Source organism: Streptomyces sp. NBC_00209 (assembly GCF_045206345.1).
In the GTDB taxonomy this organism is placed as follows: Bacteria; Actinomycetota; Actinomycetes; order Streptomycetales; family Streptomycetaceae; genus Streptomyces.
The window spans coordinates 2963020-3074366 of record NZ_CP108121.1; the positions used below are offsets into that span (position 1 = coordinate 2963020).

108 protein-coding genes and 1 pseudogene (1 of these 109 running past the window's edge) are annotated in these 111347 nt (G+C 72.8%); 45 read left to right on the forward strand and 64 right to left on the reverse strand.

What is annotated here, in order from left to right; translation table 11 throughout:
• The first annotated feature begins 21 nt into the window (after positions 1-21).
• On the forward strand, positions 22-1125 hold the full coding sequence (locus tag OG867_RS13220; protein WP_328901612.1) for a citrate synthase 2: 1104 nt from the start codon (positions 22-24) through the stop codon (positions 1123-1125).
• Between the two features lie 74 nt (positions 1126-1199).
• On the opposite strand, the gene OG867_RS13225 is transcribed toward OG867_RS13220, so the two are convergent.
• A complete protein-coding gene (locus OG867_RS13225) occupies positions 1200-1550 on the reverse strand; it encodes an acyl carrier protein (protein WP_328901611.1) in 351 nt (116 codons plus the stop codon).
• 255 nt (positions 1551-1805) lie between these two features.
• Between OG867_RS13225 and OG867_RS13230 the strand changes: the two genes are divergently transcribed.
• From OG867_RS13230 to OG867_RS13240, 3 genes are read left to right on the forward strand one after another with little or no spacing between them, the layout of a single operon-like run.
• The gene (locus tag OG867_RS13230; protein WP_328901610.1) at positions 1806-2567 is read left to right on the forward strand and encodes an alpha/beta fold hydrolase; all 762 of its coding nucleotides are present in this window, start codon (positions 1806-1808) and stop codon (positions 2565-2567) included.
• A 37-nt stretch (positions 2568-2604) separates the two neighbouring features.
• On the forward strand, positions 2605-3183 hold the full coding sequence (locus tag OG867_RS13235; protein ID WP_406285266.1) for a hypothetical protein: 579 nt from the start codon (positions 2605-2607) through the stop codon (positions 3181-3183).
• A complete protein-coding gene (locus OG867_RS13240) occupies positions 3180-3905 on the forward strand; it encodes a 4'-phosphopantetheinyl transferase (RefSeq protein WP_406285268.1) in 726 nt (241 codons plus the stop codon). The genes OG867_RS13235 and OG867_RS13240 overlap by 4 nt, the downstream gene beginning before the upstream one ends.
• Here the strand turns inward: OG867_RS13240 and OG867_RS13245 are convergent.
• The 6 genes from OG867_RS13245 to OG867_RS13270 all read right to left on the reverse strand — a co-directional run bounded on the left by OG867_RS13245 (position 3878) and on the right by OG867_RS13270 (position 20249).
• A complete protein-coding gene (locus OG867_RS13245; RefSeq protein WP_328901607.1) occupies positions 3878-5125 on the reverse strand; it encodes a cytochrome P450 in 1248 nt (415 codons plus the stop codon). The two genes, OG867_RS13240 and OG867_RS13245, sit on opposite strands and share 28 nt — an antisense overlap.
• 78 nt (positions 5126-5203) lie before the next feature.
• Positions 5204-5950, reverse strand: a complete 747-nt coding sequence (locus OG867_RS13250; protein ID WP_328901606.1) for an SDR family oxidoreductase — start codon at positions 5948-5950, stop codon at positions 5204-5206.
• Positions 5947-6969, reverse strand: coding sequence for a guanitoxin biosynthesis L-enduracididine beta-hydroxylase GntD (gene gntD, locus OG867_RS13255; RefSeq protein WP_328901605.1), 1023 nt, complete (start codon positions 6967-6969; stop codon positions 5947-5949). The genes OG867_RS13250 and gntD overlap by 4 nt, the downstream gene beginning before the upstream one ends.
• Complete coding sequence (locus OG867_RS13260) at positions 6966-7184, reverse strand: MbtH family protein (RefSeq protein WP_328901604.1); 219 nt, start codon at positions 7182-7184, stop codon at positions 6966-6968. The genes gntD and OG867_RS13260 overlap by 4 nt, the downstream gene beginning before the upstream one ends.
• A 151-nt stretch (positions 7185-7335) precedes the next feature.
• The gene (locus OG867_RS13265; protein ID WP_406285271.1) at positions 7336-13824 is read right to left on the reverse strand and encodes an amino acid adenylation domain-containing protein; all 6489 of its coding nucleotides are present in this window, start codon (positions 13822-13824) and stop codon (positions 7336-7338) included.
• Complete coding sequence (locus tag OG867_RS13270; RefSeq protein ID WP_406285273.1) at positions 13806-20249, reverse strand: amino acid adenylation domain-containing protein; 6444 nt, start codon at positions 20247-20249, stop codon at positions 13806-13808. The genes OG867_RS13265 and OG867_RS13270 overlap by 19 nt, the downstream gene beginning before the upstream one ends.
• Before the next feature lie 363 nt (positions 20250-20612).
• Here OG867_RS13270 and OG867_RS13275 point away from each other — a divergent pair, with 363 nt between their 5' ends.
• The gene (locus OG867_RS13275; protein WP_328901601.1) at positions 20613-22241 is read left to right on the forward strand and encodes an AMP-binding protein; all 1629 of its coding nucleotides are present in this window, start codon (positions 20613-20615) and stop codon (positions 22239-22241) included.
• 58 nt (positions 22242-22299) lie between these two features.
• Here the strand turns inward: OG867_RS13275 and OG867_RS13280 are convergent, their stop codons facing one another.
• Together OG867_RS13280 and OG867_RS13285 are read right to left on the reverse strand one after the other, a co-directional pair.
• Entirely contained in the window at positions 22300-23562 is a 1263-nt protein-coding gene (locus OG867_RS13280; protein ID WP_406285275.1) for a beta-ketoacyl-[acyl-carrier-protein] synthase family protein, read from the reverse strand.
• Positions 23563-23605: 43 nt separating this feature from the next.
• A complete protein-coding gene (locus OG867_RS13285) occupies positions 23606-24655 on the reverse strand; it encodes a ferritin-like domain-containing protein (protein ID WP_406285277.1) in 1050 nt (349 codons plus the stop codon).
• Between the two features lie 216 nt (positions 24656-24871).
• On the opposite strand from OG867_RS13285, the gene OG867_RS13290 reads away from it, so the two are divergent.
• Positions 24872-26596, forward strand: a complete 1725-nt coding sequence (locus OG867_RS13290) for an acyl-CoA dehydrogenase family protein (RefSeq protein WP_406285279.1) — start codon at positions 24872-24874, stop codon at positions 26594-26596.
• Positions 26597-26794: 198 nt separating this feature from the next.
• Complete coding sequence (locus tag OG867_RS13295) at positions 26795-27772, forward strand: LuxR C-terminal-related transcriptional regulator (protein ID WP_406285281.1); 978 nt, start codon at positions 26795-26797, stop codon at positions 27770-27772.
• A gap of 1 nt (position 27773) precedes the next feature.
• Here the strand turns inward: OG867_RS13295 and OG867_RS13300 are convergent, their stop codons facing one another.
• Positions 27774-28040 carry a hypothetical protein gene (locus OG867_RS13300; protein WP_328901596.1) on the reverse strand — a complete coding sequence of 89 codons (267 nt, stop codon included), beginning with the start codon at positions 28038-28040 and terminating at the stop codon, positions 27774-27776.
• Between the two features lie 488 nt (positions 28041-28528).
• Between OG867_RS13300 and panD the strand changes: the two genes are divergently transcribed.
• Positions 28529-28900 carry an aspartate 1-decarboxylase gene (gene panD / locus OG867_RS13305; protein WP_328901595.1) on the forward strand — a complete coding sequence of 124 codons (372 nt, stop codon included), beginning with the start codon at positions 28529-28531 and terminating at the stop codon, positions 28898-28900.
• A 101-nt stretch (positions 28901-29001) separates the two neighbouring features.
• Positions 29002-30390, forward strand: coding sequence for an ATP-binding protein (locus OG867_RS13310; protein WP_406285283.1), 1389 nt, complete (start codon positions 29002-29004; stop codon positions 30388-30390).
• Positions 30391-30429: 39 nt separating this feature from the next.
• On the opposite strand, the gene OG867_RS13315 is transcribed toward OG867_RS13310, so the two are convergent.
• The 6 genes from OG867_RS13315 to OG867_RS13340 all read right to left on the reverse strand — a co-directional run bounded on the left by OG867_RS13315 (position 30430) and on the right by OG867_RS13340 (position 41097).
• Positions 30430-31686 (reverse strand): beta-ketoacyl-ACP synthase II, encoded by a 1257-nt coding sequence (locus OG867_RS13315; RefSeq protein WP_328901593.1) that lies wholly within the window; start codon positions 31684-31686, stop codon positions 30430-30432.
• 39 nt (positions 31687-31725) lie between these two features.
• On the reverse strand, positions 31726-31932 hold the full coding sequence (locus tag OG867_RS13320; RefSeq protein ID WP_328901592.1) for an MbtH family protein: 207 nt from the start codon (positions 31930-31932) through the stop codon (positions 31726-31728).
• Positions 31932-38174: an amino acid adenylation domain-containing protein gene (locus OG867_RS13325; RefSeq protein WP_406290940.1), complete on the reverse strand. Its 6243-nt coding sequence runs from the start codon at positions 38172-38174 to the stop codon at positions 31932-31934. Before OG867_RS13325 ends, OG867_RS13320 begins: the two co-directional genes overlap by 1 nt.
• A 223-nt stretch (positions 38175-38397) precedes the next feature.
• Entirely contained in the window at positions 38398-38664 is a 267-nt protein-coding gene (locus OG867_RS13330) for an acyl carrier protein (protein ID WP_328901590.1), read from the reverse strand.
• Entirely contained in the window at positions 38661-39443 is a 783-nt protein-coding gene (locus OG867_RS13335; RefSeq protein ID WP_406285286.1) for a thioesterase II family protein, read from the reverse strand. Before OG867_RS13335 ends, OG867_RS13330 begins: the two co-directional genes overlap by 4 nt.
• A gap of 4 nt (positions 39444-39447) precedes the next feature.
• Complete coding sequence (locus OG867_RS13340; RefSeq protein WP_406285288.1) at positions 39448-41097, reverse strand: condensation domain-containing protein; 1650 nt, start codon at positions 41095-41097, stop codon at positions 39448-39450.
• A gap of 207 nt (positions 41098-41304) precedes the next feature.
• Between OG867_RS13340 and OG867_RS13345 the strand changes: the two genes are divergently transcribed.
• Positions 41305-42621: an MFS transporter gene (locus OG867_RS13345; RefSeq protein ID WP_406285290.1), complete on the forward strand. Its 1317-nt coding sequence runs from the start codon at positions 41305-41307 to the stop codon at positions 42619-42621.
• Here the strand turns inward: OG867_RS13345 and OG867_RS13350 are convergent.
• From OG867_RS13350 to OG867_RS13370, 5 genes are all read right to left on the reverse strand, one after another.
• Positions 42618-43163 carry a GNAT family N-acetyltransferase gene (locus OG867_RS13350; RefSeq protein ID WP_406285293.1) on the reverse strand — a complete coding sequence of 182 codons (546 nt, stop codon included), beginning with the start codon at positions 43161-43163 and terminating at the stop codon, positions 42618-42620. The two genes, OG867_RS13345 and OG867_RS13350, sit on opposite strands and share 4 nt — an antisense overlap.
• Before the next feature lie 61 nt (positions 43164-43224).
• The gene (locus OG867_RS13355; RefSeq protein ID WP_406285295.1) at positions 43225-43821 is read right to left on the reverse strand and encodes a TetR/AcrR family transcriptional regulator; all 597 of its coding nucleotides are present in this window, start codon (positions 43819-43821) and stop codon (positions 43225-43227) included.
• A complete protein-coding gene (locus tag OG867_RS13360; protein ID WP_406285298.1) occupies positions 43809-44546 on the reverse strand; it encodes an enoyl-CoA hydratase family protein in 738 nt (245 codons plus the stop codon). The genes OG867_RS13355 and OG867_RS13360 overlap by 13 nt, the downstream gene beginning before the upstream one ends.
• A gap of 106 nt (positions 44547-44652) precedes the next feature.
• Complete coding sequence (locus OG867_RS13365) at positions 44653-45141, reverse strand: DinB family protein (protein WP_406285300.1); 489 nt, start codon at positions 45139-45141, stop codon at positions 44653-44655.
• Between the two features lie 46 nt (positions 45142-45187).
• Positions 45188-46054 carry an NmrA/HSCARG family protein gene (locus OG867_RS13370; RefSeq protein WP_406285303.1) on the reverse strand — a complete coding sequence of 289 codons (867 nt, stop codon included), beginning with the start codon at positions 46052-46054 and terminating at the stop codon, positions 45188-45190.
• Positions 46055-46212: 158 nt separating this feature from the next.
• On the opposite strand from OG867_RS13370, the gene OG867_RS13375 reads away from it, so the two are divergent.
• Positions 46213-46842 carry a Type 1 glutamine amidotransferase-like domain-containing protein gene (locus OG867_RS13375; RefSeq protein ID WP_406285305.1) on the forward strand — a complete coding sequence of 210 codons (630 nt, stop codon included), beginning with the start codon at positions 46213-46215 and terminating at the stop codon, positions 46840-46842.
• A 68-nt stretch (positions 46843-46910) separates the two neighbouring features.
• Positions 46911-47465 (forward strand): AAA family ATPase, encoded by a 555-nt coding sequence (locus OG867_RS13380; RefSeq protein WP_406285307.1) that lies wholly within the window; start codon positions 46911-46913, stop codon positions 47463-47465.
• A gap of 6 nt (positions 47466-47471) precedes the next feature.
• On the opposite strand, the gene OG867_RS13385 is transcribed toward OG867_RS13380, so the two are convergent.
• Together OG867_RS13385 and OG867_RS13390 are read right to left on the reverse strand one after the other, a co-directional pair.
• Positions 47472-48212 carry a phosphotransferase family protein gene (locus OG867_RS13385; RefSeq protein WP_406285311.1) on the reverse strand — a complete coding sequence of 247 codons (741 nt, stop codon included), beginning with the start codon at positions 48210-48212 and terminating at the stop codon, positions 47472-47474.
• 40 nt (positions 48213-48252) lie between these two features.
• Entirely contained in the window at positions 48253-49110 is an 858-nt protein-coding gene (locus OG867_RS13390; protein WP_406285313.1) for an oxidoreductase, read from the reverse strand.
• A gap of 78 nt (positions 49111-49188) precedes the next feature.
• Here OG867_RS13390 and OG867_RS13395 point away from each other — a divergent pair, with 78 nt between their 5' ends.
• A complete protein-coding gene (locus tag OG867_RS13395) occupies positions 49189-49656 on the forward strand; it encodes a hypothetical protein (protein WP_406285315.1) in 468 nt (155 codons plus the stop codon).
• Positions 49653-50267 (forward strand): NIPSNAP family protein, encoded by a 615-nt coding sequence (locus OG867_RS13400; protein WP_406285317.1) that lies wholly within the window; start codon positions 49653-49655, stop codon positions 50265-50267. The genes OG867_RS13395 and OG867_RS13400 overlap by 4 nt, the downstream gene beginning before the upstream one ends.
• Here OG867_RS13400 and OG867_RS13405 read toward each other — a convergent pair.
• A complete protein-coding gene (locus OG867_RS13405; protein ID WP_406285319.1) occupies positions 50215-51882 on the reverse strand; it encodes a hypothetical protein in 1668 nt (555 codons plus the stop codon). The two genes, OG867_RS13400 and OG867_RS13405, sit on opposite strands and share 53 nt — an antisense overlap.
• A gap of 143 nt (positions 51883-52025) precedes the next feature.
• On the opposite strand from OG867_RS13405, the gene OG867_RS13410 reads away from it, so the two are divergent.
• Positions 52026-52610: a hypothetical protein gene (locus tag OG867_RS13410; RefSeq protein WP_406285322.1), complete on the forward strand. Its 585-nt coding sequence runs from the start codon at positions 52026-52028 to the stop codon at positions 52608-52610.
• Positions 52611-52647: 37 nt separating this feature from the next.
• On the opposite strand, the gene OG867_RS13415 is transcribed toward OG867_RS13410, so the two are convergent.
• A complete protein-coding gene (locus OG867_RS13415) occupies positions 52648-53535 on the reverse strand; it encodes a DMT family transporter (protein ID WP_406285324.1) in 888 nt (295 codons plus the stop codon).
• Between the two features lie 485 nt (positions 53536-54020).
• Between OG867_RS13415 and OG867_RS13420 the strand changes: the two genes are divergently transcribed.
• Positions 54021-54347, forward strand: coding sequence for a hypothetical protein (locus OG867_RS13420; protein WP_406285326.1), 327 nt, complete (start codon positions 54021-54023; stop codon positions 54345-54347).
• Positions 54348-54390: 43 nt separating this feature from the next.
• Here OG867_RS13420 and OG867_RS13425 read toward each other — a convergent pair whose 3' ends face one another.
• From OG867_RS13425 to OG867_RS13435, 3 genes are all read right to left on the reverse strand, one after another.
• On the reverse strand, positions 54391-54717 hold the full coding sequence (locus OG867_RS13425; protein ID WP_406285328.1) for a hypothetical protein: 327 nt from the start codon (positions 54715-54717) through the stop codon (positions 54391-54393).
• Between the two features lie 26 nt (positions 54718-54743).
• On the reverse strand, positions 54744-55193 hold the full coding sequence (locus OG867_RS13430; protein WP_406285331.1) for a prevent-host-death protein: 450 nt from the start codon (positions 55191-55193) through the stop codon (positions 54744-54746).
• Between the two features lie 82 nt (positions 55194-55275).
• The gene (locus tag OG867_RS13435; RefSeq protein WP_406285333.1) at positions 55276-55863 is read right to left on the reverse strand and encodes a CGNR zinc finger domain-containing protein; all 588 of its coding nucleotides are present in this window, start codon (positions 55861-55863) and stop codon (positions 55276-55278) included.
• A 111-nt stretch (positions 55864-55974) separates the two neighbouring features.
• Between OG867_RS13435 and OG867_RS13440 the strand changes: the two genes are divergently transcribed.
• From OG867_RS13440 to OG867_RS13450, 3 genes are all read left to right on the forward strand, one after another.
• Positions 55975-56715, forward strand: a complete 741-nt coding sequence (locus tag OG867_RS13440) for a metallophosphoesterase (protein WP_406290942.1) — start codon at positions 55975-55977, stop codon at positions 56713-56715.
• 5 nt (positions 56716-56720) lie between these two features.
• Positions 56721-57341, forward strand: coding sequence for a LysE family translocator (locus OG867_RS13445; protein ID WP_406285335.1), 621 nt, complete (start codon positions 56721-56723; stop codon positions 57339-57341).
• Between the two features lie 178 nt (positions 57342-57519).
• Entirely contained in the window at positions 57520-58131 is a 612-nt protein-coding gene (locus OG867_RS13450; RefSeq protein ID WP_406285338.1) for a hypothetical protein, read from the forward strand.
• A 235-nt stretch (positions 58132-58366) separates the two neighbouring features.
• Here the strand turns inward: OG867_RS13450 and OG867_RS13455 are convergent, their stop codons facing one another.
• Positions 58367-58561, reverse strand: coding sequence for a DUF397 domain-containing protein (locus tag OG867_RS13455; RefSeq protein ID WP_406285340.1), 195 nt, complete (start codon positions 58559-58561; stop codon positions 58367-58369).
• The gene (locus tag OG867_RS13460; protein ID WP_026171306.1) at positions 58548-59435 is read right to left on the reverse strand and encodes a helix-turn-helix transcriptional regulator; all 888 of its coding nucleotides are present in this window, start codon (positions 59433-59435) and stop codon (positions 58548-58550) included. The genes OG867_RS13455 and OG867_RS13460 overlap by 14 nt, the downstream gene beginning before the upstream one ends.
• A gap of 256 nt (positions 59436-59691) precedes the next feature.
• Here OG867_RS13460 and OG867_RS13465 point away from each other — a divergent pair, with 256 nt between their 5' ends.
• Genes OG867_RS13465 through OG867_RS13475 form a run of 3 tightly spaced genes read left to right on the forward strand, consistent with a single transcriptional unit; the run spans position 59692 to position 61877 of the window.
• Positions 59692-60153, forward strand: coding sequence for an ATP-binding protein (locus tag OG867_RS13465; protein ID WP_406285342.1), 462 nt, complete (start codon positions 59692-59694; stop codon positions 60151-60153).
• Between the two features lie 35 nt (positions 60154-60188).
• The gene (locus OG867_RS13470) at positions 60189-60728 is read left to right on the forward strand and encodes a CYTH domain-containing protein (RefSeq protein WP_328901563.1); all 540 of its coding nucleotides are present in this window, start codon (positions 60189-60191) and stop codon (positions 60726-60728) included.
• A gap of 33 nt (positions 60729-60761) precedes the next feature.
• Positions 60762-61877, forward strand: coding sequence for a radical SAM protein (locus OG867_RS13475; protein WP_406285345.1), 1116 nt, complete (start codon positions 60762-60764; stop codon positions 61875-61877).
• A 195-nt stretch (positions 61878-62072) separates the two neighbouring features.
• Here the strand turns inward: OG867_RS13475 and OG867_RS13480 are convergent, their stop codons facing one another.
• The gene (locus tag OG867_RS13480; protein WP_406285347.1) at positions 62073-63068 is read right to left on the reverse strand and encodes an oxidoreductase; all 996 of its coding nucleotides are present in this window, start codon (positions 63066-63068) and stop codon (positions 62073-62075) included.
• A 54-nt stretch (positions 63069-63122) separates the two neighbouring features.
• Here OG867_RS13480 and OG867_RS13485 point away from each other — a divergent pair, with 54 nt between their 5' ends.
• On the forward strand, positions 63123-63542 hold the full coding sequence (locus OG867_RS13485) for a MerR family transcriptional regulator (RefSeq protein WP_406285349.1): 420 nt from the start codon (positions 63123-63125) through the stop codon (positions 63540-63542).
• 45 nt (positions 63543-63587) lie between these two features.
• Here OG867_RS13485 and OG867_RS13490 read toward each other — a convergent pair whose 3' ends face one another.
• From OG867_RS13490 to OG867_RS13550, 13 genes are all read right to left on the reverse strand, one after another.
• The gene (locus OG867_RS13490; protein ID WP_406285351.1) at positions 63588-64313 is read right to left on the reverse strand and encodes a dienelactone hydrolase family protein; all 726 of its coding nucleotides are present in this window, start codon (positions 64311-64313) and stop codon (positions 63588-63590) included.
• Between the two features lie 128 nt (positions 64314-64441).
• Positions 64442-65023 carry a Uma2 family endonuclease gene (locus OG867_RS13495; protein ID WP_328901558.1) on the reverse strand — a complete coding sequence of 194 codons (582 nt, stop codon included), beginning with the start codon at positions 65021-65023 and terminating at the stop codon, positions 64442-64444.
• A 55-nt stretch (positions 65024-65078) separates the two neighbouring features.
• Entirely contained in the window at positions 65079-65618 is a 540-nt protein-coding gene (gene lspA, locus OG867_RS13500) for a signal peptidase II (protein ID WP_328901557.1), read from the reverse strand.
• Between the two features lie 155 nt (positions 65619-65773).
• Positions 65774-66346, reverse strand: coding sequence for a GNAT family N-acetyltransferase (locus OG867_RS13505; RefSeq protein ID WP_328904408.1), 573 nt, complete (start codon positions 66344-66346; stop codon positions 65774-65776).
• A 119-nt stretch (positions 66347-66465) separates the two neighbouring features.
• Complete coding sequence (locus tag OG867_RS13510) at positions 66466-68052, reverse strand: 4-coumarate--CoA ligase family protein (RefSeq protein ID WP_406285353.1); 1587 nt, start codon at positions 68050-68052, stop codon at positions 66466-66468.
• A gap of 68 nt (positions 68053-68120) precedes the next feature.
• Complete coding sequence (locus OG867_RS13515; RefSeq protein WP_406285355.1) at positions 68121-69317, reverse strand: acyl-CoA dehydrogenase family protein; 1197 nt, start codon at positions 69315-69317, stop codon at positions 68121-68123.
• Positions 69314-71281, reverse strand: a complete 1968-nt coding sequence (locus OG867_RS13520; RefSeq protein WP_406285357.1) for an acetyl/propionyl/methylcrotonyl-CoA carboxylase subunit alpha — start codon at positions 71279-71281, stop codon at positions 69314-69316. Before OG867_RS13520 ends, OG867_RS13515 begins: the two co-directional genes overlap by 4 nt.
• 11 nt (positions 71282-71292) lie before the next feature.
• Positions 71293-72891 carry an acyl-CoA carboxylase subunit beta gene (locus OG867_RS13525; RefSeq protein WP_406285360.1) on the reverse strand — a complete coding sequence of 533 codons (1599 nt, stop codon included), beginning with the start codon at positions 72889-72891 and terminating at the stop codon, positions 71293-71295.
• A complete protein-coding gene (locus tag OG867_RS13530) occupies positions 72888-74597 on the reverse strand; it encodes an acyclic terpene utilization AtuA family protein (protein WP_406285362.1) in 1710 nt (569 codons plus the stop codon). The genes OG867_RS13525 and OG867_RS13530 overlap by 4 nt, the downstream gene beginning before the upstream one ends.
• Positions 74594-75388 carry a TIGR03084 family metal-binding protein gene (locus OG867_RS13535; RefSeq protein WP_406285365.1) on the reverse strand — a complete coding sequence of 265 codons (795 nt, stop codon included), beginning with the start codon at positions 75386-75388 and terminating at the stop codon, positions 74594-74596. The genes OG867_RS13530 and OG867_RS13535 overlap by 4 nt, the downstream gene beginning before the upstream one ends.
• Before the next feature lie 195 nt (positions 75389-75583).
• Entirely contained in the window at positions 75584-76534 is a 951-nt protein-coding gene (locus OG867_RS13540) for a CU044_5270 family protein (protein ID WP_406285368.1), read from the reverse strand.
• Entirely contained in the window at positions 76531-77142 is a 612-nt protein-coding gene (locus OG867_RS13545; RefSeq protein WP_406285371.1) for an RNA polymerase sigma factor, read from the reverse strand. Before OG867_RS13545 ends, OG867_RS13540 begins: the two co-directional genes overlap by 4 nt.
• 117 nt (positions 77143-77259) lie before the next feature.
• Complete coding sequence (locus tag OG867_RS13550) at positions 77260-78225, reverse strand: EamA family transporter (RefSeq protein WP_406285373.1); 966 nt, start codon at positions 78223-78225, stop codon at positions 77260-77262.
• 253 nt (positions 78226-78478) lie between these two features.
• Between OG867_RS13550 and OG867_RS13555 the strand changes: the two genes are divergently transcribed.
• The 8 genes from OG867_RS13555 (at position 78479) to OG867_RS13590 (ending at position 85823) form a co-directional block, all read left to right on the forward strand.
• The gene (locus OG867_RS13555; protein WP_406285376.1) at positions 78479-79924 is read left to right on the forward strand and encodes a sensor histidine kinase; all 1446 of its coding nucleotides are present in this window, start codon (positions 78479-78481) and stop codon (positions 79922-79924) included.
• Positions 79921-80358 carry a roadblock/LC7 domain-containing protein gene (locus OG867_RS13560; protein WP_328901546.1) on the forward strand — a complete coding sequence of 146 codons (438 nt, stop codon included), beginning with the start codon at positions 79921-79923 and terminating at the stop codon, positions 80356-80358. Before OG867_RS13555 ends, OG867_RS13560 begins: the two co-directional genes overlap by 4 nt.
• Positions 80355-80720 (forward strand): DUF742 domain-containing protein, encoded by a 366-nt coding sequence (locus OG867_RS13565; RefSeq protein WP_406285379.1) that lies wholly within the window; start codon positions 80355-80357, stop codon positions 80718-80720. The genes OG867_RS13560 and OG867_RS13565 overlap by 4 nt, the downstream gene beginning before the upstream one ends.
• Complete coding sequence (locus OG867_RS13570) at positions 80701-81348, forward strand: GTP-binding protein (RefSeq protein WP_406285381.1); 648 nt, start codon at positions 80701-80703, stop codon at positions 81346-81348. The genes OG867_RS13565 and OG867_RS13570 overlap by 20 nt, the downstream gene beginning before the upstream one ends.
• Positions 81345-82580 (forward strand): cytochrome P450, encoded by a 1236-nt coding sequence (locus OG867_RS13575; protein ID WP_328901543.1) that lies wholly within the window; start codon positions 81345-81347, stop codon positions 82578-82580. Before OG867_RS13570 ends, OG867_RS13575 begins: the two co-directional genes overlap by 4 nt.
• The gene (locus OG867_RS13580; RefSeq protein WP_328901542.1) at positions 82577-83809 is read left to right on the forward strand and encodes a cytochrome P450; all 1233 of its coding nucleotides are present in this window, start codon (positions 82577-82579) and stop codon (positions 83807-83809) included. The genes OG867_RS13575 and OG867_RS13580 overlap by 4 nt, the downstream gene beginning before the upstream one ends.
• A 117-nt stretch (positions 83810-83926) precedes the next feature.
• Positions 83927-85045 carry a phosphoserine transaminase gene (gene serC / locus OG867_RS13585; protein WP_328901541.1) on the forward strand — a complete coding sequence of 373 codons (1119 nt, stop codon included), beginning with the start codon at positions 83927-83929 and terminating at the stop codon, positions 85043-85045.
• A gap of 151 nt (positions 85046-85196) precedes the next feature.
• Positions 85197-85823 (forward strand): Uma2 family endonuclease, encoded by a 627-nt coding sequence (locus tag OG867_RS13590; RefSeq protein WP_406285385.1) that lies wholly within the window; start codon positions 85197-85199, stop codon positions 85821-85823.
• A 4-nt stretch (positions 85824-85827) separates the two neighbouring features.
• Here OG867_RS13590 and OG867_RS13595 read toward each other — a convergent pair whose 3' ends face one another.
• Positions 85828-86322 carry a GNAT family N-acetyltransferase gene (locus OG867_RS13595; protein ID WP_406285388.1) on the reverse strand — a complete coding sequence of 165 codons (495 nt, stop codon included), beginning with the start codon at positions 86320-86322 and terminating at the stop codon, positions 85828-85830.
• Positions 86323-86404: 82 nt separating this feature from the next.
• Between OG867_RS13595 and OG867_RS13600 the strand changes: the two genes are divergently transcribed.
• Positions 86405-86800 carry a PPOX class F420-dependent oxidoreductase gene (locus OG867_RS13600; RefSeq protein ID WP_328901538.1) on the forward strand — a complete coding sequence of 132 codons (396 nt, stop codon included), beginning with the start codon at positions 86405-86407 and terminating at the stop codon, positions 86798-86800.
• 4 nt (positions 86801-86804) lie between these two features.
• Here the strand turns inward: OG867_RS13600 and OG867_RS13605 are convergent, their stop codons facing one another.
• Complete coding sequence (locus OG867_RS13605; RefSeq protein ID WP_406285392.1) at positions 86805-87791, reverse strand: WD40 repeat domain-containing protein; 987 nt, start codon at positions 87789-87791, stop codon at positions 86805-86807.
• Positions 87792-87849: 58 nt separating this feature from the next.
• Between OG867_RS13605 and OG867_RS13610 the strand changes: the two genes are divergently transcribed.
• Positions 87850-88557: a GDSL-type esterase/lipase family protein gene (locus OG867_RS13610; protein WP_406285394.1), complete on the forward strand. Its 708-nt coding sequence runs from the start codon at positions 87850-87852 to the stop codon at positions 88555-88557.
• On the opposite strand, the gene OG867_RS13615 is transcribed toward OG867_RS13610, so the two are convergent.
• The 6 genes from OG867_RS13615 to OG867_RS13640 form a co-directional block, all read right to left on the reverse strand.
• On the reverse strand, positions 88538-88762 hold the full coding sequence (locus OG867_RS13615) for a type II toxin-antitoxin system HicA family toxin (RefSeq protein WP_406285396.1): 225 nt from the start codon (positions 88760-88762) through the stop codon (positions 88538-88540). The genes OG867_RS13610 and OG867_RS13615 overlap by 20 nt on opposite strands.
• Entirely contained in the window at positions 88759-88974 is a 216-nt protein-coding gene (locus OG867_RS13620) for a type II toxin-antitoxin system HicB family antitoxin (protein ID WP_406285398.1), read from the reverse strand. The genes OG867_RS13615 and OG867_RS13620 overlap by 4 nt, the downstream gene beginning before the upstream one ends.
• A 250-nt stretch (positions 88975-89224) precedes the next feature.
• Positions 89225-89818 carry a helix-turn-helix transcriptional regulator gene (locus tag OG867_RS13625; protein ID WP_328904407.1) on the reverse strand — a complete coding sequence of 198 codons (594 nt, stop codon included), beginning with the start codon at positions 89816-89818 and terminating at the stop codon, positions 89225-89227.
• 44 nt (positions 89819-89862) lie between these two features.
• Positions 89863-90510 carry a TetR/AcrR family transcriptional regulator gene (locus OG867_RS13630; RefSeq protein WP_328901535.1) on the reverse strand — a complete coding sequence of 216 codons (648 nt, stop codon included), beginning with the start codon at positions 90508-90510 and terminating at the stop codon, positions 89863-89865.
• Between the two features lie 96 nt (positions 90511-90606).
• On the reverse strand, positions 90607-91554 hold the full coding sequence (locus OG867_RS13635) for a hypothetical protein (RefSeq protein WP_406285400.1): 948 nt from the start codon (positions 91552-91554) through the stop codon (positions 90607-90609).
• A 110-nt stretch (positions 91555-91664) separates the two neighbouring features.
• Complete coding sequence (locus OG867_RS13640; RefSeq protein WP_406285403.1) at positions 91665-92090, reverse strand: hypothetical protein; 426 nt, start codon at positions 92088-92090, stop codon at positions 91665-91667.
• Positions 92091-92207: 117 nt separating this feature from the next.
• On the opposite strand from OG867_RS13640, the gene OG867_RS13645 reads away from it, so the two are divergent.
• Both OG867_RS13645 and OG867_RS13650 read left to right on the forward strand, forming a co-directional pair.
• Complete coding sequence (locus OG867_RS13645; RefSeq protein WP_328904405.1) at positions 92208-92990, forward strand: helix-turn-helix transcriptional regulator; 783 nt, start codon at positions 92208-92210, stop codon at positions 92988-92990.
• The gene (locus OG867_RS13650; protein WP_406285405.1) at positions 92980-93219 is read left to right on the forward strand and encodes a DUF397 domain-containing protein; all 240 of its coding nucleotides are present in this window, start codon (positions 92980-92982) and stop codon (positions 93217-93219) included. The genes OG867_RS13645 and OG867_RS13650 overlap by 11 nt, the downstream gene beginning before the upstream one ends.
• Before the next feature lie 45 nt (positions 93220-93264).
• Here OG867_RS13650 and OG867_RS13655 read toward each other — a convergent pair whose 3' ends face one another.
• Positions 93265-93990, reverse strand: coding sequence for a hypothetical protein (locus OG867_RS13655; protein ID WP_406285407.1), 726 nt, complete (start codon positions 93988-93990; stop codon positions 93265-93267).
• 97 nt (positions 93991-94087) lie between these two features.
• Entirely contained in the window at positions 94088-94882 is a 795-nt protein-coding gene (locus OG867_RS13660) for a carboxymuconolactone decarboxylase family protein (RefSeq protein WP_406285409.1), read from the reverse strand.
• Positions 94883-94976: 94 nt separating this feature from the next.
• Between OG867_RS13660 and catA the strand changes: the two genes are divergently transcribed.
• The 3 genes from catA (at position 94977) to OG867_RS13675 (ending at position 96890) form a co-directional block, all read left to right on the forward strand.
• Positions 94977-95630 (forward strand): type A chloramphenicol O-acetyltransferase, encoded by a 654-nt coding sequence (catA, locus tag OG867_RS13665; RefSeq protein WP_406285411.1) that lies wholly within the window; start codon positions 94977-94979, stop codon positions 95628-95630.
• Between the two features lie 237 nt (positions 95631-95867).
• Positions 95868-96329, forward strand: a complete 462-nt coding sequence (locus tag OG867_RS13670) for a helix-turn-helix domain-containing protein (RefSeq protein ID WP_328901529.1) — start codon at positions 95868-95870, stop codon at positions 96327-96329.
• A gap of 3 nt (positions 96330-96332) precedes the next feature.
• The gene (locus tag OG867_RS13675; protein ID WP_406285414.1) at positions 96333-96890 is read left to right on the forward strand and encodes a PIN domain-containing protein; all 558 of its coding nucleotides are present in this window, start codon (positions 96333-96335) and stop codon (positions 96888-96890) included.
• 9 nt (positions 96891-96899) lie between these two features.
• Here the strand turns inward: OG867_RS13675 and OG867_RS13680 are convergent, their stop codons facing one another.
• Positions 96900-97742: an oxidoreductase gene (locus OG867_RS13680; RefSeq protein ID WP_406285417.1), complete on the reverse strand. Its 843-nt coding sequence runs from the start codon at positions 97740-97742 to the stop codon at positions 96900-96902.
• A gap of 78 nt (positions 97743-97820) precedes the next feature.
• On the opposite strand from OG867_RS13680, the gene OG867_RS13685 reads away from it, so the two are divergent.
• Positions 97821-98468, forward strand: a complete 648-nt coding sequence (locus tag OG867_RS13685) for a DNA-binding response regulator (protein WP_406285419.1) — start codon at positions 97821-97823, stop codon at positions 98466-98468.
• Positions 98469-98521: 53 nt separating this feature from the next.
• On the opposite strand, the gene OG867_RS13690 is transcribed toward OG867_RS13685, so the two are convergent.
• From OG867_RS13690 to OG867_RS13710, 5 genes and pseudogenes are all read right to left on the reverse strand, one after another.
• Positions 98522-98872 (reverse strand): hypothetical protein, encoded by a 351-nt coding sequence (locus tag OG867_RS13690; RefSeq protein WP_406285421.1) that lies wholly within the window; start codon positions 98870-98872, stop codon positions 98522-98524.
• Positions 98873-98998: 126 nt separating this feature from the next.
• The gene (locus OG867_RS13695; RefSeq protein WP_328901522.1) at positions 98999-99388 is read right to left on the reverse strand and encodes a VOC family protein; all 390 of its coding nucleotides are present in this window, start codon (positions 99386-99388) and stop codon (positions 98999-99001) included.
• Positions 99385-100080, reverse strand: a complete 696-nt coding sequence (locus OG867_RS13700; protein ID WP_406285423.1) for a VOC family protein — start codon at positions 100078-100080, stop codon at positions 99385-99387. Before OG867_RS13700 ends, OG867_RS13695 begins: the two co-directional genes overlap by 4 nt.
• Before the next feature lie 86 nt (positions 100081-100166).
• The gene (locus OG867_RS13705; RefSeq protein WP_406285425.1) at positions 100167-101147 is read right to left on the reverse strand and encodes an endonuclease/exonuclease/phosphatase family protein; all 981 of its coding nucleotides are present in this window, start codon (positions 101145-101147) and stop codon (positions 100167-100169) included.
• Positions 101144-101317: pseudogene (locus OG867_RS13710) on the reverse strand (TetR/AcrR family transcriptional regulator); the annotation flags it as partial. The gene OG867_RS13705 and the pseudogene OG867_RS13710, both read right to left, overlap by 4 nt.
• Before the next feature lie 224 nt (positions 101318-101541).
• Here OG867_RS13710 and OG867_RS13715 point away from each other — a divergent pair.
• Entirely contained in the window at positions 101542-102912 is a 1371-nt protein-coding gene (locus OG867_RS13715; RefSeq protein ID WP_406285428.1) for a collagen-binding domain-containing protein, read from the forward strand.
• 7 nt (positions 102913-102919) lie between these two features.
• Here the strand turns inward: OG867_RS13715 and OG867_RS13720 are convergent, their stop codons facing one another.
• On the reverse strand, positions 102920-103411 hold the full coding sequence (locus OG867_RS13720; RefSeq protein WP_406285430.1) for a hypothetical protein: 492 nt from the start codon (positions 103409-103411) through the stop codon (positions 102920-102922).
• A 64-nt stretch (positions 103412-103475) separates the two neighbouring features.
• Here OG867_RS13720 and pip point away from each other — a divergent pair, with 64 nt between their 5' ends.
• Together pip and OG867_RS13730 are read left to right on the forward strand one after the other, a co-directional pair.
• Positions 103476-104453 carry a prolyl aminopeptidase gene (gene pip / locus OG867_RS13725; RefSeq protein WP_406285431.1) on the forward strand — a complete coding sequence of 326 codons (978 nt, stop codon included), beginning with the start codon at positions 103476-103478 and terminating at the stop codon, positions 104451-104453.
• Between the two features lie 50 nt (positions 104454-104503).
• Complete coding sequence (locus OG867_RS13730) at positions 104504-105499, forward strand: aldo/keto reductase (protein ID WP_406285434.1); 996 nt, start codon at positions 104504-104506, stop codon at positions 105497-105499.
• A 198-nt stretch (positions 105500-105697) separates the two neighbouring features.
• Here the strand turns inward: OG867_RS13730 and OG867_RS13735 are convergent, their stop codons facing one another.
• Together OG867_RS13735 and OG867_RS13740 are read right to left on the reverse strand one after the other, a co-directional pair.
• Complete coding sequence (locus OG867_RS13735; RefSeq protein ID WP_328901510.1) at positions 105698-107032, reverse strand: MFS transporter; 1335 nt, start codon at positions 107030-107032, stop codon at positions 105698-105700.
• 78 nt (positions 107033-107110) lie between these two features.
• Entirely contained in the window at positions 107111-107551 is a 441-nt protein-coding gene (locus OG867_RS13740) for a MarR family winged helix-turn-helix transcriptional regulator (protein ID WP_018101514.1), read from the reverse strand.
• A 167-nt stretch (positions 107552-107718) separates the two neighbouring features.
• Between OG867_RS13740 and OG867_RS13745 the strand changes: the two genes are divergently transcribed.
• Positions 107719-107943 (forward strand): hypothetical protein, encoded by a 225-nt coding sequence (locus tag OG867_RS13745; protein ID WP_037821530.1) that lies wholly within the window; start codon positions 107719-107721, stop codon positions 107941-107943.
• Positions 107944-107970: 27 nt separating this feature from the next.
• On the opposite strand, the gene OG867_RS13750 is transcribed toward OG867_RS13745, so the two are convergent.
• Positions 107971-109416, reverse strand: coding sequence for an NCS2 family permease (locus tag OG867_RS13750; RefSeq protein WP_328901509.1), 1446 nt, complete (start codon positions 109414-109416; stop codon positions 107971-107973).
• Between the two features lie 187 nt (positions 109417-109603).
• Here OG867_RS13750 and OG867_RS13755 point away from each other — a divergent pair, with 187 nt between their 5' ends.
• Both OG867_RS13755 and OG867_RS13760 read left to right on the forward strand, forming a co-directional pair.
• Positions 109604-109870 carry a DUF2530 domain-containing protein gene (locus OG867_RS13755; protein ID WP_406285437.1) on the forward strand — a complete coding sequence of 89 codons (267 nt, stop codon included), beginning with the start codon at positions 109604-109606 and terminating at the stop codon, positions 109868-109870.
• Between the two features lie 24 nt (positions 109871-109894).
• Positions 109895-111347 carry the 5' portion of an HAD-IC family P-type ATPase gene (locus OG867_RS13760; RefSeq protein WP_406285439.1) on the forward strand. Its footprint extends 941 nt past the window's final position, so 1453 of the gene's 2394 nt are visible here — the first part of the coding sequence; it begins with the start codon at positions 109895-109897; the stop codon falls past the right edge of the window.

Consider the following 111347-nt stretch of genomic DNA (forward strand, 5'->3'; position numbering starts at 1 on the left):
TCGAACCGAGGGAGCCGCCTGATGTCCGACTTCGTACCCGGACTCGAAGGAGTCGTCGCGTTCGAGACGGAAATCGCCGAACCCGACAAGGAGGGCGGTTCGCTCCGGTACCGGGGCGTCGACATCGAGGAGCTGGTCGGTCACGTCTCCTTCGGACATGTGTGGGGGCTGCTGGTGGACGGGGCCTTCGAGCCCGGTCTGCCGCCCGCCGAACCGTTTCCGCTCCCTGTGCACTCCGGTGACGTCCGGGTCGACGTGCAGGCCGCGCTGGCGATGCTCGCCCCGGTCTGGGGGCTGAAACCACTGCTCGACATCGACGCGGAGACCGCCCGCGAGAATCTGGCGCGGGCCGCCGTGATGGCGCTGTCGTACGTGGCGCAGTCGGCGCGCGGACAGGGCGTGCCGATGGTCCCGCAGCGGGAGATCGACAAGGCGGAGTCCGTGGTGGAGCGGTTCATGATCCGCTGGCGGGGCGAGCCGGACCCCCGGCACGTGAAGGCCGTCGACGCGTACTGGACGTCCGCCGCCGAGCACGGCATGAACGCCTCCACGTTCACCGCCCGGGTCATCGCCTCGACCGGGGCGGACGTGGCAGCCGCGCTGTCCGGCGCGGTGGGGGCCATGTCGGGCCCGCTGCACGGCGGCGCCCCGTCCCGGGTCCTCGGCATGATCGAGGAGATCGAGCGGACCGGGGACGCCACGGCGTACGTGAGGAAGGCGCTGGACAAGGGCGAGCGGCTGATGGGCTTCGGCCATCGCGTCTACCGCGCCGAGGACCCGCGCGCCCGGGTGCTGCGGCGCACCGCCGAGGAGCTGGGCGCGCCACGCTACGAGGTGGCGCGGGCGCTGGAGAAGGCGGCCCTTGAGGAGCTGCACGCGCGGCGCCCGGACCGGGTGCTCGCGACGAACGTGGAGTTCTGGGCGGCGATCATGCTGGACTTCGCCGAGGTGCCGGCGCCCATGTTCACGTCGATGTTCACGTGCGCGCGTACGGCGGGCTGGTCGGCGCACATCCTGGAGCAGAAGCGGACGGGGCGCCTGGTGCGCCCGTCGGCGCGTTACGTGGGCCCGGGCACGCGGAGCCCGCGCGAGGTCGCGGGGTACGCGGAGCTGGACAAGGACTGATCCTGGGCGAAGCCGCATGCCGCGTGCGGGGGACAGCACGGCATGCGGCCGTTCTGGGGGGCGGCGGTCATGCCTTACGCGGCCTGGGGCGCCCATTCGACGCCGTAGCGGGCGAAGATCAGCTGGATGTCGTCGTCGTTCGGCAGGTGCCCGGCGCCGCCGTCGAGTTCGGCGGCGATGAGCCCGGTGACGTCGCCGACGCTCTCCAGCGACATCGCCTTCTCCGGCGGGAGCGGGTCGAGTCCGAACAGGTCCTCCAGGGTGAAGGCGAGTTCGGCCAGGGCCAGTGAGTGGTAGCCCAGGTCGGAGATGAGGCGCTGCTCGGGCCGGCTGTGCTCGTTCTTCTGGGGGGCGACGAGCAGCACGAGCCTGCTCACCAGTGCCTCCACCGAGCCGGAGTCGATCACGGTGCTGCTGTCAGTCATGGGACTTCTCCACGTTCGATCACAGAGCCCGCGAGCCCGGCCTGATCCAAACGGAAGGCCCTCACCATGTTCTGGGCAGTGATCACCCGGACTCCAGGCAACAACTCCGGCAAGGGCGCGGCAACTCCGTACGGAATCCGTCCTTCCGGTGAGCGGTCCAGTTGCCTGCCGCATGCCGGAATCGTTGCCTGGAGCGGGCATACGGGCCGCTGCCACAATGCTGTCCGACCGTGACGGACAGCAGAGGTGGACCGGATGAGTGTGACGGCACGGCCGCAGGACGAACGCTGGGTCTCCGGCCGGCTCGCCGTCGGCACCGCGCGCACCCGGCTGATCTGCGTACCGCAGGCGGGCGCGGGCGCCGGGGCCTTCGCGGGGTGGCGGCGGCACATCCCGCCGGGCATCGAGCTGGCCCCCGTGGAGCTGCCGGGCCGGGGCACGCGGCAGGACGAGCCGATGCCGGACGGGTTCGATGAGCTGGCCGAACGGCTGCTGGCCGGGCTGACGCCCGAGTTCACCATGCCGTACGCCCTGTTCGGGCACAGCTTCGGCGGGGCGCTTGTCTACGAGCTGAGCCGCCGGATCGCGGCGCGGGGGCTGCCCGCCCCGGTCGCCACCCTCGTCTCCGGCTTCCGGGCCCCGCACACCCCGCCCCCGGCGACCATGTCCCAGGCGTCCGACGAGGGGCTGCTCGACTGGCTGCTCCGCAACGGCGGACTGCCCGAAGAGCTCCTGGAATTCCCGGAGTTCCTGGCCCAGATCATGCGCCCGATGCGCACCGACCTCCGGTTCGCGGAAGGCTATCTGCTCGCCGGGCCGGACCCGCTGCCCGGCCCGTTGCACGTGTTCGGCGGCGCCGACGACGAGGTGACGCGCGCCGACGGGCTGCCCGAGTGGCGGCACTGCGCCGGGGCCGCGTTCTCGCTCACGCTGCTGCCCGGCGGTCACCACTACCCCCACACCGACCCCGCCGCGATGGTCGCCGCGCTCACGGACGCCCTCGCCCGCACCGCGTAACCCCCGTACCCCACCCCCCGACCCCAAGGGAACGCCCATGCTCAGCCTGCTCGCCCTCGGCTCCGCCGCCCCCACCGCGCAGCTCGCGGCGGTCCATGTCGACGGGAGCGGCGACTTCGCCGTGGTGTTCAACACCGTTCTCGTCGTGGGGATCACGGTGGGAGTGCTGGTCACCCAGTTCACCGCGCGGGAGGTGCGGCCCCGGATGTACCTCTGGTGCGCGCTGCTCGTGGCGCGGGGCTGTGTGCCGCCGGGACCGAGCGAGGCGACGAAGGGCGGCATCGGCTTCCTGGTGCTCGCGCTCGCCATCTCCGTCGCGTTCGGCGCGCTGCGCGCCCGGTCGATGCCGATGTGGCGGGACACCGCGGGGAAGGTGATCCGCAAGGGCGGCATGGGCACGATGTGGCTGTGGCTGGCGACGATCGCGGCGCGGCTCGTGGTGGGCGCGGTCGCGCACCTGACGACCGGTGAGCCGATCAACGTCAACGCGCTGTGGCTGGGCATGGGTGTGACGCTGCTCGTCCAGCAGTACTTCCTGGGCCTGCGGGCGAAGGACTCCACCCTGCCGGTAAGGGAGTCGGCCGCGCCGGCCGCCGGTCCCCGGACCTCGGAGTGACCGCCGGGCTGCTGCCCGCCGGAGTGATCCTGGTCGAGTCCTTCGGTGACACGGGGGCCGCGGCCGGGATTCGCCTTTTCCCGGAGGAGGAGGCGCTGATCGCGGATGTGGTCGAGGAGCGGCGGCGCGAGTTCACGACCGTACGGGGCTGCGCCCGCGAGGCCATGCGGCGGCTGGGCCGGGAGCCCGCGCCGCTGGTACGGAAGGGGCGCGACGGGCCCACGTGGCCGGAGGGCCTGGTGGGCAGCCTGACGCACTGCGTGGGCTACCGGGCCGCCGCCGTCGCCCCCGCCGGGGCGTTCCGGGCGGTCGGGATCGACGCGGAGCCGGACGCGCCGCTTCCGCGCGGGGTGGCCGGGCGGGTGCTGGTCGCCGGGGAGCGGGAAGCCGTCGCGGAGCTGGGGCGGGCCGGGGCGCCGGTGGCGTGGGACCGGCTGGTGTTCTGCGTGAAGGAGGCCGTGTACAAGGCGTGGCATCCGCTGACCGGGCTGCCGCTGGGGTTCCTGGACGCGGAGGTGTCCCTGTCGGCGGACGGCACGTTCACCGCTCGGGTGCCGGGCGGCCCGGTGCCGGGCGGGGCGCCGTTCCCGGAGCTGCTGCGGGGGTCCTGGGCGGCCGGGCGCGGGCTGCTGCGGGTGGGCCTCACCGTGCCGGCCCCGGTACCGGACGGCGGTACGGGGCCGGGGGCGGCTGTTCAGGCGGAGGTCAGGGCGGCGGGCTGAGGGGTGAGGGTGACCGGGAGGCTCGCGAGGCCGTTGAGGAAGTTGGAGTAGACCCGGCTCTCCTCGCCGGTGACCGCCAGCTCGGCGGCGTACTCGCGCAATCCCTCGACCACGGCGGAGAGTTCGGCCCGGGCCAGGTAGGCGCCGATGCAGAAGTGCGCCCCGTGGGCGAAGCTCAGGTGCTTGTTCGGGGTGCGGGCCAGGTCGAAGCGGTGGGGGTCGGGGAAGACCGTCTCGTCGAAGTTGGCGGAGGCGTTCCAGACGGTGACGACGTCGCCCTCCTCGATGAACCGCCCGCCGAGGAAGGTGTCCTGGGTCGCGGTGCGGCCGCTGTGCAGGGCGGGCGTGGTCCAGCGCAGGATCTCCTCGACGGCCTGCGCCACCGGGACCTCGTCCGCGCACAGCGCCCGCCACTGGTCCGGGTGGTCGACCAGGGCGCGGAAGCCGCCGATCATGGCGAGCCGGGTGGTCTCGTGGCCGCCCATGATGATGCTGTAGCAGTTGAAGATGATCTCCTCGTGGGTCAGCGGGCGCCCGTCGACCTCCTTGCTGACGAGCAGGCTGACCACGTCGTCGTACGGCTTCTCGCGCCGCGACTGGGCCAGCTCGGAGAAGTAGAGCAGCAGGTCGTTGCGGGAGGACCAGGTGCCCTCCTGGGTGGGGGCGCCGTCGGTGGAGGAGAGCGCCGAGGACGTCAGCTCGATGATCCGGCCCCGGTCCTCGGGCGGTACGCCGAGCAGGTCGCAGATCGCGGCGAGCGGGATGTGCGCGGCGACGTCGGTCGCGAAGTCGCAGCTGCCGCGCTCCACGGCCTGCCGGATCAGCTCGCGGGTGGAGCGCCGGACGCTGTCCACGACGACGTCCAGGGAGCGCGGCGAGAAGGGCTTGCTGAGCACGCCCCGGAGCGCGGTGTGCGGGCGGCCGTCGGTGACGGCGAGCATCCGGCCGGCGGCGGAGTCCCCGCCGTGGAGGAGGGTGTCGAGCACGTTGCCGCGCTCGGAGGTGAAGGTGCGGCTGTCCTTGTAGACGGCGGCGACGTCCTCGTAACGGGTCAGGACCCAGAAGCCGTCGGCCTGTCCGGCCGGCGGGTGCCAGTGCACCGGGGACTCGGTCCGCAGGTGGCTCCACAGCTCGCGCAGGTCGTACGTGGCGTGCAGCCGGGGATCGGACAGGTCGGCCGTGTCGAGGTGCGCCGGGTCGAACACGGGGCGCTCGGTCATGATCGTTCCATTTCTGCGGTCGTGGTCGTGGGGCGCCGGGGCCGCCGGACGTGAGGGTCCGGCGGCCCCGGCGCGTGGCTATCCGGTGTGGCCGGGGAAGAAGGCCGTCGTGGCGCCGGCGGTCTCGCCGCCGTCCACGACGAGTTCCTGGCCGGTGATGAACCGGGCCCCGTCCGACGCCAGATAGTGGAAGGCGGCGGCGATCTCCTCCGGCAGGGCGTGCCGCCGCGCCGGGATCCGGGCGTTGACCTCGTCCAGCATGGCCGGGGTGTACTCCGCCTCCTGCATCGGCGTGAGCACCGCCCCCGGGGTCACGCACGCGGTCCGGACCAGCGGGCTCAGCTCCATGGCGAAGGTCTGGCAGAGCGAGGCGACCCCGGCCTTGGAGGCGTTGTAGTCCGCGTAGAGCGGGTAGCCGCGCGAGCCGTTGACGGACGCGGTGGCGAGCAGCACGCCGTGGCCCTGGCGGACCATGTGCCCGGCGGCGTGCCGCCACAGCGCCAGGACGCCCATGAGGTTGACGTCGAGGGTCCTGCGCGCCTCGGCCTCGGTGAGTTCGAGGACGCCGTGGCGGATGCTGATCCCGGCGTTGGCGATGACCACGTCGAGGCGGCCGGTGGAGTCCTGGACGGCGGCGACGGCCTCGCCCACGGCGTCCCAGTCGGCCACGTCCACGTCGAGCCACCGGACGCCGGGGACCTCGCCGTCCGGCTTCGCCACGTCCAGGTTGACGACGTGGTCGCCGTCCAGCGCGAAGCGGGCGGCGACCGCCCGGCCGATGCCGCTGGACGCGCCGGAGACGACGACCGTACGGCCCCCGGTCACAGGATGACCCGGTGGCTGTCCGTGGTGGACGTGCTCAGGCCGCGTCGCAGGTTGCGGCTGACCAGCTGCTTCTTCAGCCAGCGGTCGGTGCCGTCGTAGCGGGCCCGGAACGAGCGGCGGCCGTGCGCGGCCAGGTAGTTGTCCACGACGAGCAGGGAGCCCTGCTCCACGACCACGTCCTGCTGGACCCGTTCCAGCTCCTCCATGAGCCGGTCCAGGGCGGCGACGGCCCGGGGGTCGTCGCCCACGCAGCGCATGAAGGGCCGGTCGATGCGCAGGTACGGGCTGAGCCGGTCGCCGAGCAGGACGGCGCTGGGCACCGGCCGCTCCAGCATCCGGCGGGCCTCGGCGAGCGCCGGGTGGTGCGGGTTCCACGCCTCCAGCTGCCGGATGTGCTCGGTGTCCGGGAGGATGTGGAAGCTCTCGGAGGCGAGGATGCCGCGGTCCTCGTCGGAGAGCCGGATGTCGCGGACGGAGGCGACGATGGTCGGCACCCGGTCGTGGTTGCGCAGGCCGAGCAGCATCAGGTAGTCGCAGCGCTGCGGGTGGAAGCCGTCCTCGGTGTGGAACTCCAGGAGCGATGCGCTGCCGTAGCCGCTCTGGTTCTCCTCGTCGCCCGCGATCGGCAGGACGTTCTGGACGAGCCGGCCCTGCTGGAGGGTGGCCCAGGCGAAGGGCTCGCCGAGCACCATGCCGCAGAGGGCGAGGGCGAGTTCCTGGTCGAGGGCGTTCTTGACGGTGATCGCCTCGCTCCAGTGCGCGGGGGTCGCGCCCAGGGCCTCGTCGTCCACGGGGAAGCCGTGGACCAGGCAGGCGGCGGACTGCTCGGTACGCCGGAAGTCCTCCAGGAAGGCGCGCAGCCCGGTCGGCAGGACCTCGACGGCCTGCCAGGAGTGGTCGTAGAAGTCGGGGAACGACGGGTCGCCCGCGCTGTCGCGCAGCGAGGCGAGCCCTTCCCCGAGCTCGGCGGCCTCGCGGCCGGTGAGGGTGTACGCGGTGACGCTCTCCAGGACGGTCATCGGACGCTCCCCTCGGTGGCGGCGACCAGGCTCTTGGGCCGCATGTCGGTCCAGTTGGCCTCGATGTACGCGAGCGCCGCCGCCCGGTCGGACTCCCCCAGCGCGGTCGTCCAGCCGGCCGGGACCTCGGCGAAGGACGGCCACAGCGAGTGCTGCCCCTCGTCGTTGACGAGAACCATGAAGGTCCCCTCCTCGGCGTCGAACGGATTCGACATCGTCGTGTCCTCTCTCTGGCCGGCCGGGGCCGGTCGGGTCCGGTCCTGTTGCGGCCCCGTCGGCCGCGGGTGGTGCCGCCCTCGGACCCGGCCGAGCAGGGTCCCTGCCGGGTCGTCGTGGGGCGTGTCCCCGGCTTGCGCCGGGGAGGTCTCAGGCGGAGTCGTCGTCCCACTCCGCGGTGAACTCGTCCAGCTCGTCCTGGTCCAGGGCGACCAGGGGCACTTCGGGGGCGGCGGCGGGCTGCCGGGCCTCGGAGTCGAGCCGCTTGGCCAGCGCGGCCAGACCGGCCACGGTGCGGCCGGCGAACACATCGCGCGGGGCGATCTCGTACCCGGCCTTGCGCGCCCGGGTGACGAGCTGGATGGAGGTGATGGAGTCGCCGCCCAGGTCGAAGAAGCTGCTGTCCGCGCCCGCCCGGTCCACCTGAAGGACGTCCTGGAAGAGCGCGCAGAACAGCTCCTCCGCCTCGCCGCGCGGGGCGCGCCCGGTCGCGGCGGCGCTGAAGTCCGGGGCGGGCAGGGCGTTCCGGTCGAGCTTGCCGCTCGGGGTGACCGGCCAGGTGTCCAGCTCGACCACGGCGGCCGGGACCATGTAGTCCGGCAGCACCGCGCCGACCCGCTCCCGCAGGGCCGCCGGGCTGACCTGCTGGCCCGGTGCGGCGACGACGTACCCGACGAGGCGCCGGATGCCGGGGGCGTCCTCGCGGGCGACGACGACGGACCGGGCCACGGAGGCGTCGGCGGTGAGCGCGGCCTCGACCTCGCCGGGCTCGATGCGGAAGCCGCGCACCTTGACCTGCTCGTCGCCGCGGCCCAGGTACTCCAGCTGCCCGTCGGCGGTCCACCGGGCGAGGTCGCCGGTGCGGTACATCCGGGTGCCGGGGGCGCCGTACGGGTCGGCGACGAAGCGCTGTGCGGTGAGCGCGGTGCGGCCGAGGTAGCCGCGGGCGAGCCCGGCACCGGCGATGTGCAGTTCGCCGGGGACCCCGGGCGGGACCGGGCGCAGCGTCTCGTCCAGCACGTAGACGCGGCTGCCGGCGACCGGGCGGCCCATGGGCGGGGCGGTGCGCCCGGCCAGGGGTGCGCTCATGGTGGCCATGACGGTGGACTCGGTCGGCCCGTACGCGTTGACCATGCGGCGCCCGGCGGACCAGCGGGCCACCAGGTCGGGCGCGCACGCCTCGCCGCCGACGACGAGCGTGACCCCTTCGGGCAGCCCGCCCTCGGGGACCACGGCCAGCGAGGACGGCGGCAGCAGCAGGCAGGTCACCCCGTACCGGACGACGGTGTCCACGAGCGGCTGCCCGGGGAGGAGTTCACCGGCCGGGACGACGACGGCGCAGGACCCGGTGAGCAGCGCGGTGCACAGTTCCCACACGGAGGCGTCGAAGCTCGGCGAGGCGTAGAGCAGGACCTTGCCGAGCGGCTTGGCGTCCAGCCCGTCGGCCTGGGCGGCCATCATCGAGGCGAGCCCGGCGTGGGTGACGAGGACGCCCTTCGGGGTGCCGGTGGAGCCCGAGGTGTAGATGACGTACGCGGCGGACGCCGGGCGCAGCGGGCCCGTCCGGTCGGCGTCGGTCAGCTCGGCGTCCGAGGTGCCTTCGGGGACCGTCAGCTCGTCCACGTACAGCCGGGTGGGTCCGCCCTCCTCGGCGGGCAGGCCCTCGGCGGCCTCGCGGGTGGTGAGGACGAGGTGCGGGGCGGCGTCGCGGAGCATGAACGCGACCCGGTCCGCCGGATAGGTGACGTCGAGCGGCAGGTAGGCGGCGCCCGCCTTGAGCGCGGCGACGATCGACACCACGGAGTCCGTCGAGCGCGGCATGGCGACGACGACCAGCCGCTCCGGTCCGGCGCCGTGGGCGGCGAGGACGCGGGCCAGGCGGTTGGCGCGGGCGTCGAGTCCGGCGTACGAGAGGGTGCCGCCGGGTCCGGTGACGGCGGGGGCGTCCGGGCGGGCGGCGACCTGCCGGGCGAACAGCTCGGGGAAGGTGGCCGGGGTCGCGGTCCGGGCGTCGGCTCCCCGGTTGGGCTCGGCGACCAGGCGGTCGAGCTCGGGCGCGGAGAGCAGGCCGATGCGGCCCGTCGGCAGGTCCGGGGTGGTGACGAGGGCGTCCAGGACGCGGCCCACCACGGCGAGCAGGTGGTCCGCCTCGTCGTGCGTGAACAGGTCGCCCCGGTAGTTCAGTTCGAGGCTCAGGCGCTCGCCGGGCACGACGACCAGGCTGAGCGGGTAGTGGGTGGCGCCGGGTGCGGCGGTGTCGTCCACGGAGATCCGGAGCCCGGGCACCTGCTCCTGGACGGCGGCGCGGTCGACCGGGGTGTTCTCGAACCCGAGGACGGTGTCGAAGAGTTCGCCGTGGCCGGCGCTCTGCTGCACGGCCGCCAGGGAGACGTGGTGTGCCTCGCCGAGGGCGGCCTGCTCGTCCTGGAGCCGGGCGAGGACGCCGGTCAGGGTCTGGCCGGGCTCCCAGCGCACCCGGACCGCGATGGTGTTCATCAGCATGCCGACGACGGACTCGGCGCCGGGAAGCTGCGGGGCGCGTCCGGCGACGGTGGCGCCGAAGACGACGTCGCGCCGGCCGGTGAGGCGGCCGAGGGCGACCGCCCAGGCGTACTGGAGGACGGTGTTGAGGGTCAGCCCGTGGGCGCGGGCGGCGGCGGTGAGCGCACGGGTCGCGTCGGCGCCGAGGCGGTGCGCGACGAGGTCCGGGACGACGGCGGCGGCCGCGTCGGCACCGGGGGCGACCAGGGTCGGCCCGTCGAGCCCGGAGAGGGCGTCCTTCCACAGCCGCTCGCCCGTACCGTCCAGGGAGGCGAGCCATCCGAGGTGGTGGCGGTACGGGGTGACGGCCGGCAGGGACGCGGCGGCGCCGCCGTTCGCGTACAGCTCGAAGAGGTCGCGGAACATCAGGGGCAGCGACCAGCCGTCGAGCAGGATGTGATGGTGCGTCAGTAGAAAGAGGTGGCGGTCGTCGGCGAGCTTGACCAGGGTGACCCGCACCAGCGGCGGTTCGGCCAGGTCGAAGCGGCGGACCCGGTCCTCGGCGAGCAGTGCGGCGACCCGGTCGCGCTGGGTCTCCTCGTCGAGCCCGGTGAGGTCGATGTCCGTCCAGGGCAGGGCGACGGCGGCGGGCACCACCTGCACGGCGGCCCCGCCGGCCGGGCGGACGAACGCGGCGCGCAGGTTGTCGTGCCGGGCGAGCAGCGCCTCGCAGGCGGTCCGCAGTACGCCCGGGGCCAGCTCTCCGGCGAGGTGCAGGGGGCGCTGGGTGTTGTAGACGTCGACGCCGTCCTCGGCGAGCAGGGCGTGGAAGTGCATGCCCTGCTGGAGCGGGGTGAGCGGCAGGACGTCCAGGTGGCCGGGGAAGTCCCGGTCCAGTTCGGCCCGTTCGTCGGCGCCGAGGGTGACGAGCGGCCCCTCCGGCGGTACGAAGGAGGGCTCGGCGTCGGCGGTCGCGGCGGCGGTGGCCAGCGCGGCGACGGTGCGGTGGGTGAAGACGTCCTTCGGGGTGAGCACGAGGCCCGCCTTGCGCAGCCGGGAGACCAGCTGGAGGGAGAGGATCGAGTCGCCGCCCAGGTCGAAGAAGCTGTCGTCGGCGCCGACGCGTTCGACGTGCAGCACCTCGGCGAACAGCGCGCACAGCAGCCGTTCCCGGTCGTCCTTCGGCGCCCGGCCACCGGCGGCGCCCGCGAACTCCGGGGCGGGCAGGGCGCGGCGGTCCAGCTTGCCGTTGATCGTGAGGGGCAGCTCGGGGAGCGTGACGACGGCGGCGGGCACCAGGTGCGCGGGCAGCACCCCGGCGAGCCGGCCGGGCAGCCCGGCGAGGTCGGCGGACGCGTCGGCGGGCACCACATAGGCGACGAGGCGCTTGACGCCCGGCCGGTCCTCGCGGGCCACGACGGCCGCCCGGGCCACGGCCGGGTCGGCGGCGCAGACCGCCTCGATCTCGCCGGGCTCGACGCGGAAGCCGCGGATCTTGACCTGGTCGTCGGCGCGCCCGGCGAACACCATCGTGCCGTCGGGCAGCCACCGGCCGAGGTCGCCGGTGCGGTACATGCGGGCGCCGGGCGCGCCGAAGGGGTCGGCGACGAAGCGTTCGGCGGAGAGCCCGGGGCGGCCGAGGTATCCGCGGGCGAGGCCGGCTCCGGCGATGTACAGCTCGCCCTCCGTACCGGCGGGGACCGGGCGCAGCCGGGCGTCCAGGAGGTAGACGCGGGTGTTGTGGGCGGGGCGGCCGATGGCGGGGCGGTCGCTGTCGCCGGTACGGCAGAACATCGCGTCGACGGTGCACTCGGCGGGGCCGTACAGGTTGTAGCCGTTCAGGCCCTCGGTGGCGCGCAGTTCGTCCCACAGGTCGTCGCCGACGGCCTCGCCGCCGAGCGCGAGCGTGGTCGGGCGGTGACCCCCGGCAGCGAGGCCGAGGAGCCCTGCCGCCAGGAGGGAGCGGGCGAAGCTGGGCGTGGTGTCGAGGACGTCGACGCGCCGCTCGGTGACGTACGCGGTCAGCGCGTGCGGGTCCTTGCGGGTCTCGTCGTCCACCAGGTGCAGTTCGTGGCCGCCGGTCATCCACAGGAGCTGGCTCCAGGACGCGTCGAAGACCAGCGCGTTGGTGAGCGCGACCCGCAGCTGCCGGCCGCCGGCCGCCTCGGACTCCGGCGCGAAGAACCGGTCCCGGTGGCTGTGGAACATGTTCACCAGGGCGCGGTGCTCGACCGCGACGGCCTTGGGCGTGCCGGTGGAGCCCGAGGTGGAGATGGTGTACGCGAGGTGCGCGGGCAGCAGCGGGGCGGTGCGGTCGGCGTCCGTGAGGTCGGCGTCGGAGGGCGCCCCGGCACCCCCGTCGAGCCGGTCCGCGAGGGCGTCCAGGGAGAGCCGGTCCGGGCCGCCGTCCGGGAGCCCGGCCGCCACGGCGTCCGTGGTCACCAGGAGGACCGGCGCGGTGTCGGCGAGCAGCGCGGTGATCCGGGCGGCCGGGTACTCCGGGTCGACCGGCAGGTAGGCGGCGCCGGCCTTGAGCACGGCGAGGATCGCCACCACGGTGTCGGCGGTGCGGGGCAGCGCGAGCGCGACGAGGGTGTCGGGGCCGGCGCCCCGGGCGGCGAGGAGGCGGGCGAGCCGGTTGGCGCGGGCGTTGAGCGCGCCGAAGGTGAGGGCCTGCCCGCCGCCGACGAGGGCGGTCGCGCCGGGCGTCGCCCGCACCTGCGCCTCGAACACGTCGGGGAGCGTGGCGTCGGGGACCTCGCGGGCGGTGTCGTTCCAGGTGTGGAGGGTGCGGCGGCGCTCCTCCTCGGTGAGGAGGTCGACGCGGCCGGCGGGGGTGTCCGGGGCGGAGACGAAGCCTTCGAGGAGCAGCCGGAGCCGGCCGAGGAGGGCGGTCGCCGCCTCGGTGTCGAAGAGGTCCTGGCGGTGGTTGAGTTCGAGGCGCAGTTCGTCGCCCGGGTAGACGGCGAGGCTGAGCGGGTAGTGGGTGCCCTCGTGGGCCTCGTGGCCGGTGGCCTCCACGATGGCGATGGCCATGCCGGGGATCGCCTTGGACGCGGCCAGCGGGTCGATCGGGAAGCTCTCGAACGCGACGGTGGTGTCGAAGAGTTCGGTGTGCCCGGTGGTCCGGTGGATGTCGGCGAGGCCCAGGTAGTGGTAGCCGCCGAGGCGGGCCTGCTGGTCCTGGAGCCGGGCCAGCATCGCGGACAGCGGCTCGTCCGGGTCGATGCGCAGCCGGGCCGGCACGGTGTTGATGAGCAGGCCGACCATGTGGTCGACGCCCGGGATCTGCGGCGGGCGGCCCGCGACGGTGGCCCCGAACACGATGTCGTCGCGCCCGGTGAGCGAGCCGAGGAGCAGCGCCCAGGCGCCCTGGACGACGGTGTTGAGGGTCAGCCCGCGCTGCCGCCCGGCCGTGGTGAGCGCGGCGGTCAGCTCGGCCGGCAGGTCCGCGATGACGCGCTGCTGGCGGCCCGGGGTGCCCGCGGTGGCCGCCGGGGCGACCAGCGTCGGTTCGCCGAGGCCGTCCAGCGCCTCGGCCCAGGCGCGTTCGGCCTCGGCCCGGTCCTGGGCGTCGAGCCAGCCCAGGTAGTCGCTGAACGGGACGACCGCTTCCAGGTCCGGCAGGCCCGCGTCGCCCCGGGCGCGCCGGTAGAGGCGGAAGACGTCGCGCAGCACGATGGGCAGGGACCAGCCGTCGACCAGGATGTGGTGGTGGGTGATGACCAGGACGTGGCGTTCGGCGCCGAGGCGGACGAGGGTGAAGCGGACGAGCGGGGGCCGGGCCAGGTCGAAGCGGCGTTCGCGGTCGGCGGCGAGGAGCCGGGTGAGCCGGGCCCGCTGCTCGGACTCGCCGAAGCCGCTGAGGTCGCTCTCCTCCCAGGGCACCTCGACGGCGCGGGCCACGGCCTGGACGGCCTGTCCCGAGCGGCGTTGCAGGAAGCCCGCGCGCAGACCGGAGTGGCGTTCCAGGAGCTGCCCGCAGGCGCGCTTCATGGCCTGCGCGTCCAGGGCCCCGGCCAGCTCCAGGGGCGTCTGCATGTGGTAGAAGTCGACGCCCTCGGTGTCGTAGAGAGCGTGGAAGAGCATGCCCTCCTGCAAGGGGGACAGCGGCAGGACCGCTTCCAGCGAGGTCTGCTTCACTTCGAGTTCTCCCATTGGGCTTCGAGCTCTTCGAGCTCGTCCAGGTCGAGCGGGACGAGGGGCTGCTGGGCGGGGGTCCAGGCGCCCTCGCCCGCCGCGACGTCCGTGGCGTGCGGAGCGAGCGCGGCGACGGTCTTGTGCGTGAACACGTCGCGCGGGGTGAGGTCGAGCCCTTCGGTGCGGGCGCGGCCGGCCAGCCGGATCGACATGATCGAGTCGCCGCCGAGGCCGAAGAAGTCGTCGTCGATCGAGACCCGTTCCAGGTCGAGCACTTCGGCGTACAGGCCGCAGAGCAGGGTCTCGCGGGCGTCGCGCGGTTCGCGTCCGGCGGGGGCCGCCGAGGATTCGGGCACGGGCAGGGCCTTGCGGTCCAGCTTTCCGTTCGGGGTCAGCGGCAGGGCGGCGACCTCCATCAGGACGGACGGGACCATGTAGCCGGGCAGTGCGGCGGCGAGGTGTTCCCGGAGCGCGTCCGCGTCGAGGGGCCCCGCGGCGGGGACGGCGTACGCGACGATGCGCGGGGCCCCCGCCCGGTCCTCCCGGACGATGACGGCGGCGCGGGACACCGAGGCGTCGGCGGTGAGCACGGTCTCGATCTCGCCGAGCTCGATGCGGTGGCCGCGGATCTTCGTCTGGTGGTCGGCGCGGCCCAGGTACTCCAGCTCCCCGTCGGCCCGGCGGCGGCCGAGGTCGCCGGTGCGGTACATCCGGGTGCCGGGCGCGCCGTACGGGTCGGCGACGAAGCGCTCGGCGGTGAGCCCGGGCCGGCCCGCGTAGCCGAGGGTGACGCCGGGCCCCGCGATGCAGATCTCGCCGCTCACCCCCGGGGGCACCGGCCGCAGCCGGGCGTCGAGCACGTACACCCGCAGGTTGGAGGCGGGGCGGCCGACGGGCACGGCGGCGGGTTCGGCGCCCGCGAGCGCCAGGTGGCTCGTGGAGTAGACGGACACCTCGGTCGGCCCGTACAGGTTGTGCAGGGCGGCCCCGCTCACGGCGCGGAACCGTTCCACCAGGCCGGAGGTCATGGCCTCGCCGCCGCAGAACACCCGCCGCAGCCCGTCGCAGCGGTCCGCGCCCGGCTCCTGGACGAAGACCTCAAGCGTGGACGGGACGAACTGGGCGACGGTGACCTTCTCCCGGCGGATGAGGTCGGGCAGGTACCCGGGCCGGGTGTGACCGTCGGGCTCGGCGATCACGACGGCGGCGCCGGTGATCAGCGGCCAGAAGATCTCCCACACCGAGGGGTCGAAGCTCATCGAGGTGCGCTGGAGGACCCGGTCGCCGGGGCCGAGCGGGAACGCGTCCTGCATCCAGTGCAGGTAGTTGGCGACCCCGGCGTGCGCCACGACGATGCCCTTGGGGCGGCCGGTGGAGCCGGAGGTGTGGATGACGTAGGCCGGGTGCAGCGGCAGCGGGCGGTCCGGGGCCGGGCGGTCGGTGGCCGGGGCGCCCGAGGTCAGCGCCGCGTAGTTGGCCGGGTCGATGACCAGGACCGGGTCGGCGTCATCGATCATGTTGCGGACGCGCTCCGCCGGGTACTCCGGGTCGATCGGCAGGTAGGCGGCCCCGGCGCGGTGGACGGCGTGCAGGGCGACGATCAGCTCGGTCGAGCGCGGCAGGCTCACCCCGACGACCCGCCCGGGCCCGGCCCCCTTGGCCACCAGCGCGGCGGCGAGGCGGCCGGCCCGTGCGTCGAGTCCGGCGTACGTGACGGTCTCGGCGCCGCAGACGACGGCGACCGCGTCCGGGGTGCGGGCGGCCTGCGCCGCGAACAGCTCGGGCAGGGTGGCGTCCGGGAAGGCCCGGTCCGGGCCCGCGCCCGCCGCGAGCGCCCCGGCCGTCTCCTCGGCGGTGAGCAGGGAGATCCCGGCGACCGGCCGGTCCGGGTCGGCGGCGAACGCCGCGAGGGCGAGCCGGAGCCGGGTGAGGACGGCGTCCGCCTCGGCCGCGCCGTACAGGTCGGCCCGGTAGGTGAGTTCCAGGCGCATCCGGTCGCCGGGGGCGGCGATCAGGCTGAGCGGGTAGTGCGTGGCGCCGGTGGCGTCGGACTCCTCGACGGTGATCCGCAGTCCCGGGACGGCCCGGCCGATGGACGCGCGGTCCACCGGGGCGTTCTCGAAGACCGTGCTGGTGTCGAAGAGTTCGGGCATCCCGGTCAGCCGCTGGAGCGCGGGCAGGCCGAGGTGGTGGTGCCCGGTCAGCGCGGCCTGCTCCGCCTGCACGGTGGCCAGGAGCGCGGCGAAGGACTGCGCGGGGTCGACGCGCACCCGGACCGGGACGGTGTTCATCAGCATCCCAACCATCTCCTCGACGCCCGGGAGCAGGGGCGGCCGGCCGGAGACGGTGGTCCCGAACACGACGTCGTCGCGGCCGGTCAGCAGCGCGAGGAGCAGCGCCCAGGCGCCCTGGACCACGGTGCTGGTGGTCAGGCCCCGGGTGCGGGCGGCCGCGCCCACCGCCCGGGTCAGCTCCTCGTCCAGCTCGGTGACGGCGAGGGCCGGGGCGCCGGTGGCGGCCTGGGCGCCGGGGGCGACGAGGGTCGGCTCGTCCAGGCCCGCGAGGGCGGTGCGCCAGGCGTCCTCGGAGGCCGTACGGTCCTGGGCGGCGAGCCACCCGAGGTGGTCGGAGACCGGGACGGCGGGCGGCAGCGCGGACCCGGCGCCGCCGTCCGCGTACAGCAGGAACAGGTCCCGCAGCACCAGCGGCAACGACCAGCCGTCGTACAGGATGTGATGGTTCGTGAGGACGAGCAGGTGCGTGTCCGGGGCGGTGCGCACGAGGCCGAAGCGGATCAGCGGCGGCGCGTCCATCGGGAAGCGGCGGGCCTTGTCCGCGGCGAGCAGCCCGCTCAGCGCGGCGGCGCGCTCCGGCTCGGCCAGGTCCGCGAGGTCGTGGAACGCCCAGTCCGGTTCGAGGCCGCCGCAGATCACCTGCACGGGCAGCCCGGACCCGGCGCGGTCGAAGGCGGCGCGCAGCGCGGGGTGCCGGTCGAGCACGCCCCGGCAGGCGCGGCGCAGCGCCTCGGTGTCGAGCGGCCCGGCGAGCCCGAAGACCTTCTGCACGTTGTACGGGTCGGGGCCGGCGTCCGCGTCGCCGTCGCGGAGGGCGGCGCCGGAGTAGAAGGCGTGGAAGAGCATGCCCTCCTGGAGCGGGGCGAGCGGGAGCAGCGCCTCCGCGTTCCGCCCGGCCCAGCGGGCGCGCAGGGCGGCGGCCTCCTCGGGGCCGACGGGTTCGGGGACCGGCGGGGCGCCGGCCGGCTCCTCGCCGGGGGCGTCGGTGCCCGCCGCGTGGGCGGCCATGGCGGCGACCGTGCGGAGGCTGAAGACGTCCTGCGGGGTGAGGCCGATCCCGGCGCGGGCGGCGCGGGTGACGAACTGGACGGCCACGATCGAGTCGCCGCCCAGGTCGAAGAAGTTGTCGTCGATGCCCACGGCGGTGGCGCCGAGGAGTTCGCCGATCAGCGCGCACAGCAGGCGCTCGCGGTCGTCGCGCGGGGCGCGGCTCTCGGCGGCGCCGGCGAACTCCGGTGCGGGCAGGGCGTTCCGGTCCAGCTTGCCGCTCGGGGTGAGCGGCAGCGCGTCGAGCACCACGACGGCGGCGGGCACCATGTACTCGGGGAGCCCGGCGGCGGCCAGCTCCCGCAGCGCGGCGGGCTCGGGCACCGCGCCGGGGCGGGGCACCACGTAGGCGACGAGGCGGCGCACTCCGGGGGCGTCCTCGCGGACGACGACCGCGGCGTGCCCGACGGCCGGGCCGGCCGCGAGGACCGCCTCGATCTCACCGGGCTCGATGCGGAAGCCGCGCACCTTGACCTGGTCGTCGCCGCGCCCCAGGTACTCCAGCTCGCCGTCGGGCGTCCAGCGCGCGAGGTCGCCGGAGCGGTACATGCGGGCGCCGGGCTCGCCGTACGGGTCGGCGACGAACCGCCCGGCGGACAGGCCGGGGCGGCTCAGGTAGCCGCGCGCCAGGCCGGAGCCCGCGATGTAGACCTCGCCGGCCACGCCCGCCGGGACGGGGCGCAGCGCCTCGTCCAGGACGCGTACCCGGGTGCGGTGCACGGGGCGGCCCATCCGGGGCACGGTGCGCCCGGCGAGCGGGTCGCTCATGGTGGTGATGACGGTGGATTCGGTGGGCCCGTAGGCGTTGACCATGCGGCGCCCGGGCGACCAGCGCTCCACGAGGTCGGGCGGGCACGCCTCGGCGCCGACGACCAGGGTGACGCCCGGCGGGATCGAGCCCTCGGCCATCACGGACAGCGCGGAGGGGGCGAGCAGCAGGCAGCTGACGCCGGTCTCGGCGATCAGGGCGGCCAGGGCGGGCCCGGGCCGGAGCCGTTCGGCGGGGGCGACGACCGCGCAGCCGCCGGTGAGGAGCGCGGTGCACAGCTCCCAGACGGAGGCGTCGAAGCTGGGCGAGGCGAACATCAGGACGCGCTCGCCGGGCCGCAGCGCGAGCCGGTCGGCCTGGGTGGACGCGAGGGCGGCGATCCCGGTGTGCGGGACCAGGACGCCCTTGGGCCGCCCGGTGGACCCGGAGGTGTAGATGACGTACGCGGTGTGGCCGGGGCGCAGGGGCGCGGTGCGGTCCGCGTCGGTGAGGTCGCTGTCGTCGGCGTGCGGTGCCAGGGACGCCTCGTCCAGGACGAGTTCGTCCAGGAAGAGGTCGCCGACGAACAGCTCGTCCAGGAACAGTTGCTCGGGAAGGTCCGCGAGACCGGTGAGCCGGGCGGCGGCCGCGCGGGTGGTGAGCATCAGGGCGGGGCGGGCGTCGTCCAGCATGTACGCGATGCGCTCGGCCGGGTACGACACGTCGACCGGCAGCTGCGCGGCGCCCGCCTTCAGGACCGCCAGGACGCCCACGATCGCCTCCGGTGAGCGGTCCATGGCGACGGCGACCCGGGTGCCGGGCCCGGCGCCCTTGCGGGCGAGGAGGCGGGCCAGCCGGTTGGCGCGGGCGTTGAGCCGTTCGTACGAGAGCGTGGTCTCCCCCGCCCGTACGGCGTCGGCGTGCGGGGTGGCCCGGGCCTGCCGCTCGAACAGCTCGGGGAAGGTGGCCCCGGCGTCCGGCCGGCCGGTGTCGTTCCACTCCACGAGGACCCGTTCGTGCTCGGCCGGGCCGAGGAGCGGGACGCGGCCGATCGGGAGGTCGGCGGGGGCGGTGGCCAGTGCGGTGAGGTAGCGCAGGAAGCGGTCCTGGTGGGCGGCGAGTTCGTCCTCGGTGTAGCGGTCGGCGGGGGCCTCGAAGTCGATGGCGGCGCCCTGCCCGGTGCTCTGGGGACGGACGCTGATGTTGAGGTCGGGGACCGGGCCGCCCTGGAGGGTGCGGGCGTAGGTGGGGTGGCCGCCGAAGAGCAGGTCGCCGCTGCCCGGGATGATGTTGACCTGCACCCCGAAGAGGTGGCCGCCGCTGCCGACCAGCTTCAGGTCGCGCCGCAGGTCGTCGTACGGGTAGTTCTGGTGCTCCAGGAGCTCGGCGAGCCCCGACGCGACCTGGCGCAGCAGCTGGGAGCGGGTGGTGGCCGGGTCGATGGTGAGCCGCAGCGGGAGCTGGTTGGCCATCATGCCGGGGTTGTTGCGGGCGATGTCGGTGCGCCGGGCCGCGACCGGGACGCCGATGGTGAGGTCGCGCTGCCCGGTCATGCCGTGCAGATACGCGGCGACCGCGGCGAGCACCGGGACCGTCCAGGTGGTCCGGGCCTCGCGTCCGGCGGTGCGGAGCGCGGCGAGCGCGGATTCGGGGAGCTCGGCGGTGCGGGTGGGCAGCACCTCTCCGGCCCGGCCCGGCACCGTGCGGTCGGACAGGGTCGCGGTCTCCGGCTGCACCGCGAACCGGTCGAGCCAGTAGGCGCGGTCGCGGGTGAAGCGGTCGGACGCGCGGTAGGCGGCCTCCTCGGCGACCAGCTCGGCGAGGGTGTTCAGCGGGGCGCCCGCGGACTCCTCACCGGCCGCCTCGGCGGCGTACAACTCGGCCACCCGGCGCGTGAAGAGGACGCTGCCGAAGCCGTCGATGAGGATGTGGTGGCAGCGCTTGTACCAGATGAAGTGCGCGTCCCCGAGCTTCAGCAGCACCTCGTTGAAGAGCGGGTCGCGGACGAGGTCCAGGGCGGTGTGCCGGTCCTCGGCCATCCAGCGCAGCGCCTCGGCGTGCGGGTCCGGCCGGCCGGAGAGGTCGATCTCCCGTAGCAGTTCGCCGGCCTGCGCGACGGCCTTCTGGTACGGGCCCTGGGGGCCCTCGCCGAAGGCCACGTCGAAGGTGCCGCTCTCGACCTCGGCGCGGCGGACCGCGCGCCGGAGGACGCCGGCGTCCACCGGGCCCCGGATCTCCAGGTAGTCGGCCAGGTTGAACGTCGAGGTGGGCGAGGCGAGCCGGTGGGCGAACCAGACCCCGCGCTGGGCGGCGGTCAGCGGAAACGGGGTGCCTTCGGTGACGAGCGGAGTCATCGGACGACGACCACCTTCCCGGCGCGTTCCAGCGCGCCTCGGTCTGGTGCCCTGGGCCGGATCGCGGGGTGTTCGGTGCGGTCCGCAGGGCGGGACGTCCGGCGGTCGTGGGGCGCCGGGGCGACGGCGGGCGCGGCCGCCCCGGGGCGTGCGGGGCGGCGACGGCAGGGTGTCGACGGGCCGGCGCCATGGCATCGATGCTCGCCGAACGCACGTGCGGTCACCAGGAAAGCGACCGGCAACCGGCGGCGCCGGCTGCCGGTCGGCCGCCGGGGCGAGTTACCGGATTCTTGCCTGGAAGGGGCCCGCCGCCGCTCGGCATGATGCGCAGCAATGCCCGCAGAGGCTGAGAGGACCACTGCCTTGACCCGTCCCGAGAGCTATCCCGACCGCGCCCTGCTGGAGTGGCTGACCGACGCGCCGGCCGACCGTGGGCTCCACTTCGCCGGATCCCGTGACAGCTGGGACTTCCACTCCTACCGGTCGCTCGCCCGGCTGACCCTCAGCACGGCCGCCGCGCTGCGCGCGCACGGGGTGCGGCGCAACGACGTGGTGGTCGTGGTGCAGCGTTCCAGCGCCGGTTTCGCGGCCAGCCTGTTCGGCGCGCTCGCGGCCGGGGCGACACCGTCCTCGATCGCGCCGCCGTTCGCGTTCCAGCGGAGCGAGGACTACCAGCGCCACGTCGACCACCTCTTCCGCACGGCGGCCCCGGCCCTCACCCTCTGCGACGAGGACTCCTTCGAGGCGGTCAGCAAGACGTGCGCCGGGCTCGGCATCCGCCAGCCGGTGCTCTTCGAGGAGCTGGTACGCGACGTGGAGCCGGCCTCCGCCCCGTACCCGCTGCCGGACCACGCGCTGATCCAGTTCACCTCCGGGTCGAGCGGCTTCTCGCGCGGGGTGCGGGTCGCGTCCGACGCGCTGCGCGCCAACGTCACCGCGACGCGGCGCCGACTGGGGTGGCGGCCCGAGGACGCCGGCATCAGCTGGATGCCCGTGCACCACGACTTCGGCCTGACCGGCTGCCTGATCAACATGGTGGTCACCGGGTCCGACGGCTGGCTGATGCAGCCCGAGCACTTCCTGCGCGACCCGGTCCGCTATCTGCGCTGCATGAGCGAGAACCGGATCGGCCTGACCGCGATGCCCAACTTCGGCCTGGCGTACATCCTGCGCCGGGTCCGCCCGGCCGCCCTGGAAGGCATGGACTTCAGCGCCCTGCGGTCGGTCAGCCTGGGCGCCGAGCGCATCGATCCGGACGCCCTGGAGGCGGTCGAGGCGCTGCTCGGCCCGTACGGCTTCCGGCGCGGCGTCTTCACCCCGGCGTACGGGGGCGCGGAGGCCACCCTCGGGGTGACCGGTCTGGCCCCGGACGAGGGCTGGACGGCCTCGGCGCCGGACGGCGAGGACGGGCGGCCCGGCACGGCCCGGATCGTGGGCTGCGGACACCCGATGGAGGGCGTCACGGTCTCCGTGCTGGACGAGGACGACAGCCCCGTGCCCGACGGCACCGTGGGCGAGATCGTCGTCGGCGGGACCTCGGTGCGCGGCAACAGCTATGTCGGCGACGCGGGTTCGGCGTCCGGGACCAGCCTGGCTTCGGGCGTGCTGCGCTCGGGCGACGCCGGGTTCCTGCGGGACGGGCAGCTGTTCGTCCTCGGCCGGCTCGGTGACGGCATCAAGATGAACGGCAAGATGGTCTTCGCGGAGAGCCTGGAGGGCCGGCTGCACGAGCTGGGCGTCACCGAGCGCCGGGCGGCCGTGCTGCTGGGCTTCCGCGACGGGGTCGCGACGGCCGCCGTGGTCATGGAGGGCGCGAAGCCGGAGTGGGACGAGGTCGCCCGGGAGGTCGTCACGGAGTCGCTGCCCGACGCGGAGCTGCTGCTCGTCCACGTCCGCCGCAGCGGCCTGGCGGTCACGTCGAGCGGCAAGCCGCGCCGGCGGCTGATGTGGAAGCAGCTGTGCGACGGCACACTCGCGGACACGGCGGTCTGACCCGTACGCGGGCACACGTGAAGGGGGCCGGTCGGCGACCGGCCCCCTTCAGCCGCGTTCAGGTGCGGAACGCGAGCACGACGTTGTGGCCGCCGAAGCCCGCCGCGTTGGACAGGGCCGCGAGGTCGCCGGCCGGCAGCGCGCGGGGCACGGTGCGCACCACGTCCAGCGCGATGGCGTCGTCCAGGTCGGCCAGGTTCGCGACGGGCGGGGCCGTGCGGTCGCGCAGGGACAGGACCGCGGCGAGCGCGCCCAGTGCCCCGGAGCCGCCGATCAGGTGGCCGGCGGCCGACTTGACGGCCGAGACGGCGTAACCGGACTCCCCCAGCACGTGGTTGAGCGCCCGGCTCTCCGCGATGTCGCCCTGCGGGGTCGACGTGGCGTGCGCGCTGACGTGCGCCACGTCCGCCGGGGTCAGCCCGGCGTCCGCGAGTGCCTTGCGCAGGGCGCTCGCCAGACCGAGCCCGTCCGGTTCGGGCCGCACCATGTGGTGGGCGTCCGCGCTCACCCCGGCCCCCGCCAGCTCGCAGTAGACCCGGGCGCCCCGGGCCCGGGCGTGCTCGGCGGACTCCAGGACGAGGACGGCGGCGCCCTCGCCGAGGACGAAGCCGTCGCGCTGCTTGTCGTAGGGGCGGGAGGCGCCCGCCGGGTCGTCGTTGCGCCGGGACACCGCGTGCATCGAGGCGAAGGCGGTGAGCGTCAGCGGGCCGATGACGGCCTCGCCGCCGCCGACCGCGACCACGTCGGCGCGGCCCAGCCGGATCATGTCCAGGCCCGCCGCGACCGCCTCGGCCCCGGCCGCGCAGGCCCCCGCCGGGGAGTGCGCGGCGGCGCGGGCGTTGAGCGCGAGGCTGACCGCCCCGGCGGCGCCGTTCACCATGACCATGGGCACGGTGTACGGGGAGATGGCGCGCTCCCGTCCGGTGCGCAGCTGCTCCTGGGCGCGCAGGAGGGCGCCGACGCCCCCGATGCCGCTGCCCATGACGACGCCGACGCGCTCGGCGGGCGGCTGCCCGTGGTCACCGGCCGGGCCGCGGAAGCCGGCGTCCCGCCACGCCTCCTCGGCGGCGACGCACGCGAACCGGGCGGCCCGGTCGAGCCGGCGGGCCCGGGTCCGGTCCAGGACGGTGTCGGGTTCGACGGCGGCCCGGGCGGCGATGCGGGCGGGCAGCCCGTCGGCCCAGGTCTCGGTGAGGGCGCGGGCGGCGGACCGGGCCGCGACGATGCCCTCCCAGGTGCTGGGGGCGTCGCCGCCCAGCGGGGTGGTGGCGCCGAGGCCGGTGACGACGACCTCGGGCAGGCGCGTACGGGCGACGGGCATCGGCGGCCCTCTCCTTCCGCTTCGGGGCGGGCCCCGACAGGGCCTAGGCGGCGGTACGCAGGGCCTCGGGCCGGGCCAGGTTCTCGGCGAGGAACAGCTCGCGCAGCTTCGGGGTGAGCAGGCCGAGCTGCCGCAGGACGTGGATCACCTGCTGGAACAGCAGCTGCCGGTAGCCGAACATCATCGGGTCGGTACGGGCGAAGGCCAGGCCCTGTTCGACGTCGAGGCCCATGTTCTCCCAGACCTCGCGCAGCAGGAACCGGCGGGACATCAGGTGGACGGCCTCCAGGAGGAACGCCTCGCGCTCGTCGCGCTCCCGGGTCGTCATGTCGTTGTAGAGGCCGGTGAGGGCGACCACGCCGAAGCCGATGTGCCGGGCCTCGTCCTTGGCGATCATCCGGGTGATCGAGGTGATCAGCGGGTCGCCGAAGCCGCTGCTGGCGAGCCGGGTGGCGGCCAGGGCGAGCCCCTCCACGATGACCTGCATGCCCAGGTAGACGACGTCCCAGCGGGACTCGGCGAGCAGGTCGCGCAGCAGGGCCTTGAGGCCGGGGTTGATCGGGTAGGAGACGCCGATCTTCTCGTCTATGTACCGGGCGAACGCCTCGACGTGCCGGGCCTCGTCGGCGACCTGGGAGGCCGCGTACACCTTCGCCTCCAGGTCGGGGACGGTCTCCACCAGCCGGGCCGTGGTGACGAGGGCGCCCTGTTCCCCGTGCAGGAACTGGCTGACCATCCACGCCTGGTACTCCCAGCGGAAGCTGTTGAGCAGTTCGCGGGGGACGGGGCTGTTCTCGGAGACGACGAACGAGGCGAGGCCGGCGCTCTGGTCGTCGGACAGCGGGGCACCGAAGCGGACGTCGTAGCTCCAGTCGATGTACGTGTCGGCGTCCCACTGGTTCTGCTTGTTGCGCTGGTACAGCTTCCAGATACGGCTGTCGCGCCCGTCGTAGTCCCAGGTGAGGCAGGCGCGGATGGAGGCGTCGACCTCCATCAGGTCCTCGCGGGCCCGGTCGAGGGTGAAGAGCGTCGAGTCGGCGGAGCCGTCCTCGCCGCGCGGAGGGGCCGAGCCCTCAACGGAAACGTCGGTCATCGGGAACGCGATCCTTTCATCCACCGTGGCCCGTCGGCCCCGGCCCACACCCTCGCCCGCCCGGGGGCGCCCGGCCAGGAAGGCCCTGGGCAATTTGCGGGCATCAACAACTGCCGGTCGGTTGCCTGGTGGCCCGCGCGCCCGCGCGCCGAGCATGGGCGCCCCCGCCCCCGTAACCCGGGCGCCACCTCCCACCACCCTCATGGAGCTGTTCCGATGACCCTGGAGCACGCCCGGCCCACCCTCGACGCCGTCGCCTCCCTCGAACGGCTCCTCGGCGACCCCGTCGACGGCGAAGGACCCTTCTCGTTCGCCGGAATCGTCGCGGCCGAGGAGCGCGACGAACTGCCCCCCGGGGCGAAGAAGCTGCTGCTGGACTGGGGGTTCGCCGACTTCCTGGTCCCCGAGGGCGACGGCGGACGGCTGCGGAACCTGGAGTCGGCCTTACTGCTGACCCGCACCCTGGCCCGGCGCAACCTCACCTTCTCCGTGCTGTTCGGCTCGACCCTGCTGGGCGCCGCGCCCGTGTGGCTGTGGGGCACCGACGCGCAGCGGGCCCCGGTGGCCGAGGGGCTGGCCGCCGGGGCCATGGCCTGCTTCGGCATCTCGGAGCGCGACCACGGCAGCGACCTCGCGGCGTCCGGCACGACCGCCGTGTCGGACGGCGACGACATCGTCCTCAACGGCGAGAAGTGGCCGGTCGGCAACGCGACCAGGTCGCGGTTCGTCAGCGTCCTCGCCCAGCACGACGGGCGCGGGCTCTCGCTGTTCCTGGTGGACAAGGAGCGGCTGGCGGACGGGGCGTGGACGAACACCCCGTTCGTGAAGGGCGCCGGTCTGCGCGGCCACGACCTGAGCGGGATCACGTTCCACGACGCCCGCATCCCGCGCTCGGCGCTGGTCGGCCGGCCGTACCGGGGGCTCGCCTCGGTGCTGAAGACCCTCCAGATCACCCGGACCGCCATCGGCGCGATGTCGCTGGGCACCATGGACTCGGCGCTGCGGATCGGGATGCGGTACGCCGGTGAGCGGGTGCTGTACGGGTCACCGGTCAAGGAGATCCCGTTGGTGCGGGAGCACCTGGTGGGCGCCCATCTGGATCTCCTGATCGCCGAGTGCGTGGCCCTGCCCGTGGCGCGGGCCCTGTCGGTGGTGCCGTCGCGGATGAGCCTGTGGTCCTCGGTCGTGAAGTACCTGGTCCCGGTGATGGGCGAGGAGGTGCTGGACCATATCGGCAAGGTGCTCGGGGCGCGCGGGTACCTCCGCGAGGGCGTCGCCTCGGGGGCCTTGCAGAAGTTGCGCCGCGACCACGCCATCACGACGGTCTTCGAGGGCACGACGCACGTCAATCTGCACAGCATCGCCACGCAGCTGCCGACGGTCGCCGCCGTCGCGGACCGGCCGGCCGAGGGCGGCCGCGAGGTGCTGCGCGCCCTGTTCGACTGGTCGCGCGAGGCGCCGGTGTGGTCCCCGTCCGGCGACGCCCTGCACCTCACCAGCGCCGCGCAGGACGAGATCACCCGGGGCTGGACGGATGCCGTCCGGGAGGCGGCGGTCGTCGCGAAGGAGCGCCTGGACGAGGAGTCGGCCGCCGAACTCGCTCTCGTACTGGCGGAGCTGACCTCACACCGGGCGGCCCTGTACGCGGAGGTGGCCGGCGCGGGCCGGGCCCCGGACTCGGTGGCGGCGGCCCGCGCGGCGGCCCGGCACTGCGTGCTGCACGCGGCGGCGTCCTGCCTGTACGCGTGGCTGTACGGGGGTGGGCGGGAGCGGAGCGCGGTGCGCGGCGACGGATGGCTGATTCTGGCGCTCCAGCGCCTCGTACAGCGGCTGGAGCCCGGCCGGCTGCCGGCGGAGCGGCACCAGGACGCGTTTGTGCGTTGTGTGGAGGAAGCGTTGGCGAAAGGTGAAGACTTCTCACTTCTCCCTACCGTCTCTTGACCCTCTTTTGACCGGCGCTAGGCCAACCCTGCCGCCAAAAGGGTAGGACATATACGCATACACGCACCTACAGTCAACCCTTCACCGGAGCTACACTCCTGCGGGTCGAGGGGCCCGAGGACAGGGGCCCCCTAGGGGGTGCGCGTCTATTGCGTTACCCCTCGGTATGCGTTGTGGGGGACAACAATGCTGAGCAGATTGGGCTTCGAATCCCATGAAGAGGATGTGTACCGGCTCATCCTCGAGAACCACGGGCTGCGGCCGAGCGATGTGCGGCAGCGGCTGAATCTGACCGAGGAGCAGGTGCGGCGGGCAGTCGACCAGCTGATCGACCGCAAGCTCCTGGCCGTCCCGTACCAGGACGAGCTGCGGCCCGTGGACCCGAACCTGAGCCTGTACTCCTTGTTGAGCGACCAGCTCACCGAACTGCACGACCGGCAGAAGGAGTACGAGCGCACCAGGGCGGACATCCGCGCGATGCTGGCGGAGTTCGGGCATCTGTACCCGTCGCGTTCGCAGCCGGACGCGGAGCGCCTGATCGGCATGGACTCCGTACAGGAGCGCATGCAGGATCTGGCGGACGCGGCCCGGCAGGAGTGCATGACGTTCAATCCGGGCGGCGGCCAGTCGGCCGCCAGCCTGGCCGCGAGCAAGCCGCTCGACAGCGACGTCATCGCGCGTGGGGTGCGGATGCGCACGGTCTATCTGGACAGCGTGCGCAACGATCCGACGACCGTGGAGTACGCGGGCTGGCTGACCGGCATGGGCGGCCAGGTCCGGACCGTGCCGGTGCTGCCGATACGGATGGCGGTCATCGACCGCGCGGTGGCGATCCTACCCATGGACCCGGACCACACCCGCAAGGGCGCCGTCCAGATCAACTCGCCCGGAGTGGTGAAGGCCCTGGTCGAGCTCTTCGAACGGGTGTGGGCGGACGCCGTCCCGCTCGGCGACGGGCACGACCACTGCGCGTTGCTGGACGAGCACGGACTCGCCCGGCGCGAACAGGAGTTGCTGCGGCTCCTCGCCCAGGGGCTCACCGACGCGGCCGCGAGCAAGAGCCTCGGCATATCCCTGCGTACGGTGCGCAGGATGACGGCCGATCTGAGCGAACGCCTCAACGCCCGGAGCCGGTTCGAGGCCGGTCTCCGGGCGGGGCAGCGCGGCTGGCTCTGAGCTAGTTGACCCCGGCGGCGACGGTGCAGACCGGCGCCGAGTCCCAGTTGAGGTTGCCACCGGGCAGGTCCGCGTCGAGACCGAGGTCCAGGTCCAGGCCGCCCGGCACGGAGTCCCAGTTCAGGTTCCCGTCGGGCACCAGGTCCCAGTTCAGGTTCCCTTCGAGGGACGCGCCGGCGCCCTCGCAGCGCAGGGAGACCCCGGCGTCCGCGGGACCGGCGCCGGTGTCGGCCTGGGCGGTCGCACCCAGGGAAGCGAATGAGAACACAACCGCGGCGGTCGCGAAACCAAGAATTCGACCAGCGCTGCTCATGTTTTTGTCCCCCAATTGTCATCCCCGCCCGCCCGGTGGTCCTGGAACCGGAGGGCAACGGGTAACTCGGCTCTGTCCGTGATCCATTCTGAGTGAAAAGGGGGCGCCGGGAAAGGTTTTCCGGTGGCAGGAAAGGACCAGCGGCAGCCTCATGCCACCTCGGCCGCCGGGCCGAGCGTCGCCGCAGATGGCGAGGGGTGCGGCGGGCCGGCGGCCCGATCCCGAGCCACGCCTTTGGCACGGTGCTGCCACCGGGAAAATGCTGCCACCAATACCCCCTTCCGCGCGTGTGTTCGCATGAGCAGAATCCACCCGGCGGGGGTTTCCTCCATCATGTACGGACGACCCCCACCTGAAACGCCAACGTCAACATCTGGCCGGATTCCCTCCATCTCTCATTCGCTTCACCGGAATCCGGTCCGCTTCGAAGGGGGAACTTCCCGATGCGCCGCACCATGCTCAAGTCCAAGATCCACCGGGCGACGGTCACCGAGGCCGACCTGAACTACGTGGGCTCGCTCACCCTGGACCCCGTCCTCATGGAGGCGGCGGACCTGCTGATCGGCGAGCAGGTGGCCATCGTGGACGTCAACAACGGCTCGCGCCTGGAGACGTACATCATCGAGGGCGAGCGCGGCTCGGGCGTCGTCTGCATCAACGGCGCGGCGGCGCGGCTGGTCGCCCCGGGCGACATCGTCATCATCATCGCCTACGGGTCGGTGGAGGAGGACGAGATCGGCAAGCGGGAACCGCGCGTCGTCTTCGTGGACGAGGCCAACCGCATCGCCCACGTCGGCAGCGACCCCTCCTCGTGACCCGGTAACACCGGGCGCCCCCTGCCCCCTACCCGCTCCCGGGCGGACGGGGCGGGGCGTCACACCGCCACGGCCACGAGAAACAATCGGGGGATCTGCACATGATCGAGGCCATCGAACAGCCCATGTCCGCGACGCCGGACGTCCGCCGGCTGCGCCATCTGCTCGCCGAACGAAGGCAGGCGCGCGGCTGGACCCAGGAGGAGCTCGCGGAGCGCTCCGGGGTCAGCGTGCGCACCATCCGCAACATCGAGACCGGCTCCAACAACCGGCCCCGCCGCGCCTCCGTCGACCTCCTGCTGGGCGCCTTCGGGACCTCGCTCGCCGAACTCGCCGGCGCCGAGGGCCTCCACCCCGGCCACGAGGTCACCCCGCTCTTCCTGCCCCGCCAGCGCGACGCCTCCGGGCACTGGCCGCACCCGGTCGACCCCGACCGCTGGCGCGGCCCCCGCCCGCTCACCGAGGCCATGGCCGGGCGCGACGACGACCTGCGCCATGTCCTGGGCACCATGCGCCGGGGCAGGCTGCTCGTCCTCACCGGGCCTGGCGGCGTCGGCAAGACCCGGCTCGCCCTGACCGCCGCCGCCCGCCTCCAGGAACGCTTCCGCGACGGCGTCGGAGTGGTCGAACTCGGCCCGTGCGTCCCCGAGTCGGCGGACCCGGCCGCCGCGCGGGACCAGGTGCACCGGGCCGTGGACGCGGTCCTGGCGGACGCGGTCGTCCGCGGCCCGGGCCGGGAGCTGGACCTGCTGCTGGTCGTGGACAACGCGGAACACGTCGTCGCGACGGTCTCCCGGCTGGTCCTGCGGCTCGTCGTGACGCATCCCGGACTGCGGGTGCTGATCACCTCACGACGGCCGCCGGCCGTCCTGTCCGCCGACGTCTGGGAGGTGTCCCCGCTCCCGGCGGGCGAGCCGTGCGCGGACGCGGCGACCGGCAGCCCGCAGGGGGACGGCGCCGCCCTCCCCGCCGCCGTGGAGCTCTTCCTGCGCCGCGCCAGGTCCACCGTGCCCACGCTCGACCTGGGCAGCCGGCTGCCCCAGGTGGCCGAGCTGTGCCGGCGCCTGGACGGGCTGCCGCGCGCGATCGAGGCCGCCGCGCACTGCATCCGGACCGTGTCGCTGGAGTCCCTGCTGTACAGCGGTCCCGCGCTGTACATGTTCGACCGGTTCGACCTGTCGGCGGTCTCGCACCACAGGACTCTCGCCGACAGCGTGCGCTGGAGCTACGACCTGCTCACCGCCGAACAGCGGGACCTGCTGCACCACCTGGCCCGGTCCTTCGACTCGTTCACCGTCGAGGACGTGGTGAGCGACCACCCGGCGGGCGCCTGGACGGCGGGCAGCGTCGTCTGCGGACTGGCGGAGCTCGCCGACGCCTCCCTGATCCGCGTACACCGCGGCACCCGCTACGGCTACCGGGTCTACGGCTGGATCAAGGCGTACATCGACACGCTCGACCAGGATTCCGGCCGCACGCTCGGCGCCTGACCCGCCGGCCGGAAGACCGCCCCCCGCGCCCCCTCCCCCTCACCCCGCCCGCAGGGCCAGCGCCACCTGGTGGCCGCCGAAGCCCGACGCGTTGCTCAGCACGGCGGCCGGTCCGGCGGGCAGGGGGCGCGGGGCCGCGCGGACCACGTCCAGCTCGATGGTCTCGTCCAGCTCCTCGATGTTCACGGTGGCCGGAGCCACCCGGTCCCGCAGCGCGAGCACCGCCGCCACCGCGGACAACGCCCCGGCGGCGCCCAGCAGATGGCCCGTCATCGACTTGACGGCCGACACGGGGACCCCGCCCGGCCCGAACAGCGCGCCGATCGCCCGGCTCTCGATCATGTCGCCGCCCGGGGTCGAGGTGGCGTGCGCCCCGATCTGGACCACGTCCGCGGTGGTCAGGCCGCCGTCCGCGAGGGCCCGCTCCATCGCCCGGGCCAGGGACTTCCCGGTGGGCTCGGGCCGGGCCATGTGGTGGGCGTCCGCGCTCATCCCGGCCCCGGCGACCTCGCAGTAGATCCTGGCGCCCCGGGCCCGCGCGTGCTCGGCCCGTTCCAGGATCAGCACCGCGGCCCCCTCCCCCATGACGAAGCCGTCCCGCCCCGCGTCGAAGGGGCGCGAGGCCCGCTCCGGGTCCTCGTTGCGCCGGGACAGCGCGGTCATGTTCGCGAACCCGGCCATCGCCAGCGGATGGATCGCCGCGTCGCTGCCGCCGACCGCGACCACGTCGGCGCGCCCGAGCCGGATCAGGTCGAGCCCCGCAGCGACGGCCTCGGCACCCGCCGCGCACGCGGTGGCCGGGGCCTGCGCGCAGGCACGGGCACCGATGACCATGCTGGCCTGGGCGGCCGGGCTGTTGGCCATCAGCATCGGGACCGCGATCGGGGAGACCTTCCGGGGCCCGCCGGTCCGCAGCACCTCCTCGCCCGCGAGGGCGGTGCCGAGCCCGCCGAACGCGGTGCCGACGACCGCCGCCGTCCGGTCGGCGTCGGGGCCGCCGTCCTTCCCGGCCGGGGCGGTGAACCCGGCGTCCGCCCACGCCTCGCGGAGCGCGACGACGGCGAACTGCCCGGCCCGGTCCATCCGCCGCGCCTCGATCCGGTCCAGCACGGACGTGGGCTCCACGGCGGCCCGGGCGGCGATCCGTACCGGCAGGTCCTTCGCCCAGCGCCCGGTGAGCGCGACGGCGCCGCTGCGCCCGGCGAGCAGCGCCTCCCAGGTGGCCGGGGCGGTGCCGCCGAGCGGGGTGGTGGCACCGAGGCCGGTGACCACGACGTCGTGCAGGGTGCGGGACATGGACGCGTTCTCCTCAGCGGCGTACGAAGGGATGGGGTGTTACGCGGTGGCGTCGATGAGGCTCTTCGGGCGCATATCGGTCCAGTTGGCCTCGATGTACGCGAGCGCCGCCGCCCGGTCCGACTCCCCGTGCGCGACGGCCCAGCCCGCCGGGACCTCCGCGAAGGACGGCCACAGCGAGTGCTGCCCCTCGTCGTTGACCAGGACCACGAAGGCCCCCTCCTCGTCGTCGAACGGATTCGCCATCACTGACTTCCTTCCTGGTTGTCCCGTACGGGAACGAGCACGGCGGCCAGGGCGGCCGGAGTGCGGAAACGGTGGAGCTGTACGAGGTCCGGCTCGGCGCCCAGCGCCTCCCGGACGCGCCCGGCGAGTCGGAGCGCCCGCAGCGAGTCGCCGCCCGCGTCGAAGAAGTCCTCGTCGGCGCCGTGGTGTTCGCGCCCGAGCACCGAGGCGAACAGCGCGCACAGGGCCTCGGTGCGCGCCGGGGAAGCGGCGGCGGGGGCGGGCGGCGCGTCGGGCGCGGCGCGCCCGGCCAGGACGGGCAGCGCGGTCCCGGGCAGCGCCCCGGTCGCGGTCTCCGGGTCCTCGGCGAAGGCGGTGAGCAGGGCGGTGAGCCGGTCCAGCACGGCGGCGGCCTGTCCGGCGTCCACCAGCTCGGCGCGGTGGCTGACCTCCAGGTACATGCGGTCGCCGGGGACGGCCATCAGCTTGAGCGGGTAGTGGTAGGCGTCCCGCCCGTGGAAGCCGGCGACGCGCAGGCCCGCGCCGGGCACGGCGGGCAGGGCTCCGGCCCTCGGGTAGTTCTCGAAGACGATCGACGTGTCGTACAGCGGCCCGGCGCCCCCGAGGCGCTGGATGCCGGCGGGTCCGAGGTGGTGGTGGTCGGCCAGTTCGGCCTGGGCGGCCTGTACGCGTACGAGCAGGGCGCGCAGCGGTTCGGCGGGGTCGGCCGCCTCGACGCGGACCGGCACGGTGGTGATGTACAGCCCGACCATGTCCTCGATGCCGGGCAGTTCCGGCGGCCGGACGGAGACGGTCGCGCCGAACACCACGTCCCGGCGCCCGGTCAGCTCGGCGAGGAGCAGCCCCCAGGCGCCCTGGACCACGGTGTTCGGGGTCACCCCGGCCGTGCGGGCGGCGGCGGTGAGCGCGGCCGTGAGGTCCAGGGGCAGTTCGGCGGTGATCCGCTCGGGGAGGGTCGTCAGGGTGCCGGTGTCGTGGCCGGGGGCGATCAGGGAGGGCCCGGGCAGGCCCTTGAGCGCGGTGCGCCACGCCTCGCGGGCGGCCTCGCGGTCCCGGCCCGCCAGCCAGGCGGCGTACTCCCGGGCGGGGACGGGCCGGGGCAGCGCGGCGGGGTCGCCGCCGTTCAGGTACAGCGTGAACAGGTCGCGCAGCAGCACCGAGGTGGACCAGCCGTCGGTCAGGATGTGGTGGCTGGTGAAGACCAGGGCGTGCCGGTCCGTCCCCGTCCTGAGCAGCGTGAAGCGCAGCAGCGGCGGCCGGTCCAGGGCGAACCGGGCCCGCCGGTCACGGGCGAGGAAGGCGTCCAGGCGGGGGCGCGGCGACGAGCCGTCGGGGCGGGTCAGGTCCAGCTCGGCCCAGGGCACTTCGACGCGTCCGGCGACGGCCTGGACGGGTTCGCCGGAGTCCAGGAGGAGGAATCCGGTGCGCAGGGCCTCGTGCCGGTCGGTGAGGGCCTGGCAGGCGCGGCGCAGGGCCCCGGTGTCCAGGGCGCCTTCGAGCTCGGCGACGAGCTGGACGTGGTAGACGTCGGCGGCCCCGCTGTCGTACCGGGCGTGGTGCAGCAGCCCTTCCTGGAGCGGCGTCGCGGGCAGCAGTCCGGCGGGCGGGCCCGCGGGCCAGGTGGCCTCCAGGGTTTCCAGCTCCTCCTGCCCGATGTCCACCAGCGGTACGTCGGAGGGGGTGAGGCCGCCCGCCCCGGGCCGCGCGGTGTGGGCGACGAGGGCGCGCAGGGCGGCGAACCACGCCTCGCCGAGCTCCGCCGCGTCCGCCTCGGTGAGCAGGTCGCCGGGCCAGGACCAGGTCGCGGTGAGGCGGGGCCCGTCGGGCAGGTCGTGCGTCGCGGCGTTGACCTCGATGACGTGCGGCATGGGCAGCCCGTCATCGGTCCCGGACACCACGGCGTCGGCCTCGGCGGCGATGTCCCACACGCCTTCGCCGGGTCCGGAGACGCGGCCGAGGTAGTTGAAGCCGATCTGCGGGGCCTCGTACGCGGCGAGCGGACCCGCCGTGTCCGGGTTGAGGTGGCGCAGCAGCCCGTAGCCGATGCCGTGGTCGGGGATCGCCCGCAGCTGCTCCTTGACCCGCTTCACGGCCCGGTTCAGGTCGCCGGGGCCGGGGTCCACGCGTACGGGATAGAGGCTGGTGAACCACCCGGCGGTACGCGACGGGTCGAGGCCGTCCGCGATCTCCTCGCGGCCGTGTCCCTCCAGGTCCACGAGCACGCCACGCGCGCCGTCCGTCCCGCGCGCCCGGCGCCAGGAGTCGACGGCCAGGGCGAGCGCGGTGAGCAGGATGTCGTTGATCCCGGTCCGGAAGGCGGCGGGCACTCCGGTCAGCAGCGGTTCGGTGTACGCGGCCGGAAGGGTCAGGGTGAGCGAACGGGCGGTCCCGTACACGTCGCGCGCGGGGTCGAGCGGGCGCGCGGCGAGGGCGGGGTCTCCGCCGGACAGGATCTCCTCCCACAGCGGCAGCCGGTCGGTGTGCCAGGGGTCGAGCGCCGCCGTGTGCAGCCGCGCGGACCAGGTGCGCAACGAGGTGTGTACGGGGTCGAGTTCGGCCGTACCGACGTCGGCGGCGCCCTCCCAGGCCCGGTGCAGGTCGGGCAGCAGGACCCGCCAGGAGACGCCGTCCACGGCGAGGTGGTGCACGGTGAGCAGGAGACGGCCGTCGGCGCCGGGGCCCGCGTCGAACCAGACCGCCTCGGCCAGGCGGCGGGCGGCGGGGTCGAGCCGGTCGCGCGCGGCGGCGGACTCCTCGGCGACGGCCGCCCGCAGCGCGTCCGGGCCGAGGCCGGTGACCTCGCGGCGGCGCACCAGGTCCTCGGCGCGGACCGTGCCGGGCGCGGCGATGTCGAGGGCCCAGTCCCGGCCGTCCGGTCCGGTGGCCAGGCGGCGCATACGGAGCGCGTCGTGCCGGTCCAGGAGCCGCTGGACCGCCCGGGCCAGCCGGTCGGTCGTACCCAGGTGCGGGACGCGGACCAGGACGGACTGGTGGAAGCCGTCGGAGGGCCCGCCGCGCTCGCGGAGCCAGTGCATGACCGGGGTGGGCCCGAGCGGTCCGACGCCCGCGTCCGGGTGCTCGGCCGGGCGGTCGGCGACCGTCCGGGCGACCCGGGCCAGCGCGGCGACGGTCCGGTGCGTGAACACGTCCTTCGGGGTGATCACCAGGCCCGACTTGCGGGCCCGGGCGACCAGTTGGATGGAGACGATCGAGTCGCCGCCGAGGTCGAAGAAGCTGTCGTCCACCCCGGGTCCTGCGACGCCCAGCACCTCGGCGAACAGCGCGCACAGGGTCTCCTCCGCGTGCCCCGAGGGGGCCCGCCCGCCGGAGCCGGTCACGGCGGCCGGGGCGGGCAGCGCCCGGCGGTCCAGCTTCCCGTTCGGCGTCAGCGGCAGCCGGTCCAGCCAGACGACGGCCCCGGGCACCATGTACTCGGGCAGGGCCCCGGCCGCGTGCTCGGTGAGCGCGGCCGTACGTCCTTCGGCGTCCGGAGCCCCCGCGGGCACCACGTAGGCCACCAGGCGCTTCACGCCCGGCTGGTCCTCCCGGACCACGGTCGCGACCTGGGCCACCGACGCGTGGCCCGCCAGGACGGTGTCGATCTCGCCGAGCTCGACGCGCAGGCCCCGGATCTTGACCTGGTCGTCGCTGCGGCCCAGGTATTCCAGAACCCCGTCGGCCGTCCAGCGCACCACGTCACCGGTGCGGTACATGCGGGTGCCGGGCTCCCCGTACGGGTCGGCGACGAAGCGCTCGGCGGTGAGGACGGGCCGGTGCGCGTAGCCGTGGGCGAGCTGCGCGCCCGCGAGGTACAGCTCGCCGGGGACACCGGGCGGGACGGGGAGCAGCGCCTTGTCGAGCACCAGCAGGCGGGTGTTCCACACGGGCCGGCCGATGGGCACGGACCCGGCCCCGGCGTCCGGGCGGCACTGCCAGTACGTGACGTCGACGGCCGCCTCGGTCGGCCCGTACAGGTTGTGCAGCTCGGCCCCCTCCGGCCCGAGGAGGTCCAGGAAGCGGTTCTGGGTGGCTACGGGCAGCGCCTCGCCGCTGGAGAAGACGCGCCGCAGTCCGGTGCGGCGCGCGGCGGCCGGTTCCTGGAGGAAGACCTGGAGCATCGAGGGGACGAAGTGGGCGACGGAGACGTTCTCCCGCCGGACGAGCTCCGCCAGGTAGGCCGGGTCCTTGTGGCCGTCCGGGCGCGCCACGACCAGGGTGGCGCCGGTGTGCAGCGGCCAGAAGAACTCCCAGACCGACACGTCGAACCCGCACGGGGTCTTCTGGAGCACCCGGTCCCCGGGCCCGATCGGATACCGGTCCTGCATCCAGCGCAGCCGGTTGACCACGGCGGCGTGCGGCACCATGACGCCCTTGGGCCGCCCGGTCGACCCGGACGTGAAGATGACGTAGGCCGCGCTCTCCCCCCGCGGCCCGTCCCACGAGACCGCCGCAGGCACCGTCTCCCCCGGCCCGTCCGGCGCGGCGGAGACGTCCTCGCCCGGCGCGTCCAGCAGCAGCCGGGGCAGGTCCGTCTCCGGCAGGGCGGCGGCCGTCGCGGTCCCGGTGAGCAGCAGCGCGGGGGCGGCGTCCTCCAGGAGCCGGCCGATCCGCTCGGCCGGGAGGTCCGGGTCGACCGGCACATAGGCGGCGCCCGCCGCCTGCACCGCGTGCAGGGCGACGACCAGGGCGGCCGACCGGGGCAGCGCGACGGCCACGGTGTCGCCGTGCCGGACCCCGTGCCCGCGCAGCCGTGCGGCCAGGGCGCGGACCCGCTCGGCGGTCTCCGCGTACGTCAGGGTGGCGTCCTCGGCGACGAGGGCGACGGCGTCCGGCGTACGGGCCGCCTGCTCGGCGAACATCCGGGGCAGGGTGGTGTCCTCGACCGGGTGCGCGGTGTCGTTCCAGGTGTCCAGCACCTGGTGCCGCTCGTCCGGGGTGAGCAGCGCGACGCGTCCCACCGGGGTGTCCGGGGCGGTGAGCCAGGTCTCCAGGAGGTGGCGGACGCGGGCGGCGACGCTCCCGGCGTCGGCCTGCTCGTACAGGTCCGGCCGGTAGTTGACCTCAAGGCGCAGCCGCTTGCCGGGGACGGCCATCAGGCTGAGCGGGTAGTGGGTGGAGCCGGCCGAGCTGTCGCCCTCGACGGCGGTCAGCCGCAGTCCGCCGGCCGGGGCGCGCACGTCGTCCCAGCTCATCGGGGCGTTCCCGAACGCCACCGAGGTGTCGAAGAGTTCGCCGAGCCCTGCTCTCCGCCGCACATCGGCGAGGCCCACGTGGTGGTGCGGTTCCAGGGCCGACTGCTCCCGCTGGACGCGGGCGGCCAGCGCGCCCAGCGCCTCGCGCGGGTCGAGTCGCACCCGGACCGGGGCGGCGTTGATGAGCAGGCCGACGATGTCCTCCACGTCGTCCAGCCCGGCCGGGCGGCCGGACACGGTCTGGCCGAAGACCACGTCCCAGCGCCCGGTCAGCCCGCCGAGGACCAGCGACCAGGCGGCCAGGACCAGGGAGTTGAGGGTGAGCCCGGCCGCGCGGGCGGCGGCGGTGAGCGCCCCGGTGGTCTCCTCGGCCAGCTCGGCGGCGGCCATGCGGGGCATCGCGGCGCCCCCGGCCGCGTCGGCGCCGGGCGCGACGAGGGTGGACTCCCCGAGCCCGGCCAGCGCCTCGGCCCAGGCGTCCTCGGACGCGGCCCGGTCCTGCCCGGCGAGCCAGGAGAGATAGCGGGCGAAGGGGACCGCGGGCGGCAGCGCCCCGCCGTCGCCCCCGGCCGCGTACAGCACCAGCAGGTCACGCAGCACGATCTGGAACGACCATGCGTCGAGCAGGATGTGATGGTAGGTCAGCATCATGACGTGCTCGTCGTCGGCGAGCCGGGCCAGGGTGAAGCGGATCAGCGGTGGGCGGCCCATGGCGAAGCCCCGGGCCCGGTCGTCGGTCCGGTAGCGGGCGAGCCGGTCCTGCTGCTCGTCCGCCGGGAGCGCGCTCAGGTCGAGGTCCGTCCAGGGCACCGCGACCCGCCGCCGTACGAGCTGGACGGGCTCGCCCGTCTTCCGCTGCTGGAAGCCCGCCCGCAGCACCGGATGCCGTTCCAGGAGCGCCCCGCACGCGGCCCGCAGCCGGTCCGCGTCGAGCGCCCCGCTCAGCCCGAAGGCGACCTGGATCGTGTAGACGTCGACGCCCTCCTCGTCGTACAGGGCGTGGAAGAGCATCCCTTCCTGCAACGGCGACAGGGGCAGGGCCGCTTCCAGGCCGTGTCCGTGAAGCCCCTTCGTACGCCCGGAGGGCGTGGCCTGCGGCGTCTGGTGCGTGCTCTCGGCGTGCCGGCCGACATCCCTCGTACTGGACGTACTAGGGATGTCGGCCGGTGCGGCGAGAGTGCGTGCCAGGCGTCGTGGGTCAGAAGGGACTTCACGGACACGGCCTAGGGGCGACGGCTTCACTTCGGGCCTCCGGCGGGAGCGAATGGAATGGTCAGACGGCGGCGGGGCGGGACGGCTTGGCCGCGACGAACGCGGTGATCGCGTCGACGGAGCAGAAGTGCACTTCGTCCAGCTCGTCGGTGCCGACCTGGACGCCGAAGGCGCGCTCCACGTAGGTGACGAGCTGGATGGTGAACAGCGAGTTGGCGAGGCCCGCGCCGAAGATGTTGAGGTCGTCGGCGACGGGCGTCGCCAGCTCCTCGGTCAGATAGGCCCTCACCTGGGTACGGATGGCTTCGGTCTGCTCGGTCGTGGTCACCGGGGCGGTCCTTCCTGTCGTGGATGTGCGGGGGCCGGCAGGAAGCCGGCCAGTGCGGCGACGGTCGCCGCCGGTGCGGACTGCGGGAAGCCGTGCCCGCCGGGCAGCAGCGTCGTGGTGTGCCCGCCGGCCGCGCAGGCGCGCCACTCCTCGATCAGGGCGGGCGGTGCGAGCGTGTCGCCCACCCCGCCGAACACATGGAGCGGGCAGCCGACCCGTACCGGCCCGGCCGTCACGATCCGCTCGGCCAGCGCCAGGTCGGCGCGGACCGTGCGGAACACGTACGCGGCGTACGCGCCGTGCCGCAGCAGCTCCGGCGGCAGCCCGCCGATCCGGGTCAGCCAGTCGGCCAGGCCCTGATCGTCGTACGCCGCGATCGAAGCCCCGGGCGGGGTGTGCGGCGCCCGCGACCCGGAGACGACGAGCGCGGCCGGTGCGGGCGCCCCCTCCCGGGCGGCCAGCGCGGTCACCGCATGGGCCAGCAGCGCGCCCAGGCTGTGGCCGAACAGGATGTACGGCACGTCGAGTTCGGGGAGCAGCCCGTCCAGCAGCCGGCGCGTCACGGTGTCCGGGTCCGGGGGCAGCGGCTCGGCGGTCCGGGGGCCGCGGCCGGGCAGGGTCACGGTGGCGATCTCGACGCCGGACGGCAGATGGGGCCGCCAGGCGGTGAACGCGGCGGGCCCCGCGCCCGACTGCGGCAGGCAGATCACCCGCGTACGCGGCCGGTCCACGGCTCCGAACCGGCTGCCGATCCACGGGTTGTCCCCGGACGTGGTCATCGGATCAGGCCAGGTAGCCGGTGAGCCGGTCGAGCATGGACGCGGCGAGCCGGTCGCAGAAGGCGCCGGACGTCCGGTCCGGGTGGTAGCCGATCACCAGCCGCCCGTGCGCCCCGGCGGCCGGCCAGACCTCGGCGTGCACCTCGCCGGAGACCCCGGGGTAGCGCGGCCGGAAGAACTGCGACGGCAGCCCCTTCAGGGCCAGTTCGCCCAGGCCGTTGTCCTGGAGCACGAACATCGTCTGGAACATCCGGTTGCGGTCCGTGGACTCCGTCTTCAGCTGGAGCCCGGCGATCTCCGAGATCGACAGGTCCTGCGCGGAGAACGCCTCCGCGACGGCCGCCGCGGTGGCGGCGATCGACGCGGCGGGCGAGGCGTCCGGGTCGGTCCTGGGCCGCAGCGGCAGGATGTCGATGAGGCAGCCCGCGGCCCGGCTCAGGACGTTGTTGCCGCGCCGGTTGACGGGCGTGCCGACGCCGAAGTCGTGCTCGCCGATGAGCTCCGCCATGGCCTGCCCGTACGCGCTCAGATACACGGCGAACGGGCTGACCCCGTGGCGCTGCGCCAGCCCCCGCACCCCGTCGGCGAGCCCGGCGGGCAGCGGCAGGTCGGTCATCCGGCAGGGCGTCCCGCGCGGCGCCTCCGCACCGCCCGGGTACTCCAGCGGGGTCATGCCGTTGATCGTGCGCCGCCAGTACTCGCGCTGGGCGTCGAGGTCCACGTACGGCAGATGCGCCTCCAGTGCCTCGGCCACCTCGCGCGGACCGGGGGCGGGCTCCAGATCGGGCGTCCGGCCCTCGGCGTACGCGTTGTAGGCGGCCGACAGGTCGTGCGCCAGGACCTCGGACGAGCCGCCGTCGAACGCCACGTGGTGGACGGCGTATCCGAACAGGGTGACGTGCGCCTGGCGCACCGCCACGAAGACCGGCCGCCACACGTCGCCGCGCACCAGCCGGAAGGGCTTGGCCAGTTCACGGGCGAGCACGTCCTTCGCCTCCTCCTCGGTGTCCGCGAGGAACGCGCCGAGCGGCGGGGCGGGCAGGTCGGCGGGGCGGACGTAGGGCTGCTCCTGGAAGAGGTATTCGGCGCCCAGATAGCGGTGCCTGCGGTGCAGGTACTCCACGGCGGCGGCCAGCGCGGCCCGGTCGGGGCGGCCCTCGATACGCCAGCAGCGCACCGAGTGCAGCGACAGGTCGTCGGGCTTGAAGACGTGCTTCATGAACATGAAGGTCTGTGTCGGCGAGAGCGGGGCGCGCGCGTCGTCACCGGCCCGCACGCCCGCACCGGCCGCCGCGTGCGGCCGCCCGTCCGTGGCGTGGATCCACTCCGCGAGCCCGGCGGCGGTCCGCTGCCGGTAGATCTGCGAGATCGGCACTGGCCGCCCGAGCGCGTCGCCGAGCCGGGCGCAGACGCGGCCGATCTCCAGCGAGGTCACGCCGAGCGCGGTCAGCCCGGTGTCCCAGGGCACGTCGTCGGCGGCCAGCCCGGTGACCCCGGCGAGCGCGGCGGCGACGGCCGCCCGGATCTCGGGCAGCCCCCGCCCCACCGCGTCCCCGCCCCGCTCCGGACGGCCGGGGTCACCGGCCGCCACCCCCTCCGCTGCGACGGTCGCCGCGAGCGGGACGACGGCATGGGGGCCGGTGCTGGCGGGCATGGCGGGTCTCCTCTGTACGTCTGCGGGGGGCGGGTCCACGGCGATCCTGCCAACGCCCGGGAACCGCTTCCAGGCAGGAACCCGGCAACTGACGGCCCGCGCCGAACGGCCCCGTACTGCCGGTTCGTTGCCTGGTCGGCGGTGTTTCCCCCCGGCAGCATCGAATGGGACCAGTGCGCGAAACCCCGCCGAAAGGAACCCCAGGGCATGCGACGTGACGGTACGGAGACGGGGCAGCCCCAGGACGATCCGCCCGCCGGCGCCCGGGTCTCGCTGTGGCGCAACCGGGACTACGTCGGCTGGTGGACGGGGCACGGCCTCTCCGCGCTCGGCACCAGCGTCTCCAACATCGCCTTCCCGCTGCTGATCCTGTACGCCACCGGATCGGTCGCCCGGGCCGGGGTGATCACCGCCGCCACCATGGTCGGCACCCTCGCGACCACGCTTCTCGGCGGCGCCCTCGCGGACCGCGTCTCCCGCCGGCTCATCCTGATCACCGGCCCCCTGGTGCAGGCGGCGGCGCTCGGCGCGGTCGCGTACGCGGTCCACCGGGGCGACGCTGCGGTGTGGCTGCTCTCCGCCCTGGCCTGCGTGGCCGGTGCCGCGTCCGGGATCACCTCGGGGTCGACGATCCCCTCGCTGCGCCGGATCGTGCCGAAGGAGCAGATCGGGGAGGCCACCGCCCGCTCGATGGGCCGGGACATGGCGGCCCGGGTCATCGGCGCCCCGCTGGGCGGGCTGCTGTTCTCGGCGGCGCGCTGGGCACCCTTCCTGGCGGACGCGGTGTCGTTCCTCTTCGCGTCCCTGGGCGCCGCGCTCATCCGCCGCCCGCTCGGCCCGGACCGCGAACCGGGGGCGGAGCGCCCCGGCATCGGCCAGGACGTGGTGGCCGGCTACCGCTTCGTCCGCGACCACGCCTATCTGCGGTTCACGGTGATCTGGGTGGCGCTGCTCAACGCGGTCGCCCAGGGCTTCTTCCTGCTGCTGATCGCCCTCGTGAAGCACCGCGGCGGCGACCCGCAGACCATCGGCTTCGTCAACGCGACGGCCCTGGTCGGCGGGGTCGTCGGCGCGGTGATCGGCCCGGTCCTGCTGGCCCGGGTCCGCGCCCGGACCGCCCTGCTGGTCTCCGCCTGGGTCTTCGTGGAGTCCTTCGCCGTGGTCGCCCTGGTCCCCGAGCCCTGGCAGATCGGCGCGGTGCTGCTCGTGGCGACGGCGGCGATGGTCCCGCTGAACGTGATCCTGGAGACGTACGAGGTCCGGCTCGTGCCCGACGAGTACAGCGGCCGGGTCTCCGCCGTGAGCCGCTTCGGCATGCAGGCCCTGCAATGGACGGGCCCGCTGGCCGCCGGCTTCCTGGGCGACCAATTCGGGGTGCAGGGCGCGGTGCTGTTCCTGATGGTGCTGATGGCCGCGCTGGCGGTCACCCTGCACCTGACCCGCTCCCTGCGGGTGCTGGACGAGCCGGTGGACGCGGTGGAGGAACTGCCGGTGCCGGAGGCCCGGGCGGGGGCGGGGGTCTAGGGCCTGTCGAGCGCCCAGGTCTGGAGGGCGTACGGGCGCCCCTTCTCCTCGCCCTCGATGAGCGGTACGCCGAGCAGCCGGAAGCCGTTCGCGGCGGCGACGGCGACGCTGGCCGCGTTCTCCGCCTCCAGTTCCAGGATGACCCGGTCGACGCCCAGCTCCTCGAAGGCGTACGCGGCCATCACCCGCACCGCCCGCCCGGCGAGCCCCTGCCCTCGGTGGGCGGGGCCGACCGCGTAACCGAGCTCCGTGCCCTCGGGGGCGCGCCGCAGCATGACCTCGCCGAGCGGGGCGCCGCCGTCGAGCGTGACGGCGAGCAGGACGGCGGTGCCGTCCGCCCGCAGCTGACGGGCCTTCGCCAGCCGTGCGCGGGCGGCCTCGGCGTCGAAGGGCGAGACGATCGGCGTCCAGTACGCGATGTCCGGGTGGTCGAACAGCTCCGGCATGGCGGCGAGGTCGTCCTCGGTCCAGTCACGCAGGACGAGCCCCTCACCCGTGAGTTCGACGTGCTGGGGGAAGGGAGGCGTGGCGCTGCTGGTCATGGTGGGGACCCTATCCGGGTGCTCCCCGGTCACCAAGCCGTTTCCGGCGGCCCCGGGGCCCTCACTCCAGGGCCGTGTCGAGCAGCTCCGCCCACTGGGCGACCACCTTGCGGCGGCGGGCGGTGTCGTCGGTGAGGACGTTGGCGAGGCCGAGCCCCCGGGCCATGTCGAGCAGCCCCTGCACGGTCTCCCGCACCCCGGGCCTCGCCTCGTCGGCGCGCAGGAGGTGGACGGCGATGCGGTGGGTCTCGCGGCCCACCCGGGCCTCCAGCTCCGTGACCCGGGGCCGCAGCTGCTCCTCGTTGGACGCGGCGACCCAGAGCTGGAGGGCGGCGCGGAACAGGGGGCCGGTGTAGAGGTCGACCAGGGCGGCGACGACGGCGGCGCGGTCCTGGTCGGGGACGGCGCGCAGGGCGGCGGAGCGTTCCTCGGCGACGTATTCGACGGCGGCGGTGAACAGGTCCTCGCGGGTGGGGAAGTGGTGCTGCGCGGCGCCCCGCGAGACCCCGGCCCGCTCCGCGACGACCGCGACGGTGGACCCGGCCCAGCCGTGCTCGGCGAGGCAGGCCACCGCGGCCTCCAGGAGGCGCCGGCGGGTGGCGCGGCTGCGGTCCTGTTTGGGGCCCGGGCTGGTGCCGCCCGGTGTCACAACGCCCATGCGGGGTCCCGTCGTTCGAGGAAGGCCGTCATCCCCTCCCGGGCCTCGTCGGAGGCGAAGAGCTGGGCGGAGCGGGCGATGAGGTCTTCGGCGTGCTGGTCGAAACTCTGCAGCACAGTAGCCGTGACCAGCGCCTTGGACGCCGCCAGCCCCTGCGGCGAGGCCCGCCGCAGATCGTCCAGTACGAGGTCGACCGAGCCGTCCACGTCGGTGGCGGCCATCGTGACGAGGCCGATGCGCTCGGCCTCGTCCGCGTAGAACTTCTCGCCGGTCAGGTAGTAGCGGGCGGCGGCGCGCGGGTCGATGCGCGGGAGCAGCGGCATCGAGATCACAGCGGGCGCGAGCCCGAGCCGGGACTCGGTGAGCGCGAAGGTCGACCCGGTCCCGGCGACCGAGAGGTCACAGGCCGCGAGCAGCCCGAGCCCTCCGGCCCGCACATGCCCGTCGACCCGGGCCACCACGGGCTTCGGCAGCGCGACGATCCGCCGCATCAGGGCCACGAAGTCGTGCGGATCGGCCGGGGCCCGCAGATCGGCGCCCGCGCAGAAGGTGGTCCCGGTATGGGTGAGCACGACGGCCCGCACGGAGTCGTCGGCCGCGCACGCGTCCAGCGCCTCCGCAAGACCGGCGACGAGCCCGGCGCTGAGGGCGTTGCGGTTGGCGGGCGAGTCGAGCGTGAGGGTGGTGACGCCGCGCGTGTGGGCGGGCGGGGCGAGCGGGCTCATCCGCGGTCTCCTTCTCTGCCGGCGGTCGCGTCGAGCGTGGCAGCGGGACCGGGAACAATCAAGCGCGCTTGCATGATTTCGCGGACCCGGCGGTGCGGCGTGATGCTCAGCGCGGCCCCAGACCCGTACACCCGTCGAGGAGTTCGCGGACGATGTCCAGATGACCGGCGTGCCGCGCGGTCTCCTCGATCATGTGCAGGATGACCCCCCGCAGATCGGCTATCTCCTCGCCCACGGGCTCGGGGTGGCGGCGGCTCGGGGGCGCCGTCAGCGCGGTCCGGGCGATCACCTCGTCGGAGTGCCGGCACTGCTCCTCGTAGAAGGCGAACACCACCTCGGGAGAGCGCGGGGTCGTCAGCGGCGGGTGGTCGTCGTCCCACGGCAACGGCTCCGCCGCCCCGGCGACCACCTCCTGGAACCAGTGCCGCTCCGCATGCCCCAGGTGCTCCACGAGCCCGAGCGGGGTCCAGCCCGAGGGCAGGTCAGACGTGGTCAGGGCGTGGGCGTCGAGGCCGTCGACAACGGCCTTCACGCTCGCGCGCTGGGCCGCCAGGAACGCCGTCAGCGTCTTCTTCTCCATACCGTCCGAGTCCATGGGTGCAGGGTGACAGCCGCCACTGACAGCGGGCCCCGCCCCACCGTCACGCCGACGGCGCGCTCCAGTGCTCGGCGACCCAGCTCTCCAGGGTGACCGGCGCGGGCAGCGCGCGGCGCAGGTCGGCCACCTCGGCCCGGAAGCCCACCTCGTTGAACCAGGCGAACATCGCGCCCATCTCCTCGCTGTGCGCCCGATGTTGCTCGACGGGCATCGAAACGAAGCGCACCGGCCGCCCGGCGGCACGGGCGAACACCTCGGCGATCTGCGGCCCGGTGAGCACGTCGCCGGCCATCTCCACGATGCGGCCGAGGTAGTCGGCCGGGTCGGCGAAGGCGGCGGCCGCGAGGGCGCCGATGTCGTCAGGGCTGACCATCTGGAGCCGGGTGTCCGCATCGAGCGCCAGGGTGAGCGTCAGCTCGTCGCCGTCCCCTCGCGGGCCCAGGCCCTCGAAGTTGGAGAGGAAGAACGTCGGCCGCAGCACGGTCGCGGGCAGCCCCAGGGCCTCGATGTGCCGCTCGATCTCACCCTTGCTCGCGAAGTGCCGTACGTCGCGGGGCCGCTCGGCACCGTCGACGGAGCTGTAGACGAGGTGCGCGACCCCCGCCCGGGCGGCGGCGTCGGCGACCGCCTTGCCCTGCCTGATCTCCCCGTCGAAACCGTCCGGCCCGGCGAAGGTCTGCACGCTGAACACCCCGTACGCACCCGCCAGGGCCGCGTCCAGGGAACGGGCGTCGTCCAGGTCCCCGCGTACGAGCACCGCGCCCGCCTCCTTCAGCGCGAGCGCGCCATACGCGTCCGGATCACGCACCAGCGCCCGTACGCCCCAGCCACTGTCCAGCAGCGCCCGGGCGACGGCCCCGCCCTGCTTGCCCGTCGCACCGGCGACCAGGATGACTCGGTTGTCGGACATGGGTGTTCCTCCCGCGTAAGAGGTCCGCCCTCGGTGCGGCGGACCGGCATACCCGGACGATGAACCCTCAAGCACGCTTGAGGTCAAGGCGGGATCCTGGGCCGCCCGTACGATGCCCGGAAGCGCCCCTGCTCAGCCCCGCCCCCTCGGAGACCGACGTGCGACTTCTGCTCAGCTCCTGGTACCTGAAGCCGGGCACCGACCGCCCCGCGGTGCTGCCGCCGCCGACCGGTACCGCCCGCGCGGGCATCGTGCTCAACGCGCTGGACGCGTACGGGCCTTCGCGGAACCGGAACCTGCCGCGCGAGATGCGTACCTGGGAGTCCTTCGGGTACGCCTGCGAGGAGCTCGACCTGCGCGACCACTTCTCCGCCCCCGACGGGCTCGCCGCCCGGCTGGCGACGCTCGACCTGGTCTGGGTGCTCGGCGGCAACGCCTTCGTCCTCGCCCGCGCGATGACGCGCTCCCGCTTCGCGGACGCCCTCCGGGAGCAGCGGCACCGCCCCGACTTCGTCTACGGCGGCTTCTCCGCGGGGGCCTGCGTCACCGGCCCGGACCTGCGCGGCATCGACCTCATCGACGACCCGGACGTCCACCCCGACGGCTACCCGGCCGGCATCGAGCCGTCCTGCCTCGGCCTGGTCCCGTTCCGCATCGTCCCGCACTGGCGCTCCGACCACCCCGAAACGGCCGACGCGGAACGAGCCGCCGCCCACCTGACCGAGGCGGGCCTGAGCCACCGCTGCCTCAGCGACGGGGACACCATCGGCATCCCGGCCCTGCCCTGACCCGTCCCCCTCCCCCGGGCCCACCACCGCGTGAGTCACGGGTGAGCCCGTACCCGTACGATGCCGAGATGCGCACCGCCGACCGCCGAGCTCCCGCCGCTCTCCTGATCAACGGCACCGTCGGGGTCGGCAAGACCACCGCCGCCGACGAGGTGGGCGGTCTGCTCGCCGAGGCCGGCGTGCCGCACGCCGTCCTGGACCTGGACTGGCTGCGACGGGCATGGCCCGCGCCTCCGGGCGACCGGTTCAACTTCGCCGTGCTGCTCCGGAACGTGCGCAGCGTGGCGGGGAACTACGTCGACGCGGGCGCGACGCGGCTCGTGCTCGCGGGCGTGATCGAGCAGCGGACCGAGCGGGAGCGACTGGCCGAGGCCGTGGGCGTCGAGCTCACCGCATGCCGACTGCGGGCCGACCTTACGGCCCTCCACCGACGGCTCGCACAACGTCACCAGGGCGAACCCGAGGCGCTGCGCTGGCACCTGGACCGGACCACGGAGCTGGACGGGATCCTCGACCGGGCCGCACTCGACGACTTCACCATCGACACCACGGACACTCCCGCTTCGGACGTCGCCCTTTCCGTGCTCAAGGCGGCGGGCTGGCAGCAGGGCGCCGCGTCCTAGAGCTGTTCACCTCGCGGCCCGCAGCACATCCAGTTCGCACCCCGGCGCCGCCGGGTCGAAGCCGTGCTGGATCAGCCAGCGGTACGCGGTGAGGCTGCGCAGCGACCACCAGGCGCGGACGAGGTCCAGGTCGACGTCGGTGCCGTACCCGGCGACGAGGTCGTCCAGGCGCTCCTCGTGTCCCAGCGTCAGCGTGGCGAGGTCGAACAGCGCGTCGCCGCGCGCCGCCTCGGACCAGTCGATGATGCCGGTGACCTGGTCGTCGTCCCCGGTGAACACATGGGTGATCTGCAAGTCGCCGTGCACGAACACCGGCTCCCACGGCCGCAGCGCCGCCTCGGCGATCCGGCGGTTGCGGGTGACCAGCTCGGCGGGCAGGGCCTCGTGCGCCAGGAGCCAGTCGCACTCCCGCTCCAGCTCGGCCGCCAGGCCGTCCGCGCTCCGGCCGGTCCACGGCGGCAACGGCGCCTCGTGCAGCGTCCGGATCGCGGCCCCCGCCGCCGCCCACGCCGCCGGTGACGCGGACGACGGCTCCCCGAGACGGCCCAGGGCCGTGCCCCGGACGGCGGCGAGCGCCAGCACGGACGGCTTGTGCCACAGCACCTCCGGCGTCGGGACCGGCGCCAGCGCCATCGCCTCGGCCTCGACGGCGATCCGCGCCCGATCGGCGTCCACCTTCAGGAACATGTCCCCGACACGCAGCGTCGTACGTTCGGAATGCGCGACGACGACCTCGACCTCATCCATGCCGCCCAGTCTCCCCGTAGCGCGCCGCCGGCGTCCGCCGTCAGCCCAGGCTCGCCAGGTCCTCGGCGCTCAGCCGCAGTTCGCCCGCCGCGATGTTCTCCTCCAGGTGGGCCGGGGAGCCGGTGCCGGGGATGAGCAGGATGTTGGGCGACCGGGCCAGCAGCCAGGCGAGCGCCACCTGCGGGACGGTGGCACCGTGGCGCTCGGCGACGGCCTCAAGGCGCTCGGCGGTCAGGGGCTGGAAGCCGCCGACCGGGTAGAACGGGACGTACGCGATGCCGGCCGCGGCGCAGGCGTCGACCAGGGGATCGTCGTCGCGGCGCGCGATGTTGTACGCGTTCTGCACGCAGGAGATCGGCGCGAGTTCGCGGGCCCGCGTGAACTGGTCGAGCGACACGTTGGAGATGCCGATGTGCCGGATCAGGCCCTCCTCGCGCAGAGCGAGGAGCGTCTCCAGGGGGCCGTCGAGCGGGGCGTCCTCGTGGCCCCGGTCGCCCATGCGCAGGTTCACCACGTCGAGCCGGTCCAGGCCGAGTGACTTCAGGTTCGCCTCGACCCCGCGTCGCAGGCCGTCCGGTGTGAGGCCGTGCTGTTCGCCGGGCGGGAGCGCGATGTCCGGGCCCTCGACCAGCGCGCCGACCTTGGTGACGATCACCAGGTCGTCCGGGTAGGGGTGCAGCGCGGACCGGATCAGTTCGTTGGCCGAAACGCCCTCGCGCGCGTAGTAGTTCGAGGTGTCGATGTGATTGACGCCCAGCTCCACGGCCCGCCGCAGGACGCCGAGGGCCGCGTCCCGGCCGGGCCGCTCGCCCCGGGGCCATCCCGTCAGCCTCATCGCGCCGTAGCCGACCCGGGCGACCGTCAGGTCCCCGCCCAGTTCCCCTCGTATGGAGTTCATGTCCCCAACGTAGGTCACCGGAACCCGTCACGACCCACTGACGGAAGATGTCAGGGGGCCGCCCCTCATCTCCGCCGCATGAACGGCGTCGACTTCCTGACCGGCACCTGGGACGTGGCCAACCGCCGCCTCACCACCCAGCTCACCCCGGGCCCCGCCACCTGGGCGGAGTTCCCCGCCACCACGGCGGGCCACTCGCTGTTCGGCGGTGCGGGCAACATCGATGAGATCACCTTCCCCACCCTCGGCCACCAGGGCGCGACCCTGCGGCTGTTCGACCGTGAGACGGAGCTGTGGTCGCTCTACTGGTCCGACAGCCGCAATGGCCGGCTGTTCCCACCGGTGACCGGCCGCTTCACGGGCGACCGGGGCGACTTCCACGGCAACGACACCCACGAGGGCCGCCCGGTCCGCGTGCACTTCGTCTGGCATCGGCTCGGCCCGGACGCCGCCCGCTGGGAGCAGGAGTTCTCCGCGGACGGCGGCGCCTCCTGGCAGCTCAACTGGACCATGGACTTCACCCGCACGGGCCGGGCGGCCGCGTGAGCATCGTGGAGTTGCGGCAGTACACCCTCCACCCCGGAGCCCGGGAGACGCTGATCGAGCTGTTCGAGCGCGAGTTCGTGACCGGCCAGGAGGCGACGGGCATCACCGTCGGCGGCCGCTTCCGCGATCTGGGCGACCCGGGCCGCTTCGTCCGGCTGCGCGCGTGCCCCGACATGGCGCACCGCCGCCGCGCGCTGGAGGCGTTCTACGACGGCCAGGTCTGGCGGAGGCACCGCGACGCCGCCAACGCCACGATGGCGGCCGGCGACGACGTCCTGCTGCTCCGCGGCCCGGGCTACGTCCCGCCCCCGGACGCCACAGAAGTACGGGCGACGATCTGCCACCCACCGGACACGGCATCCTTCACCGCGTACGCCACCCGCCACCTGACCCCGTCCCACGCCCCCCACCGCACCGAGCACGCCGAGAACGACTTCCCCCGCCTGCCCATCCGCACCGGCGAGGAGGCCCGCGTCTGGTTCGGCCCGTCCACACCCCCACCGTGGCCGTGCCTCCGGCTTCGCCTGGAGCCCGTGCACCGGACAGGGCGGCCGCCCGCTACCGGCCTTCCAGCTGCAACGGCGGGTTCGGGTCGGTCTCGTCGCTCATGAAGTCCTTCATGCCCTGCCACAGTGACCGGGCCCGGTGCACCGTGACGCCCCGGGCGTCGGCCAGGACCTCGGCGCGCTCGCCGAAGCCGACCGGGAGCGGCGGGAGGCCGAGCGCGGTCAGGGTCCGGATCAGGAGCTCCGACGCCTCGCCCGGGTCGCGCAGCAGCCGCGCGATCTCGCGGGCATCGCCCTGGCCGGCCGCCGCGACGAGCAGTTCCGCGTCCTGGCGCGCGGTCTCCTGCGACGGCGTGGCAGCGGGCCCCGCCCACCGGTGCCGGGCGGCCGTCCGGCCCTTGGCGACGACGGACAGCACGCACGCGTCGTCCCCCTCGCGCCGAGCGACCAGCGTGGTCATCCCGGTGGAGTCGAACGCGGTCTCCGCCACCGCCGCAAGACCGTCGAGCCGCAGCACCGTCGCCCGGCGCCCGCGCTTGCCCGGCGTCTCCTGCGAGGGGGCCGGCTCCATCAGCGTCCACCGCCCGGCCGGGGCGAGCCGGACGGTCGCCCCGCACAGCAGCAGCTCCTGCGAGACGCGCTGCGGTGGGCCGGGCACGTACGCGATCTCGTGGGCCGCCTCCGTCCGCGCGGACTCCGGCAGGGGCACGGCGGGGGCGGGGACGGTGCCGTTACGGGGGATGGAGGCGGCGAGCCCGGCCCGGGCGCCGTCCCGGAAGTGCCGGAACGCCTCCAGGGGGTCGCCCGCGTAGACCCACGGGTGCGCGGTGGCGTACCGCCCGATGGAGCGGTAGACGTCCAGCGATTCGGCCCAGCGTTCGCGTCCGTTCAGCACCCACACCAGGTGGTTGCGGATCAGCCGGGCCGCGTGGTCCTCGGGCGGGCGCGAGGCGGAGTACGCCTGCGCGGTGGCGATGATCGCCTCGACCCCGTCGGGGCCGGGGATGCCCCGTTTCCTCTCCCGCGGCTCGACCTCGGTCAGCGCCACGACCTCCAGGGCGCGCAGAGGTGAGCCCTCCGGCGCGTCGGCGGCGGCGCCGGCCGCGTAGCCGAACATCTCCTCGTGGCTGCCGTGCCACTTGTCGGCGAGGTACTGCACGGCGTGCACATGGGTGGGCAGGTGGTGGGGCGCGCAGGCGAGCGCCTGGCCCAGGCACTCCTCGAAGACGTCGCGCGGAGCCTGGGCGCCGATGCAGTGGGGCAGGGCCGCGGACCACGGCACCGGGTCGCCGGGGCTCGCCGCGACGGCCGCCTCGATGACGGGCAGCGCGTCGTCCAGCAGCGTGCGGAAGGCCCGGTACTGCTCCTCGCTCACGTCCTTGGCCCGCGCGGCCGTGCGGACCGCCCACGCTTCCTCGATACGCCGGAAGGCGTCGACGGCGAGCGCGTCGGGGCCCTCCAACGAGTCGGCCGGCCAGACCCCGCCGCCCACGGCGATCTCGGCGAGCGCGGTGACGACCTCGTGCCGGAGCACCCAGTCACCCTCCGCGCGGGTGGTGGTGAGCAGCGCGCGCACCGGCGCGTACGCCCCCCGGCGGGCGGCGGCCAGCGGCTCGACGGCCCGTGCGTCCGGCGCGTCCACCACGACCGCGTGATCCGGCACCAGCCCGACCCCGGTCGCCTCCAGATTCCACACCATCCGCCCCGCTTTGCCGAACACCCGCGCCCCCTTCGTACACCCGTATGTACCGGTCATGATCCCCGACGCCCCGCGCCCACGACGGCCCGCCCCCGAGTCGTATCCGCCGCTGTCCCGACGTGACCGGCGGGAGCGGTGTCACTGGCGCCCTCTACCGTGCGCCCATGGGATTCTCAGGTCATCTGGTCTTCGCCCGCAGCCAACGCCCCCTGCTGGAGGCGCCTGCATTCGCCGACAGCGCCCCGGAACCGGACGTCGAGGCACACGAGTGGCCGTCCCGCCCGGGCGGCTGGCAGACCCTGCAACTGAAAAACGGCATCTGGGAGTACGAGATGCTGTCCGGCCTGGTCGAGTGGACCGGCGCACCGGCCTGCGTCGCCCATGTCAGCGACAGCAGCATCGCCCTCGTCACCGGCCTGGACACCGAGGGCCACCACTGGCACGCGTGGCTCGACCTGGACAACGCCGCGTCCGCACTCCTCAAGACGCCCGAGGACGTGGACGACGAGAGCGAGTGGTTCAACACCCCGGATTTCGAAGAGGCTTTGGCCCGCAAGCGAGCCGAGCTGGACGCCGAGGTCCCCACCAACGCCAAGCTCGCACTCGCCTGGGCGACGGCGGCCGGCGTCCGCACGACGGCCGAGCAGCACCACATCGAGGAACTGCTGCGCACCCACTCCACCTTCGCGGAGGACCTGTTCGCCGCACTCCTGGACGAACTGGACTTCCCGGAGGCCCCTCGCTCCTGACCGATTGCCGCGAGACCGGCCAGGGCCGCTCGCGGGCTCAGGATGTGTCGCGCGCCAGGACGACGATGGCCGTCAGCAGCAGGACCGACCCGAGTGCCAGGGACGTGCTGATCGGCTCGCCGAGCAGGAAGGCCAGGAAGGCCGCGGTGGCGGGTTCGAGGAGCACGAGCACGGCCGCAGTGGTGCTGCGGACCGTGGTCAGCCCGGAGAAGTACCAGCGGTAGGCGAGCACGGTCGGGACGACACCGAGGAAGATGAGCCAACTGCCGGACACGGCAACGCCTTCAGCACGGGGCCAGGCTCCCTCGGCCAGCGCGAAGGGCACCAGACACAGTGCGCCCGCACTCCACGTGGTCGCGCCTGCGGTCGCGTTCCCGGTGCGGCGGGCGTGCAAGGTAACGGCGCTGTAGCCGACGGCGGAGAGCAGGGCCAGCGCGATACCCACCGCCGGGCGGGGCCCGGAGACCGGGCGCGCGACCAGGAGAAGCAGGCCGAGCAGCGCGATCCCGACCGCGGCAGTGCCGCGTCTGGTCAGCCGTTCGCCCAGAAGGACGTGTGCTCCGACGCTGACCAGGATCGGGCTCGCGCCGAGGGCGACCATGGTGCCGAGGGCGAGACCGGCGTCCTGGACAGCGCCGAAGTAGGCCGTCTGATAAGCCGCCAGCGCGACTCCGGTGAGTACGGCGGCGCGTCGGCATGACGTGGGCCGGAGTTCAGCGGGCCGGAGTTCAGCGGGCCGGCAAAGGCGTGGGGCGGCCAGAACGGCTGCCGCGATGGCGAAGCGCCAGAAGGACACGGCGACGGGGCCGAGGCCGCTGGTGCGGAACAGTTCGTCTGCTGCCGCACCGCCGACGCCCCAGGCGATCGCGGCGGCGGAAACGGAAAGCAGACCACGCCGAAGCGGCGTGAAGGCATGCGTGATCATGTGGTGTGTCTCCACGATGGATGGCCGAAGAAGGTCCGCTTGGCGAGCGGGCGGCATCCATCGCCCCGGCAGCCGTGCCGCCGGGGTCGGGACTGGTCTGCGCGCCGCCCGCTAGCGGACGGGCGGCGGCAGGATCACGAAGCGCATCGGGGGACCCTAGCGTGGCCGCTTCGGCGGGCGGCACTGCTTTTCAGGGGGCCGGGGGCGGGCCACCGGGGCGACCGGGTGGCCTCGGATTCTGTGCGCGCGGACCCAACTCACGGAGCAGATCAAGAACGAGGCGATGCGGCCACAGACCTACCTACCGGCGTCCGTCTGCGCCCTCGGCGCATTCCTCGACCCACGCGCACAGCCGACGCATAAGGCTCAAGTATTGGGGGGTGGGGTCCGCGTCAACCCGCATGTGTGGCGCGTCCGAAGAACACAGTCCTCCGTGGGGAACCCTGCGCTTCGCCAAGGAGGGCACCCGGACGTGGGGGTCGGCAGTGGAGTGCTACTTCTACGACGACGGGGAACTGGCCTACGTTCAAGTCGATGGGCGCAGCGGCCCGCAAGTGACCTGCGAGGGGATCAGGCTCATCGGCCGCGTTCCGTCGCAGCTCGCCCGGGAGATGGAGGAGTACGCAGATCGCCACGGCCTCGGTATCCGGTACAGCCCCACCGGCGACTTCTTCTGCGACGGCTTCCAACTCGAAGTCGGCGCCCAGCGCGCCGGTGACCATGTCGTGTCCTGGGCCCTGTTCTTCGTCGCGGGACCGGACCACTCCGACGCCCGCGACGGCGCACCGAAGACCGCCTGGCACCGCTGGTAGACCGCGCGCCCTCACAGCCTCCGCGCGGCCCGTCGCCGCGCGCCTACTTCGTTTCGTTCGGGTGGCTCGTGTGCACCTGTTCCAGGAACACCGTGCGCCCGTCAACGAAGTACCAGATGCGGGCGGTGCCCTTCGCCGTCGGCTTGTGCTGCCAGCGCTCGTGGGACGCGCTGCCGCGTCGGACCGTGGCGAGCTCGCCCTTCAATCGGTAGTTCGTGGGGGTCGTGGACAGGGGCGTACGGGTGAGGAAGTCCCAGGTCTCCGTCATCTGGTTGCGGATCGTCGCAGCCAGGTCACGCCACCCCCGCTGCGCGTCGGCGGTGGCGAAACGAATCTCGTACTCGGTCTTCCTCGGAGGCCGGGGTACCACGTCCCCCTTCTTCGCGGCGGCCACGGTCAGGGACGCTCCACGGTCTCGTCCTCGTGGAACCACTCCAGGTCGGCGCTGCCGAGCCCTGCGGCCACCGCCGTAGCCGTCTCCTTCCAGGACGTCAGCTCGGCGATCGCCAGATGCGGCTGGTTGGTGGCGAACGACGCACGCGCGGCGTCGACCAGGTCCTGCGCGCACGACTCCCGGTCGGACGGCGACAGCGCGAGCATCCAGGGGAATGCCCTGGCCATGCGCACGGAGAGCGGGCCGCCCTCGTCAAGCGTCACGGTGATGAGCTGCGCGGCGAAGTCCAGCAGCCGGGCGCGGCCCTCGGCCTCGCGCTGGGACATCAGAACCAGCGCCGCGCCGTCACGGCGAGTCACCGTGACGGGGTGATTCTCGGCCTCGGCGAAGACCTCGGCCGAGTGCTTGCTCAGGTCCGAGGAGCGCCGGGTGGTGGCGGAGATCAGGGTCATGCGTCGATTATATTCGGAACGTGTTCGGAAGTCCATTGGGTCATGGCCCCCCGGCAGCACCGCGCCGCTCCCCCCGCAGCCTTCAGGACGGAGCGCCCCCGCCCTCCCCCCGCTGCCGCCGGTAGTGGCGAGCCGCCCGCGCCCGGTTGCCGCAGGACGGCTTGCACCACTCCTGGCGGCCGTGGGTCTTGACGAAGTAGCGCACGCAGCGCGGTGCCGTGCAGGAGCGGAGCTGCGTACGCTGCGGGCCGCTCAGGAAGGTGATCGCGTCGCGGGCCAGAGCCGCGACGAGGCGGACGTGCGGGTCGGCCTCCGCGGTCAGCAGGCTCGCGGTGGGGGTGCCGTCGGCCGGCCAGGCGAGTTGCGGGGCGACCGGCTCCCGCGCGGCGGCCGCGTTGAGGCGGGCCGTCGCCTCCTCGGCGGGCATCAGGCGGTGGGCGTCCGCCGGGCTGGCGGGCGCGGGGCTGACCGCCCGGGCGAACAGGGCGCGGACCGCCTGCCGTAGCTCGATGAGGTCGCGCCTGAGGGGTTCGTCCGCGACGACGTCGGCGGCCGACCGCTCCTGGATCCAGCGCGTCACGCCCTCGACCGTGGCCAGGTCGTCCGCGACACCGCCGTCTCCGTCATGGCGGATCGTGCTCGCCAGTTCCAGCGCCGGCCAACGCTCCACAGGGCGCCCCTTCCTCTTCCGTTCCAACCACTTGAACACACGCCTGCGCACACCCTAAAGTCCCTAACGGAAAAACTGGAAACTACCGTTAGAGGCGACTGCGGCATGACCATGACCCTGCTCGCACAGATCAGCGACCTGCACCTGGACGGCAGTACGCGGGCGACCCGGCGCGCCACCCGCGTCATGGATTACCTGCGCGCCCTCCCCCGCCCCGTCGACGCGCTCCTGGTCACCGGGGACATCGCCGACCACGGCACGGAGGCGGAGTACGAGGAGGCGGCCCGGATCCTGGACGCCCCGTTCCCCGTACTCATGTGCCCCGGCAATCACGACGCGCGCCCGGCGTACCGCAAGGCCCTCCTCGGGGAGGCGCCCGGCGACGGCCCCGTCAACCGGGCCCACCACATCGCCGGGACCGCGATCCTGATGTGCGACGCCACCATCCCCGGCCGTGACGAGGGGCGCCTCGACGCCGAGACGCTGGCCTGGATCGACGCCACGCTGACCGCGCTGCCGCGGGACACCCCCGCGCTGATCGCCTTCCACCAGCCGCCGGTCGAGCTCCACCACCCGCTGCCCGACTCCTGCATGCTCGAAAACCGGGAGGACCTGGCCGGACTGCTCGCCGCGCACCCGCAGGTCGTCGCCGTCCTCACGGGCCACGCCCACACCGCGGCCGCGTCCGCCTTCGCCGGGCGGCCGTTGATCGTCGGACCGGCGGTCACCTGGACGCTGCGGCTGCCCTGGGAGGGCGGCGAACCCGCTGACCTGGACCAGCCGCCCGGCCTCGCGTTCCACGTCCTGTCCGACGACCGGCGCCTGACCACGCACTACCGGACCGTGCTCTGATCCCCGTGGTCCACCCCGTCGCCGTCGCCGGGTTCCTGGTGGCGATCCTCCCCCTGATCGCCACCCCCGGCGCCAGCCTGGCCCTGCTGGTCCAGTACGTCACCGACGGCGGCCGGCGCCGGGCGCTTCCCGTCGTCCTCGGCACGGTCACCGGCCTGTACGTGCACGCCGCGCTCGCCGTGGCCGGCCTGTCGGCCCTGGTCATGCACTCCAGCGTGGCCTTCACGGCGGTCAGGCTCACCGGCGCGGTCTACCTGATCGGCCTGGGCGTGTGGACGTGGCGGCGGAGCGCCGCACCACCCACGACACCGGCCCCCCGCCGCCGCCCGAGGCATACGGACTCCGTCTACGTCCAGGCACTCCTGGCCAACGTCCTCAACCCGAAGGCGGCATCCATCTACCTGACCCTGACCCCCCAGTTCATCGACCCCGACCACCCCCTCGGCGCCCAGATCCTCACCCTGGCCACCGCCCACGCCCTCCTGATCACCCTCTGGCTGACCGCCTGGACATTCCTCCTCCTGCGCGCGACCCACGTCCTCCAGACCCCCCGCTTCAAACGAACGGCCGCCAGGGCCACTTCGGCGATCCTGATCGCCCTGGGGGTCCGGGCGGCGGTGACATAGCCCCGGGCCGGCGCGGGCCACAGACTCCGCCGGATCTCGCGCGGGAGAGGCACCATTACGTGGCCGCCGCACCACCGCCCACCTGCGCCCGCCTCCGTAGAGAGTGAAGCCCACTGTGATTCTGGAGCCAGTCCACCAGGCCGGCGACGCGATCCACCGGGCGCCGTAGGGTGATCGTGTGGACGTATCTGAGGTGTTGCGGGACCAGGATGCGCTGCGAACCGAAGCGGAGGGCGCATATCGGGAGCTCCGGCTGGACGAACTGCTGGCCGGTGTCGGCACTCCGACCATCGTCGGGAGCGCGGCGCTGGGCCTGATGGTCCGTCGGGATCTGGATCTGGATCTGGACGTGGCGTGCGAGCGTCTGGACGATGCCGCCGTGGCGGCTGTCGCCGCGGTCGGTGCTCGGCTTGCGACCCACCCACACGTCCGCCTTGTGACCTTCCGCAATGACTGCGGGGCGTGGAACCGGGAGCCGGACGCCTACCCCGACGGCCTGTACCTCGGCGTGGAGTGTGTCTCGTCCGGGGCCGCCTGGAACCTCGACGTCTGGTTCCTCGACAAGCCCGAACGCCAGCCCTCGACCGCCCACCTCACCACCCTGCGCCCGCGTCTGACGGACGAGAGCCGCGCGGCCATCATCAACATCAAGCGAGCTTGGGCCGACCACCCCGAGTACGGCACGACTGTCAAGAGCTTCGACGTCTACCGCGCGGTCCTCGATGACGGCGTCCGCGATCCCGCACGCTTCGAGACCTGGGTCGGGCAACGGAAGAAGCCGCAGCCCTGAGTACTACGCCCTGCGGCTGCCCGGACTTCAGCAGATGCGGTCCACGGCTGGTGGGTGGCGGACGGTGTGCGCGACGTCGATGAGATCCTGCGCGCAGGTCTCCCTGTCGGACGGCGACACAGGGCACGGCCGCCGACCGCAGTCACGTCAACGCTCCGGCCGGGGTGATCCTCACCCTTCCGGTGGCGATCAACGGTGCAGTGCACCTCGCACGCATGCGCCCCTTCTGCACGTCCTACCGCTCGTCGTCCCCAGCCACGTTCCCGATGAACGCCCGCCACCCACCTGCGGCGCACGTCAGCACCGGCCCCGCCTGCACCTTGCTGTCCCGCACGGCGACCGCCGTACCGAGGTTCGCGACCTCGACGCAGTTTCCATTTCCGTTGCTGTAGCTCGACTTGAACCAAGCAGCGTCGTCAACCCTTTTCATAACTCCCTGCTACCTCACCGATCAGGCGCCGTGACGCCTGCTCATCCAGCGATGCGTTCCAGATGTCATCGAAGGCCGCGTCGTACTGTTGCACCTCCCCCTCCTTGTCCAGATACAGCCCCCCGGTGTACCCGTCCGCGTAGACCGTCGGCGGCTCCGTATCAACCCCGTCGCCAGTCAGCGGGAACCGCAGGATCACGAACGGGCCCGTCACCACTCCGGCGTGCATGCCGGCAGCGAAGGGGGCCACCCTGATGGAGATGTTCTTACGCTCCGATACGTAGATCAGGTGGGCGAGTTGCTGCGCCATCACCTCGCGGCCGCCGATCGGGCGGCGGAGCACCGCTTCGCCGAGCACCGCTCGTAGCACCGGAGGGTCCGTGACGCGGGTCAGCATTGCCTGTCGTTCGATGCGCAGCCGCACGCGTCCGTCGAGATCCGCCTCACCGATGTCACTGATGTGCTTGCGGATGATCTCTCGCGCGTATCCCTCGGTTTGCAGCGGCCCCGGGACGATGTCGCTCTCGTACATCGACAGTGACGACGCCGCCTCTTCCAGACCTACGTAGACGTCGAACCCCTCCGGGATCAGGTCGCCGTACGCGTGCCACCAGCCACGGGCCTTGGTCTCCTTGGCGAGCCCCATCAGCGCCTGCGTGAGATCCGCAGGCGCCCCGTAGACGAGGCACATGGCCTGAACGTCGAGACTCCTTAACGCGGTCTGTCCGGTCTCGATGCGCCACATCTTCGCCTCGGACCACTCCAGCTTCGCCGCCGCCGCGCGCACGGTCAGGCGAGCCCGGTTGCGCAACCCTCGAAGGTTTCGCCCCAGCTGGCGCCGCGGAACGGTCGACCCGGTCGGACCTTCAGCCATCTCAACTCCCCTTACACGCCTCAGTATGAAGGACTTTCGCCCCTCGCGATGAAAGCAGGTTGATGCTCGTTACGCAGTACAAGACATCCGTTCGACGCTTTAACAGCGGTACATCGCTATGAAGTCTTGCACGGGGAATGCATCACTGTGCAGCCTTGAAACCACTCTCCGTGAGCGTCGAGTGGTGAGACAGAGACAGCCATGTCGACGCGCACACCTCACCTGCCGCGTACGGCACTTGCTCCGAGGATCACTCGTGCTCGACTTGCCCCAAGCTGCTCTGAAGCCCACCTGCTGCGCACCCCCCGCCGGCCCGCCGCCCTCCCTGCTGCTCGCCAGCGAGAAGCGATCCGCCGCACACGCACGCGCGTTCGTCCGTGAGTACATCGACCACTACGTCCCCGACGCCTCTACGGAACACACGGACACCGCCGTCCTGGTGGCCAGTGAGCTCGTCACCAACGCCTATCGGTACGGCACCGAGCCGGGTGACCTGATCTCTGTCGTCCTCGACACTGACGGCACCCGGACCCGCATCGAGGTCCACGACCCCGTACGCCGCGCGCCCCGTCACCGGGCGGGGGCCGACGCGTACGACCACGAGCACACGCGCGGGCGTGGCCTGTTCATCCTCGACGCGCTGTGTCCGAAACGGTGGGGAGTCGGTGACCGGCCGCTCGGAAAGTTCGTTTGGGCCGAGGTGCCGTACGCGGTCTGATGCGACCGGCCGACCGAAAGCAAGGAGCGACGACCATGACGAACATCGAGTACGAGGCGAAGGCCCTCGACATCGACATCCGGGACATCACCCGCAGGATCCTCGGCGCGGGCGGCATCGAGGCGACGCCGAGGCGCCTCATGCGGCGTTATGTCTACGACACCATCCCGCCCGTGCCGGGGCGCTGGGTACGCCTGCGCGACACAGGCGACAGCACCACGCTGTGCGTCAAGGAGATCACCACCGACGCGGTCGACGGAACGCGCGAGACCGAGGTGGTGGTGGACGACTTCACCGAGGCGGCGGCGCTGCTCCACCTCGCCGGCCTTGTCCCGCGCGGCTACCAGGAGAACCGCCGCACCTCCTACAGGCTCGGCGCGGTCCGCCTGGAGATCGATGAGTGGCCGCGCATCCCGCCGTACCTGGAGATCGAGGGCGACGACGCAGGACAGGTCTGGGAAGCGGCCGCCGCCCTCGACCTGCCCCCTGACCGGCTCACGTCGCTCAACACGACCAAGGTTTACGCCCTGTACGGCATCGATCTCGATGTCATCGGCGACCTGCGGTTCGAGTAGACCCACGCGACTCACGCGAGAGGGGACACCCCCATGCACGACCTGTCGAACCTGCCGGTCGAAGTGCGGCCGGATCGAACGTTACGCGTCAAGATCATCGACGCCTGTGGACTTGCCTGCTCCTTCTGCCACAACGAGGGCACACCCGTGGCAACCGACAACGCGGATCGCACGGCCGGGGAGTTCACCGGCACGCCCGGTCGTTCCGGCCGTGTCTCCATCTACCTGCGCACCAACGGTGCCGACTTCCTCCCCGCGCGAATCGCCGCCGACGCCGAGTTCGCCCTCGCGCTCGCCGCCGTACGCGGAGCCCTTCCGACCAACGAGGTGCACTTCACCGGCGGTGAGCCCACACTCCACCCGGACCTGCCCGGCCTCGTCTCCATCGCCCGGCGCATGGGCCTCGCGGTGGGCATCACATCGAACGGGGAGGCCGGTGCCGAGGTGCTGCCCGCCGCCGCTGCCGCCGGGCTCGACCGCATCAACCTGTCGGTCTTCGGTACGACGCCCGAGGAGCTGGCCGCCGTCCAAGGGCCCCGCCTCGCGTCCCCGAAGCTGGCCGCACGCAAGCTGGCCGCGCTCGACGCCACGATCGAGACCGCCGTCGCGCACGGGGTGAAGGTGTCGGCGAACATCGTCATCCCGGACCACAGCCACGTCGAGCGCGTGCTCCGCATCATCGAGCGGCACGGGCACTCCGTCGTGGTTCGCATGCTCGTGTCCCTTGAGACGGGTGGCGCGTCCCTCGACGCCATGCAGACCGTCGTGGACCACCTGGGCGCCGTCCCCGTACGCCGTATCGTCACGGCTGGCGCGTCCGACCAACGCGTGCGCTACCACCTCCCGGACGGCCGCACCCTTTACGCCAAGAGCATCCGCCCCGTGCGCCTTCCCGAGACCTGCACCGGGTGCCGCTTCAACAACGACCGGGACTGCCAGGAGGGCTATTACGGCGTCCGGCTGTACCGGGCCACGGACGGACCGTTCATGGTCGGGGTGTGCATTCAGCGCATGGACCTCTGCATGAGCCTCGGCGAGTTCGTGATGAGCCAGCGCTGCCGCGAGGTGGCGGCGTTCCGCGATGACGAGGCCGTGCGCCTTGCAAGGCTGCACTCCGCGACACTGCCGAGAGGAACGGCTGCTGGGTGACGTCCCGTCGTAGCTCTCGCCCAAGAGCTGGAGGAGCACGGAGACCGCCACGACGCCGGTCTCCGGTACAGCCCCACCGGCGACTTCTTCTGCGAAGGTCCAGTTCTTCGTCGTGGGCCCGGATCATTTCGACGCCCATGACGGAGCACCGGGACGCCGAGGGCGGCCCGGCACCGCTGGTGGACCGCGCACCCCTCACGACCTCCGCGCTGCCCGTCGCCCCGCACCACCCCCGACCGGCCCCGCCCCCGTAGCCGCGACGGACCACTCCCACAGGCGGGCCGCCGCGTCGGCGTCGACGGCGTAGGCGCGGACGCCCGCCTCGTCCTCGGGCCCGGTGACGGAGGCGATCTCGCAGTCCTCCAGGTACACGCCGCCCCGGTCCGCCAACAGCGGTGACGTGGCTGCCCACAGGCCGGTGGCGGCGCCCTGGGAGGCAGTCTTGAAGTCCTCGCCGACGACGTTGCCGTGCTCGTCCACCCAGCCGTTGTCCAGCTGCTCCTGGAGCGTCATCTCCCGCTGCAGCGCGGTGATGATCTTGCCCGGGTGGAGCGAGAAGGCCCGGACGCCGTCCTCGCGGCCGAGGGCGTCGAGGTGGACGGCGAAGAGCGCGTTGGCGGTCTTGGCCTGGCCGTACGCGTGCCACTTGTCGTACCCGGTACGGAAATGGGGGTCGTGCCAGCGGATGTCGGTGATGCCGTGGCCACCGGAGCTGTAGACCACGACCCGCGCTCCGTCGGCGGCGGCCAGGAGCGGGTACAGCTCGCAGGCGAACGCGAAGTGCCCGAAGTGGTTGGCCGCCAACTGGCTCTCCCACCCGGGCCCGACACGCCGCTCCGGGGTGGCCATGACTCCGGCGGTGGCGAAGAGCAGGTCGAGCGCGGTCAGCGTCTCGCGGATCTGAGCGGCCGCCGCCCGTACGGTTCCGAGGTCGGACAGGTCCATGGCGACGACCTCGACGTCACCGCCCACCCCGGCGAGCGCGGCACGGGCGACGTCGGGCCGCCGCGCCGGAACGACCACCCGCGCCCCGGCGGCGGCGAGCGCCCGGGTGGTTTCGAGCCCGAGCCCGGAGTAGCCGCCGGTCACGACGGCGTTCCGGCCGGAGAGGTCGACGCCCGCGATGACGTCCTGGGCGGTGCTGGCGGCGGAGAAGGGGGAGCCGAGCGGCTGCTGTCCAAAGCTGTTCATACGCCGAAGCTACGATCTAGACCGCGCTCTAGATCAAGTCCTACGCTGCGCCGCATGGCAGCAACCACCGACACCCTGGGCATCGGCGAGGTCTCCGCCCGCACCGGCCTCGGCGTCCACGCCCTCCGCTTCTACGAACGCGAGGGCCTGCTCGTGGGCCCGGTGCACCGCACGTCCGGCGGCCGGCGCCGTTACAGCACGCTCGACGTCGACTGGCTGCTGATCTGCGTGAAGCTGCGGGAATCCGGAATGCCCCTGTCCGAACTGAAACGGTTCGCCGACCTCGTACGCCAGGGCCCGGGCAACGAGACGGAACGCCTCCACCTCCTGGACACCCACCGCCAACGCGTCGACGCCCGGATCGCGGCCCTGGAGGAGTGCCGCTCGGTCATCACCTGGAAGGTCGGCGTCTACGCGGACCACCTGGCCCGAGGCGAGGCGGACGGCCTCTGGGACCCGACGGGCGAAGCGTGATCGCGCCCGGGAGCACACCGGCACGGCTCCGGGCCCAGGGCCGGATCACTCCGCCACGGGCAGGCACTCGGCCAGCAGGTCGAGGACGTCGCGCCAGGCGCGCTCCGCGTGCCGTGGGTGGTGTCCGACACCGGGGAGGGCGGTGTGGCCGACCGGGGGGTGGTGGAAGGCGTGCAGGGCGCCGCCGTAGACCACGAAGCGCCAGTCGACGCCCGACGACCGCATCTCGGCCGTGAACGCGTCCCGCTGCGCGGGCCCCATGATCGGGTCCTCCGACCCGACCCCGGCCCACACCGGGCAGCGGATGCGCGCGGTCTCGCCCGGGCGGCCGGTGCTCAGTCCGTTGACGGTCCCGATCGCACGCAGGTCGACGCCGTCGCGCCCGAGTTCCAGCGCGATGATGCCGCCGGTGCCGTAGCCGATGGCGGCGATCCGGTCGGGATCGGTCCTCGGTTCCGCGCGCAGCACGTCGAGCGCCGCGTGGCCGATGCCCCGCATCCGGTCGGGGTCGTCGAGCAGCGGCAGACAACGGGCCAGCATCTCCCCGGGTTCGCCCAGGTACCGCCCACCGTGGAGGTCGAAGGCCAGGGCTGCGTAACCCCGTTCGGCCAGGGCCTCCGCCCGGCGCCGCTCGACGTCGCTGAGCCCCATGCCCTCCGGCCCGAGCAGCACCGCGGGCCGGCGGCCGGCACCGGCCGGGAGCGCGAGGTGCCCGACCATCGTCAGACCGTCGGCCGGGTACTCGACCGTGCGCGTGGTGATCGTCGTCATGGGACGGACCGTAGTGCGCGCCGAGCACGGCCGTGCCGGGGTTCACCACCGGCGGAACGACGCGGGTGTCCCGCTGCCGGCGCCGGAAGCCGCCCAGGGCCCCACCCTCGCCGTGCCGCCGTGCCGACTCAGCCGCGACGGGGTGGGGTGAGCTTCTCCAGGTCCAGGATGATCTCGAAGGGCACCGGCCGGGTGAGCGAACCCCTGAAGATGCCCGCAGGTACGTAGGTGGCGGTCGGCTCGTCCAGCTCGTAGACGTGGACGACGGGTGCTCCGTCCTCGTCCTCGACGCGCCAGTAGTGCGGGATGCCGGCCTCCGCGTACTTCCGCAACTTCACCGTGCGGTCCCGGTGCGCGGACTCGGGGGAGACCACCTCTACCGCGAGTCGCACTTCATCCGGTGCGAACCAGGTGCGGTCACCATCGAAGTCCGCCGTCGTCACCAGCAGATCCGGCTCGGGCCGATTGCGCTGATCGAGTCTGACGGTCATCTCCCGCCCGACCCTCACATTGGCCGGTGCCTGCTCCATGAGGGCCACGGTGAGCATCGTGACGAGATGGCCGTGCCACCACCGCTGCGGGGACATCATGAAGACGAGGGCTCCATCGATCAGCTCGGTGTGGCGCGGCGCTTCCGGGAGGCGGTCCAGATCCTCCGCGTACCAGCCTTCCGCGCGGGGCGGGCGCATCCAGTCGGGCAGTGCGGTCATGGCTCAACCGTAGCGACTCGGCCATTCCCGGGCCACGAGGCCGACCATGTCCGCGCTACGGCCGCACCCCGGGCGCCCCCGCGTCGGCGGAGGCGCCGGCCATCGTCGGCGCCCCCCGGAACGACAGCACCACAGCCAACCCGCAGCCGCAGGTGATCGCCCAGTCGGCCAGGTTCATCACGCTGAAGTCCCGGACGGCGATGAAGTCGACCACCGCGCCCTGGAGGTCGCCGGGGGCGCGGAAGACGCGGTCGGTGAGGTTGCCGAGTGCGCCGCCGAGGAGCAGGCCCAGGGCGACGGCCCACGGGGCGCTCGCCAGGCGGCGCGAGTAGCGGACCACGACGACGACCACGGCCGCGGCGACCAGCGTGAAGACGATCGTCGTCGCCGCGCCCATGCCGAACGCGGCGCCGGGATTGCGCTGGACCCGCAGCACCAGCCAGTCCCCGAGCACCGACACGGTCGTACGGCCTTCCAGCTTCGCGACCACCGCCAGCTTGGTGCCGAGGTCGACGGCGTACGCGAGGGCCGCGACCGCCCACAGCAGGCAGGCGCGCCTGCGCGCACCCGTGTCGCTCGTCGTCACGTCCGGCATGCTCGCCCTCCTGGCCCTCGTCGCACCACGGACGGCACGCTCCCCGCAGGGAACGTATCCCGGCGGCAGAACCGGGTCCACCCGCACTGTTCCTCGTCGCGGGACCGGGCCACCCGTCGTGGGGGCCGATGACGACTCCGCCCGGTGAAGGGTGCCTACGTCGGCGTCGCCCGGCTCGCGAGCGACGGCGCGACGCGCTCGTCGCTCCAGTCCGGAACCGTCGTGGTGCCCGAGACCCAGTCGCGGCGCAGGATCGCGTACCCCACGGCATCGTGGACCGTTCCGTCGGCGGCCGGCCACGCGTCGCGGTAGTGCGCCTCCTTCACGTAACCGCACTTCTGGAACGTACGGCGCATCACCGCGTTGTCCTGCCGCGTGTTGCCCTCGATCCGCCGGACCTGGGGGAACTCGGTGAACGCGTACCGCGTGAGCCAGGCCACGGCCTGGCCGCCGAGGCCGCGACCCCGGTGCTCGGAGCGGATGCGCAGGTCGAAGAGCGGAGCGTTGTCGCACAGGTCCATCAGGCGTACGAAGCCGACGCGTTCGCCGGACCGCGTGATCCAGAACGAGCGGTTGTCGTCGCCCCCGAAGCGGCCCTCGTCGACCCACCGCCGGGCCTCGTCCGGCTCGACGACGTCGCGACCGTGGAACGGCCAGGTGCTGCCCGAGAGGAAGGCGGCCAACTCGTCCGCGTGGGAGGGCTCGAAGAGTCCGTACGTGATCTCCATATCCACGGGCGCACTCTAACGACGCCGCCCACGGCCCGAAACCGGTTTTCACGCGGGTGCGGTGAGAAGCCTGCCGAACGGGAACGGATGCGGAAGTGCGGCGGCGAACGCCGGGCCGTCTACCGCTTCAGCTCCCGCCCCCGCAGCTCCCGGCGCAGGATCTTCCCCGACGCCGCCCGGGGCACCGTCTCGATGAACTCGACCTCCCGCACCTTCTTGTACGGGGCCACCCGCTCCGCCACCCAGGCCATCAGCCCCTCCGCCGCGACCGCCGCGTCCGGGCCCCGGACCACGTATGCCTTCGGGATCTCGTTGCCGTCGGGGTCCTGGACGCCGATGACCGCCGCGTCCGCCACCCCCTCGTGGCCGAGCAGCAGCGCTTCCAGCTCCGCGGGGGCGACCTGGTAGCCCTTGTACTTGATGAGCTCCTTCACGCGGTCGACCACGAAGAGCCAGCCCGCCTCGTCCACCCGGCCGACGTCGCCGGTGTGCACCCAGCCGTCGGGGTCGATCATCGCGGCGGTGGCGTCGGGGCGGCCGAGGTACCCCTTCATGACCTGGGGGCCCCGGATCAGGATCTCGCCGGGCTCCCCGGCCGGGGCGTCGGCGGACGGGTCGTCCAGGGACACGATCCGCATCTCCGTGCTCGGGAGCAGCGTGCCGACCGCCCCCGGCGGCGGGTTCTCGGCGGCGAGCGGGACGACGTGCGTGCCCGGGGACAGCTCCGTCATCCCGTACGCCTGGCGGACGGGCGGCAGCCCCAGGCGGCGGGAGCACGCAGCGGCCAGCTCCGCGTCGAGCGGGGCGGCGGCGCTGACGATGTACTCCAGCGAGGACAGGTCGTAGCGGTCGACCACCGGGTGCTTCGCGAGGGCCAGCACGATCGGCGGAGCCACGTACAGGCCGTTGATGCGGTGCGTCTCGATCGCCGCCAGGAACTGCGCGAGGTCGAAGCGCGGGAGGACGACGACCGTGGCGCCCAGCCGCAGGGGGGCGTTCATCAGAGCCGTCAGCCCGTAGATGTGGAAGAACGGGAGGACCGCCAGGATCCGGTGCCCCTCCCCCAACGGCACGAACGGGCCCAGCTGTTCCAGGTTCGTCGCCATCGACCGGTGCGTCAGCATGACGCCCTTCGGCGCGCCCGTCGTGCCCGAGGAGTACGGGAGGGCCGCGACGTCCTCCGCCGGGTCCACGGTCACCATCGGTTCCGGGGCGGTCGTGGTGAGCATGTCCAGGAGCGAGGTGTGGCCCTCCGCGTGGTCGCAGACGAACACCTCCTCGATGCCGCCCACGAGTTCGGCCGCCCGGCGCGCGACCGCGAGCAGCGGGGACACCGTGACGATCCAGCGTGCGGCGGAGTCGCGGAGCTGCTTCGCGAACTCCTCCGCCGTGGCCAGCGGGTGCACCGTCGTGACCGTGGCGCCCGCCCGCGTCGCGGCGTGGAAGACGGCCGGGTACGCGATGGTGTTCGGGCTGTGCAGGGCGAGCACATCGCCCTTGACCAGGCCGGAGGCGGCGAGACCGGCGGCGATCTTGCGGTGGAAGGCGTCGAGCTGCGCGTAGGTGAGGCGGCTGCTCTCGTTGGTGCCGTCGATCAGGGCGACGGTCTCGCCGAACCGTTCGGTGGCGTGCCCGAGCACCGCGTCGTGGATGGCGGCGTCGAGCGGCTGGACGTCGGGGTAATCGCTGCGGAACACGTGCGCCATGGTGGGTCGGTCCCTTCGATGCGGTGGGGCGGCGGCCTCTCGCGTGCGTATGGGCAACTGTGCGCCGCTCAGTACGACTTGGGGAGTCCCAGGGTCTGGTGGGATACGTAGTTCAGGATCATTTCCCGGCTGACCGGGGCGATCCGCGCCACCCGCGCCCCCGTGATCAGCGAGGCGAGACCGTACTCGCGGGTCAGCCCGTTGCCGCCCAGCGTGTGCACCGCCTGGTCCACCGCCCTCACGCACGCCTCGCCCGCCGCGTACTTCGCCATGTTCGCCGCCTCGCCCGCGCCGAGGTCGTCGCCCGCGTCGTACAGCCGGGCGGCCTTCTGCATCATCAGGCGGGCCAGTTCGAGTTCGATGTGGGCCTGGGCCAGCGGGTGGGCGATGGCCTGGTGGGCGCCGATGGGCTCCTTCCAGACCTGGCGGGTCTTCGCGTACTCGACCGCCCGGCCGAGCGCGTAACGCCCCATGCCGATACCGAAGGCCGCGGTCATGATGCGCTCCGGGTTGAGCCCGGCGAACAGCTGGAGCAGCCCCGTGTCCTCTCCCCCGTTCTCGGCTCCGCTCGAACGGGAGGGGCCCCCTCCCACCAGCGCCTCGGCGGGCAGCCGCACGTCGTCCAGGACCAGTTCGAACTGCTTCTCCGGGGCGTGGACCTCCATGTCGATCAGGTTGCGCCGGAAGCCGGGCGTCTCGCGCGGGACGATGAACAGGCACGCCTTGAGCTTGCCGGTCCGCGCGTCCTCCGTGCGGCCGACGATCAGCGTGGCGTCCGCGATGTCGACGCCGGACACGAACACCTTGCGGCCGGTGAGCAGCCAGTCCCCGCCGTCCCGGCGCGCCGTGGTCGTGATGCGGTGCGCGTTGGAACCGGCGTCCGGCTCGGTGATGCCGAACGCCATGGTGAGGGAGCCGTCCGCGAGCCCGGGGAGCCACTGCCGCTTCTGCTCCTCCGTGCCGAAGCGGGATATCACCGTGCCGCAGATCGCGGGCGACACGATCATCATCAGGAGCGGCGAGCCGGAGGCGCCCAACTCCTCCAGGACGATGGACAGTTCCGCCATGCCCGCGCCCCCGCCGCCGTACTCCTCGGGGAGGTTCACGCCGAGGAAGCCCGCCTTCGCGGCCTCGGACCACAGCTCGCGGGGGTGGCCGCCCTCGCTGACGAGGGACTGCATGTACGCGCGCCCGTACCGCTTCCCGAGGGCGGCGACGGCGGCGCGCAGGGCCTGGTGCTCTTCGGTTTCGAGGACGGTGCTCATGCGGGCTGCTCCTCAGAAGGGTCGGTGACTACGGCGAGCAGGGCGCCGACCTCCACCTGGAGGCCGGGCGCGGCGTGCAGGGCGGTGAGCGTGCCGGAGGCGGGGGCGAGGATGCGGTGCTCCATCTTCATCGCCTCCAGCCAGATCAGCGGCTGCCCGGCCACCACGGCGGCCCCCTCCGCGAGGCCGTCCGCGAGGCGGACCACCGTGCCGGGCATGGGGGCGAGCAGCGAGCCGGGCTCGGTGCGGTCGGCGGGGTCGGTGAAGCGGGGCAGGGCGGTGAAGGTGTACGCGCCGGAGGCGGTGTCCACGTAGACCTTGCCGTCGGCCGGGAAGACGTCGAAGTGCCGGGTGACACCGCCGTGTTCGAGGGCGGCCCGGACGCGGCCCGCCGACACCACGCGGACGCCCTCGGTGCCGATGCCGCCGACGGTCAGGCCGCCGTCGCGGGTGGGCCGGTAGGTGACCTCGTGGTCGACCCCGTCCGGTTCGCTGCGGTAGCGCCGGAGCTGGGGCTGCGAGGGGAGGTTGCGCCAGGCGCCGAAGCGGACGAAGCCGCCCCTGGTGGTGGAGGTGGCGTTACGGGCCGCCTCGACCACGGCGGCGGCGGTGGCCGCGAGCCGGGCGGACGTCTCGTCCGGGGCACGGGTCAGCTCCGACAGGTGCCGGTCGTAGAACCCGGTGTCCAGCCGCCCGCCCACGAAGTCCGGGTGCCGCAACGACCGTACGAGCAGGTCCCGGTTGGTCACCGGCCCGTGGATGCGCGCCCGCTCCAGGGCGCGGGCGAGCAGCCGCACCGCCTCGGCCCGGGTCGGCGCCCGGGCGATCACCTTCGCGATCATCGGGTCGTAGTGCACGCCGATCGTGTCGCCGCCCTTGTAGCCGGTGTCCAGGCGCAGTCCGGGCTCCTCCGGCACATGGAGCGAGAGCAGTGCTCCGGTGTGCGGCTGCCAGTCCCGCGCCGGGTCCTCCGCGTACAGCCGGGCCTCCACGGCGTGCCCGGACGGCGACGGGGGCTCGGCGGACGGCAGCGGCTCGCCCTCCGCGATCCGGAGCTGGAGCGCGACGAGGTCCAGCCCGAACACCTCCTCGGTCACCGGGTGCTCCACCTGAAGCCGCGTGTTCATCTCCAGGAAGTACGGCCGCCCGCCCGGAGCGACCAGGAATTCCACGGTCCCGGCCCCCCGGTACCCCACGGCCCGGGCGGCGGCCACCGCCGCCTCGTGCAGCCGCCCCCGCAGCTCGTCCGGCAGGCCCGGCGCGGGCGCCTCCTCGATGACCTTCTGGTGCCGCCGCTGGAGCGAGCAGTCCCGGGTCCCCAGCGCCCACACCCCGCCGTGCTCGTCCGCCATCACCTGGACCTCGACGTGCCGGCCGCGCTCCACGTACGGCTCGGCGAACACCTCGCCGTCCCCGAACGCGGACAGCGCCTCGGCCCCGGCGGCCGTCAACTCGCCCGGCAGATCCACGAGTTCCTGGACGATCCGCATCCCCCGCCCCCCGCCGCCGGCCGCCGCCTTCAGCAGCAGCGGCAGGTCCTCGGCGGTCGCGGCGGCCGGGTCCGCCGCCGCGAGGAGCGGCACCCCGGCGGCGGCCATCAGCTCCTTGGCGCGGGTCTTCGACGCCATCAGCTCGATCGCCTTCACGGGCGGCCCGATCCACCGCAGCCCGGCATCCCGCACGGCGGCGGCGAACCCGGCGTTCTCGGAGAGGAACCCGTACCCGGGGTGCACGGCGTCCGCCCCGGCCGCGAGCGCGGCGGCCACGACGAGATCGCCGCGCAGATACGTATCGGCGGGGGCCGCGCCCGGCAGCCGCACGGCGGTGTCGGCCTCCCGGACGTGCAGCGCGCCCGCGTCCGCGTCGGAGTACACGGCGACGGTGGCGATGCCGAGGGCCCGGCAGGTGCGGAAGATCCGGCAGGCGATCTCGCCCCGGTTCGCGACGAGCAGACTCTTGATCACGTGGAGCTCCCTCACATCCGGAAGATTCCGAAGCCGCCCCGGGCGCCCTCGACCGGTGCGGTGTGGATGGCGGACAGGCACAGGCCGAGGACGGTCCGGGTGTCGCGCGGGTCGATGACCCCGTCGTCGTACAGCCGCCCGGACAGGAACATCGGCAGGGACTCGGACTCGATCTGCTGCTCGACCATCGCGCGCAGGGCGGCGTCCGCCTCGTCGTCGTACGGGCGCCCCTTCGCGGCGGCCGAGGCGCGCGCGACGATGGAGAGGACCCCGGCCAGCTGCTGCGGGCCCATGACGGCGGACTTGCTGCCGGGCCAGGCGAAGAGGAAGCGCGGGTCGTACGCCCTGCCGCACATGCCGTAGTGACCGGCGCCGTAGGAGGAGCCCATCAGGACCGACAGGTGCGGGACCCTGGAGTTCGAGACGGCGTTGATCATCATCGCGCCGTGCTTGATGATGCCGCCCTGCTCGTACTCCTTGCCGACCATGTAGCCGGTGGTGTTGTGCAGGAAGAGCAGCGGGATGTCGCGCTGGTTGGCGAGCTGGATGAACTGCGCGGCCTTCTGCGACTCCTCGCTGAACAGCACGCCCTGCGCGTTGGCGAGGATGCCGACCGGGTAGCCGTGCAGCCGCGCCCATCCGGTCACCAGGCTCGTCCCGTACAGCGGTTTGAACGCGTCGAAGTCCGAGCCGTCGACCAGCCGGGCGATCACCTCGCGCGGGTCGAACGGCACCTTGAGGTCCCCGGGCACGATGCCGATGAGCTCGTCCTCGTCGTACTTGGGCGGCTCGGCGGGGCCCGGATCGGTGTGCGCCTTGCGCCAGTTGAGGCGGGCGACGATCCGGCGGGCCTGGCGCAGCGCGTCGGGCTCGTCCACGGCGAAGTGGTCCGCGAGCCCGGACGTACGGGCGTGCATCGCGGCCCCGCCCAGCGATTCGTCGTCGCTCTCCTCGCCGGTCGCCATTTTCACGAGGGGCGGTCCGCCCAGGAAGACCTTCGAGCGTTCCCGGATCATCACGGTGTGGTCGGACATGCCGGGGACGTACGCGCCTCCGGCGGTCGAGTTGCCGAAGACCACGGCCACGGTGGGGATTCCGGCGGCGGAGAGCCGTGTGAGGTCGCGGAAGAGCGCGCCGCCGGGGATGAAGATCTCCTTCTGCGACGGCAGGTCCGCGCCCCCGGACTCGACCAGGCTGATGACCGGCAGCCGGTTCGCGAAGGCGATCTCGTTCGCCCGCAGCGCCTTCTTCAGCGTCCACGGGTTCGACGCCCCGCCACGCACGGTCGGGTCGTTTGCGGTGATCAGGCACTCCACGCCCTCCACCACCCCGATCCCGGTGACGAGCGAGGCCCCCACCGCGTACTCGCTGCCCCACGCGGCCAGCGGCGACAGCTCCAGGAACGGCGTGTCCGGGTCGAGCAGCAGCTCGATGCGCTCGCGGGCGAGCAGCTTGCCGCGCTTGCGGTGCCGTTCGACGTACTTCTCGCCGCCGCCCTCCAGCGCCTTGGCGTGCGCGGCCTCCAGCTCGGCCAGCTTGTCCAGCATGGCGGCCCGGTTGGCCGCGTAGTCGGGGCTCGCGGTGTCGAGCCCGGTGGGCAGGACGGTCATGCGGGCACCTCCAGAAGGGTCACGGGTATCTCCAGGTGGCGGGCGCGCAGCCACTCCCCCAGCGCCTTGGCCTGCGGGTCGAAGCGGTGCTGCGCGGCGACGCCTTCGCCGAGCAGCCCGTGCACGGTGAAGTTCAACGCCCTCAGGTCGGGCAGGACATGGCGTACGACGGTGAGCCCGTCGGTCTCCGGGAGGAGTTCCCGGAACCGCTCGACGGTCAGCTCGTGCGCCAGCCACCGCCACGCGTGCTCGTCCCGGACCCACACCCCGACGTTGGCGTCCCCGCCCTTGTCCCCGCTCCGGGCCCCGGCGACGCGGCCGAGGGGGGCGCGCACCACCGGCCCGGGCTCCAACGGCTGCGGCAGTGGAGGCTGTTCGACGTCGCACAGCTCCCGCGTCCGTACGGGATGCGCGAGAGACCTACGCGTCCCGTCCGGCAGTACGGCCACGTGCTCCACGCCCTCCGCCGGTACGTACCGCGCCTCGAACACCCCGTACGGCGCGCCCTTCCCGGGCGGGGCGGTGACATGGAAGCCGGGGTAGCTGCCGAGGGCCAGCTCGATCGCCGCGCCGGACAACGCCCGCCCCACGGGCTCCTGTTCGGGGTCTCGGACGACCAGTCGGAGCAGCGCGCTCGCGGTCTCCTCGGTGTCGGCGTCGGGCTGGTCCGTACGGGCCAGCTCCCAGCGGACCTCCTCGGGCACCCGTCCGGCGCGTGCGAAGGCGTCCGCGAACTGGTCCCGGACGAGCCGCGCCTTGGCCTCGATGTCGAGACCGGTGAGCACGAAGACGACCTCGTTGCGCCAGCCGCCGAGCCGGGTCAGCCCGGCCTTGAGCGTGGGCGGCGGGGCCTCCCCGCGTACGCCGGAGACCGCGACCCGGTCCGGCCCTTCCTGCGTCAGCCGTACGGTGTCGAGCCGGGCGGTGACGTCGGGGCCCGCGTACCGGGCGCCGCCGGTCTCGTAGAGGAGCTGGGCGGTGACCGTGCCGAGGTCCACGACGCCCCCGGTGCCGTCGTGCTTGGTGATGACGGAGCTGCCGTCCGCGTGGATCTCCGCGACCGGGAAGCCGGGGCGGCGGATGTCGTGGTCGCGGAAGAAGGCGTAGTTGCCGCCCGTGGCCTGCGTACCGCACTCCAGGACGTGCCCGGCGACGACGGCCCCGGCGAGCGCGTCGTGGTCCTCGGGCCCCCAGCCGAAGTGGGCGGCGGCTGGGCCGGTGACGAGGGCGGCGTCCGTCACCCGGCCGGTGACGACGACCTCGGCACCGGCCCGCAGGCAAGCCGCGATGCCTGCCCCACCAAGGTACGCGTTGGCCGTGAGAAAGCCCTCCGGTACGGCGATGTTGTCGCCTTCCACATGCGCGACCCGCACCGGCACGCCCACCTTGTCGGCCAGCTCCCGGATCGCGTCGGCGAGCCCGGCCGGGTTCAGCCCGCCCGCGTTGGCGACGATCCGCACCCCGCGCTCGCGGGCGAGCCCGAGCCCGCCCTCCAGCTGCCGCAGGAAGGTGGAGGCGTAGCCGCGCGCCGGATCCTTGAGGCGGCCGCGGCCGAGGATGAGCATCGTCAGCTCGGCGAGATAGTCCCCGGTGAGGACGTCGAGGGGGCCGCCGGTGAGCATCTCGCGCAGGGCGTCGAAGCGGTCGCCGTAGAAGCCGGAGGCGTTGCCGATGCGGAGGGTTTCCGGCGCCCCGGGCTCCGTCATCGCTCCCCCTTCGGCGTCCGCCCCGCCCCCGCGGGCCCCGCGAACGCCTGCGCGATCGACAGCCAGGCGTCGGCGTCCGCCCCTTGCGCGCGCACCGCCAGGTCGTCGCGGTGGGCGCGCTGCGTGACGAGCAGGCAGAAGTCGTGCAGCGGCCCGGTGACCCGCTGGGCCGCGTCCTCGGGGCCGTACGTGATCAGCTCACCGCCGGGCGCGGCCAGCTCCACCCGGAACTCCTCGGTGGGCGGCTGCTTCCCCCGTACGAAGAAGGCGTAGTCGCGGGCCCGGACCCCGATCCGGGCCACGTGCCGCAGCCGGGCGGTCGGGGTGCGGGTGACCCCGAGGGCGTCGGCGATGTCCTGGCCGTGCGCCCAGGTCTCCATCAGCCGCCCGGTCGCCATGGAGGCGACGCTCATCGGCGGCCCGTACCAGGGGAACCTCGCCCCGGCGGGCGCCGCGCGCAGGGCCTCCTGCAAGCGTTCACGGCCCTCGCGCCAGCGGACGAGCAGCGCGTCCGGCGGGTACGCGGCGACGATCTCCCCGGCGGCCCGGTCCACGAAGCCCTCGGGGTCCTCCATGGCCTTCGCCACCTCGTCCCCGAAGCGGCCGGGGTCGGTGACGGAGATCAGCGCGACGTCGTCGGTCCAGCTCAGGTGCGCGATCTGGTGGGCGACGCTCCACCCCTCGGCCGGGGTCTCCCCCGCCCACTGTCTCGCGCTCGCCCCGGCGACGAGCAGGTCGCACTCCAGGCTCTCGCTGCGCAGATCATCCAGCACGGCTGAGGCATCGGACACGGTGCGCTCCCCTCGGGGCGTGACGGCGTGCCCGGGAGCCTGCCAGCGCAACACAAAACAATCAAGCAAGCTTGCATGATTGTTTTCGGTGTACGGCGTTCGCGGCGGAGCCGGCCGGGAACCGAGCGTCGGTGCGCCGGCCAGGAATCACGGTCCCGCCGGCAGCGGCGGCGGGACCGTTCATTTCGAGGAACGCTACGGCTGCTGACCGAGCCCGTCGACCACCGTGCGGCGCATGACCGCGCTCACGCCCAGCAGATCACCCTTCTTCACGTGGTCGACATCTCGCACCGCGACCTCGCGCTCCCCCAGGAACACCTTCGTCTTCTTGTCGAAGATGAGCTGTGTCATGGCTCCGGCGTCCTCGCGCCCGATCCCGATCCCGTGCCGCCCGGCCGCGTCCACCGCGTCCTTGACGACGACGACTCCGGGGATCATCGCGGTGGCCCGGTAGAGCGCGGCAGCCACCTTGGGCGGCATGAGCGATTCGCGCGAGAGGTCACCGACCAGGACGAAGGTGTTCTGGTCCTCGCTCTTGCCGCCGTCGCTCGCCTGGTGGAGCCATTCGAGCATCTTGGCGGGGTCGGTCGGCAGGGTCTGGAGGTGACGGTAGTTGGTGTTGCTCGCGACACCGGGAGTGTCGCGCTCCAGCTTCGTCTCGCCCTTGCCGGGCAGGTACGGCAGCTTCTCCCGGACGAGCCCGCCGCGGGCACCGTCCACCGGCTTCCACACCTGTCGCCGGTGCACCGGGTCGAGCTTCGGCGCGGTACTGCCGTCCGCCGCCATGGAGACGTACGCCACCTTGCTGTCGACGTACACGTACTGGTCGTCGCCGATCGTCCCCGGCGCCTCCGACTTCTCGGCCGCGAGCGCGATGCTGTCGAGGAGTTGCACGACCTGCGTCGGCTCCGCTCTCGTGCCTTCCGCGTCACGGCTCGTCACCTGCACCCCGGTGAAGGTCGCCGCAGCGGCTATGACAGCGACCGCGGGCACGGCTACAGCCGGGCGCATCCACCGTGCGCGGCCCACTCGGGGCTCGGCGCCGGTCGCTGCGTCCCTACGGATCTCATGCATCAAATGCTCCTTCAGAACGTGGTGACGACCCGGAGGGAGCTCCCTCTCGGGGAGCTGTGGAACGTGGTTCATCGGGTTCCCTCCTGGATGGGCCTGGGCTTGACCGCAGCGGTGCGGTCATCTCGTATCTGTCCGCGCGCGCCGTCCGGTTCCAGGGCGAGCGCGAGTTTCGCGCGGGCCCTCGACAGCCGGGACCTGACCGTCCCCACCGGCACGCCGAGCGCCACCGCGGCCGCCGGGTAGCCGAGGCCCGCCCAGACGCACAGGGCCAGCACCTCCCGCTCCGGCGTGCGCAGGTCCTTGAGGGCCGTCCGCACGAGGGCGAGTTGCTCCGCGTCGTCGATCCGTCCCGCGACCTCGTCCGCGAAGTCCCGCACGCTCTGCTCGCGCGGCAGCCGCGCCAGGGCCGCCGAGTGGCGGCGCGCGGCCCGACGGGTGTTGCGGGTGACGTTGGTCGCGACTCCGAGCAGCCACGGCCGCAGCGATCCGCCCTCCTCCACCACCGTCCCGCGTAGCCGCCACGCCTCCAGGAAGGTCAGCGAGACGATGTCCTCGGCGAGCCCCCAGTCACCTGTCAGCCGGTAAGCGTGGTTGTAGACGGAGCGGTGGCACGCGTCGAACAGTTCCCCGAACGCCTCGTGGTCGCCGGCTCTTATGCGCGGCCTCAGTTGTGTGTCCACGCCCCTTGACTGTCCGGAGACCGAAGACCGGTTCCCGTGATCTGCGTCACGGGATCAGCTGGACGCCCGTGCGGGAGCTCGGGACGGAGGCGGTCCCATGCCCCGGACGAGGACCCGCTACCGCTTCCCGACCCCCCGCACCTGACTCCGTACCGCCCCCATGCTCGCCCCGATGACCAGCGCGATGGCGAGGGCGTCCGTCAGGGACAGGGCCTGGTGGAGGATGAGGAATCCGGCCATGGCGGCGATCGCGGGTTCCAGGCTCATCAGGATGGCGAAGGTGGGCGCGGGCAGGCGGCGCAGGGCGATGAGCTCCAGGGTGTACGGGAGCACGGAGCTGAGCACCGCGACGGCCGCGCCGAGCCCCAGCGTCGTGGGGACGAGGAGCTTGGAGCCCGCGTCCATGATGCCGAGGGGCAGCGAGAGGAGCGCGGCGACCACCATCGCCAGGGCGAGGCCGTCGGCCTGCGGGAAGCGGCGGCCGGTGCGCGCGCTGAAGACGATGTACGCCGCCCACATCACCCCGGCCCCCAGCGCGTAGGCGGCGCCCACCGGGTCGAGCCGGTCGAAGCCTCCGCCGCTGAGCAGGACGACGCCGCCGAGGGCGAGGGCCGCCCAGACGACGTTGACCAGGCGGCGCGAGGCGATCACGGACAGGGCGAGCGGGCCGAGCACTTCGAGGGTGACGGCGGCCCCGAGCGGGATGCGGTCGGCGGCCTGGTAGAACAGCGTGTTCATGCCGCCCATGGCGATGCCGAAGGCGACCACGGTGCCCCAGTCGGCCCGCGAGTGGCCGCGCAGCTTCGGCCGGCAGACGACGAGCAGGACGAGCGCGGCGGCGGCCAGCCGCAGCGTGACGACCCCGAGCGCCCCGGCCCGGGGCATCAGCAGCACCGCGATGGCGGCGCCGAACTGCACGGAGAGCCCGCCCGCGACGACCAGCGCGACCGGGGCGAGCGCGGCCCGCCGCCCACCGGACCGCTGCCCCGCGCCGAGCTCCGGCGATGCGACCGCCTCCGGCACGGCGACGGCGGCAGCGGCTACGGCTGGTTCTGCGGCGGCGTTGGTGGGCCGGTCGTTCACGCGGGGCCTGTCCTTCTGAGTCCTGAATCATGCGGTATTGCCACACCCACCAGGTTAACGGTCAGAAATTGACAAGTTGAAATCAAAAACAGAACAGGTCTCACCACAAGTTCTTCCCAAAGGGATCGTCAATTCTCATATAGTGACGGGGACTTACCCGTGAATCCCCTGTTCCACTAGTCACGTTTGTCTCTCGCGTCACAGTCGTCCGAATCGCTCCCCGTCCACCGCCGTCCGCCCCAAGGACTCCGCTTTGCGCCCCTCTACCCGGCCGACCGCACTGGCCCTTCTGGTCGCGGTGGCCTTCACCGCAGCCCTGAGCGTGTGGGCGACCTTCGCCGCTCCCGAATCGGCCAGGACCGCGGTGGCCTGGGGCTCCGGCGGGGCCGCCCTGCTCCTCGTGGCGGCCGTCACCACCGCCGTCCACGCCCGGGCCACGGTGCGCCGCCTCCGCGAGACGCACGCCGCCGAAAGCGGCCGGTTCACGGCGGAGGTCTCCCGCATGGTCTCGGCCTCCGCCGCCGACGCCCAGCGGTTCACCGCGGAGAACGCCCGCCTCAGGGCGGCCGCCGCCGCCGAGACGGCGAGGGCCAAGGAGGAGGCCGAGGCCGGCACCTCCCGCCTCACCGCCGAGAACGCCCGGCTGAAGGCCCGCGCCTCGCGCGCCGAGACCGAGCGCTCCGCGGCCCTCACCGCCTGCGCCAACGCGGCCGGCCGGATGCAGGCCCTGGCCACGAGCATGCTCGCCGACCTCCGTGAGATGGAGCACCGGCACACCTCCGAGGACGTCCTCGCCGACCTCCTCCACCTCGACCACCGCACCGCCCAGGCCGGCCGCCTCGCCGACTCCATCGCCGTGCTCACCGGCGCCCGCTCCGGACGGCGCTGGGCCAAGCCCATCGTCATGGAGTCCGTACTGCGCGGCGCCATGGGCCGGGTCAGCGGCTACCAGCGCGTCCGGCTCCACTCCACCAGCGACGTCGCCGTCGCCGGCCACGCCGCCGAGGGCGTCATGCACGCCCTCGCCGAGCTCCTCGACAACGCCGCGAACTTCTCGCCGCCCACCGCCGAGGTCCATGTGTACGTGGAGGAGGTCCCGGCCGGGATCGTCGTCACCGTCGAGGACAGCGGCCTCGTCATGAGCGACGTGCAGCTGCGCCGGGCGGAGCGCGCGGTCACCGCCGCCGACGCCGACCTCACCGGCCTGACCGGCACCCGCCTCGGGCTCGCCGTCGTCGGCCGGCTGGCCCGCAAGCACGGGCTGACCGTCTCCTTCCGGCCCTCCGCGCGCGGCGGCACCGGCGCGCTGATGATGCTCCCGCAGGAGATCGTCACCCGCGCCACCGCGCCCCGGACCGCCCCGGAACCCGCGCCCGCCCCCGCCGAGACCGAGCCCGAGCCCGTCCACACCCTGGGGACGGACCCCGCCGCCCGGCCGCCCGCCCAGGAGCCCCTGCGCTCCGACTCCGCCTCGGAGACCACCGGCAACCTCCCGAAGTTCGGCGACAGCGGCCTGCCCAAGCGCTCGCGCGGGCGCACCCTGGCCGCCGCCGAGGCCAGGGCCACCGCCTCCGGGCCCGCCCGGGAGACCGGCACGAAGGACGACGCACCCGACCCGAAGGCCCGGGCGGCCCGCTTCAGCAGCTTCCGCAACGCAGTACGGCCCGACTCCCCACCCCCGGAGGACAGCTCCCGATGACCGCGACCACCGACGAGAAGCTCAACTGGCTGCTGGAGGGGCTCCTCGAACGGACCCCCGGCGCCCGGCACGCCCTCGTGCTGTCGAGGGACGGCCTCAAGCTGTGCCGTACGCCCGAACTCTCCGTCGACCAGGCCGACCAGCTCGCCGCGATCTCCGCCGGCATCCAGAGCCTGTCCCACGGCGCGTCCGTGGAGTTCGGCAACGGCAGCGGCGGCGTCCGCTCCGCCATGGCCGAGTTCTACGGCGGCATCCTCTTCATCGTGGAGGCGGGCGCCGGCGCCCACCTCGCGGTCGTCGCCGCCGACAGCGCCGACGTGGGCCTCGTCGGCCACAACATGAGCGAGCTGGTCGAGCAGCTGGGCGAGCACCTGATCGCCCCGCCGCGCGATCCCGTCGACGCGGTCGCCGCCGCCCGGGGCACGGCCGTATGACCCCCCGCCCCCGCCCCGGCAGGGACGACGCGCCGGACCGGCTGTACACCCTGACGGGCGGCCGCACCCGGTCCGACTCCGCCGCCTTCGACCTGGTCACCCTGGTCGTCGCCGAGTGCGAGCCGGCCCCCGGCATGCAGTCGGAGCACGTGGCGATCCTCCGGATGTGCGAACGGCCCACCGCCGTCGTGGAGATCGCCGCCGACCTCGACCTGCCCGTCAGCATCGTGCGCATCCTGCTCTGCGATCTGCTCGACACCGGCCGGATCAGCGCCCGCCATCCGCGTACCGCACGCGTATCGGACGGGCTCCCCGCCCCCGACATCCTGGAACAGGTGCTCGTTGGACTCCGCAACCTCTGACCGCGCCGCCCTGAGAGCGACGGCCGACAACGGACTGAAGATAGTCGTGGTCGGCGGCTTCGGGGTCGGCAAGACCACCATGGTCCGATCCGTGAGCGAGATCCGTCCGCTCAACACGGAGGAGACGATGACCCGCGCGGGCGAGGCGGTCGACCACCTCGACGGCGTCGGGTCCAAGACGTCCACCACGGTCGCCTTCGACTTCGGCCGGATCAGCTTGGACGAACGCTCGGTGCTCTACCTGTTCGGCGCGCCCGGCCAGGAGCGCTTCTGGTTCCTGTGGGACCGGCTGTTCTCCGGCACCCTGGGCGCCGTCGTCCTCGTGGACACCCGGCGCCTGGCCGATTCCTGGTACGCGATCGACCGGCTTGAGCACCACGGCACGCCGTTCATCGTCGCCTGCAACGACTTCGGCGGCCCGCTCCACACCGAGCAGCAGATCCGGGAGGCGCTCGACATCTCCCCGGACGTCCCGCTCGTGGAGTGCGACGCGCGCGACCGGTCCTCCAGCAAGTACGTGCTGATCACCCTGGTCGAGCACCTGCACCGGCTCTCGGCGGCCCGTACGGGGGACACCCCCGCGCCCGCCGAGGACGCCCCCGCCCTGACCCCGGAGCCCACCCCGTGACCGAGTGCCCCCACGCGGCCGGTGCCGTGCCGCTGTCCGGACCCCGCTTCCAGGGCGAACCGGCGGCGCTCTACCGGGAGCTGCGCCGCGACCACGGGCCGGTCGCCCCGATCGTGCTGCCCGGTGACGTCCCGGCCTGGCTCGTCCTCGGCTACCGCGAGCTGCACCAGGTCACCGGGGACTCCGCGCTCTTCACCCGCGACTCGCAGCTGTGGAACCAGTGGGACGCGATCCCCGAGGACTGGCCGCTGATGCCGATGATCAGCCGGACCCAGCCGTCGATCCTCTACACGGTCGGCGAGCGCCACAGCCGCCGCTCGGCCGTGATCTGCGAGGCCCTGGAGGCCATGAACCCCTTCGAGCTCAAGAGGGGCACCGAGGAGTTCGCCGACGAACTGATCGACGCGTTCTGCGCGGCCGGCTCGACGGACCTGATCGCCGAGTACGCGATGCTGCTCCCCGTACGGGTCGTGGCGAAGCTCTTCGGCTTCCCGGACGACACGGGCCCCGCCCTCGTCACCGCGATGAACGACATGATCAACGGGGGGCCCACCGCGCAGGCCGGCCAGCGGCACATCGCCGGCTCCGTGTACGCGCTGCTGGCCGAGCGGCGGACGGCACCCGGCGACGACATCGCCTCCCGGATGCTCGCCAACACCGCCGGGTTCACGGACGAGGACGTGGCCCGGGACCTCATGGTGATGATGGCGGCCGGGCACCAGCCGACCGCCGACTGGATCGGCAACTCCCTGCGGCTGATGCTCACCGACGACCGCTTCGCCGCCTCGCTCTCCGGCGGCCGGCACAGCGTCGCCGAGGCCATGAACGAGGTGCTGTGGGAGGACACCCCCAGCCAGAACATCGCAGGCCGCTGGGCCGCCCGCGACACGCACCTCGGCGGCCGCCACATCAAGGCCGGGGACCTGCTCGTCCTCTCCCTCGCCGGAGCCAACGCCGACCCCCAGGTCCGTACGGACGGCTCCACGCTCACCGGCGGCAACAACGCGTTCTTCTCCTTCAGCCACGGCGAGCACCGCTGCCCGTTCCCGGCGCAGGAGACCGCCGAGGTCATCGCCCGTACGGCCATCGAGGTCATCCTCGACCGGCTGCCCGACGTCGACCTCGCCGTCCCCGCCGACCGGCTCACCCGGCGCCCCTCCCCCTGGCTGCGCGGACTGACCGACCTGCCCGTGACCTTCACGCCCACTCCGGCCCTTGGAGGCCCCAGATGACCGCGCCCGCCGAAGAAGCCACCGACCGCATCGTCCTGGACCCCTTCGTCACCGATCTCGCGGGCGAGAGCGCGCGGCTGCACGCGGCGGGACCGCTCGCCCGGGTCGAGCTTCCGGGCGGGGTGCCCGTCTACACCGTCACGCACTACGCCGAGGCGAAGGCGCTGCTCACCGACAGCCGCCTGGTCAAGGACATCAACGTGTGGGGCGCCTGGCAGCGCGGCGAGATCCCGCTCGACTGGCCGCTCATCGGCCTCGTCAACCCGGGCCGCACCATGCTCACCGCCGACGGCGCCGAACACCGCCGGCTGCGCGGCCTGGTCGCGCAGGCGCTCACGGTGCGCCGGGTGGAGCGGCTGCGCGAGGGCATCGAGGCGCGGACGAAGGTGCTCCTGGACCGCCTGGAGGAGCACACGGCGGGCCAAACGGTGGATCTGAAGGCGGAGTTCGCCTACCCGCTGCCGATGAACGTCATCCGGGAGCTGATGGGCATCGACTCGGCGGACCTGCCCCGGATGAAGGAACTGTTCGACAAGTTCTTCTCCAACCTGACGCCCCGCGCCGAGGTGCCGCAGATGATGGCGGATATCCACACCCTGTTCTCGCGCATCCTGGCCGAGAAGAAGGAGTCCCCCGGCGACGACCTGACCGGGGCGCTGCTCCTGGCGTCCGAGGACGGGGACCACCTCACCGACGACGAGATCCTCAACACCCTGAAGCTGATCATCGCGGCGGGCCACGAGACGACGATCAGCCTCATCGTGAACGCGGTGGTCGCGCTGGAGACCCACCCCGAGCAGCGGCGGGCGGTGCTGGCCGGCGAGGTGGGCTGGGACGGGGTCATCGAGGAGACCCTGCGCTGGTCGGCGCCGACCTCGCACATCCTGATCCGGTTCGCGTCGGAGGACATCGAGGTGGGCGACCGGGTGCTGCCGAAGGGCGAGGGTGTCATGACCTCCTTCGCGGCCATCGCGCACGACGAGGGCCAGTGGGGGGAGTCGGCCACGGAGTTCGACGTGACCCGCTCCCCGAACCGCCACATCTCCTTCGGGCACGGCCCGCACGTCTGCCCGGGCGCCGCGCTGTCCCGCCTGGAAGCGTCGGTGGCGCTGCCCGCGCTGTACGCCCGCTTCCCGGAGCTGTCCCTGGCGGTCCCGGCGTCCGAGCTGCGCAACAAGCCGATCGTCACGCAGAACGACCTGTACGAACTCCCGGTCACGCTGCGCTGACACCGTACGCGCGGAAGAACGTACGGAGGTTCCTCCGAGGACCACGAGTCGGAATCCCTGTCTCATCGGACGGACAGGGTGCGCAGCCCGCCGCACCGAGCGGCTACGCTCCGACTCGTGGCCGACATCCAGATTCCCGCTGACATCAAGCCCGCAGACGGGCGCTTCGGCGCCGGTCCCTCCAAGGTGCGGACCGAGGCGCTCGACGCGCTGGCCGCCACCGGCACGTCTCTGCTCGGTACGTCCCACCGCCAGGCACCGGTGAAGAACCTGGTCGGCGCGGTGCGCGAGGGCGTACGCGACCTCTTCTCCCTCCCCGAGGGATACGAGGTGATCCTGGGCAACGGCGGCTCCACCGCCTTCTGGGACATCGCGACGCACGGTCTGATCGAGTCCAGGTCCCAGCACCTCAACTTCGGTGAGTTCTCCTCGAAGTTCGCGAAGGCCGCCAAGCTGGCCCCGTGGCTGGCGGACCCGACCGTCATCGCCTCCGACCCGGGCACGCACCCGGACCCGAAGGCCGAGGCGGGCGTCGACGTCTACGCCTTCACGCACAACGAGACCTCCACCGGTGTCGCGGCGCCCGTCAAGCGCGTCGCGGGCGCCGACGAGGGCTCCCTCGTCCTGGTGGACGCCACCTCCGGCGCGGGCGGCCTCCCGGTCGACATCGCCGAGACGGACGTCTACTACTTCGCCCCGCAGAAGTCCTTCGCCTCCGACGGCGGCCTGTGGATCGGCGTCTTCTCGCCGGCCGCCCTGGAGCGCGCGGCCCGTATCCACGCCTCGGGCCGGCACATCCCGGAGTTCTTCTCGCTGCCCACGGCGATCGACAACTCGCTGAAGAACCAGACGTACAACACCCCGGCGCTCGCCACGCTCTTCCTGCTGAACGAGCAGCTGACGTGGATGAACACCCAGGGCGGCCTGGACTTCACGACCGGCCGCACGGCCGCCTCCTCCGGCCACCTCTACGGCTGGGCCGAGGAGTCCAAGTACGCGACCCCGTTCGTCACCGACCCGGCCAAGCGCTCCCAGGTCATCGGCACGATCGACTTCGCGGACGAGATCGACGCCACCGCCGTCGCCAAGGCCCTCCGCGCCAACGGCATCGTGGACACCGAGCCGTACCGCAAGCTCGGCCGCAACCAGCTCCGCGTGGCGATGTTCCCGGCGATCGACCCGACGGACGTCCAGGCCCTGACGGCCTGCATCGACTACGTGATCGAGAAGCTGTAGCCCGTACGCGTCCGGAACGGCCCTGCGCACCGCGAGGTGTGCAGGGCCGTTTCTGCTTCACTCGACCGTGTGGCATATGCCAGAAACACGGTCTGGGGCCGTTCCGCCCTACGATGATGGTCTCGACACCAGCCATTCCAGGAGGCCCGCAATGTCTGCAGCAGCAGTCGAGCACCCCTGTGACGATGGACCGGAGCCCCTGCTCGTCACAGCCGAACGGCTCGCCGAGCAGAATCCCGGCCATCGCGTCGAGATCATCGGAGGCATCATCACCGTGGCTCCACCCCCGGACGGCCCGCACGCAGACGCGCTGACCACGCTCTCGATCCCGTTCATCGCCGCAGGTCTGCACAGCACGGAATCGAGAGTCCTCCAGGGCATCGGCCTGTGGCTGCCGGGCGGCCCCGCGGACTTCGCGATCCCCGATCTCGCCCTGGTGGACGCGGACTACGCCGAACACCTGATCAAGAACAACAGTTACGACCCCGCCGTCTTCCGCCTGGTCCTGGAGGTCACCTCCAGCAACTACGCCAGCGACCTGCGGCACAAGGTCGCCGCGTACGCCGAGGCGAAGATCCCCGTCTACGTGATCCTCGACCGGAAGCACGACCGCGTCCACGTCCTCACGGAACCGCTGGGCGGCTCGTACGACCGCCACGAGGTGTACGCCCCCGGCCAGCAGGCACCGCTGCCCGCATCGATCGGCGCCGAGGTGAGCCTCGACGTCGCCGAACTGATCCAGGCGGGCCGCGCCAAGCCCCGTACGCCGGACGCCTGAGGCGCTAGACGCCCAGCCCCCACCGCTCCTCGCCGTCCTCCCACTCCCCCGTCCGGGCCAGGCCCGCCCCCGCGGCCACGGCTGCGGAGGCGCCGTGTTCGGGGTGGATGTGGGCGATCACGGTCCGCACGCCCGTCTCCCGGAGATGGGCGACCAGGCCCCCGGCCGCCTCGCGGGCGTACCCCCGCCCCTGCCAGTCGGTCCCGACGACCCACGCGATCTCGGCGCGGTCGTCGCGTACCGTCGCCTGCACGTAGCCCACGAGGGCGTTCCCGGCCCGCAGCACCCAGTTCCACCACAGCTCGTCCGGGTCCGGCGACCCGGCGGTCTGCCGTGCGTACCGCGCCCACAGGGCCTCGGCGGTCTCCGGCTCGCCTCCGGTGAAGGTGTGCAGGGCCGGGTCGGCCAGGACGGCGGCCATCGCGTCCGCGTACTCCACCCGCAGGGGCAGCGCGTCCAGGCGGGGCGTGGTGAAGGGCTCGGGGGTGCGGGGGCTCATGGTCCGGGGACCTTACGCGAATCGGCGGTGGCGCGTCCGCTGCCCGGATGAGCTCCGGCCCGCACTGGCGGACCATGGAGACATGGATACGGTCCCGCAGCTCAAGCCCTTCGTGAAGCAGTACACCGTCCTGCTGAGCACGCGGCGGCAGGACGGGACGCACGCCGACACCCCGGTGCACATCGCGGTCGAGGGCGACCACGCCTACATCCGGACGTTCTCCTCGGCATGGAAGGTGGAACGCATGCGCAACCACCCGGTGGTGCGGATCGGCCCGTGCACCGTGCGCGGCCACCCCACGGGCCCGCAGGTCGAGGCCCATGCGCGCCTCCTCCCGGCGGGCTCGAAGGAGAACACGCACGCCTCCCGGATGCTGTCCCGCAAGTACCCGGCGACGCAGGGGGTCCTGGTCCCGCTGACCCACCGGCTGAAGCGGGACCGGACCCTGCATTACGAGATCCGGCCGATGGAGCCGTGAGCGGTCAGCCCTTGCGGCGCCGGCTGACGACGAACAGCACCAGCGCGAGGGAGGCGAGCACGACACCGCCGGTCAGCGTGCTGCCCTTCACCGGCATGCCGTTTCCGTCGGCCGTGTCCTTCGCCCCACCGCCCCGGTGCGCGGTCCCGCCACCGCCGCCGTCGCCGTCCTTCTTCAGGTCCACCCGCACGACACTGCTCCGCTCGCCCTCGGAGCCGTACATCAGGGCGGAGCCGTCCGCCGTGTACGTCACGGACTCGGACTGCGGGAGCAGCGGCGACTCGACGTCGTAGTCCTTGCCGAGGCGGCCGTGCGCGAAGGCGTAGCCGCGGGCGCTGAAGTAGGAGCGCAGGACGAGCTCCTTGCCGTCCGGCGAGAACGCGCCGTCCGTCACCCAGGGGACCTCGCCTACCCGCCGGAAGACGTTGTCGGCCCCGGCCGTGAGCTTCGCGGGCCCCTCGTACAGGCCGCCGCCGTCCTCGTTCTTCGAGGCGATGTAGACGCGCCCGGTCTTCGGGTGGACCATCAGCGCCTCCGCGTTGCGCGGCCCGTCGGCGTACTTCACGTCGAACTGGGTGGCCCGGACGGTCGCGTTCTTGAGGGTCTTGGGCTCGGGGAAGCGGTAGATCCAGACGTGGTCCCAGCTGCCGTCGAGGTTGTCGCCGATGTCGCCGACGTAGACGTTCCCGTCCGGCCCGATCGAGATGGCCTCGACGTCGCGGGGGGCGCCGACGCCCTTCATGGTGAGGGTCGCGACGGTCTTGCCCGTACGGGAATCGACCGCGAAGACGTACGGACCGTCGTCGCTGTCGTTGTGCGTCCAGTAGATGCCCGGGTGGAGGTGGCTCGCGGCGAGACCGCTGGACTCGGTGATCCGGGGGTCCTCGATCGTGAAGCTCCGGTCGGCCCCTTCGTCGGCGAGCGCGGGGGCCGCACCGAGGGCGAGGAGCACGGCGGCGCCGAGGGCGGAGGTCAGTCGGTACGAGCGCATGGCACAAGTGTCCATCGTCACCTACCGGCGCGTAGCCAGGATCCGCCATGATGACGCCATGCGTTTCATGTGTGTCGGCGATTCCATGACCATCGGGCGCGCCGGCGACTTCACGTGGCGCTACCGCATGTGGCAGCACCTGGAGGCGGCACCGGACGGCCCCCACGAGTTGGTGGGCCCGCGCACGGGCCTGTACGACGCGGATACGGGCACGGCGTCGTCCTCCGCGTACGCCGCCGACGCCTTCCCGCCGCCCGCCCGCCGCCACCTCGCGGGCTGGGGCGAGGGCTGGCTCCACATGGCCCCGCTGATAGCGGACGCGGTGACCGCACACCGCCCGGACGTCCTCCTGGTCTCCCTCGGCCTGATAGACCTCGGCTTCTACACGGACAGCGCGCAGACGGCGGAGAACGCCCGCGCCTTCCTGGCCTCGGCCCGCGAGGCGAACCCGCACATCCGCGTGGTGCTGCTCCCGGTGATCCCGAACATCCGCGCGGAGACGGACGCCCCGTTCGCGGCGGAGTGCGCGCACTTCAACACCCTCCTGGCGAAGGCGGTGGCGGACCTGGATGCCCCGGGCTCCCCCCTCCTCCTGGCGTCCCACCCCCCGGCGTACGACATCCACACCTCCACGTACGACGGCACCCACCCCAACCCCCCAGGCGAACACCACCTGGCAGCGGCCTTCGCGAACGCGATGCACGAGGCGTGGGGGGTGGGCGGGCGGTACGCGGGCGCGCCAGCGGCTATTTCAGGAACCTGCTGAGGTCGTCAACGGTCCAGTCGGCCTGACGCAGGAGGGAGCGGACCGTTCCGGGTGCGAGGGAGCGGTGCAACGGAACGATCACCGTACGGTCGACCTTGCGGTACTTGGCATGGCTGCCGCGTGTGGACACGTGATCGAACCCCGCGCGTTCCAGCGCCTTGGCGATCTCGGACCCGGAGAGCCCCGTCGGCACGACCGGGCTCACGCGACGCGGACCTCGACGGGAGCGGTGATCACGTCGGTCACCTCGGGAGCCGGCGCGTCCTCGAAGTACAGCTCCAGCGCCTCGCGGAGGTTGGTCAGCGCTTCTTCGATGCTCTGGCCCTGGCTGGTTACCTCGACCTGGAGGCAGCGGGCCACGTACCACTCGCCCTCGTGGGTGACCGCGGCGGTGAGGTGCAGCGCGTGGGACGTCATGGTGCAAGTCTGACATGCGGGCGTGTGAATGTGCACGAGATGACCGCTCCGACCCCTGGCCCAAGACGCGGAGGAGTACATAGGCCGCAAGCGCCTGGAAGCCGGGGTCCAGGGCGAGTTCGAGGGGACGGGCTTCCGCATCCGGGCCCGTTCGCCATTCCGCCGGTCCGCCAGGATCGTCGCGCTCGACGGCCTCGGCATCACCTTCACCGCCCGCCGCCTCACGCTCTACACGCGCGACCCCGCCCCCTCACCCACGCTCCGTCGGCTTCGCCCGTACGTGCATCCGCTCCCCCTGGGGTCCGAACAGGCTCAGGAACTCCACCGGGTCCGGTCCCGCCGCCCCCCACCAGTGCGGGGTGTGGGTGTCGAACTCGGCCGCCTCTCCCGCCGTGAGGACCAGGTCGTGGTCCCCCAGGACCAGCCGCAGCCGCCCCGACAGGACGTACAGCCACTCGTAGCCCTCGTGCACCCGTTGCTCGACCGGCCCGGACGGGCCCGTCGCGCCCGGCATGACCTGCTTGTACGCGTTCACGCCGCCCAGATGCCGGGTCAGCGGGACGAAGGTCATCCCGTGGCGTTTGAAGGGGCGGAAGGTCACCCGAGGGTCCCCCGTGTCCGGCGCGCCGACCAGTTCGTCCAGCTGGACGCCGTACGCCTTCGCCAGGGGCAGCAGGAGCTCAAGCGTCGGTTTGCGGCCGCCCGACTCCAGGCGGGAAAGCGTGCTGAGCGAGATGCCCGTCGTCTCGCTCAGCTGCGTCAGCGTCGTCCCGCGCTCGGTGCGCAGCGCCCGCAGTCGGGGGCCGACGCCCGTCAGGACGGCGGCCAGGTCCTCGTCACCCATCGGGTCTGCCATGGTTCCATTCGCCGACCCGGCAAGGCAGCTTGTCAAACGGAACCCTTCGCCGGACCGATCATCGCCATCGACAGGCGCGTGAACTCGCTGGTCAGCCACGACGACGGCACCTGCCGGGGCCGCCGCCCATGGTGGGCGAGCAGCTCGTCCACGGACCGGGTCAGCACCTTCACCACGACCGCGAGGTCGCCGTCCACCCCGTGCCCCCGGGTCCGGGCCCGTTCGGACTCCGCCGTCAGGAACTCCACCCACACCGCGCGCCACATCGTGAGGTGCTCCTCCATCGCCCGGCTCACGCCCAGCACCTCCACGAAGGCGACCCGGGCCGCCTGCGGGTCCCGCGTCACGGACCGGACGTACGCCTCGAAGAGCCTGCGCACCCGCTCCTCGGTCGGGCAGGTCTCCATGCCCTCCGCCGCCAGCTCCGCCTGCGCGGCCTGCATCCCGGCCATCGCGACCTCGTCGTACAGGTCGGTGAGCAGCGCCTCGCGCGAGGCGAACTCGCGGTGGAAGTCCCGGACCTCCACCTGCGCCTCCGCGCACAGATCCTCGACGGACGTGTGCGCGTAGCCGTACACCGCGAACAACGTCCGCCCGGCCGCCATGAGTTGCGCACGCACCCGCGCGGGGTCGCGCACCGCTCGTACGCCGTCCCAAAGCTCCACCACGGTATCCACCACGGGTCCTCCTCAGTCCGAACCGGCCCCCGAGCCACCACTGTCCCCGCCCCGCCACACCTACGGCAAAGACCGCCACACCACGAACGGACGTGCGCCTCACGTCGCTGCGGCGTCCACGGCCAGGATCGTCGCGACCCGTTCCCGCCAGGGCTGCGGGCGCGGTGGGTACTTCGCGAAGTGCGCTTCTTCGGCCACCCGCTGGGCGCAGGGGCCGCACAGCGTCTCGTCCGCCCCGGGCCGGAAGACATGCTCCGGCCCGCCCCCCTCGCAGGTCACAGGCGGCCTGACCGTCGCCACCGGCGCGACCGGCGGGGGTGCCTCCGGCAGCTTCTGTACGAGGCGGTGGCGTACGAAGCCGTAGGCCGACCGCACTCCTTCCGCCGGGAGGGAGTTCACCAGCGCCTGCCGCAGCTCCGACGCCCTCACGCCCCGCCGCAGCCAGTCCGCCGCCATCCCGGACAGGCCGCGCGCCTCGCGTACGCCGAGGTGCAGTTGCGGGTTCGCGTGCCGCAGCGAGAGCAACACGCGTTCCGCCTCAGCGACTTCCGGGTCGGCCGCCGCGACCGGCTCCGGCGACTCGGCCGCAGGCGCTTCGGTGGGTGGGTGGGGAGTGTTCTCCTCACGTTCTTCTTCAACCTCTGGTTGGGAAGTGCCGACCGACCGAGTAGCCGCTCGACCGCCCGCCGGTGACCGATCAGCCGGTTTGGCCTGCGCTTTCGCGCCCCTGAGCCCCCGCGCCTCCTCGTCCGTGAGCGGCACGTTGGAGAACAGCTGATCCGTCATCCACAGCCCGCCCTGGCCCTGCCACCGCCACTCATGGACGTAACCGGCCTCCTTCAGCTGGGACTTGGCCCGCTGATACGCCCGGCCCTTGATCCCGATCCTCTTCGCGTGATCGCTCAGCGCCTCGCTCGCGCGGGACTCGGGCAAACCCTGCACATACATGATCAGAACCTTTGCGTCACTGCTCAGATTCGAATGACGCACGACATCATGTGCAGCCTTCACATAGGCGCGGGAGGGCGAGATAGCATGCCAAAGCATCTTCGGTGGACCTCTTGAATCCATCAGGGGTGAAGGCCCTCGGACCGGGTGTTGCGAGCACCCCCCGGGGGTCGCCCCGTGCGCGGCGCGCACGGAGCGTAACGACGCCGTCACCGTACAGCAGAAATTCCGTCCGACACCACCTTGGTTACCAGCTCGAACAGAAGTGCTGTATCCACGAACGGATCCTCGGCGGTCGGCTCCGAACGCCAGTCCAGCGGATACGTCAGCCCACGTAGCGCGGGCACGCCCACGAAGTCCGAGCCCTTGCGCACGAGCGCGTCCACGCCCGCCGGCCAGCGGTACGCACTCGCCGTGCCGGCCTCGACCAGGAAGTACATGCTCCGCATCCCGATCCGCGAGCGGATGATCGGACCGGCCTGGAAATCCGTGAACTGCATGATCTCGTAAGAGACTTGCTCGCCCAGCACGCCGGAGATCCGGATCGCGTCGAAGTGGATGCCCGCGTGACGCAGGGCGTGACCGCTGGTGGGGATCCAGTTGGGCACCAGGTTCGGTGAATTTTTCGGTTCCATACGGTAAGCGTCGGCGCCCGCACTTAACGTGACCAGAGACACAGGCAGTCTGTGCACTCTTGTGAACTTGGAGGTGGGGCTGTGCACTCCAGTAGTACTGGTGACGGCAACGCTGCGATGTTCGGGGGGCTGTTACGGCACTACCGCGAGCTGGCCAACCTGTCCCAGGAGGCGTTGGGGCTCAGGATCGGCTATTCCAAGTCGCAGGTGGCGATGGTGGAGCGGGGACACCGGCCCCCGAAGGGGGACTTCGTCCCGAAGGCTGACGCGACCACGGGTGCGAACGGTGCGCTGATCGCAGCGGCGCTAAAGCTGAAGTTCAGCCACCTGGCTTCTTGGTTCGCGCCGGTCGCCGAGGAAGAAGCCAAGTGCGTGGCGCGGTATCAGTACGAGTCCAGCGTCATGCCCGGGCTGCTACAGACCGAGGCCCACGCGCGTGCGCTGTACCGGGGGGCGTATCCGCCGCTTGACGACGACGAGATCGAGAAGCTGGTCGCCGGACGTCTAGCCCGGCAGACCTTGCTGACCCGCAAGCCACCGTCGGACATCAGCTTCGTCGTTGAGATAAGCGCGCTCACACGCCCGATCGGCGGGCGGGACGTGCACCGGGCACAGCTCCAGCACCTTCTTGACATCAGTGAGCTGCGCAACGTGCACATCCAGGTGATGCCGCCCATGAGCGAAACGCACGTCAGCCTCAGCGGCCCCTTCGTCCTCCTGGAGACCGAGGACCGGCGCCGACTGGCGTACTTGGAAGTGCAGGGTCGGAACTTCCTTATCAGCGAAGAGCCCCAACTGGGCAGCTTGTTCGCCACGTATGGGATGCTGCGCTCCCAGGCTCACGGGCTGGGTGAGTCGCGCGAGTTGATCAAGCAGATGGTGAAGGACTATGAGTACTGACTTGAAGTGGTTCAAGAGCAGCTACAGCGGCCAGAACGGCGGCGACTGCGTAGAGGTCGCGCTCTCCTGGTCAAAGTCCAGCTACAGCGGCACGAACGGCGGTGACTGCGTAGAGGTCGCCACCTGCCCCCACACCGTCCACATCCGCGACTCCAAGGACATCACCGTCCCGGCCCTCGCCGTCTCCCCCGACGCCTGGGACACGTTCATCCGCCACACCGCCGCGTAACGCGGCGCAGCGCGCCCCGGCCCATGGTCCGGGGCCGTTGCCCTCCTACTTGTGGGCGCGCCTGGCGCGCTCGTCGGGAGGCAGCTTCATCGCGTCCGCGACAGCGGGATCAGGTGGCGTCGACTTGAGCGCTGAGACCAGTTCTCCGGGCTCCTTGCCGAAGAACGGCCCACGCGCGTCGGCCGGCTTGGTGTCGCCGTCCGCCTGCCGCACACTCGGGATGACGTCGCCCTTGCCCAGGATTCCCTCCTGGTAGGGAATGATGGAATTCGGGCTCAGCGTCGACCAGCCGGCATTCTGCACCGTCTTGGTCTCGCTCAAGTAGAGGATGGGCAGAACGTACTGCTTGCCCACCTCCAGCATGGGTTCGCCCTCCATGCGGACGGCGTCGCGCCGGTCACCGTGGAACTGCCAACCGTCGATGTCCGTCTCGAAGGTTGACGGCGCGTTCGACGCTTCGTTCCGCGACCACAGCACCTTGTCGATCCGCAGAGTGATCACGCGGGGGATATAGCCCTCGCCCGCCTCGGTCTCTTCCGGCGTCGGGGCGAGTTCACGCTGACCGGTCACCGTCGCGACCACGAGGTGATCACCGTAGGTGACCCAATCCGTGAGTGTGTCACTGGGCAGCAGTTGATCACCGTGGGAGATGGTCACCGAGGATCGAGCCGACTGATGATCGTCCCCGTGGGCCTGAACCACCAGTAACGTCACCAATGCGCCGACAACGATGGCTGATCCAGCAGTAGCTGCCAGAACCTTGGAGCGCATGCGATGACCCCCCGGTCAGTAGGTGGCGCTGGTCTCGGAGACGTTGTGCGACTCGCTATACGGGTTGTTTCCGTAGCCGGGAGTTTCCATGCAGGCGTCACTCGTCCCGGGCCGCGAACACCTCGCGCGCCGCCGTGAGCCCGTTCAGCGCGGCCGGGAAACCGGCGTAACCGGCCATCTGCGTGATGACCTCCACGGCCTCCTCCCGCGTGCCGCCCACGTTGAGCAGGCCGTGGAGGTGTACGCGGAGCTGCGGGCCGACCGTGCCGAGGGCGGTGCACAGGGCGACGGTGACGAGTTCGCGGGTCGGGAGGTCGAGGCCCGTGCGGGAGTACACGTCGCCGAAGGAGAATTCCAGCACGTAGCGGGCGAGGTCGGGCGCGATGTCCTTGAGGGAGTCGATGACCTGCTGGCCCGCGTGCCCGTCGATGTCGGCGAGGGCCTGCTGACCGCGTGCGAGCCGGTCGCCGCCCGGGGCGTCGGAGGCGGGGACGAACGGGGCGTCGTCGGGGCGGGAGTCGAAGACCTCGCGGGCGGCGGTGAGGCCGTTGAGGGCGGCGGGGAAGCCGGCGTACACGCAGACGTGGATCAGCACCTCCACGATCTCCTCGCGCGTGCAGCCGACGTTGAGCGCGCCGCCGATGTGGAAGCGGAGCTGCGGCGCGGCGTTGCCCATCGCGGCGAGGGCCGCGACGGTGCTCAACTGGCGCTGGCGGCGGGTGAGTCCGGGCCGGGTGTAGATGTCGCCGAAGCCGAACTCCACGATGTAGCGGCCCATGTGCGGGGCGATGTCGGCGAGGCCGTCGATGACGGCGTCCTGGGCGCCGTTCGCGACCTCGCTGAGGGCCGCGTAACCACGCTCGTACCGGTCGTTCTGCTGTTCGGTGCTCATGCGGTGGACGGTAGGGGTTGGAGTGCACTCCAAGGCAAGCGCGCCCCGCGAAAACCGGTGGGGCGGGCGGCCGGGCGGCTGCGATGATGCCCGGATGGACGTGCCGACCCCGATCGACCTGGACACCTGGCCGCGCCGGGAGCACTTCGCACACTACCGACGCCGGGTGCCGTGCACGTACTCGATGACGGTGGAGGTCGACGTCACCGCCTTCACGGCCGCGCTGCGGCGCTCGCCGCGCAAGTCGTACGTGGCGCAGGTGTGGGCGCTGGCCACGGTGGTGAACCGGCACGAGGAGTTCCGGCTGTGTCTGACGGAGTCGGGCGACCCGGCGGTGTGGCCGGTGGAGCACCCTGCGTTCACGGTGTTCAACGCGGACCGCGAGACGTTCGCGTGCGTGTGGACGCCCTATGACGCGGACTTCGGGGCATTCCACGATGCGGCGGCCCCGCTGCTGTCCGAGCACGCGGGCGCGACCTCCCTCTTCCCCCAGGGCCCGCCCCCACCGAACACCTTCGACGTATCCAGCCTCCCCTGGCGCGCCTTCACCGGCTTCAACCTCAACATCCGCGACGGCTACGACCACTTGGCCCCGATCTTCACCCTGGGCCGCTACGTGTCACGGGGCGACCGGGTGCTGTTGCCGCTGGCGGTGCAGGTGCACCATGCGGCGGCGGACGGGTTCCATACGGCGCGGCTGGTGAACGAGCTGGAGACGCTGCTGGGGGAGGCGGCGGACTGGCTGTAGGGGGTGGCCTCTTTCGGGTGAACAAATCCAGCCGCCGAAGGACGGACGGCGTCGAGAGCGCCCGCACGCGACCGTGGCAGGTCCGGCATCCGAAGAGCCGCCGGACCATGACGTTGTTATGAGGTAACGGACCGCGCCGCCCGCGGTACATTTATTGCGCATGTTGCGAATATTGCGGATACTGAAGGCATCGCCGGTCAATGACGCCCACCCGCCACGCAAACTTAGGGGCGCACCATGACGAAGACAGACATCAGGCCCGTGAAGCTCCCACCCGAGAAGACCGCCGCGGCGAACCGGGCCCTCACCCGCGTCCGCGGCTACCTCACCGAGCACCCCGATCTCGCCCAGATCGCCGTCAAGCCCCTGGACGACAGCGAGCGCGAGCCGCTCACCCTGCCCCGGGAAGCCGTCGAGCTCCTCGCGGGCCTCCTCGCCCACCTGGGGGCGGGCCGAGGTGTGTCCATCGTCCCCAGCACAGCCGAGCTCACCACCCAGCAGGCGGCGGACATCCTCAACGTCTCCCGGCCCTTCCTCATCGGCCTCCTGGAGGCAGGCGAGATCGAGTGCCGCATGGTCGGAACGCACCGCAGAATCACGGCGTCGTCGCTCATGGAGTACAAGCAGGCCGACGACCGGCGTCGCCGTGAAGCGGCGGACGAGCTCTCTCAGCTCGGCCAGGAGATGGGACTGATGTAGCCGATGGCCTTCGTCGCCGTGTACGACGCCAATGTGCTCTACCCGAACATCCTCCGCGACGTGCTCATCCGCGTCGCGGGGGCCGGCCTCGTACAGGCGAAGTGGACGGAGACCATCCTCGACGAGACGTTCCGCAACGTGCGGGCCAACCGCCCGGACCTGGCCCCCGAAACCCTGGCCAGGACACGGCGGCTGATGAAGGCGGCCGTACGGGACTGCCTCGTCAAGGGGTACGAACCGCTGATCGACATACTGGAACTGCCGGACAAGGACGACCGCCATGTGCTGGCTGCGGCGGTCCGCGCCAAGGCCCAGGTGATCGTGACGTTCAACCTCAAGGACTTCCCCGCGGAAGCCTTGGCTCCCTGGGACGTCGAGGCCGTCCACCCGGACGCGTTCCTCGAAGCACAGATCGACCTGGCGCCGGAGATCGTGTACGGAGAGATCCAGCGCATCGCCGACAGCTGGAAGAATCCGCCGGGCACGGTCGCCGACGTGATCGAGCGCCTGGACAGGAACCGTCTCGTCTCGTCCGCCGCAGCCCTGAGGGCGCTCGTCTGATCCCGACGGTCAGCCCCGCAGTTCCGCCACGTCCTCCTCCGTGAGGATCAGGTCGCGGGCGGCCATGTTCTCCTCCAGGTGGGCGAGGTTTCCCGTGCCGGGGATGGCGAGCAGGGACGGGGACGTGGTCAGGAGCAGGGCGAGCTGGACCTGGGTGGTGGTGGCGCCCAGGCGGGTCGCGACCTTGTCGAGGCGGGTCGTGTCCAGGGGGGTGCGGCCGCCGCCGAGGAGGAAGAACGGGACGTACGCGATACCGGCGGCCTCGCACTCCGCGAGGAGGGCCAGGTCGTCCGCGTACGGGTTCTGGACGCAGACCACGGGGGCGATGGCGCGGGCCTCCGCGAGCTGGGCGGCGTCGATGTTGCTGACGCCCAGGTGGCGGATCAGGCCCTCCTCGCGGAGGGCGGCCAGGACGGCGAAGCGTTCGGCGACGGACTCGCCGCCGGGGCCGCTCATGCCGCCCACCCGGAGGTTGACGACGTCGAGCCGGTCGACGCCGAGGGCGGTCAGGTCCGCCTCGACCAGGGCGCGCAGCTGGTCGGGGGTCGCCTCGACGCTCGGGTGGCCGTCGGGGCCCGGCAGCGGGCCGACCTTCGTCGCGATGACCAGGTCGTCGGGGTAGGGGGCGAGCGCCTCCCGGATGAGGTCGTTGGCGCGGACGTCGCCCCGGGCGTAGAACGCGGCGGTGTCGATGTGGTTCACGCCCAGCTCGACGGCCCGGCGGAGCACCGCGATGCCGTTCTCCGGGGTGCGGGTGGGGCCGTCGAACGTGCTCATCGGCAGGCGCATCGCGCCGAAGCCGAGACGGTTGACGGTGAGGTCGCCGCCGAGGGCGAACGTGGTGGTCGTCATGGATTCATGCTCTCCGGAGGGCCGGGCACGGCCCAGCGCGTGGCAGGTTACTGCCAGCCGTACTGCCAGACTGGCGGTATGCGGAACGAACAGATCTTCTCGGTCCACGGCGACGCTGAGCTGCTGACACGCGCCGGGCACCTCCTCGAATCCGCCCGCACCGAGTTCCTGTGCGCCGCCCGTACGCTGACGACCTGGCCCCGGCCGCAGACCTGGACGACCCCGGGCCCCGATTTCACGACCCGGAAGCTGCTCACCCCGGCGGCCCTGGCGGACGAGGCGACCCGCGCACACCTGCGGCTGGTACTGGACGCCGGCGCCCAGGTCCGCATCACCGACGCGGAGCTCCCGCACGAGACGATCATCATCGACCGCCGGGTCATGATCCTCGCGGGCCGCGAGGCGCCTTCCGGCCGCGAGTACTCCGTGACGACCGCGAAGAACATGATCGACGGCGTGCATTCGCTGTTCGACGCGATGTGGGACCGGTCGGCGGACTACGACGCGTACCTCGCCACGGACACCCCGCAGCTGACCCCGGACTCCCGCCGCATCCTGGAAGCGCTGAGCACGGGCCGCACCGACGACTCGGCCGCCCGCCACCTCGGCCTCTCCCTCCGCACGTACCGCCGCCGCGTGGCCGACCTGATGGTCACGCTCCAGGCGGCGTCCCGCTTCCAGGCGGGGCTGCGGGCGGGGAAGCTGGGGCTGCCGGGGGGCGGCTGAACCCGGGGCGCCCCCTCGCGCCGGAGCACGGAGGGGGTGCCAGGGGGCGTGGGTCAGGAGAGGCAGCCCGCGCTGGTCGGTCCCATCGAGGTGATCGTGTGCGTCACCGTGATGCTCTGGCCCGGAGACAGGGTGAAGTTGTACTCGGCGTCGACGCAGTACAGCTTCGACGTGTCGTTCGAGATGGTGGTGACCTCGGTGGGCCGCAGGAACGTGTAGTCGCTCCCGTCGGCGACGTACACCGTCGGCTCGTAGATGTCGTTCGTCGTCATGCAGATGTACCCGTCGATGTGGCACGGGGTGGCGTCGGCCGTCGCCGCGGTCGCCGCGCCCGAGCCGAAGGCGCTGAGGCCCGCCAGGGTGGCGCCGACCAGGACTCCGCGCATGACGTTGTGTCGCAACATGAGGGTGTTCCTTTGCAGTTGGGCGCGGAGGGTGACCGCGCTCGCTGAACTCCGCCGGTCCACAAAGGGGTTACCGCGAACCGGCGCGCGATCGGACGCTAGGAAACGGCCGTTACAGCTGCGTTACTACGGTGCCAGCGTGCGTACTACGCAGAACTCGTTGCCCTCCGGATCCGCCATGACCACCCAGCTGCGGCCCTCGCCCTGGCCCACGTCCGTGCGGGTGGCGCCCAGGGCGAGGAGGCGGGTCACCTCCGCCTCCGTGGAACGGTCGACCGGGCTCACGTCCAGGTGGAGGCGGTTCTTGACCGCCTTGGTCTCCGGGACCCGCTGGAAGACCACCGTCGGCGGCATCTGGCGGGCCCGGATGTCCTCCACCGTCGGGTCCCAGGAGCTGATCTCGACCATGTCCTCCCGGCGGTCGAGCACCGTGAAGCCCAGGACCTCGCACCAGAACGCGGCAAGGCGCTCCGGGTCGTGGCAGTCGACGCTCAACTCAGTGAACCTGCTGGTCATTCCGCAGCCTTCCGTAGCGTGAACTCATTGCCGTCCGGGTCCAGGAACACCCCGTCCGGTCCGCGCCGCGCGCCCAGTTCGACGAGGCGGGCGGTCTCCGTTTCGCCGTCCGCGTCCGGCGGGAGCGTCAGCTCGAAGTACAGGCGGTTCACGTCCGGCTTCGCGTTGACCGGCGGGCCGCCCCAGGTGAGCTTCGTGCCGCCCTCCGGGGACTGGACCGCCGTCTCCTCGTCCTGGTCCCAGACCAGCGGCCAGCCCAGGGCCGCGCTCCAGAAGTAGCCGACCGCCTGGGTGCCGTCGCAGGCGACCGCGCCGATCACCCCGGTGTCCGCCAGGAACTTGTTGCCGGCCTCGATGACGCAGAACTCGTTGCCGTCCGGGTCGGCGAGGACGATGTGGCCCTCTTCCGGCGTCTGGCCGATGTCGATGTGCCGGGCGCCGAGCTCCAGCGCCCGGGCCACCGTCTCCCGCTGGGCCTCCGGGGTCGCGCTCGTCAGGTCGAAGTGCGCCTGGTTCTGCCGGGTCTTGGGCGTCCGGCTCTCCGTGAAGCGGAGCGCGAAACCCCTGCCGTCCGGGGGAACGACGGCCGTGCCGTCACCGGACCGCTCCCAGCGCAGGAGCTCCGCCCAGAAGCGGGCCAGGTCCGACGGGTCCGTGGCGTGGAAGCCGATCGCTGAAAGGTGAGGGGTCATGTGCGGTACGTCTCCGATCCGTTGGCGTGCGCCCGCGCATACTAAGGACGGCGTACGGGAAGGGCATCCCGATTTCCGGGGTGCCCTCAGTCCAGCGTCACCCGCGCCGTCACCGGCAGGTGGTCGCTGCCCGTCGCCGGGAGCGTGCGGACCCGGCCCACCGTCGCCTCCCGCGCCATCACCTGGTCGATCCTCGCCAGCGGGAAGGACACCGGGAAGCTGAACGCGAACCCGCGCGCCGACACGTTCAGCCGGGACGTCAGGGGGGCGATCCCCCGGTCGTCCACCGTGGAGTTGAGGTCGCCGAGCACGATCACCGGGCCCGTGGTCTCCGCGTCCAGCGCCCGGCCCAGCAGCCGGGCGCTCTCGTCGCGGCGGGCGGTGCCCAGGCCGCCCGCGCCGAGCCGGAAGGACGGCAGGTGCGCCACGTACACCGCGACCTCGCCGTGCGGGGTGCGGGCGACCGTGCGCAGCCCCCGGCTCCACGGCCCCGGAATACCCTCCGGCTTGATGTCCACCGCCCGGGTGCCGGTGAGGGGGTGCCGCGACCAGATCCCGACCGTGCCCCGGACCTCGTGGAACGGGTAGCGGGCGACGAGTTCGGAGGCGTACGCGGGCAACGCCTCCGGGACCAGTTCCTCCAGGGCGATCAGATCGGCGCCCTGGGCCGCCAGCGTGCGGGCCGTGCCCGCCGGGTCCGCGTTCACATCGCTGACGTTGTGCTGCACCACGACCAGGTCACGCGGGCCCGGGCCCGCCGCCGGGAGCAGCAGCCCGCCGAACGCGTACGCCCACGCCACCACCGGCAGGACCACGGCCACCGCCGCGAGCGCCGACCGGCGCAGCACGGCGAGGGTCAGCAGGGGCACGACGGCGAGCCCGAGCCAGGGCAGGAACGCCTCCAGGAGGCTCCCCAGGCGGCCGGGGGTGTTGGGGACGACGCCGGGGGCGAGGAGGAGGAGCGCGGTGAGGGCGGAGGGGACGGCGAGCAGCCTGCCGTGCTGCCACCGGCCGGGGCGGGGCGGGGCCTGCGCGTCGGCACCGGCGGCCCGCCCCCGCACCCTCACGCCCTCCCCCGCTGCCCCGACCTGCGCAGCCGGGACCGTACCGCTCGCTGGGCCACCGGGCCCAGGCCCTCCAGCGCGGCGAGTTGGTCCAGGGACGCCAGGGCGCGTGCGGCTCCGGACGGGTCGACGCCCTCGCACAGTTCCAGGCCGACGAACGCCGCCGCAGACGCCTCGCTCATGCCCGTACCTCCTCGCGTACCGGACGCAGATCCTGCCGTATCCCGCGCGCCGGTGCGTACTCCGCCGTGAACGAGCCCAGCGCTGATGCCCCCGCAGTGACTGCTCAAGTGGGGGCCGGCATGGCCGCCAGTAGGGGGATGTCGGCGCGTGCGTGCGGGTGGCCCACGGCCTCGCCACCCGGAGCCGCCGGGCGCACGGGCATACGTTCCCCGGCATGAAACGCACCGCTGCCTTCGCCACGACGGCCTGCCTCCTGTGCCTCGCCGCCACCGCCGTCCCCGCCGCGGCCGACTACTCCGGCAACCCGCTGGCCGGGGACAACGGCTTCGGCGTACTCGTCCAGAACGACGCCGTGCTCGGCAGTACGGAGACCGAGGGGTCGGTGGCCATCGGCGGGAACCTCACCTACGGGCCGGGGTACAACGTCGCGCTGCAGACTCCCGGCACGTTCACCGCGCCCGGCGACGACCACCCGACCGCCCTGCTCGTCGGCGGCAGAATCGATCATGCGGCCAGCTCGCCGCAGGGCGTGCTCCAGGTCCTCAGCGACGGCTATGTGAAGGTCGGCGACCCGACCGGCTCCACGGTCTTGGACGAGGACTCCAACGGCGCCCAGGTGAACACCCGCATCGTCGCCGCGGGCGCCGGGTACGACTCGACGCCCCGCGTACAGGAAACGGTTCACCAGCCGGTCGAGTCCGTCACCGACACCACCGGGCTGCCGGACCTCGACGCCCTCTTCGCGACCTTCCGCGACCGCTCGGACGCCATCGACACCTGCGACACCAACGTCGTCCTGCGCGACGCCGCAGGCGACCCGCTCCCCGACCAGACGGGCTTCCCCGCCGGGACGAGCGCACACCTCACCCTCACCGAGGGCGAGACGAATGTGCTGCGGCTGACCGGCGAACAGCTGAACAACCTGTCCGAGCTCACCTTCGACAACCAGCCGACCGCGACGACCCCGTTCGTGGTCGACGTCGACACCACCGGCACGGACAGCACGTACGTCTGGCACATCCCGAACCTCGCAGGCGTCTCCGGCGACCAGGCCCCGTACATGCTGTGGAACTTCCCCGACGCCACCGACATCACGATCGCCGACGGGGACTCGCTGGAGGGCACGATCTACGCGCCCCGCGCCCACCTCACGGACCTCGACCCCTCCAACATCGAGGGCACGATCGTCGTACGGCAGCTCACGGCCGGACCGCTCAACGACGACGGCACCTCGGTGAACGCGGGCGAGATCCACCAGTTCCCGTTCGCCGCCGACATCGACTGCGACGGCGAGGGCCCGTCACCGTCGCCCACTCCGAGCCCGACGGACTCCACTCCGACGCCCACCCCGTCCCCCACGGACTCGACGCCCACGCCGACGCCCACGGACACCACTCCCGGTCCGCACCCGACGCACAGCCACCCCGCGCCGCCCGACCACGGCGACCACCACCACCGCCCCCCGCACGGCGGCTGGCTCGCCGACACCGGCACGTCCTCCAGCCTCTACGCGGCGGCCGGCGCCTTCGCCCTGGCCACAGCCGGGATCTTCCTCATGGGCCGCAGGCGCCGCCCGAAGCACTGACGCGGAATCACCGCCCCGGAAACCGCTCCCCGCACGCACTGCAGAACACCGGCGCCGACTCCGGGGACATCCGCCCGCACTCCGGGCACACCCGGTCCAGCGCGCACGGCGCCTCGCCGCCCTCCTGCGCGTACACCGTCGGCTTGAGCGTCAGGCCGGGGCGGCGGCGGTGCACCGTCAGGTAGGCGAGGCCGTCCGGGCCCGCCGTCACGGACCGGCGCGAGGTGCGGGGCAGCCAGGTGACCGTGCTCGGGGCCAGCGTCAGCGGCGCGGAACCGTCGCCGGGCACGATCCGGCCGCCGCCCGCGAGGACGACCAGCAGCACGTCGAGCACGTCCTCCTGGTGCTCCCCGACCTCCGCGCCCGGCGGCAGCCGCACGAGGTTCGCGTCCAGCTCCCTCCCCGCGCGGTCGAGCCGCCACAGGGCGCCCCGGTCCTCGGGGGACGCGGCGGCGAGCAGTTCGTCCAGTACGGCCAGCACCTCGGGAGTCGCGTTCACGCCGCCCAGGCTACGACCGCGCCCGCCTAAGCTGTACGCCGCCGAGCGAGGGAGACACAGCGCCATGGGACGGTTGCCCGACGAGAAGTACCCGCCGATCGAGCCCTACGAGCACGGCATGCTCGATGTCGGCGACGGCAACCACGTGTACTGGGAGGTCTGCGGCAACCCCGCCGGAAAGCCCGCCCTCGTCGTCCACGGCGGCCCCGGCTCCGGCTGCACCGAGCGGCCCCGGCAGTACTTCGACCCGGAGCGCTACCGCGTCGTCCTCTTCGACCAGCGCAACTGCGGCCGGTCCACCCCGCACGCGAGCGACCCGGCCGTCGACCTGCGGCACAACACCACGGACCACCTGGTCGCCGACATGGAACGCCTCCGCCAACACCTCGGGATCGACCGCTGGCTGCTCTACGGGGGTTCCTGGGGCTCCACGCTGATCCTGGCGTACGCCGAGCGGCACCCGGAGCGGGTCACCGAGATCGTGATCCCGGCGGTGACCACGACCCGGCGCGCCGAGATCGACTGGCTGTACCGGGGCGCCGGACTCTTCTACCCGGAGGCGCGACACCGCTTCCGGGCCCACGTCCCGGAGGCCGCGAGCGACGCGACCCCGGATGTGCTCGCCGCGTACGCCCGGCGCACCGTGGACCCCGATCCGGCGGTACGGGCGCGGGCCACGGCGGAATGGTGCACCTGGGAGGACGCGGTGCTGTCCGGGGAGGCGTACAGCGGCCCTCCCCCGTACAGCGGGCGGCCCGGCCGGGCGCAGGAGGCGCTGGTGCGGATCTGCTCGCACTACTTCTCGCACGGCGCCTGGCTGGAGGAGGGGCAGCTGATCCGGGACGCGGGGCGGCTGGCCGGGATTCCCGGAGTGCTGGTGCACGGGCGGCGGGACATGGGCGGGCCGCTGGGCACGGCGTGGGAGCTGGCCGGGGCGTGGCCGGACGCGGAGCTGACGGTGATCGAGGACGCGGGGCACCTGGGCGGGGCGGCGACGAGCCGGGCCATCCTCGCGGCGCTGGACCGGTTCGCGAGGGCGTAGAAGCGGACACGCTTGCTTCGAGCGCGCTCGAAGGAGTTGGCTTGGGCTCCATGAAGTACACGCAGCTCGGACGCACCGGACTCAAGGTAAGCCGCCTCGTCCTGGGGACGATGAACTTCGGCCCCCAGACCAACGAGAGCGACAGTCACGACCTCATGGACGCCGCGCTGGACGCCGGCGTCAACTTCTTCGACACCGCGAACGTCTACGGCTGGGGCGAGAACAAGGGCCGCACCGAGGAGATCCTCGGCACCTGGTTCGCCAAGGGCGGCGACCGCCGCGACAAGGTGGTGCTCGCCACCAAGGTCTACGGCAACATGGGCGCCGACGGCGAGGCGTGGCCGAACCACGACAAGCTGTCCGCCGTCAACATCCGCCGGGCCGTCGACGCCAGCCTGAAGCGGCTCCAGACGGACCACATCGATCTGTACCAGTTCCACCACGTCGACCGGGACACCCCGATCGAGGAGATCTGGCAGGCCATCGACGTACTGATCCAGCAGGGCAAGATCCTGTACGCCGGTTCCTCGAACTTCTCCGGCTACAAGATCGCCCAGGCCAACGAGCGCGCCCGGCAGCGGGGCAGCTACGGCCTGGTCAGCGAGCAGTGCATCTACAACCTGATGGAGCGCGGCGCCGAGATGGAGGTCATCCCGGCCTCCCAGGAGTACGGCCTCGGCGTCATCCCGTGGTCGCCGCTGCACGGCGGCCTCCTCGGCGGGGCGGTCCGCAAGGAGCGCGAGGGCGGCGGCGCCCGCTCCACCTCCGGCCGCTCCGGTGAGGCGCTGGCCGACCCGAAGGTCCGGGCGCAGATCCAGGCGTACGAGGACCTGCTCGACAAGCACGGTCTGGAGCCCGGTGAGGTGGGCCTCGCCTGGCTGCTGACGCGGCCCGGGATCACCGGCCCGATCTCCGGCCCGCGCACGCGGGAGCAGCTCGACTCGGCGCTGCGCGCGGTGGAGCTGGAGCTGTCGGCGGAGGTGCTGGACGCGCTGGACGAGATCTTCCCCGGCCCGGGCCCGTCGCCGGAGAACTTCGCCTGGTAGGTCCTCGGAAAGGGCCTAGCCGACGGCGGCCGCCACGGCGACGACGGCGAACATCAGTACGAGCACGGCCGCCATGATGCGGTTTCTGGTCTTCGGGTCCACCCGACGAGCGTAACCGGACCGGCATACGTGAACGCGACGCGGCCCCGCCCCGGGAGAACCGGGAGCGGGGCCGCGTGGCGTACGGAAGGGAATCCCTTACGCTGCGGTCGCCAGCTGCTCGCGCTGGACGAAGCGGACGTGCGGGCGGCCCGGGCGCAGGTCCACCTTGAGGCGCAGACCGCCGAGGCGGGCCAGGATCACGCCGATGACGACCGCCGCCGCGAGGGACAGCGCACCGCCGACGACCATGCCGGTGCGGGCACCGTACGCGTCGCTGATCCAGCCGACGATCGGGGCGCCCACCGGCGTACCCCCGGCGAAGACCATCATGTACAGGCTCATCACCCGGCCGCGCATGGCCGGGTCGGACGCCATCTGGACGCTGGTGTTGGCACTGATGTTGGTCGTCAGGCCGATCATGCCGATCGGCACGAGCAGGACCGCGAAGATCCAGACGTTCGGCGCGAGCGCCGCGATGATCTCCAGCAGGCCGAACGCCGTACCTGCGGCGACCAGCATCCGCAGCCGCGAGGCGCGGCGGCGGGCGGCGAGCAGGGCACCGGCCAGGGAGCCCGCGGCCATGAGGATGTTGAAGAACGAGTACATCCCGGCGCCGCCGTGGAAGATCTCGTCCGCGAAGGCCGTCAGCCAGATCGGGAAGTTGAAGCCGAAGGTGCCGACGAAGCCGACCAGGACGATCGGCCAGATCAGCTCGGGGCGCCCGGAGACGTACCGCAGCCCCTCGCGGAGCTGCCCCTTCGCGCGCGGCACGACGACGGACTTGTGGAGCTCACTCGTCCGCATCATCATCAGGCCGACGAGCGGGGCGAGGAACGACAGGCCGTTGAACATGAAGGCCCAGCCGCTGCCGACCGTGGTGATCAGCACACCCGCGACGGCGGGACCGACGAGCCGGGCCGACTGGAAGTTCGCCGAGTTCAGGCTGACCGCGTTGCGCAGCTGCGCGGGGCCGACCATCTCGGACACGAACGCCTGACGGGCCGGGTTGTCGACCACGGTGACCATGCCGAGCAGGAACGCGATCAGATAGACGTGCCACACCTGGACCACGCCGGAGAGCGTGAGCACGGCGAGCACGACACCGCAGGCGCCCAGGGCGGCCTGGCTGACGAGCAGGAGCTTGCGCTTCGGCAGCCGGTCGGCGATGACGCCGCCGTACAGGCCGAACAGCAGCATGGGGAGGAACTGGAGCGCCGTGGTGATGCCTACGGCGGCGGCGGACCCGGTGAGGCTCAGCACGAGCCAGTCCTGCGTGATGCGGGACATCCAGGTACCGGTGTTGGAGATCACGGCGCCCGTGGCGAACAGGCGGTAGTTGCGGATCTTCAGCGACGAGAAGGTCCCGCCGGTCTTGCTCTCGTGGGTGGAAGTCGGTGCGGGGGCGGAGTCTGCTCCGGATCCCGTACTCAAAAGGGTTCGCCTCCTCGGCGTGGACATCTTGCTGATCGACGGGGACGGAGACGCGCTCTCCTGGCGGAGACGCGTCTCTCACAGGTGGGCGAGCTTCTCCAGCACGGGCGCCGCGTTGCGCAGCGTCTCCCACTCGTCCTCGTCCAGGCCCTCGGCGAGCGTGGTCAGCCAGGCGTTCCGCTTCTTGCGGCTCTCGGCGAGCATGGCCTCGGCCTGCTCGGTCTGGCTGACCATCTTCTGACGACGGTCATCGGGGTGCGGTTCCAGCCTGACCAGACCCTTCGATTCCAGCAACGCGACGATGCGGGTCATCGACGGCGGCTGGACGTGCTCCTTGCGGGCCAGCTCACCCGGAGTGGCGGAACCACAGCGGGCGAGCGTCCCGAGCACCGACATCTCGGTCGGGCTCAGCGACTCGTCGACGCGCTGATGCTTCAGGCGCCGGCCGAGGAGCATGACGGCGGAACGGAGGGAGCTCACGGCGGCGGCACTGTCGCTGTCGTGGATCAGGTCAGGCATGTTTGTTAGCGTAACTCATTACCTACCCTAAAGACCACTTGTGTTACACGCGCGTAAGCGGGATCACCTCGACCACTGCGACCGGTTCACCAATCGATCACCCAAACGAGTGAGCCACCGGCGGAAAATCTCGCGCGGCGAGCCCCTGGGGCGTAACCCTGCTTGGCATGGGATCGACAGTGCTCAGCCTGCGCATAGACGGTGAGCTGCTCGACCGGCTCAAGCAGCATGCCGCAAAACGCGGAATGAGCGTCCAGGACTATGTGGTCCGGACGCTCATTCGCGACGACTTCGACGAGCGCTTCCAGTCGGCCGTCGAGGAGACGGAGAAGTTCTACGGGCCGGAGAAGCTCTGCCCTGCGGACGGCGTGCCGGCCGAGGAGGTCAACTGACCTCCGGGGCCGGCCCGCGCCCCGCCCCTACGTGAGGCCGAGCGCCGGCATCATGTAGTAGAAGACGAAGACCGCCGACACCGCGTACATCGCGGCGGGCACCTCGCGGCCCCGGCCGGAGGCCAGGCGCAGCACGGTGAAGGCGATGAAGCCGATGCCGATGCCGTTGGTGATCGAGTACGTGAACGGCATCATGACCATCGCGAGGAACGCCGGGATCGCGAGCGTGAAGTCGCTCCAGTCGATGTCCCGCACCGAGCCCGCGATGATCAGGAAGCCCACCGCCAGCAGGGCGGGGGTCGCCGCCTGCGAGGGGACCATCGTCGCCAGCGGCGTGAGGAACAGCGCCACCGTGAACAGCAGACCCGTGACGACGCTGGCCAGACCCGTGCGGGCGCCCTCGCCGACACCCGCCGTGGACTCCACGAAGCAGGTCGAGGCGGAGGAGGAGGTCGCGCCGCCCGCGGCGACCGCGACACCGTCCACGAGGAGCACCCGGTTGATGCCCGGGAAGTTGCCGTCGGCGTCCGTCAGCTTCGCCTCGTCGCCGACGCCGAGGATGGTGCCCATCGCGTCGAAGAAGCAGGACAGCAGCACGGTGAAGACGAACAGGATGCCGGTCAGCACGCCGACCTTGTGGAAGCCGCCGAGCAGGCTGAAGTGACCCAGCAGCCCGAAGTCCGGGGTGGCCACGGGATTCCCCGGCCACTCCGGCACGGTCAGGCCCCACGCCCCGCCCGGCAGGTCCGCGACCGCGTCGATGATCAGCGCGACCACGGTCATCGCCACGATGGAGATCAGGATCGCGCCAGGCACCTTGCGGACGATCAGGATCAGGGTGAGCAGCGCGCCCAGCACGAAGACCAGGACGGGCCAGCCGTTGAGGTGGCCGTCGGAGCCGAGCTGAAGCGGCACGGTGGTGTGCGCGGCGTCCGGGATGCGGGAGACGAAGCCCGAGTCGACCAGGCCGATGAGCAGGATGAACAGGCCGATACCGATCGCGATGCCCTTGCGCAGCGAGCCCGGTACGGCGTTCATCACGCGTTCCCGGAGCCCGGTCGCGACGAGCAGCATGACCACGATGCCCGCGAGGACCACCATGCCCATGGCGTCGGGCCAGCTCATCCGGGGGGCGAGCTGGAGGGCGACGACGGTGTTGACGCCGAGGCCCGCGGCCAGCGCGATCGGCACGTTGCCGATGACGCCCATGAGCAGCGTCGAGAACGCGGCGGTGAGCACGGTCGCGGTGACCAGCTGGCCGCCGTCGAGCTGGTGGCCGTACATGTCCTTCGCGCTGCCCAGGATGATCGGGTTCAGCACGATGATGTAGGCCATCGCGAAGAAGGTCGCGAATCCGCCGCGGATCTCGCGGGCGACCGACGACTTCCGCTCGGAGATCTTGAAGAAGCGGTCCAGCCCGTTGGTCGGCTGGGGAGTCGGGGCGTCGACCGGAGCGGTGGCCGAGGGGGACATGTATGACCTCAGTACGTGCCTAGAGGGGATCAAAAGTGGTCAGCTTTGGACTTTCACACGAATAATTCGAGCCAGCCGTAAGCAGATTCAGTATGAATACATAAGGCGAAGATCGCTATCTCCGCGCGTAGACCCTTGGGCCGACTGGCCCGACGACGCTTATATACGCGACGCATACACTGGCCGCATGGCGAAGTGGACACCCAAGCACGAGGCACCGGAGCCCCTGGAGGGCCCGGTCGTCGCGACCATCACCGGCGGCACGATCCTCTGGTTCGTCCTCTTCCTCGTCCAGCTCCCGTTCTACGGCTGGTACGACGACCACGGCCATCTGTGGTGGGTGTGGACCTGCCTGGCCGGCGCGGGCCTCGGCCTGATCGGCATCTGGTACGTACGGGGCCGCGACGCGGCCCTCAAGCGCGCGGCAGCGGCGACGGACCCGCAGGCCGACTGAGGCGGAGCCCCGTACCGTCGAACCATGACGCAGCGGGCATCCGAACTCTCCGGGGAGCAGCGCGGCGGCGCTCCCGGACGCGGGCTGACGGCGGCCGAGGTCGCCGAGCGGATCTCGCGGGGCGAGGTCAACGACGTACCGGTGCGGTCCTCGCGGTCGCTGACCGAGATCGTCCGGGCCAACGTCCTCACCCGGTTCAACCTGATCATCGGCGTGCTCTGGGTGATCATGCTGGCCGTCGCGCCGATCCAGGACAGCCTGTTCGGCTTCGTGATCATCGCCAACACCGGCATCGGCATCGTGCAGGAGTGGCGGGCCAAGAAGACGCTGGACAGCCTCGCGGTCGTCGGTGAGTCGAAACCCGTCGTCCGGCGCGACGGGAAGGCCGCCGGGATCCACACCTCCGAGATCGTCCTCGGCGACCTGATCGAGCTGGGCCCCGGGGACAAGGTCGTCGTGGACGGCACGGTCGCCGAGGCGGACGGCCTGGAGGTGGACGAGTCCCTGCTCACCGGCGAGGCGGACCCGGTCCTCAAGAAGACCGGCGACACGGTGATGTCCGGCAGCTTCGTCGTCGCCGGGGGCGGCGCGTTCACCGCGACGAAGGTGGGGCGCGAGGCGTACGCGGCGCAGCTCGCCGAGGAGGCGTCCCGCTTCACGCTCGTACGGTCCGAGCTGCGCAGCGGCATCTCGACCATCCTGAAGTACATCACCTGGATGATGGTGCCGACCGCGACCGCCCTGGTGATCAGCCAGCTGGTGGTCAAGGACAACAACTTCAAGGACTCCATCGCCCGCACGGTCGGCGGGATCGTCCCGATGATCCCGGAGGGCCTGGTCCTGCTGACCTCGGTGGCCTTCGCGATCGGGGTCGTACGCCTGGGCCGCAAGCAGTGCCTGGTGCAGGAGCTGCCCGCCATCGAGGGTCTGGCCCGGGTCGACGTCGTCTGCCTGGACAAGACCGGCACGCTCACCGAGGGCGGCATGGACGTCACGGAGCTGCGTGCGCTGGGGGACGCCGAGGAACCGTATCTGCGCCGCGTCCTGGCGGCCTTCGGCGCGTCCGAGCCCCGCCCCAACCCCAGCCTCCAGGCCATCATCGACGCCTACCCCGCCCCGGAGGACGCCGGCTGGACGACCACCGGAACCCTGCCGTTCTCCTCCGCCCGCAAGTACAGCGGCGCCGCGTTCACCGAGGACGGCGGCGCCGCCTTCGCCTGGCTGCTCGGCGCGCCCGACGTGCTGCTGTCCGAGGAAGACCCGGCGCTCGCGGAGATCGGCCGGCTCAACGAACAGGGCCTCCGGGTGCTGCTGCTGGCCCGGGCGCGGGGCGAGCTGGACGCGCCGGACGCGGCCGAGGGGGCGGAGCCGGCCGCGCTCGTCGTACTGGAACAGCGGCTGCGGCCCGACGCGGGGCGCACCCTCGCGTACTTCGGCGAGCAGCGGGTCGCCACGAAGGTGATCTCCGGGGACAACG

What these genes read in the sequence shown, in the direction of transcription:
- OG867_RS13620 (WP_406285398.1), bottom strand. Translation starts at nt 88,974, where the DNA reads ATGACGTCCCACGCGCTGCACCTCACCGCCGCGGTCACCCACGAGGGC.
- OG867_RS13460 (WP_026171306.1), bottom strand. Translation starts at nt 59,435, where the DNA reads ATGGCTGAAGGTCCGACCGGGTCGACCGTTCCGCGGCGCCAGCTGGGG.
- OG867_RS13360 (WP_406285298.1), bottom strand. Translation starts at nt 44,546, where the DNA reads ATGAGCCCGCTCGCCCCGCCCGCCCACACGCGCGGCGTCACCACCCTC.
- OG867_RS13700 (WP_406285423.1), bottom strand. Translation starts at nt 100,080, where the DNA reads ATGACCCCTCACCTTTCAGCGATCGGCTTCCACGCCACGGACCCGTCG.
- OG867_RS13660 (WP_406285409.1), bottom strand. Translation starts at nt 94,882, where the DNA reads ATGAGCACCGAACAGCAGAACGACCGGTACGAGCGTGGTTACGCGGCC.
- OG867_RS13540 (WP_406285368.1), bottom strand. Translation starts at nt 76,534, where the DNA reads ATGAACCACGTTCCACAGCTCCCCGAGAGGGAGCTCCCTCCGGGTCGT.
- OG867_RS13690 (WP_406285421.1), bottom strand. Translation starts at nt 98,872, where the DNA reads ATGTTGCGACACAACGTCATGCGCGGAGTCCTGGTCGGCGCCACCCTG.
- OG867_RS13260 (WP_328901604.1), bottom strand. Translation starts at nt 7,184, where the DNA reads ATGTCGAATCCGTTCGACGCCGAGGAGGGGACCTTCATGGTTCTCGTC.
- OG867_RS13310 (WP_406285283.1), top strand. Translation starts at nt 29,002, where the DNA reads ATGATCGAGGCCATCGAACAGCCCATGTCCGCGACGCCGGACGTCCGC.
- OG867_RS13730 (WP_406285434.1), top strand. Translation starts at nt 104,504, where the DNA reads ATGAAGTACACGCAGCTCGGACGCACCGGACTCAAGGTAAGCCGCCTC.
- OG867_RS13590 (WP_406285385.1), top strand. Translation starts at nt 85,197, where the DNA reads ATGTCTGCAGCAGCAGTCGAGCACCCCTGTGACGATGGACCGGAGCCC.
- OG867_RS13515 (WP_406285355.1), bottom strand. Translation starts at nt 69,317, where the DNA reads ATGAGCACCGTCCTCGAAACCGAAGAGCACCAGGCCCTGCGCGCCGCC.
- catA (WP_406285411.1), top strand. Translation starts at nt 94,977, where the DNA reads ATGGACGTGCCGACCCCGATCGACCTGGACACCTGGCCGCGCCGGGAG.
- OG867_RS13365 (WP_406285300.1), bottom strand. Translation starts at nt 45,141, where the DNA reads ATGGACTCGGACGGTATGGAGAAGAAGACGCTGACGGCGTTCCTGGCG.
- OG867_RS13245 (WP_328901607.1), bottom strand. Translation starts at nt 5,125, where the DNA reads ATGACCGAGCGCCCCGTGTTCGACCCGGCGCACCTCGACACGGCCGAC.
- OG867_RS13750 (WP_328901509.1), bottom strand. Translation starts at nt 109,416, where the DNA reads ATGTCCCCCTCGGCCACCGCTCCGGTCGACGCCCCGACTCCCCAGCCG.
- OG867_RS13695 (WP_328901522.1), bottom strand. Translation starts at nt 99,388, where the DNA reads ATGACCAGCAGGTTCACTGAGTTGAGCGTCGACTGCCACGACCCGGAG.
- OG867_RS13350 (WP_406285293.1), bottom strand. Translation starts at nt 43,163, where the DNA reads ATGACCAGCAGCGCCACGCCTCCCTTCCCCCAGCACGTCGAACTCACG.
- OG867_RS13675 (WP_406285414.1), top strand. Translation starts at nt 96,333, where the DNA reads ATGGCCTTCGTCGCCGTGTACGACGCCAATGTGCTCTACCCGAACATC.
- OG867_RS13580 (WP_328901542.1), top strand. Translation starts at nt 82,577, where the DNA reads ATGACCGCGCCCGCCGAAGAAGCCACCGACCGCATCGTCCTGGACCCC.
- OG867_RS13475 (WP_406285345.1), top strand. Translation starts at nt 60,762, where the DNA reads ATGCACGACCTGTCGAACCTGCCGGTCGAAGTGCGGCCGGATCGAACG.
- OG867_RS13320 (WP_328901592.1), bottom strand. Translation starts at nt 31,932, where the DNA reads ATGGCGAATCCGTTCGACGACGAGGAGGGGGCCTTCGTGGTCCTGGTC.
- OG867_RS13370 (WP_406285303.1), bottom strand. Translation starts at nt 46,054, where the DNA reads ATGTCCGACAACCGAGTCATCCTGGTCGCCGGTGCGACGGGCAAGCAG.
- OG867_RS13340 (WP_406285288.1), bottom strand. Translation starts at nt 41,097, where the DNA reads ATGCCCGCCAGCACCGGCCCCCATGCCGTCGTCCCGCTCGCGGCGACC.
- OG867_RS13755 (WP_406285437.1), top strand. Translation starts at nt 109,604, where the DNA reads ATGGCGAAGTGGACACCCAAGCACGAGGCACCGGAGCCCCTGGAGGGC.
- OG867_RS13290 (WP_406285279.1), top strand. Translation starts at nt 24,872, where the DNA reads ATGACCCTGGAGCACGCCCGGCCCACCCTCGACGCCGTCGCCTCCCTC.
- OG867_RS13355 (WP_406285295.1), bottom strand. Translation starts at nt 43,821, where the DNA reads ATGGGCGTTGTGACACCGGGCGGCACCAGCCCGGGCCCCAAACAGGAC.
- OG867_RS13625 (WP_328904407.1), bottom strand. Translation starts at nt 89,818, where the DNA reads ATGGGTGACGAGGACCTGGCCGCCGTCCTGACGGGCGTCGGCCCCCGA.
- OG867_RS13380 (WP_406285307.1), top strand. Translation starts at nt 46,911, where the DNA reads ATGCGCACCGCCGACCGCCGAGCTCCCGCCGCTCTCCTGATCAACGGC.
- OG867_RS13635 (WP_406285400.1), bottom strand. Translation starts at nt 91,554, where the DNA reads ATGCTTTGGCATGCTATCTCGCCCTCCCGCGCCTATGTGAAGGCTGCA.
- panD (WP_328901595.1), top strand. Translation starts at nt 28,529, where the DNA reads ATGCGCCGCACCATGCTCAAGTCCAAGATCCACCGGGCGACGGTCACC.
- lspA (WP_328901557.1), bottom strand. Translation starts at nt 65,618, where the DNA reads ATGCCGGACGTGACGACGAGCGACACGGGTGCGCGCAGGCGCGCCTGC.
- OG867_RS13510 (WP_406285353.1), bottom strand. Translation starts at nt 68,052, where the DNA reads ATGGCGCACGTGTTCCGCAGCGATTACCCCGACGTCCAGCCGCTCGAC.
- OG867_RS13220 (WP_328901612.1), top strand. Translation starts at nt 22, where the DNA reads ATGTCCGACTTCGTACCCGGACTCGAAGGAGTCGTCGCGTTCGAGACG.
- OG867_RS13530 (WP_406285362.1), bottom strand. Translation starts at nt 74,597, where the DNA reads ATGACGGAGCCCGGGGCGCCGGAAACCCTCCGCATCGGCAACGCCTCC.
- OG867_RS13685 (WP_406285419.1), top strand. Translation starts at nt 97,821, where the DNA reads ATGCGGAACGAACAGATCTTCTCGGTCCACGGCGACGCTGAGCTGCTG.
- OG867_RS13600 (WP_328901538.1), top strand. Translation starts at nt 86,405, where the DNA reads ATGGATACGGTCCCGCAGCTCAAGCCCTTCGTGAAGCAGTACACCGTC.
- OG867_RS13390 (WP_406285313.1), bottom strand. Translation starts at nt 49,110, where the DNA reads ATGAACTCCATACGAGGGGAACTGGGCGGGGACCTGACGGTCGCCCGG.
- OG867_RS13745 (WP_037821530.1), top strand. Translation starts at nt 107,719, where the DNA reads ATGGGATCGACAGTGCTCAGCCTGCGCATAGACGGTGAGCTGCTCGAC.
- OG867_RS13650 (WP_406285405.1), top strand. Translation starts at nt 92,980, where the DNA reads ATGAGTACTGACTTGAAGTGGTTCAAGAGCAGCTACAGCGGCCAGAAC.
- OG867_RS13335 (WP_406285286.1), bottom strand. Translation starts at nt 39,443, where the DNA reads ATGACCACGTCCGGGGACAACCCGTGGATCGGCAGCCGGTTCGGAGCC.
- OG867_RS13265 (WP_406285271.1), bottom strand. Translation starts at nt 13,824, where the DNA reads ATGGGAGAACTCGAAGTGAAGCAGACCTCGCTGGAAGCGGTCCTGCCG.
- OG867_RS13670 (WP_328901529.1), top strand. Translation starts at nt 95,868, where the DNA reads ATGACGAAGACAGACATCAGGCCCGTGAAGCTCCCACCCGAGAAGACC.
- OG867_RS13415 (WP_406285324.1), bottom strand. Translation starts at nt 53,535, where the DNA reads ATGATCACGCATGCCTTCACGCCGCTTCGGCGTGGTCTGCTTTCCGTT.
- OG867_RS13640 (WP_406285403.1), bottom strand. Translation starts at nt 92,090, where the DNA reads ATGGAACCGAAAAATTCACCGAACCTGGTGCCCAACTGGATCCCCACC.
- gntD (WP_328901605.1), bottom strand. Translation starts at nt 6,969, where the DNA reads ATGACCGTCCTGGAGAGCGTCACCGCGTACACCCTCACCGGCCGCGAG.
- OG867_RS13345 (WP_406285290.1), top strand. Translation starts at nt 41,305, where the DNA reads ATGCGACGTGACGGTACGGAGACGGGGCAGCCCCAGGACGATCCGCCC.
- OG867_RS13455 (WP_406285340.1), bottom strand. Translation starts at nt 58,561, where the DNA reads ATGAAAAGGGTTGACGACGCTGCTTGGTTCAAGTCGAGCTACAGCAAC.
- OG867_RS13280 (WP_406285275.1), bottom strand. Translation starts at nt 23,562, where the DNA reads ATGCCCGTCGCCCGTACGCGCCTGCCCGAGGTCGTCGTCACCGGCCTC.
- OG867_RS13285 (WP_406285277.1), bottom strand. Translation starts at nt 24,655, where the DNA reads ATGACCGACGTTTCCGTTGAGGGCTCGGCCCCTCCGCGCGGCGAGGAC.
- OG867_RS13470 (WP_328901563.1), top strand. Translation starts at nt 60,189, where the DNA reads ATGACGAACATCGAGTACGAGGCGAAGGCCCTCGACATCGACATCCGG.
- OG867_RS13680 (WP_406285417.1), bottom strand. Translation starts at nt 97,742, where the DNA reads ATGACGACCACCACGTTCGCCCTCGGCGGCGACCTCACCGTCAACCGT.
- OG867_RS13315 (WP_328901593.1), bottom strand. Translation starts at nt 31,686, where the DNA reads ATGTCCCGCACCCTGCACGACGTCGTGGTCACCGGCCTCGGTGCCACC.
- pip (WP_406285431.1), top strand. Translation starts at nt 103,476, where the DNA reads ATGGGACGGTTGCCCGACGAGAAGTACCCGCCGATCGAGCCCTACGAG.
- OG867_RS13385 (WP_406285311.1), bottom strand. Translation starts at nt 48,212, where the DNA reads ATGGATGAGGTCGAGGTCGTCGTCGCGCATTCCGAACGTACGACGCTG.
- OG867_RS13440 (WP_406290942.1), top strand. Translation starts at nt 55,975, where the DNA reads ATGACCCTGCTCGCACAGATCAGCGACCTGCACCTGGACGGCAGTACG.
- OG867_RS13645 (WP_328904405.1), top strand. Translation starts at nt 92,208, where the DNA reads ATGTTCGGGGGGCTGTTACGGCACTACCGCGAGCTGGCCAACCTGTCC.
- OG867_RS13230 (WP_328901610.1), top strand. Translation starts at nt 1,806, where the DNA reads ATGAGTGTGACGGCACGGCCGCAGGACGAACGCTGGGTCTCCGGCCGG.
- OG867_RS13480 (WP_406285347.1), bottom strand. Translation starts at nt 63,068, where the DNA reads ATGAACAGCTTTGGACAGCAGCCGCTCGGCTCCCCCTTCTCCGCCGCC.
- OG867_RS13605 (WP_406285392.1), bottom strand. Translation starts at nt 87,791, where the DNA reads ATGCGCTCGTACCGACTGACCTCCGCCCTCGGCGCCGCCGTGCTCCTC.
- OG867_RS13410 (WP_406285322.1), top strand. Translation starts at nt 52,026, where the DNA reads ATGGGATTCTCAGGTCATCTGGTCTTCGCCCGCAGCCAACGCCCCCTG.
- OG867_RS13495 (WP_328901558.1), bottom strand. Translation starts at nt 65,023, where the DNA reads ATGACCGCACTGCCCGACTGGATGCGCCCGCCCCGCGCGGAAGGCTGG.
- OG867_RS13715 (WP_406285428.1), top strand. Translation starts at nt 101,542, where the DNA reads ATGAAACGCACCGCTGCCTTCGCCACGACGGCCTGCCTCCTGTGCCTC.
- OG867_RS13655 (WP_406285407.1), bottom strand. Translation starts at nt 93,990, where the DNA reads ATGCGCTCCAAGGTTCTGGCAGCTACTGCTGGATCAGCCATCGTTGTC.
- OG867_RS13740 (WP_018101514.1), bottom strand. Translation starts at nt 107,551, where the DNA reads ATGCCTGACCTGATCCACGACAGCGACAGTGCCGCCGCCGTGAGCTCC.
- OG867_RS13560 (WP_328901546.1), top strand. Translation starts at nt 79,921, where the DNA reads ATGACCGCGACCACCGACGAGAAGCTCAACTGGCTGCTGGAGGGGCTC.
- OG867_RS13525 (WP_406285360.1), bottom strand. Translation starts at nt 72,891, where the DNA reads ATGACCGTCCTGCCCACCGGGCTCGACACCGCGAGCCCCGACTACGCG.
- OG867_RS13595 (WP_406285388.1), bottom strand. Translation starts at nt 86,322, where the DNA reads ATGAGCCCCCGCACCCCCGAGCCCTTCACCACGCCCCGCCTGGACGCG.
- OG867_RS13485 (WP_406285349.1), top strand. Translation starts at nt 63,123, where the DNA reads ATGGCAGCAACCACCGACACCCTGGGCATCGGCGAGGTCTCCGCCCGC.
- OG867_RS13610 (WP_406285394.1), top strand. Translation starts at nt 87,850, where the DNA reads ATGCGTTTCATGTGTGTCGGCGATTCCATGACCATCGGGCGCGCCGGC.
- OG867_RS13235 (WP_406285266.1), top strand. Translation starts at nt 2,605, where the DNA reads ATGCTCAGCCTGCTCGCCCTCGGCTCCGCCGCCCCCACCGCGCAGCTC.
- OG867_RS13430 (WP_406285331.1), bottom strand. Translation starts at nt 55,193, where the DNA reads ATGACCCTGATCTCCGCCACCACCCGGCGCTCCTCGGACCTGAGCAAG.
- OG867_RS13270 (WP_406285273.1), bottom strand. Translation starts at nt 20,249, where the DNA reads ATGACTCCGCTCGTCACCGAAGGCACCCCGTTTCCGCTGACCGCCGCC.
- OG867_RS13490 (WP_406285351.1), bottom strand. Translation starts at nt 64,313, where the DNA reads ATGACGACGATCACCACGCGCACGGTCGAGTACCCGGCCGACGGTCTG.
- OG867_RS13395 (WP_406285315.1), top strand. Translation starts at nt 49,189, where the DNA reads ATGAACGGCGTCGACTTCCTGACCGGCACCTGGGACGTGGCCAACCGC.
- OG867_RS13565 (WP_406285379.1), top strand. Translation starts at nt 80,355, where the DNA reads ATGACCCCCCGCCCCCGCCCCGGCAGGGACGACGCGCCGGACCGGCTG.
- OG867_RS13505 (WP_328904408.1), bottom strand. Translation starts at nt 66,346, where the DNA reads ATGGAGATCACGTACGGACTCTTCGAGCCCTCCCACGCGGACGAGTTG.
- OG867_RS13225 (WP_328901611.1), bottom strand. Translation starts at nt 1,550, where the DNA reads ATGACTGACAGCAGCACCGTGATCGACTCCGGCTCGGTGGAGGCACTG.